70 protein-coding genes and 8 pseudogenes are annotated in these 83,628 nt (G+C 71.2%); 38 read left to right on the top strand and 40 right to left on the bottom strand.

Features of this window, described 5'->3' with window-relative positions:
- Nucleotides 1-121: 121 nt before the first annotated feature.
- From ACZ4SA_RS27930 to ACZ4SA_RS27915, 4 genes and pseudogenes are all read right to left on the bottom strand, one after another.
- Nucleotides 122-277: pseudogene (locus ACZ4SA_RS27930) on the bottom strand (ISL3 family transposase); the annotation flags it as partial.
- Nucleotides 278-542: 265 nt separating this feature from the next.
- Nucleotides 543-1,508, bottom strand: coding sequence for a pirin family protein (locus tag ACZ4SA_RS27925; protein ID WP_468279822.1), 966 nt, complete (start codon nucleotides 1,506-1,508; stop codon nucleotides 543-545).
- Nucleotides 1,509-1,848: 340 nt separating this feature from the next.
- Nucleotides 1,849-3,258, bottom strand: a complete 1,410-nt coding sequence (locus tag ACZ4SA_RS27920; protein WP_468279819.1) for an alpha/beta hydrolase family protein — start codon at nucleotides 3,256-3,258, stop codon at nucleotides 1,849-1,851.
- A gap of 374 nt (nucleotides 3,259-3,632) precedes the next feature.
- Entirely contained in the window at nucleotides 3,633-4,358 is a 726-nt protein-coding gene (locus ACZ4SA_RS27915; protein WP_468279816.1) for a GntR family transcriptional regulator, read from the bottom strand.
- 127 nt (nucleotides 4,359-4,485) lie between these two features.
- Here ACZ4SA_RS27915 and ACZ4SA_RS27910 point away from each other — a divergent pair.
- A pseudogene (locus tag ACZ4SA_RS27910) lies at nucleotides 4,486-5,010 on the top strand (oligopeptide/dipeptide ABC transporter ATP-binding protein); the annotation flags it as partial.
- Nucleotides 5,011-5,190: 180 nt separating this feature from the next.
- Complete coding sequence (locus tag ACZ4SA_RS27905) at nucleotides 5,191-7,578, top strand: collagenase (RefSeq protein WP_468279813.1); 2,388 nt, start codon at nucleotides 5,191-5,193, stop codon at nucleotides 7,576-7,578.
- Nucleotides 7,579-7,785: 207 nt separating this feature from the next.
- Here ACZ4SA_RS27905 and ACZ4SA_RS27900 read toward each other — a convergent pair whose 3' ends face one another.
- Together ACZ4SA_RS27900 and ACZ4SA_RS27895 are read right to left on the bottom strand one after the other, a co-directional pair.
- On the bottom strand, nucleotides 7,786-10,533 hold the full coding sequence (locus tag ACZ4SA_RS27900; protein ID WP_468279831.1) for a SpoIIE family protein phosphatase: 2,748 nt from the start codon (nucleotides 10,531-10,533) through the stop codon (nucleotides 7,786-7,788).
- A gap of 315 nt (nucleotides 10,534-10,848) precedes the next feature.
- Complete coding sequence (locus ACZ4SA_RS27895; RefSeq protein ID WP_468279810.1) at nucleotides 10,849-12,288, bottom strand: dihydrolipoyl dehydrogenase family protein; 1,440 nt, start codon at nucleotides 12,286-12,288, stop codon at nucleotides 10,849-10,851.
- Nucleotides 12,289-12,406: 118 nt separating this feature from the next.
- Between ACZ4SA_RS27895 and trxA the strand changes: the two genes are divergently transcribed.
- Nucleotides 12,407-12,805, top strand: coding sequence for a thioredoxin (gene trxA, locus ACZ4SA_RS27890; RefSeq protein ID WP_468279808.1), 399 nt, complete (start codon nucleotides 12,407-12,409; stop codon nucleotides 12,803-12,805).
- A gap of 172 nt (nucleotides 12,806-12,977) precedes the next feature.
- Here trxA and ACZ4SA_RS27885 read toward each other — a convergent pair whose 3' ends face one another.
- The gene (locus ACZ4SA_RS27885) at nucleotides 12,978-13,247 is read right to left on the bottom strand and encodes a hypothetical protein (RefSeq protein ID WP_403864464.1); all 270 of its coding nucleotides are present in this window, start codon (nucleotides 13,245-13,247) and stop codon (nucleotides 12,978-12,980) included.
- A gap of 63 nt (nucleotides 13,248-13,310) precedes the next feature.
- On the opposite strand from ACZ4SA_RS27885, the gene ACZ4SA_RS27880 reads away from it, so the two are divergent.
- Entirely contained in the window at nucleotides 13,311-13,802 is a 492-nt protein-coding gene (locus ACZ4SA_RS27880) for a type II toxin-antitoxin system PemK/MazF family toxin (protein WP_468279804.1), read from the top strand.
- Between the two features lie 259 nt (nucleotides 13,803-14,061).
- On the opposite strand, the gene ACZ4SA_RS27875 is transcribed toward ACZ4SA_RS27880, so the two are convergent.
- Complete coding sequence (locus tag ACZ4SA_RS27875; protein WP_468279801.1) at nucleotides 14,062-14,313, bottom strand: poly(ADP-ribose) glycohydrolase domain-containing protein; 252 nt, start codon at nucleotides 14,311-14,313, stop codon at nucleotides 14,062-14,064.
- Between the two features lie 126 nt (nucleotides 14,314-14,439).
- Here ACZ4SA_RS27875 and egtA point away from each other — a divergent pair, with 126 nt between their 5' ends.
- The 4 genes from egtA to egtD are packed head-to-tail and all read left to right on the top strand — an operon-like array spanning nucleotide 14,440 to nucleotide 18,768.
- Nucleotides 14,440-15,714: an ergothioneine biosynthesis glutamate--cysteine ligase EgtA gene (egtA, locus tag ACZ4SA_RS27870; RefSeq protein ID WP_468279798.1), complete on the top strand. Its 1,275-nt coding sequence runs from the start codon at nucleotides 14,440-14,442 to the stop codon at nucleotides 15,712-15,714.
- Nucleotides 15,711-17,054 (top strand): ergothioneine biosynthesis protein EgtB, encoded by a 1,344-nt coding sequence (gene egtB / locus ACZ4SA_RS27865; RefSeq protein ID WP_468279794.1) that lies wholly within the window; start codon nucleotides 15,711-15,713, stop codon nucleotides 17,052-17,054. Before egtA ends, egtB begins: the two co-directional genes overlap by 4 nt.
- Nucleotides 17,054-17,809: an ergothioneine biosynthesis protein EgtC gene (egtC, locus tag ACZ4SA_RS27860; protein WP_468279791.1), complete on the top strand. Its 756-nt coding sequence runs from the start codon at nucleotides 17,054-17,056 to the stop codon at nucleotides 17,807-17,809. The genes egtB and egtC overlap by 1 nt, the downstream gene beginning before the upstream one ends.
- Nucleotides 17,806-18,768: an L-histidine N(alpha)-methyltransferase gene (egtD, locus tag ACZ4SA_RS27855; RefSeq protein ID WP_468279789.1), complete on the top strand. Its 963-nt coding sequence runs from the start codon at nucleotides 17,806-17,808 to the stop codon at nucleotides 18,766-18,768. The genes egtC and egtD overlap by 4 nt, the downstream gene beginning before the upstream one ends.
- On the opposite strand, the gene ACZ4SA_RS27850 is transcribed toward egtD, so the two are convergent.
- The 3 genes from ACZ4SA_RS27850 to ACZ4SA_RS27840 form a co-directional block, all read right to left on the bottom strand.
- Nucleotides 18,663-19,532 carry a lysophospholipid acyltransferase family protein gene (locus tag ACZ4SA_RS27850; protein ID WP_468279786.1) on the bottom strand — a complete coding sequence of 290 codons (870 nt, stop codon included), beginning with the start codon at nucleotides 19,530-19,532 and terminating at the stop codon, nucleotides 18,663-18,665. The two genes, egtD and ACZ4SA_RS27850, sit on opposite strands and share 106 nt — an antisense overlap.
- Nucleotides 19,532-20,398 (bottom strand): GNAT family N-acetyltransferase, encoded by an 867-nt coding sequence (locus tag ACZ4SA_RS27845; RefSeq protein ID WP_468279783.1) that lies wholly within the window; start codon nucleotides 20,396-20,398, stop codon nucleotides 19,532-19,534. The genes ACZ4SA_RS27850 and ACZ4SA_RS27845 overlap by 1 nt, the downstream gene beginning before the upstream one ends.
- A 252-nt stretch (nucleotides 20,399-20,650) precedes the next feature.
- A complete protein-coding gene (locus ACZ4SA_RS27840; protein ID WP_468279828.1) occupies nucleotides 20,651-21,898 on the bottom strand; it encodes an extracellular solute-binding protein in 1,248 nt (415 codons plus the stop codon).
- A gap of 271 nt (nucleotides 21,899-22,169) precedes the next feature.
- Between ACZ4SA_RS27840 and ACZ4SA_RS27835 the strand changes: the two genes are divergently transcribed.
- Both ACZ4SA_RS27835 and ACZ4SA_RS27830 read left to right on the top strand, forming a co-directional pair.
- On the top strand, nucleotides 22,170-23,186 hold the full coding sequence (locus tag ACZ4SA_RS27835; RefSeq protein ID WP_468279781.1) for a tetratricopeptide repeat protein: 1,017 nt from the start codon (nucleotides 22,170-22,172) through the stop codon (nucleotides 23,184-23,186).
- 198 nt (nucleotides 23,187-23,384) lie between these two features.
- Nucleotides 23,385-23,600, top strand: a complete 216-nt coding sequence (locus tag ACZ4SA_RS27830; RefSeq protein WP_468279778.1) for a dodecin — start codon at nucleotides 23,385-23,387, stop codon at nucleotides 23,598-23,600.
- A gap of 66 nt (nucleotides 23,601-23,666) precedes the next feature.
- Here ACZ4SA_RS27830 and ACZ4SA_RS27825 read toward each other — a convergent pair whose 3' ends face one another.
- Complete coding sequence (locus tag ACZ4SA_RS27825; protein WP_468279775.1) at nucleotides 23,667-24,161, bottom strand: phosphatase domain-containing protein; 495 nt, start codon at nucleotides 24,159-24,161, stop codon at nucleotides 23,667-23,669.
- Nucleotides 24,162-24,240: 79 nt separating this feature from the next.
- Between ACZ4SA_RS27825 and ACZ4SA_RS27820 the strand changes: the two are divergent.
- A pseudogene (locus ACZ4SA_RS27820) lies at nucleotides 24,241-24,585 on the top strand (LLM class flavin-dependent oxidoreductase); the annotation flags it as partial.
- Nucleotides 24,586-24,682: 97 nt separating this feature from the next.
- Nucleotides 24,683-24,934, top strand: a pseudogene (locus tag ACZ4SA_RS27815) (ABC transporter); the annotation flags it as partial.
- Nucleotides 24,935-24,940: 6 nt separating this feature from the next.
- Here ACZ4SA_RS27815 and ACZ4SA_RS27810 read toward each other — a convergent pair.
- Nucleotides 24,941-26,956: a S8 family serine peptidase gene (locus ACZ4SA_RS27810; RefSeq protein ID WP_468279772.1), complete on the bottom strand. Its 2,016-nt coding sequence runs from the start codon at nucleotides 26,954-26,956 to the stop codon at nucleotides 24,941-24,943.
- A 149-nt stretch (nucleotides 26,957-27,105) separates the two neighbouring features.
- Here ACZ4SA_RS27810 and ACZ4SA_RS27805 point away from each other — a divergent pair, with 149 nt between their 5' ends.
- From ACZ4SA_RS27805 to ACZ4SA_RS27790, 4 genes and pseudogenes are all read left to right on the top strand, one after another.
- A complete protein-coding gene (locus ACZ4SA_RS27805) occupies nucleotides 27,106-27,642 on the top strand; it encodes a hypothetical protein (protein ID WP_468279769.1) in 537 nt (178 codons plus the stop codon).
- A gap of 49 nt (nucleotides 27,643-27,691) precedes the next feature.
- Nucleotides 27,692-28,237 carry a hypothetical protein gene (locus ACZ4SA_RS27800; RefSeq protein WP_468279767.1) on the top strand — a complete coding sequence of 182 codons (546 nt, stop codon included), beginning with the start codon at nucleotides 27,692-27,694 and terminating at the stop codon, nucleotides 28,235-28,237.
- 4 nt (nucleotides 28,238-28,241) lie between these two features.
- A complete protein-coding gene (locus ACZ4SA_RS27795) occupies nucleotides 28,242-29,204 on the top strand; it encodes a peptidase (RefSeq protein ID WP_468279764.1) in 963 nt (320 codons plus the stop codon).
- Nucleotides 29,205-29,550: 346 nt separating this feature from the next.
- Nucleotides 29,551-29,985 (top strand): annotated as a pseudogene (locus ACZ4SA_RS27790) (LysR family transcriptional regulator substrate-binding protein); the annotation flags it as partial.
- A 2-nt stretch (nucleotides 29,986-29,987) separates the two neighbouring features.
- Here the strand turns inward: ACZ4SA_RS27790 and ACZ4SA_RS27785 are convergent.
- From ACZ4SA_RS27785 to pip, 4 genes are all read right to left on the bottom strand, one after another.
- Nucleotides 29,988-32,150 (bottom strand): putative bifunctional diguanylate cyclase/phosphodiesterase, encoded by a 2,163-nt coding sequence (locus ACZ4SA_RS27785; protein WP_468279761.1) that lies wholly within the window; start codon nucleotides 32,148-32,150, stop codon nucleotides 29,988-29,990.
- Nucleotides 32,147-32,956 carry an SAM-dependent methyltransferase gene (locus tag ACZ4SA_RS27780; RefSeq protein ID WP_468279758.1) on the bottom strand — a complete coding sequence of 270 codons (810 nt, stop codon included), beginning with the start codon at nucleotides 32,954-32,956 and terminating at the stop codon, nucleotides 32,147-32,149. The genes ACZ4SA_RS27785 and ACZ4SA_RS27780 overlap by 4 nt, the downstream gene beginning before the upstream one ends.
- 262 nt (nucleotides 32,957-33,218) lie before the next feature.
- The gene (locus ACZ4SA_RS27775; RefSeq protein WP_468279756.1) at nucleotides 33,219-34,199 is read right to left on the bottom strand and encodes an SCO0930 family lipoprotein; all 981 of its coding nucleotides are present in this window, start codon (nucleotides 34,197-34,199) and stop codon (nucleotides 33,219-33,221) included.
- Nucleotides 34,200-34,417: 218 nt separating this feature from the next.
- Entirely contained in the window at nucleotides 34,418-35,380 is a 963-nt protein-coding gene (gene pip, locus ACZ4SA_RS27770; protein WP_468279753.1) for a prolyl aminopeptidase, read from the bottom strand.
- Between the two features lie 50 nt (nucleotides 35,381-35,430).
- Between pip and ACZ4SA_RS27765 the strand changes: the two genes are divergently transcribed.
- Nucleotides 35,431-35,958, top strand: a complete 528-nt coding sequence (locus tag ACZ4SA_RS27765; RefSeq protein WP_468279750.1) for a MarR family winged helix-turn-helix transcriptional regulator — start codon at nucleotides 35,431-35,433, stop codon at nucleotides 35,956-35,958.
- A gap of 164 nt (nucleotides 35,959-36,122) precedes the next feature.
- Nucleotides 36,123-36,635, top strand: coding sequence for a hypothetical protein (locus tag ACZ4SA_RS27760; RefSeq protein WP_468279745.1), 513 nt, complete (start codon nucleotides 36,123-36,125; stop codon nucleotides 36,633-36,635).
- Between the two features lie 136 nt (nucleotides 36,636-36,771).
- Here the strand turns inward: ACZ4SA_RS27760 and ACZ4SA_RS27755 are convergent, their stop codons facing one another.
- Nucleotides 36,772-37,863 carry a hypothetical protein gene (locus ACZ4SA_RS27755; RefSeq protein ID WP_468279740.1) on the bottom strand — a complete coding sequence of 364 codons (1,092 nt, stop codon included), beginning with the start codon at nucleotides 37,861-37,863 and terminating at the stop codon, nucleotides 36,772-36,774.
- 451 nt (nucleotides 37,864-38,314) lie between these two features.
- Here ACZ4SA_RS27755 and ACZ4SA_RS27750 point away from each other — a divergent pair, with 451 nt between their 5' ends.
- Nucleotides 38,315-38,962 (top strand): class F sortase, encoded by a 648-nt coding sequence (locus ACZ4SA_RS27750; RefSeq protein WP_468279736.1) that lies wholly within the window; start codon nucleotides 38,315-38,317, stop codon nucleotides 38,960-38,962.
- A 7-nt stretch (nucleotides 38,963-38,969) separates the two neighbouring features.
- Here the strand turns inward: ACZ4SA_RS27750 and ACZ4SA_RS27745 are convergent, their stop codons facing one another.
- Nucleotides 38,970-39,809 (bottom strand): polysaccharide deacetylase family protein, encoded by an 840-nt coding sequence (locus ACZ4SA_RS27745; protein WP_468279733.1) that lies wholly within the window; start codon nucleotides 39,807-39,809, stop codon nucleotides 38,970-38,972.
- Between the two features lie 160 nt (nucleotides 39,810-39,969).
- On the opposite strand from ACZ4SA_RS27745, the pseudogene ACZ4SA_RS27740 reads away from it, so the two are divergent.
- Nucleotides 39,970-40,083: pseudogene (locus ACZ4SA_RS27740) on the top strand (universal stress protein); the annotation flags it as partial.
- A 107-nt stretch (nucleotides 40,084-40,190) separates the two neighbouring features.
- Here ACZ4SA_RS27740 and ACZ4SA_RS27735 read toward each other — a convergent pair.
- A complete protein-coding gene (locus ACZ4SA_RS27735) occupies nucleotides 40,191-41,393 on the bottom strand; it encodes a CapA family protein (RefSeq protein WP_468279731.1) in 1,203 nt (400 codons plus the stop codon).
- Nucleotides 41,394-41,666: 273 nt separating this feature from the next.
- Here ACZ4SA_RS27735 and ACZ4SA_RS27730 point away from each other — a divergent pair, with 273 nt between their 5' ends.
- Nucleotides 41,667-42,284 carry a sigma-70 family RNA polymerase sigma factor gene (locus ACZ4SA_RS27730; RefSeq protein WP_468279728.1) on the top strand — a complete coding sequence of 206 codons (618 nt, stop codon included), beginning with the start codon at nucleotides 41,667-41,669 and terminating at the stop codon, nucleotides 42,282-42,284.
- 85 nt (nucleotides 42,285-42,369) lie between these two features.
- The gene (locus tag ACZ4SA_RS27725; protein WP_468279726.1) at nucleotides 42,370-42,885 is read left to right on the top strand and encodes a hypothetical protein; all 516 of its coding nucleotides are present in this window, start codon (nucleotides 42,370-42,372) and stop codon (nucleotides 42,883-42,885) included.
- Nucleotides 42,886-42,897: 12 nt separating this feature from the next.
- On the opposite strand, the gene ACZ4SA_RS27720 is transcribed toward ACZ4SA_RS27725, so the two are convergent.
- The 5 genes from ACZ4SA_RS27720 to ACZ4SA_RS27700 form a co-directional block, all read right to left on the bottom strand.
- Nucleotides 42,898-44,112, bottom strand: coding sequence for a sensor histidine kinase (locus ACZ4SA_RS27720; protein WP_468279723.1), 1,215 nt, complete (start codon nucleotides 44,110-44,112; stop codon nucleotides 42,898-42,900).
- Nucleotides 44,113-44,160: 48 nt separating this feature from the next.
- Nucleotides 44,161-45,891 (bottom strand): sodium/solute symporter, encoded by a 1,731-nt coding sequence (locus tag ACZ4SA_RS27715; RefSeq protein WP_468279720.1) that lies wholly within the window; start codon nucleotides 45,889-45,891, stop codon nucleotides 44,161-44,163.
- Between the two features lie 22 nt (nucleotides 45,892-45,913).
- Nucleotides 45,914-46,294 carry a hypothetical protein gene (locus ACZ4SA_RS27710; protein WP_468279715.1) on the bottom strand — a complete coding sequence of 127 codons (381 nt, stop codon included), beginning with the start codon at nucleotides 46,292-46,294 and terminating at the stop codon, nucleotides 45,914-45,916.
- A gap of 114 nt (nucleotides 46,295-46,408) precedes the next feature.
- A complete protein-coding gene (locus tag ACZ4SA_RS27705; protein WP_468279711.1) occupies nucleotides 46,409-46,555 on the bottom strand; it encodes a hypothetical protein in 147 nt (48 codons plus the stop codon).
- Between the two features lie 268 nt (nucleotides 46,556-46,823).
- The gene (locus tag ACZ4SA_RS27700) at nucleotides 46,824-47,630 is read right to left on the bottom strand and encodes a LytR/AlgR family response regulator transcription factor (protein ID WP_468279706.1); all 807 of its coding nucleotides are present in this window, start codon (nucleotides 47,628-47,630) and stop codon (nucleotides 46,824-46,826) included.
- Between the two features lie 159 nt (nucleotides 47,631-47,789).
- Here ACZ4SA_RS27700 and ACZ4SA_RS27695 point away from each other — a divergent pair, with 159 nt between their 5' ends.
- Entirely contained in the window at nucleotides 47,790-48,461 is a 672-nt protein-coding gene (locus tag ACZ4SA_RS27695) for an anti-sigma factor family protein (RefSeq protein ID WP_468279702.1), read from the top strand.
- 22 nt (nucleotides 48,462-48,483) lie between these two features.
- On the opposite strand, the gene ACZ4SA_RS27690 is transcribed toward ACZ4SA_RS27695, so the two are convergent.
- Entirely contained in the window at nucleotides 48,484-49,344 is an 861-nt protein-coding gene (locus ACZ4SA_RS27690; protein ID WP_468279700.1) for an Fpg/Nei family DNA glycosylase, read from the bottom strand.
- Between the two features lie 39 nt (nucleotides 49,345-49,383).
- Between ACZ4SA_RS27690 and ACZ4SA_RS27685 the strand changes: the two genes are divergently transcribed.
- Nucleotides 49,384-49,560, top strand: a complete 177-nt coding sequence (locus ACZ4SA_RS27685; protein ID WP_468279698.1) for a hypothetical protein — start codon at nucleotides 49,384-49,386, stop codon at nucleotides 49,558-49,560.
- A gap of 158 nt (nucleotides 49,561-49,718) precedes the next feature.
- Here the strand turns inward: ACZ4SA_RS27685 and ACZ4SA_RS27680 are convergent, their stop codons facing one another.
- Both ACZ4SA_RS27680 and ACZ4SA_RS27675 read right to left on the bottom strand, forming a co-directional pair.
- Nucleotides 49,719-51,791: a SpoIIE family protein phosphatase gene (locus ACZ4SA_RS27680; RefSeq protein WP_468279696.1), complete on the bottom strand. Its 2,073-nt coding sequence runs from the start codon at nucleotides 51,789-51,791 to the stop codon at nucleotides 49,719-49,721.
- A gap of 52 nt (nucleotides 51,792-51,843) precedes the next feature.
- Nucleotides 51,844-53,130: a DUF6777 domain-containing protein gene (locus ACZ4SA_RS27675; protein WP_468279693.1), complete on the bottom strand. Its 1,287-nt coding sequence runs from the start codon at nucleotides 53,128-53,130 to the stop codon at nucleotides 51,844-51,846.
- A 103-nt stretch (nucleotides 53,131-53,233) separates the two neighbouring features.
- Here ACZ4SA_RS27675 and ACZ4SA_RS27670 point away from each other — a divergent pair, with 103 nt between their 5' ends.
- Genes ACZ4SA_RS27670 through ACZ4SA_RS27660 form a run of 3 tightly spaced genes read left to right on the top strand, consistent with a single transcriptional unit; the run spans nucleotide 53,234 to nucleotide 56,009 of the window.
- The gene (locus ACZ4SA_RS27670) at nucleotides 53,234-54,064 is read left to right on the top strand and encodes a YndJ family protein (protein ID WP_468279690.1); all 831 of its coding nucleotides are present in this window, start codon (nucleotides 53,234-53,236) and stop codon (nucleotides 54,062-54,064) included.
- Nucleotides 54,061-54,597 carry a DUF1990 family protein gene (locus ACZ4SA_RS27665; RefSeq protein WP_468279688.1) on the top strand — a complete coding sequence of 179 codons (537 nt, stop codon included), beginning with the start codon at nucleotides 54,061-54,063 and terminating at the stop codon, nucleotides 54,595-54,597. Before ACZ4SA_RS27670 ends, ACZ4SA_RS27665 begins: the two co-directional genes overlap by 4 nt.
- Nucleotides 54,598-54,602: 5 nt before the next feature.
- Nucleotides 54,603-56,009 (top strand): lipase maturation factor family protein, encoded by a 1,407-nt coding sequence (locus ACZ4SA_RS27660; protein ID WP_468279686.1) that lies wholly within the window; start codon nucleotides 54,603-54,605, stop codon nucleotides 56,007-56,009.
- Nucleotides 56,010-56,079: 70 nt separating this feature from the next.
- Here ACZ4SA_RS27660 and ACZ4SA_RS27655 read toward each other — a convergent pair whose 3' ends face one another.
- Together ACZ4SA_RS27655 and ACZ4SA_RS27650 are read right to left on the bottom strand one after the other, a co-directional pair.
- Entirely contained in the window at nucleotides 56,080-56,250 is a 171-nt protein-coding gene (locus ACZ4SA_RS27655) for a hypothetical protein (protein ID WP_468279684.1), read from the bottom strand.
- A gap of 337 nt (nucleotides 56,251-56,587) precedes the next feature.
- Entirely contained in the window at nucleotides 56,588-58,054 is a 1,467-nt protein-coding gene (locus ACZ4SA_RS27650) for an SDR family NAD(P)-dependent oxidoreductase (RefSeq protein ID WP_468279681.1), read from the bottom strand.
- A 1,121-nt stretch (nucleotides 58,055-59,175) separates the two neighbouring features.
- Here ACZ4SA_RS27650 and ACZ4SA_RS27645 point away from each other — a divergent pair.
- From ACZ4SA_RS27645 to ACZ4SA_RS27605, 9 genes are all read left to right on the top strand, one after another.
- A complete protein-coding gene (locus ACZ4SA_RS27645) occupies nucleotides 59,176-61,350 on the top strand; it encodes a hypothetical protein (RefSeq protein ID WP_468279679.1) in 2,175 nt (724 codons plus the stop codon).
- A 114-nt stretch (nucleotides 61,351-61,464) separates the two neighbouring features.
- On the top strand, nucleotides 61,465-62,958 hold the full coding sequence (gene pelF, locus ACZ4SA_RS27640; RefSeq protein ID WP_468279678.1) for a GT4 family glycosyltransferase PelF: 1,494 nt from the start codon (nucleotides 61,465-61,467) through the stop codon (nucleotides 62,956-62,958).
- Nucleotides 62,955-64,331 carry a hypothetical protein gene (locus ACZ4SA_RS27635; RefSeq protein ID WP_468279675.1) on the top strand — a complete coding sequence of 459 codons (1,377 nt, stop codon included), beginning with the start codon at nucleotides 62,955-62,957 and terminating at the stop codon, nucleotides 64,329-64,331. The genes pelF and ACZ4SA_RS27635 overlap by 4 nt, the downstream gene beginning before the upstream one ends.
- Before the next feature lie 44 nt (nucleotides 64,332-64,375).
- The gene (locus tag ACZ4SA_RS27630; RefSeq protein ID WP_468279673.1) at nucleotides 64,376-65,377 is read left to right on the top strand and encodes an SDR family NAD(P)-dependent oxidoreductase; all 1,002 of its coding nucleotides are present in this window, start codon (nucleotides 64,376-64,378) and stop codon (nucleotides 65,375-65,377) included.
- 17 nt (nucleotides 65,378-65,394) lie between these two features.
- The gene (locus ACZ4SA_RS27625) at nucleotides 65,395-66,108 is read left to right on the top strand and encodes a nucleotidyltransferase family protein (RefSeq protein WP_468279671.1); all 714 of its coding nucleotides are present in this window, start codon (nucleotides 65,395-65,397) and stop codon (nucleotides 66,106-66,108) included.
- A 6-nt stretch (nucleotides 66,109-66,114) separates the two neighbouring features.
- On the top strand, nucleotides 66,115-67,038 hold the full coding sequence (locus tag ACZ4SA_RS27620) for an NAD-dependent epimerase/dehydratase family protein (protein ID WP_468279670.1): 924 nt from the start codon (nucleotides 66,115-66,117) through the stop codon (nucleotides 67,036-67,038).
- Nucleotides 67,035-67,694, top strand: coding sequence for a spherulation-specific family 4 protein (locus tag ACZ4SA_RS27615; protein ID WP_468279668.1), 660 nt, complete (start codon nucleotides 67,035-67,037; stop codon nucleotides 67,692-67,694). The genes ACZ4SA_RS27620 and ACZ4SA_RS27615 overlap by 4 nt, the downstream gene beginning before the upstream one ends.
- Nucleotides 67,691-68,476 (top strand): endo alpha-1,4 polygalactosaminidase, encoded by a 786-nt coding sequence (locus tag ACZ4SA_RS27610; protein WP_468279666.1) that lies wholly within the window; start codon nucleotides 67,691-67,693, stop codon nucleotides 68,474-68,476. The genes ACZ4SA_RS27615 and ACZ4SA_RS27610 overlap by 4 nt, the downstream gene beginning before the upstream one ends.
- A 161-nt stretch (nucleotides 68,477-68,637) precedes the next feature.
- Nucleotides 68,638-69,618 (top strand): DMT family transporter, encoded by a 981-nt coding sequence (locus tag ACZ4SA_RS27605; RefSeq protein WP_468279664.1) that lies wholly within the window; start codon nucleotides 68,638-68,640, stop codon nucleotides 69,616-69,618.
- Here the strand turns inward: ACZ4SA_RS27605 and ACZ4SA_RS27600 are convergent.
- The 7 genes from ACZ4SA_RS27600 to ACZ4SA_RS27570 all read right to left on the bottom strand — a co-directional run bounded on the left by ACZ4SA_RS27600 (nucleotide 69,499) and on the right by ACZ4SA_RS27570 (nucleotide 77,153).
- A complete protein-coding gene (locus ACZ4SA_RS27600; RefSeq protein WP_468279663.1) occupies nucleotides 69,499-70,737 on the bottom strand; it encodes a transglycosylase family protein in 1,239 nt (412 codons plus the stop codon). The genes ACZ4SA_RS27605 and ACZ4SA_RS27600 overlap by 120 nt on opposite strands.
- A gap of 284 nt (nucleotides 70,738-71,021) precedes the next feature.
- On the bottom strand, nucleotides 71,022-72,044 hold the full coding sequence (locus ACZ4SA_RS27595; protein ID WP_468279660.1) for a PfkB family carbohydrate kinase: 1,023 nt from the start codon (nucleotides 72,042-72,044) through the stop codon (nucleotides 71,022-71,024).
- Nucleotides 72,041-73,030, bottom strand: a complete 990-nt coding sequence (locus tag ACZ4SA_RS27590) for a zinc-dependent alcohol dehydrogenase family protein (RefSeq protein ID WP_468279658.1) — start codon at nucleotides 73,028-73,030, stop codon at nucleotides 72,041-72,043. The genes ACZ4SA_RS27595 and ACZ4SA_RS27590 overlap by 4 nt, the downstream gene beginning before the upstream one ends.
- Entirely contained in the window at nucleotides 73,027-73,902 is an 876-nt protein-coding gene (locus ACZ4SA_RS27585; RefSeq protein WP_468279655.1) for a carbohydrate ABC transporter permease, read from the bottom strand. The genes ACZ4SA_RS27590 and ACZ4SA_RS27585 overlap by 4 nt, the downstream gene beginning before the upstream one ends.
- Entirely contained in the window at nucleotides 73,899-74,906 is a 1,008-nt protein-coding gene (locus tag ACZ4SA_RS27580) for a carbohydrate ABC transporter permease (RefSeq protein WP_468279653.1), read from the bottom strand. Before ACZ4SA_RS27580 ends, ACZ4SA_RS27585 begins: the two co-directional genes overlap by 4 nt.
- Complete coding sequence (locus ACZ4SA_RS27575) at nucleotides 74,903-76,258, bottom strand: ABC transporter substrate-binding protein (RefSeq protein ID WP_468279650.1); 1,356 nt, start codon at nucleotides 76,256-76,258, stop codon at nucleotides 74,903-74,905. The genes ACZ4SA_RS27580 and ACZ4SA_RS27575 overlap by 4 nt, the downstream gene beginning before the upstream one ends.
- Nucleotides 76,259-76,391: 133 nt before the next feature.
- Complete coding sequence (locus ACZ4SA_RS27570; protein ID WP_468279647.1) at nucleotides 76,392-77,153, bottom strand: DeoR/GlpR family DNA-binding transcription regulator; 762 nt, start codon at nucleotides 77,151-77,153, stop codon at nucleotides 76,392-76,394.
- 360 nt (nucleotides 77,154-77,513) lie between these two features.
- Between ACZ4SA_RS27570 and gndA the strand changes: the two genes are divergently transcribed.
- On the top strand, nucleotides 77,514-78,956 hold the full coding sequence (gene gndA / locus ACZ4SA_RS27565; RefSeq protein ID WP_468279644.1) for an NADP-dependent phosphogluconate dehydrogenase: 1,443 nt from the start codon (nucleotides 77,514-77,516) through the stop codon (nucleotides 78,954-78,956).
- A 432-nt stretch (nucleotides 78,957-79,388) separates the two neighbouring features.
- On the opposite strand, the gene ACZ4SA_RS27560 is transcribed toward gndA, so the two are convergent.
- The 3 genes and pseudogenes from ACZ4SA_RS27560 to ACZ4SA_RS27550 all read right to left on the bottom strand — a co-directional run.
- Nucleotides 79,389-80,036: an aspartate/glutamate racemase family protein gene (locus ACZ4SA_RS27560; RefSeq protein ID WP_468279825.1), complete on the bottom strand. Its 648-nt coding sequence runs from the start codon at nucleotides 80,034-80,036 to the stop codon at nucleotides 79,389-79,391.
- Nucleotides 80,037-80,053: 17 nt separating this feature from the next.
- Nucleotides 80,054-80,476: an aspartate 1-decarboxylase gene (gene panD, locus ACZ4SA_RS27555; RefSeq protein ID WP_468279641.1), complete on the bottom strand. Its 423-nt coding sequence runs from the start codon at nucleotides 80,474-80,476 to the stop codon at nucleotides 80,054-80,056.
- A 735-nt stretch (nucleotides 80,477-81,211) separates the two neighbouring features.
- Nucleotides 81,212-82,572 (bottom strand): annotated as a pseudogene (locus ACZ4SA_RS27550) (NF041680 family putative transposase); the annotation flags it as partial.
- A 189-nt stretch (nucleotides 82,573-82,761) separates the two neighbouring features.
- Here ACZ4SA_RS27550 and ACZ4SA_RS27545 point away from each other — a divergent pair.
- Nucleotides 82,762-83,431, top strand: a pseudogene (locus tag ACZ4SA_RS27545) (IS5 family transposase); the annotation flags it as partial.
- Between the last annotated feature and the right edge of the window lie 197 nt (nucleotides 83,432-83,628).

Genomic DNA, 83,628 nt, shown 5'->3' with positions numbered 1-83,628 from the left:
CCCCCCCCCCCCCCCCCCCCCCCCCCCCCCCCCCCCCCCCCCCCCCCCCCCCCCCCCCCCCCCCCCCCCCCCCCCCCCCCCCCCCCCCCCCCGCTCCTGTTCATCGCCTGCGTCCCCAGACAGATCGTGCCACGCAAACCGGACAGACCGCGGTGTCCTGCGTAGTCCGTGCCCGCACCACGATCCGCTCGCCCTCGTCGGCCACATCCTCCAGGACCGGCGGAGGCCGGCCTGAAAATACCGTTTGCACAGGCTCGTTGACGTCCTTCACGCGAATGTCAACGACTCCCCACTCTCCATCACCACCGACCGACTCCTGGCGGGCGTGGGAGCAGCGAAAACGTGGCGCTCGCCGCACTGACGACACATCAGCAAAGTCAGCATTCGGTCTACCAAACCTGCCTACAGATGACCACACCTGGTGCTGCCGACAGCACTGAGCGGAGACCACCAGAGGGGCGATGCGTCTCATTCCGTCAACGGGGAACGGTACGGAGGTGCTGCGCGCGGGCGGGCAACCAGTCTCATCTCATCACCCCAGCTCAGCGCACCCTTCCCCGCGGTTTCAACGCCACAGGCGGCAGTTCGGGAGCGGGCAGCCGGCCCCCTGCGTAGCCTTCCACTTCGCCGAAGCGGGAGGCATTCATCCAGTCCTCGCGAGCCTGCGCGACATCCTCGTGGGACCGCCCGATGAAGTTCCACCACATCACGATCTCCTCCTCGAACGGCTCGCCGCCCAAGAGCATCAGGCCGGCGTCGGACTGGGCGCGCAGAGGCAGTTCGGAGCGTCCGCAGCCGAGGTAGAGCATCGAGCCGGGGAGGACGGGGACGCCGTCGACGTGGGCCTCGCCCGACATGGAGAGCACCGCGTACTCGAAGTCCGGGTCGAGGGGCAGCATCGCCTCCGCGCCGTCGGCGAGGGCGAGGTCCGTTCCCACGAGCGGGGTGTACGTCGTGCCGGGCGAGGCCGCGCCGTCGAGGGTGCCGAGGACGACCGTGGCGGTGAGGCCGGGGGCGGTGACGGTCGGGAGGTCGGTGTGGTGCTGGAAGTGGGGGTCGATGTCGCGACGGGCATGGGGCAGTGCCACCCACAGCTGGGCGCCGTGCAGGAAACGGGCGTGCGGCCGGGGGCTCTCCTCGGAGTGGCTGATCGCACGGCCCGAGGTCATCAGGCCCAGCTCACGGGGGCGGATGGTCGCCAGTGAACCGGTGCTGTCGCGGTGCAGGACCTCGCCTTCGTGCAGCCAGCTGACGGTCTGCAGACCCATGTGCGGGTGCGGCGGCACCTGCATGCCGGGCTCGTCGGCGATGTCGTCCGGACCGTAGTGGTCGACGAAGGCCCAGGCTCCCACCATGCGCCGGCCGAGGTTGGGCAGCAGCCGGCGGACCTCGGTGGACTCGCCGAGTTGGACGCGACGGGGGCTGAGAAGCTCACGGACGGGCTCGGCGACGACGAATCCCCGACCACCGCAGACGGACGGGGTGGGCTGCCGATCGAGATTGCTCATGCCGCACAACCTAGTTCCTGCGCGGCGCGGCGCGGGCGGGCGCGTCCGGCAGCGGCTTCCCGGGCCGACGAGGAAGCGGCGGCGGGCGAGCAACCGTCCTGACCGCACCCGGGCAGCGGGCGGCGGGGCGCCACACCACGCAGACGGTCACACCGGCAGCCGGCGTGCTTTCCGCGTACGTCGAAACGGCCGACCGCCCAGCCGAACGCGGCGATCACCCAGATGGGCGGGAAGCCGGAGAGCACGGTCACCGGGTCGGCATGCCGACGGCGATCACGCGGTTCGGCCACCCCCATGGACGACTCCCGCCCTCATGACCGACGGCGGCCCCGCGCGGGGGTCAGGTCCCGGACAGGGTCTCCTGCAGCCAGTCGAAGACCACCTCGCAGTGCAACTGCGGCGCCATCGGGGAACAGTGCAGCTGCGCTCCCTCCGCCGCGGTGAGTTTGACGTAGTCCTTGGGAGAGGTGAGCTTGTCGAACATCTGGCGCGCCTGGCCGGGGTAGAACTGCTCGGCCTCGTAGTCGATGACCAGTGTCGGCATGGTGATGCGGCCGACGACGTCCGTGATGTCGAGCGCCTCGATGCGCTTGGCGGGAGTGTAGAAGTCGGTGAACGTCTTTCCCTCGCGGGCTTCGAGCATCGCCGGGATGGAGAAGGGCTCCATCCGCTTCCTCAGCGTCGCGGCACCGGCCGGAGGCAGCCCGGGTACGACCTCCTTGTTCCAGATGTTGTTCGTCTCCGCCTTGCTCGGGGTGAGGATCTGCCGGATCTCCTTCGGAAATCCCAGCCAGGGGACCAGGCAGCCCGGCATCGCCACCAGCGCGGCGATGCGCTTCTCGAAGGCCGCGGCCCGGGGCGCCAGGTCACCGCCCATGCTCAGCCCGGTCAGAGCGATCTTGTCGGGGTCGACGTCCGGGCGGGCGACCAGCCAGTCGACGAGTGGGGTGACGACCTGCTCCCAGCGAGGGGAGAAGGTCACCTGGTCGACGAAGAGCAACTGGCCCTGGCCGGGTCCGTCGTACACCAGGGCGTTCCAGCCGCGCGCCAGTGCGGCCTGGACACCGTAGGCCCACATGTCGACGTTCTGACCGTCGCTGCCGTTCGTGAGGATCACGGTCGGGCGTCTCCCGCCGGCCCCCTGCGGGCGGAAGAACCAGACCGGCATCGGGGTGTTGCCGTACCGGACGTTCGCCGTCACCGGCGCCGGTTCGGTCAGGTTGCAGAACGTGTCCCAGGCACCGCGCCCGGCCTCGTACAGCTGTTTCTCGTTGCCCGGGTTGTCGGAACCGAGCACGAAGAACAGCGCCTGGGCGTAGTACTGCGCCGCCCTCAGTGCGCGGAAGCGCTCCGTCTCCCGGTCCGGCTTGCTGCCCTGGGGGGCGTCCATGAGCCGGTCGCCGAGTTTCTTGAAGGTCTCGACGTAACTCTGCGCGGAGAGCCCAGCCTTGTTGATGCTGTTGACGGCAGTGAGTACCTCGCCCACCTCGGCGGCGCCGGCACCGGAAGCCCCCAACGCCCACAGCCCGTTGAAGTTGAACTCCGGGTCCTTGAAGAGCGTCATGACTCCCGGCGTGGGTCCTCCCGCCGGGCCACCCGACGCCGTACCGCTGGGGGTGGGCGCCTGCGCGGAGGAGGCGTCCTGGGCGCTGCAACCGGTGGCCATCAGGGCACCGACGCCACCGATGAACCCGGCGAGCGTGGTGCGGCGGGTGTGGCCAAAGGCCCCGGTATCCGAAGAGTGCATCATGCCAGCAGAACGTACGAGTCCCGCCTGCCGCCGCCGCACACGACACCCGCAGTACCTCGAACGGCCCGCGCCCAATCCCCACCTCGGCCCAACGCCGGGCACGCCGTCCGTCGCCACGGTCCAGGCCGTACTCCGAGCAATTCGGGAACGAGCACGGCATCTCGCACACGGTGCTCCCGAACCGGCGCTGGACCTCTCGCCCACCCACCGTGCCGCCCTCTGACGCGGCACGGCCCGGGCACTCCTCCCGCCGCGACCAGAGACGAAATCCGGCGCGGCTGGACAAGCAGGCGCAGAAGTCCGAAGCCGGAGTTCGCCGCCGTCCCTTCACCGCGCCCCGACGGGGACGGCCCGGTGGCTCCCCCGCACCGGACTCAGAGGGCCGTGCCCCACTTCCGCCTCGGGCCAGGCGCGGCGGGCTGCTCCTCCTTCTCCCGCGCGCCCTCGGCCCACAGCGAGCGCACATGACCGAGGTGGCGGGCCATGCACTTCTCGGCGCCCTTGGCGTCGCGCGCCACCATCAGGTCGAGCAGCTCGATGTGTTCCTCGGCGGACGGGATGAGCTGGTCGCGCTCGTCCAGGGCCGTCAGCCCGTACAGCCGTGAGCGCTTGCGCAGATCACCGACGGTCTCGACGAGTCGGTCGTTGCCGGCGAGCGCGAGCAGGGAGAGATGGAACTGCCGGTCGGCCTCGAGATAGCCGATGAGGTCGTGCTCGCGCGCGGCGCGCACGATCTCCTCGGCCACCGGCCGCAGCGCCCCCAAGTCCTCGCGGGAGGCGCTGCGGGTGATCCGGCGGACCATGGGCACCTCGATCAGAATGCGGATCTCTGTGTACTGGTCGAGATCACGTTCGTTGACCTCGGTGACGCGGAAGCCCTTGTTGCGGACCGGCTCGACGAGGCCCTCCCGGGCCAGGTCGAGCATCGCCTCGCGCACCGGTGTCGCGGAGATCCCGAAGTCCTCGGCGAGGCCGGGCGCCGAGTAGATCTCACCGGGGCGCAGTTCGCCGGAGATGAGCGCGGCGCGCAGGGCGTGGGCCACCTGGTCACGCAGTCGCTCCCTGGCGGTGACGAGATTGCGCTGTTTCAGGTGGCCCATGGTGGTGGTGTTCCCTTCGCCCTGTGCCCTCGTGGCCGAGAGGATCACCAGCGTACAATGTCACGTTGTTTTCGCAGGTCCCTCGGACGGGCTACCCGCCCCCCGTCTCGTATCCCGGCGGGCAGTCGGTCGGGCCGCTCGGCGGTGTCTACGCCGAGCTCTGGCTCGGCGTCGAATCCGTCACTGGCCGCGACCTGTTCGCGCGGGTCCTGTACGGCGCGTCTCGGCGCTCGACGTCTCCGTGCAGGCGCAGATCGTGACCCTGATGGGCCGTCTGCAGCGGGAGCTCTCTCGCCCACCTCTTCATCGCCCACGACCTGTCGGTGGTCAGGCGTGTGTGCGACCGGATTGCCGTGATGTACCTGGGCCGCATCGTCGACGCCGGCCCCAAGGAGCGGATGTACGCCGCCCCCGCCCACCCCTGTACGCGATCCCTGCTGTCCGCCGTACCGCTGCCGGACCCGGCCGGAGAGCGGATGCGTGAACGGGTCAGGCTGCCCGGCGATCCACCGAGCCCGGCCTCCCCACCGCCCGGCTGCTCCTTCCACCCCCTACCGGAAGGCGCATCTGCCGGACCGAGGTGCCGGTGCTCGGTCCCCCGGCGTCCGGCGGGGTCCGCCCGGCGGCCTGTCACTTCCCCCGGGCCGCCTGATCGGCGCTGTCCGTGATCCGCGGTGCACGGGTCTTTACAGTGCCATTTCACATTACTACTTTACACATCACATAGCGCTGCGCTCCTTCAACTACCGCTCGTCGCACAGAAGTTGAGCAGCCCGAGGCACCTGAGCCGCACAACCGCTTGTTCTGCCACCTCCCACACACAGGAGCCGATGTGTTCCAGCCCAGAAGCCCGCGCCGACCTCTGCGCCCCCTTGCGCGCAGATCCCTGCGCACGGCCCTGCTCACCGCCACGACCGCCCTCACGCTCTGCCTGACCGCCGTCCAACCCGCCCCCGCGGCCGCGTCCGCGCCCACCGCTCCCCCGACCCCTTCGGCAATACGGCCGGACTCCCCGCCGCACTCCACGGACAGGGTCGACCGCCTGGCAACCGCCCCGGACCGAGCTGCGCCTCTGCTCACGGCCCCTGGCGGCCTCACCGGCGGCAGCGTCCCCGGGCCCCGTACTCCCGAACCGCAGGGCAAGGCCGGGGCAGGCGCGTCGGGCGCCACCCTCGGCGCAGCGCACGTGCCCTGCACGCTCGACGGCGTGACCGGCCTTTCCCCGGTGCGGTTCGCGGACTTCCTCGCCGATCCCGACGTCACCGCCGACGACTGCCTGCGGTCGATCCTGTGGACCTGGGACCGGCGCCTCGCCCCGGTCATGTCAGACGCACACGTCCAGGCCGTCTCCCGCCGCATCACCAGCCTCGCCGACTCCCACGACGGCAGGAACGGCAGCCATCTGCTGGAGATGTTCACGTACCTCCACGCCGTCGCCTACCACGACTTCTCACGCGACGAGATCGACGTCACCGACACGCCGACGCTGACCACCATGCGCCGTGCCGTCGCCCGCTTCGGCTCGGCGTCCCGCACCTTCGACGCCACCGGCACCAACGCGGAGACCCTCCGCGAAGCGCTCTACGCCGCCTCGGCACCCGGCCTGCGCCAGTACCAACTCCCGCTCGTCAAACGGGTGCTGGCCACCATGGACGCCCGGCACCCCGACACGGCACAGGACACCTCCTGGGCCGGGGCGGCGCTCGCCGCGCTCAGCCTGAACTACCTCGGCGTCTACCCCGGCAACCAGGACACCGCCTTCCACACCGCGGTGAAGGCCGCCCCGTCCTACCGTGCCGCCTTCCGGGCCTTCGCCCGCCACACCCACCTCAAGGACCGGCCCAACGCCTGGGTCGTGCGTGACGCGCTGAACGAGTACGGCCGCTTCGGCCAGGTCGACGGACTGCGCGCCGGAATCGTCTCGGACCTCGGCACCCTCCTGAGCGTCACAGCACGCACCTTCGGTGACAGCAGTGCCCCGTGGGCGAAGGTCGCCACCTGGCTGGGGGTGTACGAGGCCTGTTCCCAGTACCACGTGTGCGCGTCCGACATCGAGAAGCGTCTCTTCCCGCACACGTACGTCTACGGTGTCGACGGCACCGACCGCATCAGGGTCCGCTCCGGTCTCGACCGGGCCACGATCGACCAGTTGTACTACGCGAGCAAGCAGGTCAAGGCACAGTTCCACCGCGTGGTCGGCAGTGTGGAGCCCCTCGCGGGCGACCCCAACCCCACCCTGAACATCGTCCTGTACTCCTCGCGCAGGGAGTACGAGGTCTTCCACCCGCTCCTGACCGGCATGGGAACCGACAACGGCGGCGTCTACATCGAGAAGGGCGCGACTTTCTACACGTACCAGCGACGCGTGCCGCAGGACTCCTCGCTGACCCTGGAGGAGCTGTTCCGCCACGAGTACGGGCACTACCTCAACGGCCGCTGGGCGGTGCCCGGCTTCTTCGGCGAGGGCCCCTGGTACGAGGGCGACCGGACCACGGCGATGGACGAGGGCACCGCGGAGTTCTTCGCCGGGTCCAGCCGCAGCGACGGCGTCAAGGTCCGCAAGTCGCTCGTCCAGGGCGTCATCGACGACACGGCGAACGGCGGACCGCGCATGACGGTGGACCAGTTGCTGCACGCCACGTACGACGGCGACGGCTTCCGCTTCTACGACTATGCGGGCACCTTCTTCGAGTTCCTGTGGACCGAGCGCCCGTCGCTGCTGCAGGAGATGTACCGCAACCTGCGCGCCGACGACCCGGCCGCCTTCGACGCCTGGCGCGACCGCCTCGGCAAGGACGTCTGGCTGCAGAGCGCGTACGACGCATTCCTCGACGCGCAGATCGCCCGTGTCGACGAACTGTTCGTGCCGGAGACGGCCTACGTCCCCCTCGACCAACTGCGCGACGTCTCGGCCGACCAGGTCCGCGTCTCCTTCACCGCGACGACCGGCAGCACCCCCGCATGCCAGGGCAGCGGCACCGCCGAGCGTCCCCGGTTCGTCTGCACCGGCCGCATCACCGCCAACCTGACCGACGCCGGCGACACCGGCCTCGTCTTCAAGGACATGTCAGAGACGGTCGATTACTTCCTCCTCGACCGGGCCGCGGACGGCGACAACAACCTGACCGACATGAACTGCTTCTTCGGCGCCGTGGACATCTGGCCCGGCGGACGCGCGGGCACGTCGCACTACACCTGTGAGGGCCCCCTCCGCGCCTGACGGACCGAACGGGACCGCAAGACCCCCGCGCGCGCCACCGCCCCACACAGTGGCGCGCGCGGGCTCTTCATGCCGACGGCGGCGAGAGGCGAGAGGGGCGCGCTGAGCTTGATGTCATGCGGCGGGCCGCGGCGGTCGGAGCCGCGGCGGCGGGAGTTGATCCAGGTGCGCCGGTGTGTTGCTCCCCGGGAGCTGCCGGTCCGGCAGCTAGGGTTCCCCGTCGAGGGCGTCGAAGGCGTCGAAGGCGTCGAGCCACCCTGTGCCGTCCACGTTCCCGTCGGATCGTGGCAGCGCGAGTTCCGCCCAGATGACCTTCCCCTGGGGGGTGTAGCGCGTGCCCCAGCGCTCGGCCATTTGCGCGATGAGGAACAGGCCGCGGCCTCCTTCGTCCATCGTGGCCGCGTACCGCAGATGGGGCGCAGTGCTACTGCCGTCAGCCACCTCGCAGGTCAGGGTGCGGTCGCGCAGCAGTCGCATCGTGACCGGCGCCGAGCCGTAGCGGACGGCGTTGGTGAGCAACTCGCTGATCACCAACTCCATGGCGAACGCGAGTTCGGACAGACCCCAGTCGTCCAGCTTCTCGGCAACGGCGGCGCGCATCCCTGCCACGGCGGCGGGCTCGAACGGCATGTCCCAACGGGCGACCTGGTCGGCAGGGATCGCCCGTGTGCGGGCGATGAGGAGCGCCACGTCGTCCTTCGGCCGGTCGGGCAGGAGCGCATCGAGCACCGCCTGGCAGCTCGCCTCCGGCGGCCTTTCGGGATGGGACGCCAGGGCCTGACGCAGCATCTCGATCCCGACGTCGATGTCCCGGGTGCGCTCCTCGATGAGCCCGTCGGTGTAGAGGACGAGTTGCGTTCCCTCTGCCAGTTCCAGTTCAGCGGTCTCGAAGGGCATACCGCCCAGGCCCAGGGGCGGCCCGGCCGGCAGATCGGGGAACGTCACGCTTCCGTCAAGGTGGACCAGTGCGGGCAAGGGGTGTCCGGCCCGCGCCATGGCGCAGTGGCGGGAGACAGGATCGTAGATCGCGTACAGGCAGGTGGCACCCATGACCCCCGCACCGGCGGCCTCCTCCGCCTCCTCATGGTCGAGGCGCCCCACCAGGTCGTCGAGGTGGCTGAGGATCTCGTCGGGCGGCAGGTCGAGTGTGGAGAAGTTCTGGACTGCCGTGCGCAGACGTCCCATCGTGGCCGCTGCGTGCAGGCCGTGGCCCACGACATCCCCGACGACCAGTGCCACGCGACTGCCCGGCAGCGGAATCACATCGAACCAGTCACCGCTCACACCGGAGAGCGCGGGCTCGTAGCGGTGGGCGACATCCAGGGCACCCTGCCTGGGCAGGGCCCGCGGCAGCAGGCTGCGCTGCAGAGTCACGGCCAGGGTGTGCTCACGGGTGTAGCGGCGGGCGTTGTCCATGCTGACCGCCGCCCGCGCGACCAGCTCTTCGGCCAGGGACAGGTCGTCCTCCTCGAACGGCTGAGGCTCCTCAGAGCGCCAGAAGTTGGCCATGCCCAGGACGACGCCCCGCGCCTGGAGGGGCACCGTGATCAGCGAATGGATGCCGTACTCCATGATCTGCCGTGTCCGCTCCGGGTCCTGGGCATGCCAGCCGGTCGCGGCGGACAGGTCGGGCACCAGCTCCGACCTGCCACTGCCGAAAGCTCGCGCCTGTGGTGTGGAGGGGAGGAAGTCGATCAGGCGGTCGAGTTCATAGAGGGGATGATCGTCCCGGATGCCGTGGACGGCGGTGCGGCGCATGTCCGTCCCGGTACCGGACGGCTCCTCCCCACGCAGGACCGGGTCGGCCAGATCGACGGTGACGAAATCGGCAAACCGGGGGACCGCGACCTTCGCCAGTTCCTCGGCCGTGCGCACCACATCGAGAGTGGTACCGACGCCGAGCCCGGCGTCGTAGAGCAGTTTCAGCCGCTCGCGGGCAGTCTTCGCCCTGCCGGACAGCGCCCGCAGCTCCGTGGAGTCACGCAAGGTCACGACCGTCCCTTTGGGGCCACCGTGGCGGTCCGTGGGCCGTTGGTTCACGGCAAGCAGCCGCTCCCCCGCCGGATGCACCTCGTCCACGGCCACGCGGCCCGAGGTCAGCAGCTCCATCGTGCCGGGATCAAGGTTGTGCAGCTCCGAGACGGGCCGGCCCTCGGCATCGGGGGGCAGTCCCAGCAGCCGTCTGGCCTCGTCGTTCGCCAGCAGAAGCTGACCGTTGGTGTCGACGATGAGCACACCTTCGCGGACAGCGTGCAGCACTGCGTCGTGATGCTCGTACATGCGGGTCATCTCGGCCGGGCCCAGACGGTGGGTCTGTCGCCGCAGTCGCCTGGCCACCAGCGCCGTCCCGACCGTGGCCACGACGAGAGCGGCGGCTCCGGCGCCGAAGATGATCGGCAGCTGTCGCTCCACCACGTCGGTCACGTTCTTGACCGTCAAGCCGGCGGACACCAGGGCCACGACCTTGCCCTGGTCGTCGCGGACTGGAACGACTGCCTGTACCTCGTGGCCGAGCGGGCCGTCGACGCTCTCCGTGTACACGCGGCCGGCCACCGAGGGCTCGATGGTGCCGACGAACCTCTTCCCGATCCGGTCCGGCTGGGGATGCGTGTAGCGGATCCCCTTCGTGTCCATCACCACGATGAAGTCGACGCCGGCCGCCTTGCGCGCCGCCTCGGTGAGAGGCTGGAGATCCTTGGACGGATCGGGGGCCTCCAGCGCGTCCAGGACGCCCGGCGAGTTGGCAAACGTCTCTGCGACGGCGATGGAACGGCGCTTCGCCTCCATGTCGCTGTCGTGTCGGGACTGAAGCACGAGCGCCAGCACCGCGGTCGCCACGAGCAGCACCGCCACAACCACCTGCAGGGCGAAGACCTGTCCGGCGAGGCTCCGGGGATGCTTGTCGGTCAGTGACCGAACCGGTGCGCTCCGGAAACGGCCGAAACGTGTGACCACAATCACCTTTCTAACACCTCGGGGTGCTCCGCGGCCAAACCGGCAACAGCGTTGCGTTCTTGGAGTCGGCGTACGGGTTCTGCCTGTTCACGGAGTCTGTCGGGCTGACGCACCGGCCCAGGCACGGGTACTGCCCGTGGGACCGCCGGCACACCTTGCCTGATCCCGTACTGGTCTGCTCGCTCAGCCACGAGCCGCATACGGCCCCGCTCACGGAGGAGTTGTGCCTTGCTTTCGACGACAAGCACATGCCCACCAGCAGCGAGCGACTGCGGGCGGGAGCGCTGCTCCCGCCCCGCAGGCCGCGGCCCCGGGTCATCCCGCCCGGTACGTCTCCAGCAGCCGCAGCCAGATCTCACTGATCGTCGGGTACGACGGAACCGCGTGCCACAGCCGTTCGATCGGCACCTCCCCGGCCACCGCGATCGTGGCGGAGTGCAGCAGTTCGCCGACGCCTGGGCCGACGAAGGTGACGCCGAGGAGGATCTCCCGGTCGAGGTCGACGACCATACGGGCGTGACCGCGGTAGTTCTCCGCGTAGAGTCCGGCGCCGGCGACCGACGCCAGATCGTGGTCGACGGCGCGCACCCGGTGCCCGGCCTGCTCCGCCTCGGCGAGCGACAGCCCCACCGCCGCGGCCTCCGGGTCGGTGAACACGACCTGCGGCACGGCGGCGTGGTCGGCCGTCGCGCTGTGCGCACCCCAGCGGTCGGTCTCCAGCAGGGGTACGTGCTGGGCCCTTGCCGCGATGGCGGCTCCCGCGATACGCGCCTGGTACTTGCCCTGATGTGTCAGCAGCGCGCGGTGGTTGACGTCGCCGACCGCGTACAGCCACTCGCTGCCCTTCACCCGGCAGCTGTCGTCGACTGTCAGCCATGAGCCGGGCTCCAGGCCCACGGTTTCCAGTCCGATGGTGTCGGTGCGCGGTGCGCGTCCCGTGGCGATGAGCACATCGTCCGCCTCTATGCGTTCGCCGTCGCCGAGCACGAGCGTGGCGGGTCCGGAGCCGCCGCCGCCCCGGCGTTCGACAGCGGTCACTTCGGTGTCGGTCCGGATCGTGGCGCCTGCTTCTGTGAGGGCTTCGGCGACGTGTTCGCCGACGAACGGTTCCATCCGGGGCAGCAGCCCCGGCCCGCGTACGAGCATGGTCACTTGTGAGCCGAGCGCCTGCCAGGCGGTGGCCATCTCCACGCCGACCACTCCGCCGCCGACGACCGCCAGCCGCCCGGGCGCCTCGCGGGCGCTGGTGGCCTCGCGGCTCGTCCACGCGCCGGCACCGGCGAGACCAGGGATGTCGGGCAGGACGGCGCGGCTGCCGGTGCTCACCACGACGGCGTGCCGGGCGGTGAGCGTGTGGTGCTCGCCCTCCGGGCCGTGCACCACCACCTTCCTGGCGCCGTGCAGAACGCCGCGGCCGCGGTAGACCCGGGCGCCGATGGAGTCAAGCCAGGCCACTTGGCCGTCGTCCTTCCAGTGCGAGGTCTGCTCGTCGCGCCGGGCCAGTACGGCCGGGGTGTCGAGGGGCCCCCGCACCGCGCCGCTCAGGCCGGGCAGCCTGCGCGCGTCGGCTCGCGCGATAACCGGGCGCAGCAGCGCCTTGCTGGGCATGCAGGCCCAGTAGGAGCATTCGCCGCCGATGAGTTCGCTCTCCACCACCGCGGTGCTCAGACCCGCCGCTCTGGTCCGGTCCGCCACGTTCTCCCCGACCGGGCCCGCCCCCAGCACTACGACGTCGTATTCCACAGCTCGAGTCATAGGGCCAGTCTGATCCGGGGTGTGCGTCCTGGCCACATGGGCAGGGGCAGGAATAGCACGGCCCCGGGCACCGTTGTGCGGGGCGAGTCCGCCGGACATCAGGAAGAGGTAGCACGTCATGAGCACCGTTGAGCTCACCAAGGAAAACTTCGATCAGGTCGTGACCGACAGCGACTTCGTCCTGATCGATTTCTGGGCTTCCTGGTGTGGTCCCTGCCGCCAGTTCGCGCCGGTCTTCGAGAGTGCGTCGGAGCGCCACGCCGATCTGGTGTTCGCGAAGGTCGACACCGAGGCCCAGCAGGAGCTCGCCGCGGCTTTCGAGATCCGCTCCATCCCCACCCTGATGATCGTGCGCGACAACGTCGCCGTCTTCGCCCAGCCCGGCGCGCTGCCGGAGGCATCGCTGGAGGATGTCATCGGGCAGGCACGCGCGCTGGACATGGACGAGGTCCGCAAGTCGATCGAAGAAGCCCAGAAGGGGGCTGCTGCTCCTGACGGCGGCCCGGCCGGGGCCTGATCCGACCGAGGGGCCTTCTTGGCCGAAAGGCTTGTCGGCTTACGCGAAGTCGTACCGTGAGCCGCACTGTGGGCGCGTGTGCCGGGCCGGTGCCCGGCGCACGCGCCCACGGCCGTTCGTCGGAGGTGGCGATGCGGCCGTGACCGGCTACAACTCGTCCGGCCGTGACCCGCTACAGCTCGTCCGCGTCCACGACCTTCGCCACCAGCCCCAGCGACAGTTCCGCGCCGTCCACCAGCAGGGCCTCCACCGCCCGGGTCTCCGGGTCGATGTCCACCTCCACACCGTCGCCCACGTAGCGCGGGAAGCCGGACGCGCCCAACTCGCCGGTGGCGTCCACGACCGCCGCGCGGATGGCGTCCTGGCTGAGCAGGGCGGTGTCGTGTCCTTCGACGTGTTCGGGGATCACGAGGATCCCGAACCGCTGCGGTTGTGTGCTCATGGAGGCGACGCTAGACACCCACCGCCCCGGCCGCATGTCGCCCACGGGGACTACGGTGGCCCGATGACGTTCTCCTCCGCCTCCTCCGATCCCCGCTCGCACGGCTCCGTGCGCTCCGACGGCGCCGCGGATTCGCCCGGCAGGTCCGGCCGGTCGGCCACGACCGAGGCCGATCCCCTGCAGGTCGGGCCGGTGCGTACGTCGTACGCCCCGGCTCGCGACGGCGATCCCGATCCGGGCGAGATCGTGTGGACCTGGGTGCCGTACGAGGAGAACGACGGCCGTGGCAAGGACCGGCCGGTGCTGGTGGTGGCAAGGGAGGCGGCGGGGACCCTGCTGGCCCTGCAGCTGTCCAGCAAGCGCCACGACCACGACCACGAGTGGGTGCCGATCGGTCTCGGGCCCTGGGACAGCGCCGGGCGGGAGTCGTGGGTGGATCTGGACCGCGTCCTGCGCGTGCACGAGGCGGGGATGCGCCGCGAGGCGTGCGCGCTGGACCGGCCGCGCTTCGACCGGGTCGTGGGGCGACTGCGCGAGCGCTACGGCTGGGGCTGAGCCCCGGCCGCGCCGCACCGGTCACCGAGGGGTCCGGTCGCCGCACCTCCTCCAAGAGCCGGTCACCGAGGGTCCGCTCGCCGCACCGGTCACCAAGAACCCGGTCACCAGGGCTCCGGTCCGCGAAGGTCCGGCGGGACGCGGCCGGTGTCGACGAGGCAGCGGCGCGGTCCAGCACGGCGAAGACGATCTCGTCGAAGTGGCCGGCGAACCGAGGTGGCCGCCGCCCGGGTTGCGGGCGGAGGGAAGTTCAGGACGGTCACGGCCCCGGTCCCGCGGCCGTGAGTCGGCGGGCCGCCTCGATGCTGCTCTCGCCGGTGGCCTCGAAGCGGGTGGCGCGGCCGGTGTCCGGTGTCACCGCCACGGGACCGGGGCCGTACCTCCGGGTGCCTGCGCGAGCATCGGCGATTTCCTCGCCGATGCGCACCCCGCGTCCGTCCGGAAGCCGGTACACGCCCTCCTCGAGGATTTCCTCCGTCTGTTTCGCGATCCCCCGCAATCGTGCACGCATGACCGACATATTCCGGAACCGCAGGCGGCGGCGGCAAACACATTTCCGCTCCTCAGAGGGACTCTTGTGCGAACCGGCGGCTGTGGCCTTAGGTTGGCAGAGACCCTTCGACCGGAGGAGCCGATCATGCACCCACCCGATACGGGCGACCTCGACCGTCCGATATCCGAGGACGATGCCGAGGACCTGCTCCGATGTATCTGCTTCAAGACCGGCCCGCCCCACGCCCTCGGTGTGGAACTGGAGTGGCTGATCCATGAACGGGAGAGGCCCGAGAAACGCGTGGCACCCGACCGCCTCGAGGCCGCCTACGACGACGTACGTGCCCTGACTCTGAACTCCGCTCTGACCTTCGAGCCCGGCGGCCAGCTGGAACTCAGCTCGCGACCCGCCGCCTCCCTGATGGAGTGCATCGACTCCACAGCCGCCGACCTGGACGCCGTAAGAGAAGCGCTCCGCCCGGCGGACCTCATGCTCAACGGCCTGGGCCTCGATCCCTGGCATCCGCCCCGCCGCTTGCTCCGTGAACCGCGCTACGACGCGATGGAAACGTATCTCGACCGCTCCGGCCCCTTCGGCCGCAGCATGATGTGCAGTTCCGCCTCCATCCAGGTCAGTCTCGACGCCGGCGAGGAGGAGCCGGGACCGCTCGGCCACGGCCGTCGCTGGCGTCTCGCGCACCTGATCGGGGCGGTGTTGCTGGCCACCTTCGCCAACTCCCCTGTGATGCAGGGGCGTCGGACCGGTTGGCGTTCCACGCGCCAGGCTGTGTGGAACATGCTCGACCCCGTACGCCCCATGGCGCCGCCCCTGGACGCGGAGCCGCGTTCCGCGTGGGCCGCGCATGCCCTGGACGCGCCCGTGATGTGCGTGCGCATGCCGGAAGGGCCCTGGTCGCTGCCGGACGGGCTGACCTTCCGGGGCTGGCTGCGCTCCGGCGCGCCGAGGGCGGCGACCGTCGAGGACCTCCGGTACCACCTCACAACGCTGTTCCCGCCCGTACGCCCCCGGGGTCATCTGGAGTTGCGCATGATCGACGCGCAGCCCGGGGAGGACGGCTGGATGGTGCCGCTCGCGGTGACCGCGGCCGTGTTCGACGATCCGGAGGCGGCGGAGACCGTGTACCGCGCGCTCAAGCCGCTCGCCGAGTACACGGGTGTTCCCGCCGCGCCGCGCAACCCGCTGTGGGTGGCGGCCGCGCGCCACGGTCTGGCCGATCAGGAGCTGCACGCCGCGGCGATGACCTGCTTCGCCGCCGCGCTGGAGGCACTGGAGCGCATCGGTGCATCCACGCCGGTGCGCGACGCGGTCGCCGACTTCAACGAGCGCCACGTGCTGCGGGGCCGATGCCCCGCCGACGATCTGCGCATCCCCTCGATGGTGAAGGACCTTGGGACATGACCGACGAACTGCGCCGTCAGGCTCTCGATGCGCTGACCCGGGCCCGCAGCCGCACCGCCGCTCTCACCTCGTGCGTCGACGACCCCGAACTGACCACCCAGCACTCCCCGTTGATGTCGCCGCTGGTCTGGGACCTGGCCCACATCGGCAATCAGGAGGAGCAGTGGCTGCTGCGCACGGTGGGCGGGAGGGAGCCGCTGCGGCCCGAGATCGACTCCCTCTACGACGCGTTCGAGCATCCCCGCGCGAAGCGCCCCACCCTGCCGCTGCTGCCCCCCGCGGAGGCCCGCGTCTACGCCTCCGACGTCCGCGGCCGGGTGCTGGACGTCCTGGAGCGGACACCGCTCGAGGGCGGCCCGCTGGTCGACGCGGGTTTTGCCTTCGGGATGATCGCCCAGCACGAACAGCAGCACGACGAAACGATGCTGATCACCCATCAGCTGCGTAAGGGGCCGGCCGCGCTCTCGGCTCCCGAGCCGCCCGTCCATGACCGCGGACCGCTGCCGCGCGAGGTACTGGTCCCCGGCGGTCCTTTCACCATGGGAACGTCCACCGAGCCGTGGGCGCTGGACAACGAGCGGCCCGCGCACCGCCGGATCGTGCCGGCCTTCCACATCGACACGGTTCCGGTGACCTGCGGCGAGTACCAGGCATTCATTGAGGACGGCGGCTACCGGGAGCGGCTCTGGTGGGCCGACCAGGGCTGGAACCAGATCAGGCAGCACGACATCGGCGCACCGCTGTTCTGGCGGCGGGACGGCGGAGTGTGGATGCGCCGCCGCTTCGGCATGGTGGAGGAGGTGCGGCCGGAGGAGCCTGTGCTGCATGTGAGCTGGTACGAGGCGGATGCCTACGCCCGCTGGGCGGGGCGCCGGCTGCCCACGGAGGCCGAGTGGGAGAAGGCCGCCCGGCACGATCCGCGCACCGGGACGGACCGCCGCTATCCGTGGGGCGACGAGGACCCGACCCCGTCGCACGCCAACCTCGGCCAGCGCCATCTGCGGCCCGCGGCGGCCGGCAGCTATCCGGAGGGCGCGTCGCCGCTGGGCGTACGGCAGTTGATCGGCGACGTGTGGGAGTGGACCTCGAGCGACTTCCAGCCGTACCCCGGTTTCGCGGCGTTCCCGTACCGGGAGTACTCGGAGGTGTTCTTCGGCAGCGAGCACAAGGTGCTGCGCGGCGGTTCGTTCGCGGTGGACCGGGTCGCCTGCCGTGGCACCTTCCGCAACTGGGACCTTCCGGTACGCCGCCAGATCTTCGCCGGCTTCCGCACGGCACGGGACGCGGAAGCGGACGGCGGCCCGGACGTGCACCGCGGTCGTGACGGGAGCAGGGCCTGATGTGCCGTCATATCGCGGCACTCGGACCGCCGGAGCCGCTCGGCACGCTGCTCGTCGAGCCGGCGCACGGCCTGCTGCACCAGTCGTGGGCGCCGCGCCGGCAGCGGTACGGCACGGTCAACGCCGACGGTTTCGGGGTCGGCTGGTACGCCGAGGGCGATCCCGTACCGGCCAGATACCGGCGTGCGGGGCCGATCTGGGCCGATCTCTCGTTCACGGACCTGGCCCGCGTGGTGCGCAGCACCGCCGTGCTCGCGGCCGTACGCGACGCCACCGCGCCGGGCGCGGACGGCGAGGCGGCGGCAGCGCCCTTCGCCTCCGGGCCGTGGCTGTTCAGTCACAACGGCGCGGTGCGGGAGTGGCCCGCCTCGATGGGCGCGCTCGCCGCGGTGCTGCCCGCGGACGAGCTGCTGTCGATGGAGGCGCGCAACGACTCCGCCCTGCTGTGGGCGCTGGTGCTGCACCGGCTGCGCGCGGGCGACAGCCTCGGTCGGGCACTCGCCGACACCGTCCGCGACACGGCCGCGGCGGCGCCGGGCTCCCGGCTGAACCTGCTCCTGACGGACGGCACGACGATCGCCGCGACCGCCTGGGGCGACACCCTCTGGTATCTCACCGAACCCGGCCGACGCACGGTCGTGGCCTCCGAACCGTACGACGACGATCCCCTCTGGCAGGAGGCGCCCGATCGCACCGTGCTCATCGCGACACGCGCCGACGTCCTGCTGACCGAGCTCAAGGAGCCGACCCAGTGAGCCCGTTCCTGCTGACGCGCACCCTGCCCGTGGACGCGACGGACGCCGCGCTGAGGGCCGATGTGCTGCACGGCCTGACCCGTACGCCCAAGTCCCTGCCGCCCAAGTGGTTCTACGACGCCCGCGGCAGCGAACTCTTCGAGGAGATCACCCGGCTCCCCGAGTACTATCCGACCCGTGCGGAGCGGGAGATCCTGGCCGCCCGGGCGCCTGAGATCGCGGCGGCGACGGGCGCGCGGACCCTCGTGGAGCTCGGGTCCGGCTCCTCGGAGAAGGCCCGTTTCCTGCTGGACGCACTGCCCGAGCTGCACAGTTACGTTCCGGTGGACGTGAGCGAGAGCGCGCTCACGGGCGCGGCCGAGGCGCTGCTCGCCGAACGGCCGGAGCTGAACGTGCACGCCCTGATCGCCGACTTCACCCGGGGGCTGGCCCTGCCGGGCACGCCCGGGCCGCGGCTCGTCGCGTTCCTGGGCGGCACGATCGGCAATCTGCTGCCGGCCGAGCGGGCCGTGTTCCTGCGGTCGGTGCGCGCCCTGCTGGACCCGGGCGACTTCCTGCTGCTGGGGACGGACCTGGTGAAGGACGAGTCGGTGCTGGTCCGCGCCTACGACGACGCGGCAGGGGTGACGGCCGCGTTCAACAAGAACGTCCTCGCGGTGCTCGCGCGGGAGCTGGACGCGGACGTCGATCCCGGCGACTTCGAGCATGTGGCGCTGTGGGACCGCGACAACGAATGGATCGAGATGCGGCTGCGGGCACGCTCGGCCCTGACGGTCAAGATTCCCGAACTGGATCTGCTGGTGCCGTTCGAGGCGGGCGAGGAACTGCGCACAGAGGTGTCCGCGAAGTTCCGTCAGGACGGTGTACGCAAGGAACTCGCCGAGGCAGGCATGGATCTGACGCACTGGTGGACCGACGAGGAAGGGCGGTTCGCGCTCTCCCTCGCGACGGCGAGTTGAGCCGCCCGGGCGAGTGAGCGGCGGTCGGGGAAGGCCCCGGGGAGGATCGGCGGCAGCAGCCGGATCTCCGCGGTGAGCCCGCCGGCCGCCGCGACCCGGCGCAGGGACACGAGCAGCGGATCGTCACCGACGAACGCCGCCGCTCCGGTCGGCAGATAGCTGATGCGTACGGGCTGGACGGTGGCACCCGCGTCCAGGGCCGCCTGGAAGGCCGCATGACGGAACCGGCCCTGGCTGCGGCCGCACCAGGTGGAGCCCTCCGGGAAGACGACGACACGCGCACCGCTGCGCAGCGCCGCCGCCATCGACACCACGGTGCCGGGCAGGGTTCGCAGCCGGTCCCGTTCCACGAAGAGGGTGCCGCCTCGGGCCGCGAGCGGGCCGAGGACCGGCCAGCCTCGCACCTCGCTCTTGGCCAGCATCCGACCGGGCAGCACAGCAGCCACCAGAGGGATGTCCAGCCAGGAGATGTGGTTGGCGACGACCAGTGACGCCCGCCGGTCGTGGGGGACGCCGACGATACGCACCCGTACGCCGAAGGCGCGCAGCACGGCGCGCGACCAGCAGCGGGTCAGCCGGTGCCGGAACGCGGTGCCGAAGAGCCGGCCGAGCAGCGCCGCCACCGGGGCGAGCAGTACGCCGACGGTGACGGCCGCGACGCCCGCCAGCAGTCGCAGGGCCATGACGGCCGGGCCGGCCACGGGTCCGTGGTGGGTGGCGCACCCTTCGGGCGTGCAGGGCGCGCTGGGCAGCCAGACGCTCATCACACCGGTGCGAGGGAGAGGAAGTGCCGCAGGTAGCGGGGGTGGGTACGGCGCAGTGACAGCAGCACGTAGAGGTCGGCGACATTGAAGTCGACGTCGTGGGCGGGCGCGCCGCACACCCACGCGCCGAGCCGGATGTAGCCGCGGAGCAGCGGCGGCAGCTCGGTGCGTCCGGCGGGGCGGGCCGCGGTGTCGGCGTTCCAGAGCTTGTGCGGCGTGACCCAGTATTCCTCGGGTGCGAGGTGCTTGGTCCGCACGGTGTCCCAGGTCGCCGCCGCGAGGGCGCCGCCGTCGGCGAGGGGGATGGAGCAGCAGCCGGCAAGCCAGTTGTGGCCGGTGCGGGTCATGTAGCGGGCCAGGCCCGCCCAGATGAGGGCGATCACGGCGCCGTTGCGGTGCAGGGGGTGGACACAGGAGCGGCCGACCTCGACGAGGTCGCCGCGGATCGGGTCGAGCCGGGTGAGGTCGAACTCGCCCTCGGAGTAGAGGCGTCCGGCGATCCGGGCGCGCCCGGGCGGAAGCAGCCGGTAGGTGCCGACCACGTCGCCGGTCTCCGCCTCGCGGACGAGCAGGTGGTCGCAGTAGGCGTCGAAGGCGTCCGAGTCGAGGCCCGGCTCCGGTCCGTCGAGCCGGGCGCCCATCTCCCCCGCGAACACCTGGTGACGCAGCCGCTGCGCGGCACGCACCTCTTCCTGGTCCCGAGCGAGCGAGACGACATAGCGGGGCTCGTCACCCTCCTGAGCGGGTACGAGGGCGGACGCGGGCGCCTGGGGGGCGGCTGCCGGGGCCTGGGCATGCGCATGAGCGGACTGGAAGCGCGCCTGGGTGGGCAGCGGGGCGGGGACGACGAGCGGCGATGCGGGCATGGCGGTCTCCTGGGCCGGGAGGAAGGGACGGACCGCGGGTGCGGCGGCCCGGCTCCTTGTTTCTTCCGCGGCTGACTGGATTCGACATGACCGCCCGGCGGAGAGCGGATGTGAGAACGCTGAATGCCGGGCTTTGCGGTCCGGCGTCCGCTCCGCCGGTGCACTGCCCGCGCGCCCGGTCCACCGGATTCCCGGCGGTGCCTCGCCCCGGCTCGACCGGTCCGCCGGTCCCCCCCGCCCCCGCCCGACCGGTCAGGGGGTCAGCGCCGCCGTGATCCTGCTCGAGGCGGCGCGGGCCGCGCGGGCGGGGTCCTGGCCCTGGAGGACGGCCGTCATGTAGGGCTTGATCGGGTTGTCGGCCTCGACGTCGGCCCACTGCGGTGAACTGGGCGTGGCCCGGCCGCGCGCGGCACCGGCAGCCATCGCGGCGGTGCCCTCGTTGCCCTCGATGACGCCTGCCAGCGTGGTCTTGTTGGGCACGTAGTTCATCGTCAGGGCGAGCTCGGTCTGCCACTCCTCGCTCGCGAGAGCCTTCACGACCTCCACGCCGGCGGATCTCTCCCGTGCGTTCTCGGGCACGATCAGGTCCGAACCTCCGATGAAGACGGCGCCCGGCGCCTCCGACGTCCTGCCCGGCACCGGGAAGAAGCCGAGCTTCCCCTCGAGTACGGGGTTGGTCTTCTCAATGAGGGGCACCGCGCTCGGCAGGGAGATGATCTGGGCGACGTCGCCCTTCGCGAAGACCTCGGCCTGGGGCGGTGTGACTTCGTCGGCGTCCTTCGGCCCGTCGCCGTGCGACTGGAGCCGCTTGTAGAAGTCCATGCCGCGCAGGGCCGCCTCGGTGTGGAGCGCGCCCTCCCAGTTGCCGCCCTTCTCGACGGCCAGTTGTCCGCCGTCCTCCCAGATGAAGCCGGCGAGGGTGTACCAGTCCTGACCCGACAGATAGATGCCCTGCTGACCGCCGCCGTCGAGCTTCTCGGAGATCTCCAGCCACTCGGCGCGGTCCTGCGGCGGCTCGGTGATGCCCGCCTCGGCGAACAGTTCCTTGTTGTAGATGACGACGCGGTTGGCGGCGTACCAGGGAATGCCGTACTGGGAGCCGTTGACGCTGCCCGGCTCCGCGAGGCCCGGCAGCCATTCCTCGTTGCCGAGGTCACGGACGGACTCGAGGGTCAGGTCGCGCAGGCCGTTGCTCTGCGCGTACTGGGCGACCTGCGTGTTGCCCACCTCGATGACCTCAGGTGCGTCGTCGCTCCTGATCGCCTCCATGACCTTCTTGCCGATGCCCGTCCACTCCTGGGTCGTCACCCGCAGATCGACGGACGGGTGCTGCTTCTCGTACTCGGAGGTGAACCGCTCGAGGAACTCCTCGGAAACGCTGTCCTGCATCAGCCAGATGTCGACGGTGCTCTTCTCCGAACCGCCGGGGAGGACTCCGCAGCCGCTGAGCGTTATGGCGCAAACAAGCGCGGTGGACAGGGCGTACCAGCGATTCTTCACGTAGGTCACCTTCAGCGTGGGCATGGAGGATGGACCCGACGAGGGGGAAGCGCACGGCGCTCGCACGGGCGTGTTGGCTGGATTTTGGTCTGCACCAATACTCCGGTCAAGACCCGGACACCTCGGTGCCCCCTACGCCTGGATGATGACCGGCCGTCGCGGTGTAGCACTTCGGGGCTACCCGAAGACACATAGGGAGGCTGATCCGCCGAACCTCCTTTGCCTCGTAGCTTCTTGATCGAACCCCCCACGGTCAGGAGGCCACTTCCACATGTACGGCAAGGCATTCGCCCCCGAGTACCAGGGCGAGATGGGTGCGGCTCTCAGCGTGAACTCCTCCTACGACGAGGTTCTCGCCACCGCGGAGCGTGCGCGGCGCGACGCGGTCACCGACCTGGAGAGAGCCCGTGCCGCCCTGGCGCTCGCCGAGGCCAACCGGCGCCTGGGGCGGGCCGCGGAGGCGCGGGCCGCCTGGCGCGACAGTTACCGTTGCGCGCGGCAGGCCGGGGACACGGCGGGGATGGCGTGGGCGCTGTGGAGCGGCGGGACGCTCGCCCGTCAGTGCGGCACACTTTCACTCGCTCGACGGCTGCTCTCCGCGGCCGTCGCCTTCGCCGACGCCTGTGGTGAGCGTCTCGCGCACGGCTACGCGCTCGCCGGGCTCGCGGAGACCGGACGGATACAGGGGGACTACGCCGCCGTCGCCGACCTGCACGAGCAGCTCCTCCAGCAGGCGCGGGCCCACGGCGAGGCACGCCACATGGTGTGGGCGATGTCCGGCATAGCCCAGATGCACCGGAACACAGGCGAGCACGGAAAGGCCCTTGAGCTGTTCACCGAGTGCGTGGCCATCGCGGCCGAGGCGGACGACGCGCGGGGCAGGGCGTGGTCGCTGCGCGGGATGGCGGACGTGCTGTCCCTGCGCGGCGAGACGGCCCGGGCGCTCGACCTGCTCACCGAGGCGGAGGCCGTCTGCCGGGAACTGGAGCTGGCAGGCGCACTGGCCTACAACCACAAGATGCGCGGCAACGTGCTGTTCCGTGCCGCCCGCTACGAGGAAGCGTGCACGTCCTACGCGGTGGCGCTGCGTGAGTTCCGCGGCATGCACGAGGCGCGGGGAACGGCGCTGGCGCGGCTGGGCCTTGCCAAGTCCCGCGCTCGGCGAGGCCGCCCCCGGGCGGCAACTCTCGCCGAACTGGCTGAGCTGGAAAGTGAGTTCGCCCGGATCGGGCTGCGGCAGGCCCGGCAGGCCGTCGTCGCGTTCCGCTCCGAGCTGGCTGCTGCCTGACCGCACGCCGCGCGGTGCAGGAAGGCACCGCGCGCCGCACGGGCACATCCGGCGCCACCGGCAGAAGACCCGCCGGGCGCGATCACACCGTCAGTGAGCTCGGCGGCCGGCAGCCGCACGGCACCGGGCCCGACGCCTCGCGGGAAGCCCCCTCCTGGGGCACCGTGGAGTGAACGCATCGAGAGGAGCGCGACACCCATGTCGAACCACACCTACCGAGTCACCGAGATCGTCGGCACGTCCCCCGACGGTGTCGACCAGGCCATCCGGAACGGGATCTCGCGGGCGTCGCAGACCTTGCGGGGCCTCGACTGGTTCGAGGTGACGCAGGTCCGCGGGCACATCGTCGACGGGCAGATCGAGCACTACCAGGTCGGCCTGAAGGTCGGATTCCGCCTCGAGGACGGCGCCTGACGGACACCCGTTCGGCCAGCCGGGCGCGAGGGTGCCGCGAGCCTCAGGTGCGGGCATGCGGACGCCTCAGGTGCGGCCCTCGCGCTCCTGGGCCTCCCGCATCGCGGGGGTGGTACTCGCTGTTCCCCAGCGTGCCCTCACCACCCGGAACCCGGCGTGCTCCGCGTCCTGGCAGACCAGCTCGTCGTCGTCGACCAGCATGCTGATCTCGCGATCGCGTCCGAGCCGCCGGAGGATCTCCAGCTTGGTCCTGCGGGCCGGCCTCCGGTCGTCGTTGCGCCGCATGAAGATCCGCCCCTCGGGCAGCCCCTGGGCTGCGAGCCAGTCCACGGTGTCCGCTCTGCACCGCTCGGGCCTGCCCGTCAGGTAGAGCACCTCGCACTCCTGTGCGGCCCGCAGGCACAGCGCCACACCTTCGGCGAGCGGCGGGTCCTCGGGTGCGGCGGCGAAGAAGGCGCTCCACGCGCGTGGCGTGCGCTCCAGCAGATGCTGGCGGTGACCGGAATCGGAGAGCGTGCCGTCGAGGTCGAATACGGCCAGGGGCCTGTTGCTGCGTATCACGCCGACCACCCTAGGGCCGGCACATCCCGGGCGGGGCGACGCCGGGGAATCCTCACGGGCCGAGGGCGTTGAACGGGACGTGAGCTCATTGACCGCATCGACCCGTCTGTCCGTGCTCGACCGTTCCCGCACCCGCGAGGGGTTCGACGACCCTGCCGCGCTGCGTGACACCGTGCGCCTCTCCCAGCAGGTCGAGGCGCTCGGCTACCACCGTTTCCGGGTCTCGGAGCATCACGACGTCCCGGGCGTCGCCGGTTCCGCGCCGACCGTGCTCGCGGCCGCTGTCGCCGCCGCGACGACGACGATCCGGGTCGGGACCGGCGGGATCATGCCGCCCAACCACCAACCGCTGGTCGTGGCGGAGCAGTTCGGTGTGCTGGAGTTCCTGTTCCCTGGCCGGAGCGACATGGGGCGCCCGAGAGCCCGGCGACACGAGCGAGGCGCCGCAGACAGTCCACCAGCGCCACACGGTCGTACGTACTCGTCGTGACCAGCGCCTCGTCCGCGCCGCTCTCCGTGACCACGGCCTGGGCCGCGTGCACAGCACTACGGAGGAACTGCTGGTGCCCGAACCGTCGCTGTCGATCCGCGAGGGCGCGATCGCGGCCTGGCCCGGCGCATGGCAGGGCAAGAACCTGCGCGACGTGCTGGACGCACTCGGTTACGACGTGGACCGGCCGTGGCGGGAGCTGGAGCAGGAGGACAGGGACTGGATCCCGTTCACGGAAGAGCAGCCGGTCGTCACGGTGCATCGGGTCCCACGACGCGGCCGTGATGTATCAGCTGGTGACCTTTCCGGTGGTGACCAGGGCGAAGTCAGCGTCGGTCGCGGGGGTTTCCACATGTCCGTCCACGTTGACCTGGCTGGCGACGACCTCGATCGTCCAGGTGCCGGCGGCCGGGTTCTGGATGAAGACGTTCTCGACGGTGTCGATCGTGTTCGCCGAGCCACCCGGGGTTGACCAGTTGCCTGCGGCGAGCCCGTTGTTGCCCCAGTACACGGTGCCGTCCGGGGCGGTGAGCTTCAGGGTCAGGTCGTTGACCCGCGCCTGGGCCGCCGACGGGGAGCCCATCGGGTCGGTGTAGGCCATGGTCGCCTTCAGCGGCTCGCTGCCGTCGGTGGTCAGTGTGTACGTCGCGCTCTGGCCCTGTGTGAGCACGTCGGTCTCGTCGACCAGGATCGGCAGCTGCCAGTTGTTGCCCTCTGCCTGCTGGTACAGGTTGCCGGCGCTGGCCGAACCCCAGCCCTGCTTCATTCGGGCCAGGTCGTGGGACTCGCCCGTGAAGGCGTACTGGTCGGCCGAGTTGATCAACAACGCCTTCGCGGTGGCGGCATGTGGGCGGGTCGCGAAGACGTCGCGGTCCAGACCGGGGCCGCCGTCGAAGACTCCGTCGGCCCACATCTGGAAGATGAGGCCCGCATATCCGCAGGTGATCGGGGTGGAGGCGCTGGTGCCGCTGAACGTGCCGGTGTATGCGGCGTCGCCGCCGCTCGCGGTGGTGTGGACCGCGTCGTAGTAGTTCGACAGGTCGGGCTTGATCCGCCCGTCCGCGGCAGGGCCGATGCTCGCGCCGCCGTTCCACGCGTCATCGGCGCGGGAGACGGTGTCGTAGTGGTACGTGCCGCCGACGGACACCACGTTCTTCGCCCACGCCTGGGGCCGGGCAGAGCGGTTACCGGTGTTGCCCTGGGTCTGGCAGATCAGGATGTCGTGGTCGAAGACGATGTCGTCCATCGCCGCTGACGTCGAGTTGTAGCCGAACGTCAGCGCGCTGCCCCAACTGTTGGACTGGAACACCGCCCGGTAGGGGCCCGCCGGGTCGACGAGCTCCGCGGTGTGCGCCCACCGGTCGGACACCTTGCTGTAGGCGGCGAAGATGGGCTGGGCCTGGGGGAGCAGACCGCGGGCGTTGGCGTTGACTCCGGAGGAGAAGATCTGCCCGTACGTCGAGGTGCCGTGGCTCGTGCTGGTGGTGTTGGCGGTGTGCATGATCGGCGGGAACGCCGCGAACTCTTGGTGCGTGGTGCGCAGCCCGGTGTCCATCACCTCACCGCGTACGCCTTGGCCGAGGTAGCCCCCCGCGGTCTCGACCGCGTTGGCGCCGCCCGCGACGCGCGCGTTGTTCATGTCCACTTGGGGTGCCGTCCAGAGGTCGAGCGCGAGCACCGCGTCCAGGTGCGTCACGGCAAGTGCCTGCGCCGGCTCCAGGGTTGCCTCGATCAGTTGCCGGCTCGCCGATGCGACGTGCACGTTCCCGCCGATCGCCCTGATCCGCTCGACTACCGCCCGTTGGTCGGCGGCGTCCCGTTCCACGAGCGTGATGAGGTATCGGCGGGTGCTCGACGGCACGGCCCCGCCTTCGACCTTGTCGCCGGCGTCGTACCGGCCGACCCATCGCACGAACGGCAGCGCGGCGACCCGCCCTCGGGTCCCCGCGTCCATTCGCACCACGTACGCCGCGTCGGGAATGTAGGCCCCGATCCGGGCACCGAGGGCCGCCAGCGCGGCGCGATGGCTGTCGAGCGGCGTGGTCGTGAACTGGACCAGGTACGCGCGGCCTTCCTCCGACCGTAGGGTTCCTTGCGGCCGGGTGGTTTCCGCCTCCGGTGTGGCCGGATCAAACGTACGGGTGCGCAGCCGGATGAGCGTGGGTTCGTGGTCATCGCTGACGCTGACGAGCCGGGTTGATTCCGTGCGGCCGTGGTGCGCCGGCATGGACAGGGCGGGGCTGGCGGCGGCGACGAGGACCAGGGCGATGACGGTGTACGTCGCGGTGCGCGCGGACTTGCGCATGGGGGCTCCTGGACGAGGATCTGCCGAGTGGTGCGGATGAGCGAAACCGGTCGAGGAACGCTAACCGGTCGCGGCCAGACAGAAACCGGCTGAACGGGTGATGATGGATCAAAAGCACCCGCGGCGGGATCTATAGTCGCGGCGTGCAAATGGTGGGGATGCTTATGGGCGTCGCGTCGGTGGTCGTGGTGACGGTGCTGCCCGGCGCAGCAGCGCCGGTGGCGAGTCACGCTTCGGGAGGCATCGCGCAGCCGCCGGGCACACTGTCGATCACCGTGCCGGCCGCGGTGAATCTCGGCACGGCCTTCCCTGGTTCATCGATCAGCCGACAGCTCGGTCAAGTCCAGGTGTCGGACAGGCGGGGTGGGCCGAACGCGGTCTGGACCGCGACGGTGGCGGCGAGCGACTTCACGACACCGGGCGGCGGCGCCGCCCGGCAGGTCCCCAGGAGCCAGTTCTCGTACTGGTCGAGTCAGGCCACCAGAACCACGGGCCCCGGCACCCGTGTACCGGGCCAGGCCACGAGCGCGCAGGCGCAGAGCCTGAGCGTCTCGCGTACGGCGTTCGCCAAGACGTCGGGCAGCGGGAACAACACCACCGCCTGGCAGCCGATACTGATCGTCGCGGTGCCCGCGACCGTCGTGGGCGGTACCTACACCGGGACAGTCACCCACTCAGTCGCATGAAGCACGCTCAATACTGATATGCCCTCACATACAGAGCTACGGTGTTTCAGTGAGCAGAAGACCTTTGATTTCATGTGTCATTGCCGCCGCCGTGGTCGGGGCGGCACCGTTGCCTGCGGTCGCCCAGCCGTCGGGGGACACGACCGTCACGTTCACCGTGGCCACGGCGGACCTCACGATCGAGGTGCCCTCCTCGCGCGACCTGGGCTCCGGGTTCCCGGGGCAGACGGTCAGCGGTCAGCTCGGCACCGTGACGGTGGACGACCAGCGGGCCGCGGCGAACGCCACATGGACAGCGTCGGTGGTCTCGACCCAGTTCGACACCGGAACGGACGATCCGACCGAGGTCATCGTGCCGAACCTGGTGGAATACTGGTCCGGACAGGCGACCGCCACCACCGGCACGGGCACCTTCGTGCCCGGCCAGCCCACACATGGCGACCGGCAAAGCATGGCGCAGCCACGCACCGCGTTCTCCAAGACCTCGGGCAGCGGAAACAACAGCGCCAGCTGGAACCCCACCCTCGAGATCAGGATCCCGCAGGATGCCGTCGGCGGGCTCTACAGCGGGACGGTGACCCATTCGGTGGCGTGAGCCCGTGGGTGGACTGTTCCTTGCCGTGTCACTGCTCGTCGGATCACTCGCGCCGCCCGTGGCCGCGCAGACGCCGCAGCGGTCGTCCGACGGCGCGAGCGTCGGCATCCGGCTCGTCGACGCACCGGTCAGCCGCCGCGACGACGAGCGCGCCCACCGCTACATCATCGATCACATCCAACCGGGCGAGCAGATCCGCAGGCGGATCGCGGTCACCAACCTGTCGGACACGCGCCACCGCGTACACCTCTACCCCGCGGCCGCAGCGGTCCAGAAGGACGGCTTCACCTTCGCCCACGACCGTACCGGCAACGAGCTCACCAGATGGGTGACGCTCGAGCACAGCGAACTCGTCCTGGAACCCGACGAGACGGCGAAAGTGTGGACCGAGATCACCGTCGCGAACGATGCGACCGGAGGCGAACACTACGGCGTCATCTGGGCGCAGATCACTCCCCAGCACGCCCCCTCGAAGCAGGTACGCCACGCGGCCCGCGCCGGGGTACGCATCTATCTCTCCGTCGGTCCCGGCGGCGAACCGCGCTCCGACTTCCGCATCGAAGACCTGACCGGTGCCCGCGCCGCCAACGGCGCACCGATGGTCACGGCCCAAGTGAAGAACACCGGCGGCCGGGCCCTCGACCTCGCGGGCAAGCTCACCCTGTCAAACGGGCCAGGCGGCGCGTTCGCGGGCCCGTTCAACGTCAAGGCAGCCACGATCGGCCCAGGCCGCTCGGCAATCGCGAACACCCCACTCGATCCAGGGCTGCCAGCCGGTGCGTGGACCGCACGACTGACCCTCACCAGCGGACTCGTCACACGCGAGGCCACCGGCCGCATCACCATCGACACGCCACAGCGCGACGAAAGCCCCCAGCTGGCCGTGCTCACGCTCGGCGGCCTCGCCTCTGTTGCCGCAGCACTGCTCGCCGCGTACGCATACCGCCGCCACAACCACTCGCGCTGACCGGGCCGCACCGCATGCCGGAGCGCGGCGTCAGGACATTCACCTCGGCACGCCGCATTCGCTTCGGCCATACCCTCCCGGAGGCGGCATACCCGCTCAACGACGGTCGGGGATCAGAAACACGTACTCACCCGCCATGACCTGCGCGGGCTCACCACCAGGCTGCGCCATTCGGTGCTCACCGCGGTGACAGGTGTGTCGCTCCGGGAAGTCGACGCCGGTCGGCTCCGTGACCGCCGAACTGCCCGGTGTGGAGCGCCTGGTGACGGTGGACCTGTCAGGGCGAGGGCTTCATCTCCGTGGAGCTGCTGTTCCTGCCCAGCACGTACGCGCCCCTGCCCGGACTGCGGCGGCGCCCGCGCTCACCACAGTCGGACTGCTCCAGGAGGACCTCGCCGTGGTGTCCTCCCCCGCATCCGAGCCCCCGCGCAGCCCGGTGCGGATCGCCGACCTCGCGGGCCGGCCGCTGGTGATGTTCCGGCACGGCTACGACCTGCGGGAGCTGACCGTGGCGGCCTGCCGCGCCGAGGGTTTCGAGCCCTCGTTCACGGTGGAGGACGGGGAGATGGACGCCGTGCCGGGCTTCGTTCGGGCGGGGCTCGGCGTCGCCGTAGTGCCCGGCATGCTCGCGGACCGGGCCGGCGACGGGCTGCGGGTCACCCCGCTCGCCCGCCCCGGTCTGCGCCGCACCATCGCCCTCGCGCACCGCAGCGACGTCGCCCCGCCCCGTGCCGCCCGCGAGCTGCAGCGGATGCTGCTGACCACGCGCGCGGCACCCTGACGTCAGACCGCGTCGGCCAGGACCAGCGTGTGGATCCGGTCCGGAGCGCCGGGCCTGGCGTAGTACCAGCCCTGGGCGGTGTCGCAGCCGATCTCACGCAGTTGCTCGGCCTGCGCGCCGGTCTCCACGCCCTCCACCGTGACGGCGAGTTCCAGACTGTGCGCCAGCGAGACGATGCCCTCGACGATCTTGAGGTCGACGGGATCGGCGGGATGGCGCTGCATGCCCTGGGTGAAGGAACGGTCCAGCTTGAGCACACTCACCGGCAGCCGCCGCAGATTGGCGAGATTGGAGTACCCGGTGCCGAAGTCGTCGAGCGCGATGTCCACGCCCATCTCCGCGAGCTGCCGCAGCGGCTTGAGCAGATCCTCGTCGGCGCCGATGAGCGCCGATTCCGTGACCTCCAGGCACAGCGCGCCCGGCTCGAGGCCCGACCGCTCGAGCACGCCGACGGTGTCGGTCACCAGCCCCGGATGCTGGAGCTGGGCGGGCGAGAGGTTGACGTTGATCCGCAGCGGCCCGCCGTCGGAGTGCCGCTTCTTCCAGAACCGGGCCTGGCGTACGGCCTCCTCGAGCACCCAGCGGCCCAGCGGCACGATCAGCCCGGTGCGCTCCGCGAGCGGTATGAACCGGTCGGGCCCGAGCACCCCGTGCTGCGGATGGCACCAGCGCACCAGCGCCTCGGCGCCGTGCACACTGCCGTCACCGAGGTGCACCAGCGGCTGGTACTCGATGAAGAACTCACCGCGCTCCAGAGCGGCGGGCAACGCGTTGGTCAGCCCGTGCCGGGTGATGGCGCGGGCGTCGGCCTCCGGGTCGGCCAGCTCGTACCGGTTGCCGCCCGCCGACTTGGCCCGGTACATGGTGATGTCGGCGCTGCGCAGCACTTCGGCGCTGGTGCGCTCGCCGGCCGGCCCCTCGACGATGCCGATGCTGCCGCGCACCGTGAACTCCCGGCCGTCCACGCAGATCGGGGTGGCAAGGGCTCCGAGGATGCGGGCGGCGAGCTCGTCGACCTCGCGCTGGGTGTCGGGTCCGGTGGTCAGCGCGACGAACTCGTCGCCTCCGAGGCGGGCGACCATCTCGCCCGGCGCGGTGGCGCAGCTCTGCAGCCGGTCCGCGACCTCCACCAGCAGCCGGTCGCCGGTGGCGTGGCCGAGGCTGTCGTTGATGGTCTTGAATCCGTCGAGGTCGAGATAGCACAGCCCGAATCGGGCGCCGTCCGCCGCGCCGACGGCCTTCTCCAGACGCTCGAAAAACAGGGTGCGGTTGGGCAGGCCGGTCAGTGCGTCGTGCGTGGCCTCGTACCGCAGCCGCAGATTGAGCAGCCGGCGCTCCGTGGTGTCCTCGAACAGCGCGAGCTGGTACTGCGGTTGCCCGTCGGCGTCGCGCAGCAGGGAGACGGTCAGATTGGTCCACAGGACGGTGCCGTCATTGCGGTAGAACGGCTTCTCGACCCGGTAGTGCTCACGCTCCCCGTTCACCAGCTCCCGGTAGAGCTCCCACACCTGCGGCCGGTCCTCTGGGTGCGCCCAGTCGGTGACCTTGCGGCCGCGGACGTGGTTCTCGAGCCCGCCGAACATCTGGGTCAGCGTGTCGTTGACCTCGAGCACATTGCCCTCGAGATCGGCGATCCCGATTCCGATCGCGGCGCCCTCGAAGACCGCCCGGAAGCGGGCCTCGGTGGCGTGCATGGCCTGCATCGCCTCACTGCGTGCCAGCAGCGACGAGCGGGCGATGGCCTCCTGCTCGGCCAGCGTGCGCTCCCGCAGCGCCTGGGCGAACCCCGATGCGAGCGCGTGCTGCAGCCGTGCGCAGCGTGCCCGGTGCTCCTCCGTGGACTGCCCCGATTCGCCGCAGTACAGCACCAGATAGGCGTCGACCACACCGAGCGTGCGGCTGAGCGCGTCCGGGTCGGTGCAGTGCGCGCGGACCAGAGCGGCGCCCACACCGTGGGCGGCCTGGGCGGTGAACGGCCGCGCGTGCAGTGCCTCGCTCAACTCGCGTGCCAGCGGCAGCAGATGCTGTTCGAACTCGGGGCGGGTCATCGACGTGGCGGTGGCCGGGAAGATGGCCCGGCTCCAGATCGTCGCGAACCGCCTGATCCGGTCGTCCAGGGCGTCCTGGTCGCCCGTGGCCGCGGCCGTCTGTGTCGATTGCTTCACGCCTTTCGCCCCACCCCGGCGAAGCCGGAGAAGGCAAACGGGTCCTCCTGGTCGACGGGCCCGTCGGGCCGCCAGCGAGGCATGGGCACCAGGCCCGGTTCGACCACCGTGAACCCCTGGAAGAACGTCGCGATCTCCTCGCGCGAGCGCATCACCAGCGGGTTGCGGATGTCGCGGTAGACCTCGACCGCCCCGCCGGCCCGTTCGGCCGGCACCGGGATGCCCTCGAAGGAGGCGTGGGTGAGGAGGATCAGGCTGCCGGGGGCCAGCGCGTCGCGCAGCTCGGCCACCGCCGCCCCGGGGTCGTCCTTGTCCTCGAGGAAGTGCAGTACGGCGACGAGGAGGAGCGCCACCGGCTGCTCCAGGTCGAGCAGCGCGGCCTCGGGGCTCTCGAGTATCTGGCGTGGCTTGCGCAGATCGGCGGCGACGACGCCCGACCGTTCGTCGCCTTCGAGTACGGCGCGGCTGTGGGCGACCGCCACGGGATCGTGGTCGACGTAGAGCACCCGGGCCTCGGGAGTGGCCTTGCGGGCGACTTCGTGGACATTCCCGAACGTCGGAATGCCCGAGCCGATGTCGAGGAACTGAGTGATGCCCTCCGCCACTGCGAAATTGACCGCACGGCGCATGAAGGCACGGTTCGCCTGCATGATCTTGGGGAGCCCCGGCAGGAACTCCATGGCCTTGCGCGCGGCCTCCCTGTCGACCTCGAAATTGTGCGAGCCGCCCAGGTAGAAGTCGTAAATGCGGGACACACTCGGCACCGATATGTCGATGCCTTGCGGGGCCCAGGCCGGACGCTCCATCGATGTCTCCAACTAGTCGCCGCGGGGGAGTCCGGCCAAGACCATGGCCGGTGTTCGAGCCGAGGCTACTGATCGCCCGCCAAGAGGGCGACCCCAAACGGAAATTCGCGATCCGTTCTTGGTCACACGTGGTCGTCACAAGCCGCCGTCATCCGCCCGCGTCACACCCTGCCGGCACACCCCCGCCGCACATGCGTCGGGCCCGCCTGCACGCCCAGGGGCGTGAGGCGGGCCGACGCCTGCCGGAGGCGCAGCGTGGGGACTACTTGGGCGCTCCGACCGGCTTGCCCTCCGGCGAGACGGCGTACCAGGTGCCGCCGACGCCCTGGCCGTTGGTGTCACCCGCCTTGGAGTCGCCCGCGAAGGTGTAGATCGGCCAGCAGTCGATCGTCTGCTGCTCGATCCCGTCGGGCCGGTCGAAGGTGACGAAGCCCTTCTTGAGGATTCCGACGGTGTCGTTCTTGTCGACGGGCTCCACGACCGGCCACTTCTTGAGGCAGTCTCCAGTGCAGGCTGTCTTCATCGGCCAGGCGGAGTCCTTCATGAAGCGGTAGACGGTCATGCCGTTCTTGTCGACCACGATCTCACCGAGCTTGGGGTCCTTGCGCACGGACAGACCGGCCAGATCGGCGGGCTCCGCTGCCTCGTCGCCGCCCGTCTCCTCGCCGGCCTCCCCGCCCGCGCCGGGGGCGGCCTTCTTGCCGTCGGGGGCCGCCGCGTACCAAGTCCCGCCGACACCCTGGCCCTTGACGTCGCCCGCCTTGGTGTCCTTGGCGTAGCGGTACATCGGCCAGCCGTCGATGGTGAGCTGCTTGGTGCCGTCCGCCCTCGTGACCTCGCCGATCAGCGACGCGTCCACTCCCGGGGCGGCGCTCGCTCCGCCCGCGGCCACGATGGGCCACGCCTTGGCGCAGTCGCCTTCGCAATTCGACTTCGGCGGCTTGGCGGTGTCCTTGTCGAAGCGGTAGAGCGTGCGTCCTTCGCTGTCGGCGACGACCTTGCCCAGGTCCTTGCTCTCCCAGACCGCGAGCTGCCCCGCGGGCTTGGCGGCCGCTGCTTCGCCTCCCGTGTCGGAGCCGTAACCGGCGTCCGAGCCATAGCCGTTGCCGGGCTGAGCGGGGTTGGCGGCGCCTACCGCCTGGCCGTTGGGGGTTTCGGTGCCCGTCTCCTGACCGCACGCCGTCGTCAGCGCGAGTACGGCCGCCGCAGTCACCGCGAGCGAGGCGTTCCGCCAGGTGTTCATGTCCACTCCCGTAGTTCATCCATCTGGTTCCGGCGCCTGGGAGCGCCGTTCATGGCCCTAGGTACGGACGGGAGGGCGACGGGCGTTCAACATGTTGGAAAAAAACTTCGGCGTCGCGGCCGCGAAGGGTCGAAATCCTGCTTCCACCAGGTGAATTCACCCCGGGAGGAGCGGCCGGAGAATTGGCCGGATCTCAACTGCCCCATCGAGCACTCCAGTCACTCGGCGTACCGGAACCGTTCCAGAGCGCCGAGCACCTGCTCGCGCATCGAGGCGCTGCCCTTGTGTCCGGAGTCGTCCACGACCACCAGTTCCGCGTCGGTCCAGTTGCGGGCGAGTTCCCACGCGGTCTCGAGCGGTGAACCGAGATCGAGACGGCCGTGGAAGAGCACTCCGGCAATTCCATTCAACCTCCCGGCGTCGCGCAGCAGCGCCCCCTCCGCCAGCCATGCCCCGTGTGCGAAGTAATGCGCGGCGATCCTCACAAGAGCGAGCCGCTCGTTCGAGGGCCTGCCGCTGTAGGGGTCCGGCCCGCCGTTCGGCTCCAGGGACAGTACGGTGTCCTCCCAGCGACACCACGCGTCGGCCGCGTTCTCCCGTACCGCCCGGTCGGGGCTTTCCATCCGGCGTGCGTACGCGGCGACAAGATCGCCGGCGCCCCCCGCCTCCGGCACGCCGGCGCGGAAACGGTCCCACTGCTCCGGGAAGAAGCGGCCCACTCCCCGGTAGAGCCAGTCGATCTCCCGTCGCCGTGTCGTCGTCACGCCGTTGACGACGATCTCCGAGACCCGCCGCGGATGGCGCTCCGCATAGGCCAGCAGCAGCGTGGACCCCCAAGAGCCGCCGTAGAGGAGCCAGCGCTCGACGCCGAGGTGCTCGCGCAGCCGTTCCATGTCGGCGAGCAGATGTTCCGTGGTGTTCAGGCTCATGTCGGCGGCCGGGTCGGCCGCGTGCGGGGTGCTCCGCCCACAGCCACGCTGGTCGAACAGCACGACCCGGTAGGCGTCCGGGTCGAAGTACCGGCGCATACGTGGGTTGCAGCCGGAACCGGGTCCGCCGTGCACGACGAGCGCAGGCCTGCCCTCCGGGTTGCCGCAGACCTCCCAGTGGACGAGGTTTCCGTCGCCCACATCGAGCATCCCCTGCTCGTGCGGATCGATCGGCGGATACAGCTCTGCCATGGCGGTGTCCTACCCTCCAGCGAGTGCAACAGCGCTGTTATATTACGGGCATGCCTTCCACGAGCCCCGACCCCGGCCCTGCAACCCCGGGCCCGGGCCCCGAGCTGCTCGGCACCCGCCTGCGCCTCCTGCTCACGCTCCTCGAGGCGGACGTCACCGCTGTCCACGACGGACTCGGCCTCGAGGGAATGCGCCCCCGCTACGTACCGTTTCTGCGCACCCTGGCAGCGGACGGCCCGAGCTCCATCCAGGACCTTGCGGCGGCGACCGGCGTCACCCACTCGGCGGCGAGCCAGACGGTCGCCCAGCTCGTCAGGGAAGGCCTCGTCACCGTCGGCCCCGGCAGCGACGGACGCAGGCGCATCGCGTCACTCACCGCGAAGGCCGAGGCCCTGCTGCCCGCATTGGACGCCGAGTGGCAGGCGACTGCTGCGGCCGCCACCGCTTTCGAGGCGGAGCTCGCGTACCCGCTGAGCGAACTCGTCGGCGAGGCTCTGGCAGCCCTGCAGCGCCGTTCGATGCGCCAGCGGATCGCCGACGCAGCACCCGACCTGATCCGCCGCCGCCCCCTGATGTAACACACCGACGACAGCTTCACCTGGCCGGATCGGAAAGATGACCCGTTTGCCCTACAGCAATCGCGGGCGACCGGCGTCGCTTTTAGCGTTTCGGTGATCGAGGTGCACTTTCCGACCCCTGCGGAAATCGTTCCGCGACTGCTCCTCGGGACCGGAGGACGAACATGCGCGCGATAGGTGCCGCATCCGCCGCTCTGCTCGGAGCGGCCGCACTCGCACTGACGGCCCCCTCGGCCGCGGCCGTGAACAACACACCGTACGACTTCGAAGTCACGCCCTCGACCGTCGCCGCGGGCGGGCGCATCACTCTGACCGCGGGCGGCTGCCCCAGCAGCACCACTGTCACCTCTGGTGTCTTCGACACTGTCACCATCCCCCGCAACGGCGCAGCCACAGCCACCATCGACCGGGACGTCAGGCAGGGCGCCGTGTACTCGGTGCAGTTCAACTGCATCGGCCGGGTCGGCACCATCGACCTCACCATCGCCGGCGGGGCTTCCACCCCCTCCGCCCGGTCGACCACCACCGCCCCGCCTCAGGGCGTACGCGGCGGTGTGGGCGGCAGCTTCAAGGAGCTGAACGCGGCGGAGATCGCCGCCGGCAGTGCTCTCGTCGTGGCAGCCGCCACCGCGACCGTGCTTGTCATCCGCAGGCGGTCGTCCAACCGCCAGCACTGATGGACGCGCAGGCCCTGCTGCCCCGCCCAATCACGGCGCCACCCGCTTCGCATGCCGCACCGGCCGCCCGTCGCCCCGAGTCCTGACGAGGATTCGGGGCGACGGGCGTGCGCGACCGGTCGGGAGGTCCGGCTGGTCAGGCCTCCTCTCCGATCGTGCGACGACGGCGCACGATGAACAGGCTGCCGCCGACGGCCGCCGTGGCGACCAGACCCGCGCCGATCGCCATCTCGGCCTTGGTCGGACCGATGGAGCCACCGAGACCACCCTCCGCTCCGCGCCCCCGGAGCACCCTGAACGAAGCCCTGGCGGTCTGCGAGCTGTCGTGGCACCTGACGGTCAAGCTGTAGTTGCCGGGAGTCGCGTTGTTCCGCACGCGGGCCGTGGCAACCGACTCGTCGGAGCCCCTGAAAACACCGTCCCCGCCGAAGCCGGCGAGCCCACGGTCGCGACCGTCGCCGCCGCGGCCGCGGTCGCGGTCGTTGCCCCGGTTGCCGTTGTCACCCCGGTTGTCGCCGTTGCCGCCTCGGTTGCCGTTGTCACCCCGGTTGTCGCCGTTGCCGCCTCGGTTGCCGTTGTCACCCCGGTTGTCGCCGCGGTCTCCGCCAAAGCCCCCGTTGCCGCCACCGTTGTTGTCGCCGCGGTCACCGCCAAAGCCCCCGTTGCCGCCACCGTTGTTGTCGCCGCGGTCACCGCCAAAGCCCCCGTTGCCGCCACCGTTGTTGTCGCCGCGGTCACCACCAAAGCCCCCGTTGCCCCCACCATTGTTGTCGCCGTTCCCCCCACCGTTGCTGTCACCGCGGTCACCACCGTTCCCCCCGTTGCCCCCACCATTGTTGTCGCCGTTCCCCCCACCGTTGCTGTCACCGCGGTCACCACCATTGCCCCCGTTGCCCCCACCGGTGTTGTCGCCGTTGCCGCCACTCCCCCCTCCGTTGTTGTCGCCGTTCCCCCCGCCGTTGCTGTCACCGCGGTCACCATCGTTCCCCCCGTTGCCCCCACCGTTCACCCCGCCGTCACCACCATTGCCCCCGCGGTCACCGCCATCAGCACCGTTGCCACCGGAGTCCCGGTCACCACCATTGCCGCGGTCATTGCCATCACTGCCGGCCCGTACACCGCCGGGTCCGTAGAAGCCCCGGGCCCCGCTGAAGGAGAGCGTCGCGTCCGGGAACGCGTTGGAGCTGACCACGCCGCCGCGGCGGCATCCGTCGACGTGGATGGTCAAAATGCCGCCCTGAAATACGGAGGACGGGCTGACTCGGACGTTCCGCGGGCCGCTGCTGCCGCCGGCGACCGCCATGGGAGCGCATAGTCCGACGGCCGCGCAGGCGGTCACCGTCGCTGCGAGAGCGCGTGAGGCACGCATCGTTGAACCTCCAGAAGGAAGACGCCCCAAAGCGGCGCTCCGGGATATTCGACGAGTACGTCTTCCATGACGAACCATCACTGGGTGACGCGTTCGACGCATTTCGGGCTTGGTCCACCCCGGTGAGGCGACACGCCGACCGAGCAGCTCTTTCCTGACGGAGCCGCAGGTCACAGACCGTCAGAGCTTTTATCGGCCCAAATGCTCGGATGGGCCAGCACCAACCACCCCTGCCACCCGTTCGCGCTTCCCCCCTCGCAGGACGTGCGCACCGCGCATAGCGTGCTCACAAATGCGCGAAGGGAGAACCATGGGCCAGGACAGGTACGGCGCTCGGACGCGGAGACGCTCGCCCTGGGGGGTACTGGCTCTCGTCATGCTCACCGGGCTTGCCATGGTGAGGAACGGCGTGGATGTGGGCCTCGGGCCGCCGCAACCGGCTGCCGCCGCGTCCCAGGGGAGGGTGGGCGAGACGTTCCTTCCCGTACCGCTGGAGCCTCTGCCGTACGCCCCGGCGGCACGGGTGCGCATCCCGTCGATCAAGGTCGACGCCCCGATCGTGAACGTTGGACTGGACCCGGAGGGCTGGGTGGAGGCGCCGCCGCCGCACGATCCCAACCTCGCGGGCTGGTACCAGAACGGGGTGGCCCCGGGGCAGCGCGGCACCGCCGTCATCGTCGGGCACGTGGACAACCAGGCCGGCCCCGCCGTCTTCTACGGCCTCGGTTCCGTCAAGACGGGCCATCTGATCGACGTGCCACGCTTCGACGGCCGTGTCGCCGTCTTCGAGGTGTACGGGGTCGAGGTCTTCGCCAAGAACGACTTCCCCGGCGTACGGGTGTACGCCGACACCGGCCGGCCCGAGCTGCGCGTGATCACATGCGGCGGGGGCTACACCAAGGCGGGCGGCTACGACGGCAACGTGGTGCTCTTCGCCCGGATGGTCAAGGTGGTCTGAGCGAGGGTCAGCGGCGGGGAACGGTGATCCGGTACCCCTTGTCGAGCAGCTTCGGCAGATATCTTCGCAGCGCCGCGACGCTCTGCGACCGGTTGCCGCCCGCGTCGTGCGACAGGACGACCACTCCCGGTGCCGCGCCTTTGAGCACCCGCCGGACGATGGTGTCGGTGCCGGGGGTCGTCCAGTCAAGTGTGTCGACGGTCCATCCGAGCGGCTCCATGCCCAGCTTGGCGCCGATCTCGAAGGAGCGGCGGTTCCAGGCACCGTAGGGGGCGCGGTACCACAGTGGCGGCTCGCCCACCGCCTCGTCGATCACCTCGCTGGTGCGGCCCAACTGGTCGTTGATCCCGGACGGCGACAGTTTGGGGATCAGCGGGTGGGACCAGGTGTGGTTGCCCACCACATGTCCGTCCCCGGCCATCTCCCGCAGCAGATCGCGGTGGGAGGTGGCCATCTCGCCGCAGACGAAGAACATGGCCCGCACGTCGTGCGTGCGCAGAACGCCGAGGATGTCCGGCGTGTAGCGGGGGTCGGGACCGTCGTCGAAGGTGAGGACCATGGTGCGGCCCCGGGCGGGGACCTCGAGGAAGGGCTGCTTGCGCACCGGCGGTGTGGCCCGTCGCCGCGCGGGCGGTGCGTACGCCGTCATGGGCCGCAGCCGGTAGGACGCGGCCTGCGGCGGACGGGCGGCTGCCTGCGGGCCCGCGGCCGGCGCGGGGCCGGCGGGGGCGCGTCCCGGGGTCTCGGCCCGTTCGCCGACGAGCATGCCTCCGAAGGCGGCGGCACCGAGGCAGGCGGCGATGCGGAACACCGAACGGCGGCCGGGAAGCAGCTGATCCTCTTTCATGACCAACTGCTCGCACGACCGCTGCCGCGGCCGTCTGATCAACACCGGTTACCGGGACGAGACCACCCGATGGGAGCAGTGCCGGAGCGGGCGGCGGCGCGGCTCGTCGCGGGGCGGGGCTCCCGGCGGGCAGGCAGCGAGGAGCCGACAGCCTTTTCGTGTGACGGAGCAATCGCCGCATCGGTTCGAACGGAGCAGGGACGGCTCGAAGGTGATCGTCGTCGGCGTGAACGGCTCCGACTCGTCCCTGCGGGCGCCGGCACAAGCGAGCGGCGGCAGAACGCGCTGCTCGAGCGGACTGTCATCCCTTGGTCCCGGGCGGCGGCCGCCGTCCCGCAATCCCGGCCGGTGACCGTCGTCCCGTGTTCCCGGCCGGCGCTGTCAGCGCCCCATGGTGAGGCCGTCCGCTGCTGCCCCGCGGCTGAGGACGGCGTCGCTGATCGCCGCGCGGGCGGTGACGTAGTCGTCGCGCGGGCCCTCGCGGCGGATCGCGTCCACCAGGGTGACGACGCGGCCCGCGACCGTGTCCATCCACTGCGGGATGTACTCGGCCTTCGTGACCTTCCAGCGGCCGTTGCTCGTGTCGGGCGGGGCGAAGGTGAAGCGGGCGATGGAGCTCTCGTTGCCGCGCGGGTCCGGTTCGCCGAGGTGGTTGATCATGGCGCCGGCGATCTGGTCGCCCATGCCGTAGACGATCCAGGTGCCGTTGACCTTCTCGTATGCCTGCGGGACATGGGCGTGGGTGCCGAGGATCAGATCGATGTCGGGGCGTCCGCCCGTGGTGGAGGCGGTGAGCGACCGGCCGAGGTCCAGCTGCCGCTGGTCGGGGGCGGTCTGCCACTCGGTGCCCCAGTGGAGGCTGACGACGACCACATCGGCGCCGGCGCGCCTTGCGGCGCGGGCGTCGTCGATGATCTGCCGCTCGTCGATGAGGTCGACGCTCCAGGGCGGGTCCGCGGGCAGCCGGTATCCGTTGATGCCGTAGGTGTAGGCGAGTTGGGCCACCCGGGCGCCGTTGGCGGTGAGCCAGGCGGGGTGGCCGGCCTCCTCGGGGGTGCGTGCAGAACCGGCGTGCTTGACGCCGGCGCGGTCCAGGGCGTCCAAGGTGCGCCACACCCCCGCGGTTCCGTCGTCGAGGGAGTGGTTGGAGGCGGTGGAGCAGGAGTCGTAACCGATCGAGGCGAGCGCTTCGGCGATCTCGGGCGGCGACTTGAAGAGGGGGTAGCCGGTGTATTCGCCGTTCGCGCCGTAGACGGTCTCCATGTGGCAGATGGCGATGTCCGCGCTGGAGACGACGGGGCCGACGGCGGCGAGCATGGGGCGGAAGTCGTAGCCGTGGCCGCGCCCGGCCTCGGCGGCCTGATTGATGACCGCGCCGTGCGGGAGCACGTCCCCGCTGGCCACGAGTGTGAAGCCGCGCCGGGCAGCTGCGGCGCCGGCGGCGGGGGGCGCGATGCCGGAGGAGTCCTTCCCGAGTGCGGCGCGGTGGCCCGGTTCCTGCAGACCGGCGCAGCCCGCCGCTCCTGCGAGCAGCACAGCACAGACAGCCACGGTGGTCCGTGGCGCGCGTCGCGTGTGCGTCATCGTCGACGCACCTCCCATTTGTGTGATGAGCGGCATGTCTATCGAATCCATAGGTGCGGGCTCCGCCGAGTCAAGCGACCGGGCCGGTGCGGTCACCGCAACGGACCTGTGCGTTCCGAACGGGCCGGCCGGGTCGGTTGACCGTTCACCGCACCACTCGCCGCTCGGTGCGACCGTTCGTCGACGACAGCGGTACGCCGTCTGTCGCCCCGCGCCGGGATGCGTTCGTATACGCCACGTGGCAGCAGACCTCTGCGGAGAAGGGTGTGGGCAATGGCGACGGCAACCACGACCACCGACGAGCGGACCTTGGCGGATCTGCAGCGCGAGCACGGGCCCGCACTGCTGAGCTTTCTGCTCGGGCTGACCTACGGGGACCAGCAGCGCGCCGAGGACCTGGTGCAGGAGACGCTGCTACGGGCCTGGCAGCACCCGGAGGCCTTCGACGCGCCCTACGAGTCCATGCGCCCCTGGCTCTTCACCGTGGGTCGCCGGCTCGCGATCGACGCCCGGCGCTCGCGCCTGGCCCGCCCCACGGAGATCGGCGACGGCGTGCTCGCCACCACACCCGACCCCGCGGACCTCACGGAGAGCGCGGTCGCCGCGCTCGACGTGCGCGCGGCGGTCGGGTCACTGAGTCCCGAGCATCGCGCCGTCCTCGTCCAGATCTACTTCCACGGTCTGAGCGTGAACGAGGCCGCCCAGGCCCTCGGCATTCCGCCGGGCACCGTCAAGTCCCGCTCGCACTACGCACTGCGCGCCCTCGCCGGCTGCCTGCCGGGCTACAGCAGGCGCACCGCCACCTCCGCCCCCGGCGCACCGGTGATGAGCGCCTCCCCCACGGGTCACGGCCGCCGGGCGGCCGTATGCGAAACGTCACGCGCCAGTTGAGCAAAGACGTGCCGCCGGCCGTGTTTGTCGGTGGAGGCTCGTGGTCGAGACGCGAACGCAGGCGTACGGAAGAGGGTGGAGGAGAGTGCAGCCCGAGAGTACGAACGGCACCAGTGGAGGCGGGCTCGCGGTCCCCATGGCGTGGCTCTGCGCCGAGTACACGGCCGACGAGATGCTGCGCAACAGCGCCCTGGTGGACAGTGGCTCGCTCGAATTCCGGGCCGGCCGGCAGACACTCGCGCTCACCATCCATCTGTGCGACGGGACGGACCCCCCTGCCGGCATCCGCACGGCCGCCCGCATCGACCACTGGCTGACGGTGACGTCGTACGGGCATCCCTGGCCGCAGTGGGTGCAACGACAACTCGCCGCTCGGGCGGAGCGGATGCGGCACGGCGGCGAGGACCCCGACCTGGCACTCGCCTCTGAGGCCTGGCACCGGCTGCGGAACACCGAACTGCTCGCCACCGACCTGGGGAATCTCGAGCCGTGGCACCCTGCGAACGTTCCGGAACCGGCCGTCGACGAAGCCGCCCAGGTGTGGACACCGGCGTGGGAGCTGGGGCTGCCGCTCGGCCACCTGGCCATCCACCTGTGGTGAACGCGGCGCACCTCAGCTGCGCGGTCCCGCCGACGAATGGACGCCCGCACGGTACTTGGGAATGCGGACGGTTATTTTCATGCCCGCGCCGACGGCCGTCTCGATGACCAGCCCGTAGTCGTCGCCGTACACCTGGCGCAGTCGCTCGTCGACGTTGCTCAGCCCGATCCCCGACGAGGTGCTGCGCTCCCCCGCGAGGATGCCACGCAGGACGTCCGGGTCCATCCCCACGCCGTCGTCCTCGATGGTCACCATCGCCTCGGCGCCCGCGTCCTGGGCGGCGATCGTGACGCGGCACTCGTTCCTCGAGTCCTCGAGCCCGTGCTTGACGGCGTTCTCGACGAGGGGCTGCAGGCACAGGAACGGCAGGGCCACCGGCAGGACCTCCGGGGCGACCTGGAGCGTGACCTTCAGGCGGTCGCCGAACCGGGCCCCGGCGAGCCCCAGGTACTGCTCGATGGAGCGCAGTTCGTCGGCCAGCTGGGTGAACTCGCCGTGCCGCCGGAAGGAGTAGCGCGTGAAGTCGGCGAACTCGAGAAGCAGTTCACGGGCGCGCTCGGGGTCGGTGCGGACGAAGGACGCGATCGCGGCGAGCGAGTTGAAGATGAAGTGCGGGGAGATCTGCGCGCGCAGAGCCCGGATCTCCGCCTCGATCAGGGCGGTGCGGGACCGGTCGAGCTCGGCGAGTTCCAGCTGTACGGAGACCCAGCGGGCCACCTCGGTGGCGGCCCGAACCAGGACGGCGGACTCCCGTGACCCGTAGGCGACCAGGGCCCCCAGCACGCCTTCCTCGCCGATCAGGGGGGCGATCACGACCCAGCGCAGCGGGCAGTCCAGGTCGTCGCACTCGGAGTGGACGCTCTGGCTGCGCCCGGAGTCGAGCATCTCGGCCACGAGCGCCATCACCTGCTGCCGGTGGCGCTCCGCGCCGGGGCCGTCCCAGGCGAGCACCGCTTCGCGGTCGGTGAGGCAGAGCGCCTCCGTGCCGAGCAGGGAACGCAGTCGGCGGGCGGCCTTGCGGGCGGTGTCCTGCGTGAGGCCCGCGCGGAGCGGCGGAGCGGCGAGAGACGCGGTGTGCAGCGTGTGGAAGGTGGCCCGTTCCACGGGCGTGCCGAGGTCCAGGTCGGGCCGTGCGTCGCGCCCGGCCGTCATCCGGCCGAGCACCATGCCGACGGCCAGCAGTACGATCCCCGCCGCGGCCAGCGCGGCCGCTCCGGTGCCGGTCATCGCGGCCACTCCGGTGTGCCGATCACGTCAGTGCCCCTTCGCCGGTCATCACTGTGCTCCTTCGTGCTGCGGTCTGCCGACGAGGTCCTCGGGGAGATGCAGCCGGGCCAGGGTGGCTGCCGCGCCGGCGGGTATGTGGCGCGGGGTGGCCAGGGAGACGGCCACCATGGTCAGGAATCCGAGCGGTACCGACCAGACCGCGGGCCAGGCCATCAGCGTGTGCGCCCAGCCCTCCGGGGCGAGCCCGGTGCGCGTGGCCATCACCGCGGTCAGTGCCGCGCCGCCGCCGGCGACGAGGCCGGCGGCCGCCCCCGGCGGGGTGAGCCCACGCCACCAGATACCGAGGATCAGCAGCGGACAGAACGAGGAAGCAGCGACGGCGAAGGCGAGTCCGACCGCGTCGGCGACCGGCACGTTGGACGCCACCACGCTCAGCGCGAGCGGCGCGGCCATGGCGATCAGGGTCGCCAGGCGGAAGTGCCGTACACCGCGCGAGGGCAGCACGTCCTGCGTGATCACGCCGGCCACCGACATGGTGAGCCCGGAAGCGGTGGACAGGAAAGCCGCAAACGCGCCCCCGGCGAGGAGCGCGCCGAGCAGCTCGCCGGCGAGCCCGCCGACGATCCGTTCCGGCAGTATCAGGACGGCGGCGTCGGTGGCGCCGGTCAGGGCGAGTTCGGGGGCGTAGATCCGCCCGAGCGCGCCGTAGACCGGTGGGAGCAGGTAGAACGCGCCGATCAGGCCGAGCACGACCAGGGTGGTGCGACGGGCGGCACGCCCGTTCGGGCTGGTGTAGAAGCGGACGGCGACATGCGGAAGCCCCATGGTGCCGAGAAACGTGGCGAGGATCAGCCCGTACGTCGCGTACAGCTGATGGCCGTCCCGGCCACCCGACAGTGGCTGCGACCAGCTGAACGGATCGGTGCCCTCCGTCGTCCGCTGCGGCACTTCCGCGCCCTCGGGGAACCGGAGGGTCGTGCCGGCCTCGATGCGGTGTGTGCCCTCGTCGAGCGCGACGGGCCGCTCCTGGTGGCGGATGCCGTCGACCGCGCCGGTAACGGTGAGCGTCAGCGGAGCGTCGAGGTCGACGCGGACGGTGTCGCCGACGCGGACCTCCGTGTGCTTGTGGAAGACGGCGGGCACGTCGAACCGGGCGCGCGGAGCGTCGTCGCCGAGCCAGGCCGCGACGAGGAACAGTGCCGGTACCAGAAGGGCGGTGAGCTTCAGCCAGTACTGGAAGGCCTGTACGAAGGTGATGCTGCGCATGCCGCCGGCGGCGACGGCCCCGGTGACCACGAGGGCCACCACGACGCTGCCGACCCAGTCCGGGGCGCCGGTGAGGATCTGCAGCGTCAGGCCCGCGCCCTGCAGTTGAGGCAGCAGGTACAGCCAGCCGATGCCGACGACGAACAGGCTCGCCAGCCTGCGCACCCGCGCGGACTCCAGCCGGGCCTCCGCGAAGTCGGACAGGGTGTACGCCCCCGAGCGCCGTAGCGGAGCGGCTACCAGCACCAGCAGGACGAGGTAGCCGGCGGTGTAGCCGACCGGATACCAGAGCATGTCCGGGCCCTGCAGGAGCACCAGTCCCGCGATGCCCAGGAACGAGGCGGCGGACAGGTACTCGCCGCTGATGGCCGCGGCGTTGAGACCCGGTTTGACCGTGCGGGAGGCGACGTAGAAGTCGGAGGTGGTGCGGGATATGCGCAGGCCGAGCGCGCCGACGAGCACGGTGGCGAGCACCACGACGGTGACGGCCGTCACCGCGTAGGTCTGGTTCACGTGGCGTCTCCCGGCCGCACCCTCAGCGTCCTTCGACGAGCCTGGTGAAGTCGCGTTCGTTCCGTTCGGCCCGGCGCACGTACCAGCGGGCGGTCAGCCACATCACGGGGTAGGCGGCGACACCGAGAGCAGCCCAGACGAAGGGCTCGGGTGAACCGGGTGCACCGCCGAGGGCGGCCGGGAGCGTGAAGAGCAGCGGCAGCGAGCCGACGAGCAGGGCGAGCGTGCCAAGGGCGCAGAGGGCGGCCCGCAGCTGGCTGCGCATCAGGGAGCGGACGTAGGTGGTGCCGAGCGTGGTCTGCTCGCTGATCTCCGAGCGGGCCGGAGCATGACCGGGCGGGCGCCGGGTGCCGCGCGGCACTCCGGTGACCACCTCGCGGCGGGGGGTTTGCTCTGCAGACATCGTCGTCCGCTCCAGCGTCTCTCGGCGAACTCGGGGAGGTGGTGGAGTCTACGCAGGAGTGATTACCGACGGTAGAGAGGAGGGGCAGCGGGCGGCCGCCGTCTCCCGGCGTGGTCAGCGGACCGTGTAGCGGGCGCAGTCGCTCAGCGCGATCTCCAGCTCGACGTACGACTCCTCCGCCCTGCGGAACGCGACTTCCAGGGCGGCCTCACCGCACGGTCCGGCCAGGCCCCTGGCCGACTCCCGGATCTCGTAGATCACATCCGCCCAGCGGCCTGCGGCGCTTCTGACCGTGGCGAGGAGCGCCTCCAGGTCACGGGCGCCGGCCGGGCGGGGCGCCGGGAGCCTGCGCAGCTCGCAGTGCTTCGATGTCGCGCATCAGGCCCCATTCTTCCCAGCCCGATCAAGGTCAGGTGCGCGCTCGGCCCGCCGATGCCAGGTCCGCTGCCGCCTCGCCCAGCGGCACGGCCGGGTCGCCGTGCGGCCCCGGCCGGCGACGAGCGGTCGGCCGCGACCGCCGAACGGTCGGTCAGCGCCTGGCATGCCCCATCAGCAGGTCGCGCAGCTGGCGTGCGTGGCGCCGGCTGACGGCGAGTTCCGCTTCGCCCACCCGCACGGTCGTCGCGCCTGCGTCCAGCCGGAGTTCGTCGATGCGTCCCAGCGCCACCAGATGGCTGCGGTGGATCCTCACGAACCCCCGGGAGGCCCAGCGTTCCTCCAGAGTGGACAGCGGTATACGCACCAGGTGGCTCCCGTCGGCCGTGTGGAGCCGCGCGTAGTCGCCCTGCGCCTCGACATAGGTGATGTCGTCCACCGGCACGAACCGGGTGACGCCGCCCAGTTCCACGGGTATCTGCTCCGCTCCCCCGCCGGCGCCGGCGCCGGCCAAAGGTGCGGCGCCGGGCACGTGCGGCGGGGCGTCGGCGCGCTGTGGCTCGCGCGGGGCCCCGACAAGGTCGCTCACCCTGCGCACGGCTTCCGCCAGGCGCTCCCTGCGTACGGGCTTGAGGACGTAGTCGACGGCCTTGAGGTCGAACGCCTGCACCGCGAAACCCTCGTGCGCCGTGACGAAGACGATCAGCGGCGGTCTGGCGAACCCGGCGAGGAGCCTCGCGACATCGAGCCCCGTGAGCCCGGCCATGTGGATGTCGAGGAAGACGACGTCGATGCCGTCCTCGCCGTCCGGCCCTGCCTCCAGGGCACGGCCGATACGGCGCAGCGCCTCCGTGGCGTCGGTGGCCCCCTCGGCGCTGCGGACACGTGAGTCGGCACGCAGGAGGTACAGCAGCTCTTCGAGCGCCGGTTTCTCGTCGTCGACAGCCAGTACGCGCAGCATGCAGCGGAGTTTAGGGCCTCTCACGGCGGTGCGACCCGCCCTCGTGCGGGCGGCCGGCTTTGCGATTGCGCTCGGGTCGCCGATGGGTTGAGCAGAGCGCCTTCCTGCTGCGTATTCCAGGGTGACCGACCGTAACACCTGAGGAAACGAGGACCGCCCATGAGCCGGCAGCAGCCGCATCAGGATGTGGCCGCCTATGCGCTGGGCATCCTGGAACCCGCCGACGCCTTCAGGTTCGAGGAGCATCTCGCCGGCTGTGCCCCGTGCGCCGTGGGTCTCTCCGATTTCACCGCCGTGGCGAACGCACTGTCCGAGCTCGCCGTCCCCGGCCACATCGACGCCCGCCCGGGCTCGAAGCTGCTCGAACGCCTGACCAACGCTGTCGTCGACCAGCGGCGGCGGGACCGCAGGCGCCGGCTGCGGCTGGTGGCCGTGGCCGCCGCTCTGATCGTGGCACTGCCCACCGCGGTGGTGACCGTCCGGGGCGTGCAGGAGGCGCCCGCGCCGCCACGGGTCGTCGCGTCCGATCCCGCTTCCGGCGTCACCGCTTCGGTGGCGCTGGAGGACCGCGACTGGGGCACGGCGGTCGCCATGCGGCTCTCCGGGCTCGCCGGACCGCGCACCTGCCGGCTGATTGCGGTCGGCAAGGACGGCGTGGAGCATCCGGTGCTCAGCTGGTGGGTGCCGGAGGGCGGTTTCGGCGTCCAGAAGAAGCCCGGCCAGGAGGGGCCGCTGGACCTCGAGGCGAGCACCGGCCTGCACACCGCGGAGATCGGCCGCTGGGAGGTCCGCTCCGACAGCGGCGAGCGGCTGCTGTCGATCGGCGGCTGAACGCCCGCCGCCCGCAGGGGTGTTACTTCAGCAGACGGGAGAGCCTGCGGTCGGCGAGCGGCTTGCCGCCGGTCTGGCAGGTGGGGCAGTACTGCAGTGACGAATCGCTGAAGGCCACTTCGCGGACGGTGTCACCGCAGACGGGGCACGGCCGGCCGGTACGGCCGTGGACACGCAGACCGCTCTTCTTCTCCGACTTGAGCCGGCCGGCCGCCAGACCTCTCGAGCGCTCGACGGCGTCGCCCAGCGTCGTCCGCAAGGCCTCGTACAGGGTGTCGGTCTCCGCTTCGCCGAGGTTCTGGACGGGCTTGAAGGGCGACATCTTCGCCGCGTGCAGAATCTCGTCGCTGTAGGCGTTGCCGATGCCTGCGATGAGGCTCTGGTCGCGCAGCACGCCCTTGATCTGACGCCGCTCTCCCGCGAGTACGGCCGCGAAGGCGGCGCGATCGAAGTCGTCGGCGAGCGGGTCGGGCCCCAGCCTGGCCACACCGGGCACATCGGCGGGGTCACGGACGAGGTGGACGGCGAGCCGCTTGGCCGTGCCGGCCTCCGTGAGGTCGAAGCCGCCGCCCTCGGCCAGCACCGCCCGCAGGGCCAGCGGTCCCTTGCCCGGGCGGGGCGGCGCAGCCGGGAGCTCGTCCTTCCACTGGAGCCAGCCGGCGCGGGCGAGGTGGATCACGAGGTGGAGGCCGCCTGCAGTGATGTCCAGCCACTTGCCGTGCCGGTCCACGGCGGTGACGAAAGTGCCGTCGAGGGCGGTGAGCGGCGGGTCGTACGTCTTGAGCACACTGATGGCCACCGGCTGCACACGTACGATCCCCCGGCCCACCAGATGGGTGTCGAGGAAGTCCCGCAGCGCTTCGACCTCGGGCAGTTCGGGCATGCCCCCACCCTGCCGCAACGCTGGGCCGGTCGCGCGCCGATGTGTGAGTACCGCAGCCTGGCCACCGCCCGGAATGGCAACCAGGTCCCCTTCGCCGACGCCTTCGAAGCGGGCCATGCCTCGTTCTGGCTGGACGGCGGCAAGCTCCACGGCGGCTGTGCGCTGACCGCACCCGAGGTGGCCCCGACGGGGAGCGCGAAGCCTGGCTCCTGGTGAAGAAGCACGACCGGCATGCGGCGGCACACGACGCGCCCGAGCCCCGCCGTGCCCGCTCCGCCCGGACCGACCGCACCCTGGGACACGTGGCGGCCGACGCCGCCGCGGAGGGTCCTGAGTTGACCACCCCGGCGGCGAGACGGCGAGGCGGCGCGGAATCAGAGCACCTGCCTGCCCGGCATGAGGAACTCGCACCACACGCACTTGCCGCTGCCGCGTGACTCGACACCCCAGCTGTCCGACAGCCGGTCGACAAGCAGCAGCCCCCGCCCGGAGACTCCCGACGCCCCCGCGTCACGCCGTCGCGGCAGTGCGCTGGAGCCGTCCTCGACCTCGACCCGGAGCCGGCGGTCCGCGCCGGAGAGCACCCGGGCCGTGACGAGCGCGTCGCCGTCCGTGTGCATCAGTGCGTTGGTGATCATCTCGTCGGCCACGAGCTCGATCTCGTCCGCCCGCTCGCTCACGCCCCAGGCCCGCACGGCCGCGCGGACCATGTGGCGGGCCGAGCGGAGCGCCTCCGGGTCGCCCTGTGCGACGTGCTGCTGGAGGCGGCCGCCGGCCTGGGCGGTGTAGGCGCCCTTGCGGCGGAGCAGCAGGAGCGCCACGTCGTCGTCGCCGCCGCGTTCGCCGACCTCCTCGCAGAGCCGGTCGGCGAGCAGCTGCAGTTCCCGCGGACCGTTGTGCACGAGCTCGGCCAGTAGCCGCATCCCGTCGTCGAGGTCGGCGCCCGGCTCCTCGACGAGGCCGTCGGTGTAGAGCAGCAGCGTCTGGCCGGGGTCCAGTTCGACGGTGGAGACGGGGTATTCGAGCCGGCCGAACTCGGCGGAGAGTCCGAGCGGCAGACCTCCCTGGAGCGCCAGCCTGCGGCAGCTGCCGTTGAGCTCCCTGATCAGCGGGTCGACATGCCCCGCCCGGACCACCTGCACGACGCCGGTCGACAGGTCGACCTCCGCGTAGGTGCAGGTCGCGAAGCGGTCGGTGTCGAGTTCGTGGAGGAAGACGGAGGCCCGGGCCATGACGGTGGCCGGTGTGTGGCCCTCCGCGGCGTAAGCCCGCAGCACGATGCGCAGCTGCCCCATGACGGCGGCCGCGTGTGTGTCGTGGCCCTGTACGTCGCCGATGACCGCGCCGACACGGCCGCCGGGCAGTGCGATGACGTCGTACCAGTCGCCGCCGATGTCACGGCCGAGCCGCGCGGAGCGGTAGCGCACCGCGATCTGGGCCCCGGGCACTTCGGGGATGCGGCGCGGCAGCATGGCCTGCTGCAGCCCTTCCGCCAGGTCGTGCTCCTGCTCGTAGAGCACTGCGCGCTGCAGGCTCTGGGCGATGCTGCTGCCGAGCGCCACCAGCAGATTGCGCTCCTCCGGACTGAAGGCGGTCTTGCCCTGATAGAGCAGCCCGAGCGCCCCGATGGGGCGGGCCTGTGCGATCAGGGGCAGATAGGCGGCGGCCGAGATACCGAGTCCGCGGATGTGCGGCCACAGGGTCGGGTAGGACCGGGCGAAGTCGTCCTTGGACTCGATGTAGCGGGGGGTGAGCGTGCGCACCACCTCGCTCATCGGGTATTGCTCGTCGACCCTCGTGTAGCGGGTGCCCGGCACGAAGGAGCCTTCGGGCCCGTCGGCGACGAGGTGGATGCGCCCGGACTCGAGAAGCCCCATGACGAGGCTGGTGGCGCCGAGGTGTTCCAGGCCGTGGGAGTTCATGAGCACTTCGATGACGTCCTCCACGGTCCTGGCATGGGCGAGGGCGGCCGTGGTGCTCTCCACGACGCTGGTCTGCCGGCGGCGTTCGTCGTCGAGTTCGACGCGGGCGCTGGAGTCGGCCAGCTCCTGGGTGGCGTCCCGGACGATCCCGATGATGCGGACCGGCCGGCCCGTCTCGTCGCGTCGTACGCATGCCTGGGTGTGCGTCCAGCGCAGGCTTCCGTCGCGGCACCGTATGCGGAAGTAGGCGCCGTAGTGGTCGCTGCCGTTCTTCAGAGCCTGGGTGACCATGGTGTCGAGCCGGACGGCCTCGTCCGCCGGCACCCGGGAGCTCAGGCTCGCCGGGTGGCCGTTGTATTCGTCGGGGCGCACGTCGAAGACGTCGAGGCCGGCCCCGTCCATGTGCATCAGCCCGCTGGTGAGGTCCCAGTCGAACGTACCCATGCGGTTCAGGGTGAGGCTCACATCCGCGTGCGCCAGCCAGTCGTCGGGGAGCGACAGGGCACCCGCTGCCCGATCAACCATGGAGCCACTCTGTCACGATTTGTCGTATTCATCGAGCGGTCGAGCGAGACCCTCAACCCGAGACGGCACCCGGCACCGCGGCCGTTCCCGGGGCGGAGCGAGAGGGCGCGACAGGCTTCGGACCGGGGGACGCCGCCCCCTTGCCCGTGGAGGTTCCGGGTCCGCCCGGCAGGGGCTCGACCTGGCCCATGGACCCGTCCGGCAGATCATCCGGAAGGTCGGGCTGAGGGGCCGGCACGTCGGACTCGGATTCGGCCGGCAGATCGGGCTGGGGAACGTCCGGCAGATCGGGCTGAGGGACGTCCGACAGATCGGGCCCGCCGGGCGGATCGAGCTGATCGGGCAGATCCGGCTGCGGGGCCGCGGGCAGTTCCGGCTGCGGGGCGGCAGGCAGAGCGGACTGGGGGGCGGCGGGCAGATCGGGTTGCGGCGCGGCTTTCGAGGGCTGCCGGGAAGGAGCTGCGGGCTCCGCGCCCGCGGGCGCGCCCGGGTCGGTGCGGCTGAGGTCCGTGAAGACCTCGTCGGGGTCCACGGGCGGGAACACCGCGGGCCGGGCGTCGTCCTCGCCCTCGGTGCCGCTGGGGCGCTCGATCCATCCGTTGTCGACGACGTTCACGAGCAGGAGGTTGTTGACCGCCTGCGCGGAGGGCTTGATGACGATGGTCCGGTCCGCCCGGTACCCCGGCCAGGGTTCGCCCTTGTTGACCACCTCGGCCTTGGCCGCGACCGGCGGCTTCAGCGGGGCCCCGGAGGCGCACCGCACGCGCGGGGCGCCGTACTGGTCGACCAGTACGGCCGTGCCCGCCTGGAGCACCGCCTGGTAGGGCTCGGCCGAACCGTCACGCAGCCCGTGGCTCGTGACGCGCGTGTCCGCGCGCAGCAGGACCGGAGTCAGGGTCCGCAGGAAGGCGCCGAGATGCGTGGGCTCGGCCTCGGCCCCTTCGGCGAACGCACGCGCTTTGTTCTTGTCCGCGGCCAGCAGTCCGGCCTGCCGCTCCCTGTCGCAGGCGGCGACCTGCTGGGTGCCCGCATACAGCCCCGGCGCCGCGCCCGACAGGGTACGGAGTGTCACTCCCCCTCCGGACGGGCTCTTGGGTGCGCTCTGTACGGGCGGGAGCGCGGGCGGGGCGCCTGCCGTGACGGTCGATGCCGTATAGGGGTCGGGCCCCTCGGCCGCGAGCGGCTGCAGGACGAGCTCCTCCTTCTCCTCCGCCTCGCTGTCGCCGCCACAGCCGGCGACCAGCGATCCTGCACACAACACGGCGACCGCCGCACACAGACCACGCATCGATGAGCGCACCAGGCTCTCCCGTCTCCGCAACTCGAGATGTCGCTCCATTTCTGACGGATCGCCAGACGGACCGCGACTTGAACGCGTTCAGTTAAGAGCATAGGCTCCGGGACAGAGAGTTTGAACACATTCAATCCGAGGGGGGTGCGGCATGTTCGTACTGGTCAACGTCATCGTCATGCTCGGCATGCTGATCGTCGTACCCACAGGGCTTCGTCTCGTGGACCCCGTCCGGCTCGCGCCCGTTCGGCGGATGTGGCCGCTGTTCGCCGTGCCGGGGGCGGTCTCGCTCTGGCTGCCCCGGGGGCCCGGCGCGGTCGCGCTGGCCGCCGTCTACGCGTCGGGCACGGTGCTGTTGGCCGCCCAGGCGCCGCGGCGGCTCGCCCGCACCCGCTCGTTCGCGCCGGTCGAGGTCGCGGTGCTGACCGCGCTGGTCACGCCGTCCGTCGCGGGCCTCGCGCTGGTCGCCGAGCGGGCCGGTCACGAGCTGTTGGGCTTCACGCTGCCGATCCTGGCGCTGACGGTGCCCCACTTCCACTTCGCCGGCTTCACCGCCGCGCTGGTGGCGGGGCTGGTCTGTGGCGCGGCAGGGAACGTGGCCCTGGCGCGGTTCGCCGCCCACAGCGTGCCGCTCGGCACCCTGACCGTCCTCGGCGGCTACTTCGTCGACGACTGGGTCGAACTGGCCGGAGCGCTGGTACTGACCGCAGGCATGTGGGCCGTGGGGCTCCTGACCTGGCGCGACGTCCGCAGCGCCCAGCGGGACCGGTTCACCCGCGCTCTGCTGGCGGTCTCGGCAGCCGTCCTGGTGGCGACGATGCTGCTGGCCCTGAGCTGGGCAGTCGGCGAGGCCGCGGACGTGCCGCACCCGAATCTGACCTGGATGGCCGCCACGCACGGCCTCGGCAACGCCCTCGGCTTCGCGCTCTGCTCGCTGCTGGCATGGCGGAGGATCAAGGACATGAAGGAGAGTGCCGTATGAGCGCCGTACGCAGGATCACCGCCCGCAGTCTCAGCTACGCCGAGGTCGGCGCGACCCGGCTCGGCCCGCTCCCCGCCGGCTACCACCACCTCCGCCACACAGCCCGGATCGGCAAGGGCCGGGCCGCGTTCGAGGCGGCGGGCTCCGCCGTCACCACCTGGCGCATGCACCGTGCCTCCGGGGTCCGCTTGTGGGCCTCCGCGGCGCGCGCCGAGCCGGGCGTGCGGGTCGCGGTCTCCGTGGGCATCGGGCCGCTCCGGCTCGCCGCGCCGTGCGAGGTGATCTGGACGGTGCACGACAAGGACCGCGCCGGCTTCGCGTACGGCACGCTCACCGGCCACCCGGAACTCGGGGAGGAGTCGTTTGTCGTGGACCTGGACGACGACGGCTCCGTGTGGTTCACGGTGACGGCCTTCAGCCGGCCCGCGGCCTGGTACACCCGGCTCGGCGGCCCGCTCGTGCCCGTCGCGCAGCGCTGGTACGCCCGGCGGCTCGGCCACACGCTGCGGCGGATCACGGCGGGCCGATACTGAAAGGGATGGAGTGGTTCGGCGACGACTCTTACGGGCTGAGCCGGCTGGTCTTCCAGCGGGCTCTGGCGGCCGTGTACCTCGTCGCGTTCCTTTCGGCAGCACTGCAGTTCAAGGCGCTGATCGGGGAACGCGGCATGCTGCCCGTCCCCGAGTACCTGCGCCGGGTCCCGGCCAGGTACTCACCCACGGTGTTCCGGCTGCACTACTCGGACCGCTTCTACGCCCTCGTTGCGTGGACCGGCTGCCTCCTGTCGGCGGCGCTGGTGGCCGGGGCGGCCGACCGGCTGCCGCTCGGCCTCGCGATGGCGTGGTGGGCGGCGCTGTGGGCGCTGTACCTCTCGATCGTCAACGTCGGCCAGACCTGGTACGGCTTCGGCTGGGAGTCCCTGCTGCTGGAAACCGGCTTCCTCGCCGTCTTCCTCGGCAACGAGCGCACCCAGCCGCCCGTGCTGGTGCTGTGGCTGCTGCGCTGGCTGCTGTTCCGGGTCGAGTTCGGGGCCGGGCTGATCAAAATCCGCGGCGACACATGCTGGCGCAATCTGACCTGTCTTTACTTCCACCACGAGACCCAGCCGATGCCCGGCCCGCTGAGCTGGTACTTCCACCATCTGCCCCGGCCCGCGCACCGCGCGGAGACGGCCGCCAACCACGTGGTCCAACTCGGTGTACCCGTACTGCTGTTCACACCCCAGCCGGTGGCGAGCGTGGCCGCGGCGCTGATTGTCGTGACGCAGCTTTGGCTGGTCCTGTCGGGCAACTTCTCGTGGCTCAACTGGCTGACCATCGTGCTCGCCCTGTCCGCCGTCGACAGCTCGCTCGTCACGGGCGCACACCCGCTGCCCGCCGCCCCGCTCTGGTACGAGATCGTCGTGATCGCCCTGACGGCGCTGGTGCTCTCCCTGAGCTACCGCCCGGCGCGCAACCTGCTCTCCAAACGTCAGGCGATGAACCGGTCCTACGACTCGCTGCACCTCGTCAACTCGTACGGAGCCTTCGGCACGGTGAGCCGGATCCGCCAGGAACTGGTGGTCGAGGGAACGGACGAGACGACTTTGCACGACGGCACGGTCTGGCGGGAGTACGAGTTCAAGGGCAAGCCGGGGGACGTTCGCCGGCTGCCGCGCCAGTTCGCCCCGTACCATCTGCGGCTCGACTGGATGATGTGGTTCGCCGCGCTCTCCCCCGCCTATGCGCACCCCTGGTTCCTGCCGTTCGTGGAGCGGTTGCTCGAAGGCGACAGCGACACGCTGCGGCTGTTGCGACACAATCCGTTCCCGGACGCGCCGCCCGCCCATGTGCGCGTCCGGCTCTACCGCTACCGGTTCACGAATTGGCGCGAAAGGCGGGAGACCGGGGCGTGGTGGCACCGCACCCATGTCCGTGAGTTCCTGGCGCCGACCCGGCTGTCCTGACGGCTCACGGCTGCTGCCGTGCGTGTGCCCCCTGTCGGGGCGGACAGGGGGCACACGGTCGAAGCGCTGGTCAGTCGATGCCCGGCAGGATGTGCGGTTCGGCGAGGTCCTCCTCGTATCCGGCGAGCCGGATCGGGGCCGAGCGTGCCCAGACCTCGAGATTTCGGATTTCTTCGGCCTTGCCGGCCCGTTCACCGCCGCGCTCCGACGGTCGCTGGTCTTGCTTCACATCTGGTGTCACCGCGCACTCCTCTGTGTCGCGTAACTGGGACAGGGGCAGTTCGGTCGCGGTGGCGCCGTCACTCTGGCGGGACCGCAGCCTGGTTGCAGACCTGTCCCAGGACGGCCGAAGGGGTTTCGTGGATCCCTTGGTGGCTGTCCATTCACCCCAGGGTAACCAAATGAGCACCACCGCGCTCGATGGGGCCTGCAGTTCCGCTTGATTCAGGCCACAGTGTGTCCGAACAGACACAAACGGCCGGTACACCCGTGACGGGTGCACCGGCCGTGAGCGTGGTGCCGAGGCGGAATCCGGTGTCCTTCTCGGCCACCGGCTTGCCCGGGGCTGCCTTTGCGGCCTACCAGTTCGCCGGGGCGTAGTCCTTGAGGAAGCAGCCGTAGAGGTCCTCGCCCTCTTCGCCGCGGACGATCGGGTCGTAGACGCGGGCGGCGCCGTCGATCAGGTCGAGCGGGGCGTGGAAACCCGCGTCGGCAAGACGCATCTTGTCCGGGTGCGGCCGCTCGTCCGTGATCCAGCCGGTGTCGACGGCCGTCATCAGGATGCCGTCCGCCTCGAACATCTCCTGGGCGCTGGTGCGCGTGAGCATGTTCAGCGCCGCCTTGGCCATATTGGTGTGCGGGTGCCCGGCACCCTTGTAGCCGCGGCTGAAAACACCCTCCATGGCGGAGACGTTGACGACGTACTTCCGCTTGCTCTGCGCCGCGGCCATCGCCGGCCGGAGCCGGCTGATCAGGATGAACGGCGCCGTGGAGTTGCAGAGTTGCACCTCGAGCAGCTCGACCGGGTCGACCTCGGAAACCGTCTGGATCCAGCTGTTGGTGTCATGCAGATCGGGCACCAGGCCGCCGGCGTCGATGGCCGTGCCGGCCGCGATGCGCTCCAAGGAAGCGGAACCGCTGACGAGGGCGAGGTCGGTGACGTCCTGCGCGGTGAGCCCCTCGCCACCGGACGACGGCAGCGCGGCCACGGAGTCGACGGCGCCGCTGCCGAAGGTACCGATGACCTGGGCGGGCGGCAGCTCACCGGCCGGCAGCGGAGCCGACTCGGCGGCGACCAGCTCGCGGTACGCCTGCGGGGACCGGCGGACCGTCTGGGCCGCGTTGTTGATCAGGATGTCCAGCGGGCCCTCGGCGGCCACGGAGTCCGCGAGGGCGACGACCTGGGCCGGGTCACGCAGGTCGATACCGACGATCTTGAGCCGGTGGATCCACTCGTCACTGTCCGGCATCGCCTTGAAACGACGGATGGCGTCGTTGGGGAACCGGGTGGTGATGGTGGTGTGGGCGCCGTCGCGGAGCAGTCGCAGCGCGATGTACATGCCGATCTTGGCGCGTCCGCCGGTGAGCAGGGCGCGCTTGCCGGACAGATCGGCGCGGGCGTCGCGGCGTGCGCGGTTCTCCGTCGCGCACGACTGGCACAGCTGGTGGTAGAACGCGTCGACCTCGACGTAGCGGGACTTGCAGATGTAGCAGGACCGCGGGCGCTGGAGTATCCCCGCGACCTCGCCGAGGGCGGAGGACGACGGAAGCACGCCCTGCGTCTCGTCGTCGATCCGGGCAGCGGAGCCGGTAGCCGTCGCCTCGGTGACGGCCTTGTCGTGCGCCGTCTTGGCGGCCCGGCGCTCCTGGCGGCGGCGCTGCTTCACCGTCCGGTAGATACCGGCGGTGGCGCGACGCACCATGATCGCGTCCGGGTGGTCGACCTCGAGCTTGTCGAGCTCCTCGAGCACGCTCAGGCAGACGGCCAGCCGCTCCGGGTCGATGCCCGGCCCGTAGGCCACCGGGCTGTCCTCTGTCACCGTCATTGCTGGTTGCCGTTCCTCGATCACTCGAATGCCGCTTTTCAAAAGCACGACTTTACTGAGTGTTGAGGGGTCGACCAAATGACGGGCGTCACCTTTGGGCGGGCGGGATGGTTGCGGGGCGCTGCGCGGGCCCCGCCCCTCCCCCGGAACCGGGCGCCTTCCCCGGCGGGCCTGGCGGCCGCGCCGGCCGTCGGACTCATCGGACCCGCCGGCCTCCTCGGCCCCGGCGCATCCGGACCCGGTCGGCGGCGGCACATCCGGCCTCGCCCGTCCCGGCCCACCGGGGCCGCGCCGCTCGGCGCGGTCGGCCGCCCGGCGGTTCGGCCCTCCCCGGCCACCACCCCGGCACATCCGGCACATCCAGCCCCTTGTCGGACCCGGCACATCCGGCACATCCGGTCCCCGTCTGAGGCGGCGCATCCTGCCTCACCGGGCCGTGCACATCCGGCCCCGCCGGCCCGGCCCGCCCCGGCACATCCGCCTCCATCGGCGGCGGCACATCCGGCCTCGCCGGCGTTTTGAGGCGCGGGTTCGGGCAGGGTTCGGGGCGGAGACCGACAAGACCGGCACGTACCGAACCTGTCGGCGCTCGCGATGCGGGTTCGGAGCACAGTCCGGCGCGTGCCGGCCGCACCGGTGTCCGAGGCGGGCCCCCCCGCCGGCGTTTGAGGCGCGGGGTCGGGACCGGGTCCTGGCAGGGCCGGCACGTTCCAGCCCCGCCGACGTTTGAGGCGCGGGCCTCCGGGGGGCAGCGCCCCCGATCGTGTCCGTCGTCGGGGGCTTGGCCGGATCATGTGAGTCGGGGCGGCGCGGGCGGCCGGGCTCACTGGTCTGAACCTCTGGCGCTCCGGAGTGGCGGTCTAAGCCCTGCGTCGCACGCCACCCGCGGCGCGAGGGGTGTCGAGAGCGGCGATCGTTCGGCTTCCGCGCCCGATTTCACCACTACTCGCCCCGCATCCTTTTTGCGCCAGGTTTCACAATGCCCACACACACCGGCGAATCGCACCCCACTATGTGATCCGACAGAGGACGTGGGCGATCGCCGTAACGATCGAACCACTTCAGGGGGGGTAGGGCATGCCGGATGGGGGTCCGGCATGCCCTACCGGGGAGGGACCACATTGAGACGTACCGTCCGCACTGCCGCGCTCGCCGCCGCAGGCGCGCTGTTGCTCGCGCTCGCCGCGCCGCCTTCGGCCGGCGCCGCTCAACCACCGACGCCCCGTATCGATCTGCGGGTGCTCGTCGTCGACGACGGGGGGCCTGCCGTCGACGCGATCGCCGCCGAACTGAGCGGCGCAGGAACCCCGTTCACGCTCGTCGATCTCCAGGAGGCGGCCCGCCCCGAGATCGACGCCGACTTCCTCGCCGACACCGTCGACGGGCGGCCGCGCGCCAAGTACCAGGCTGTGGTGCTGCCCAGCGACAGCCCGTCCGGCATGACGACGGCCGAGCTCGCCGCTCTGGTCTCGTACGAGCAGAGGTTCGCGATCCCGCAGGTCGACGCCTACACCTACGCCCGCCCGGAGGTGGGCCTGAACTACCCCGTGCACGGCGGGTACAGCGGTTCGCTGGACGGCGTCCGGGCAGCCGTGACCACCGCGGGCCGGGCGGGCCCGTTCGGATATCTCGACGGCCCCGTGCCCTTCGAGGACAACTCGCCCTCGGTAGGAGAGAGTTACGCGCATGTCGCGCTGCCGGCGGCCGGTGCCGACTTCACCAGCTATGTGGACGCCCCCGTGCCGGGTTCCGCCGCGCGCGGCTCCCTCGTCGGCGAGTACCGGCACGACGGCCGCCGGGAGCTGGTCGTCACCTTCGTCTACAACCAGTACCAGCAGCAGTTCCGGCTGCTGGCCCGGGGCATCGTCGACTGGATGACCCAGGGCGTCGAACTCGGCGCAGCGCGCCACTACTTCGCCGTGCACATCGACGACGTGTTCGCGGCCGACGACCGCTGGGACAGCGAGCTCAACTGCACGCCGGGCGATGTCGACTGCCCGCCCGGCCAGGGTGAACCCGATCCCATCAGGATGACGGCGGCCGACGCCCAGTACGCGAGGCAGTGGTCGGCCGCCAAGGGCTTCACCCTCGACATGGTCTTCAACGGGGGCGGCAGCGAACTGTTCAAGGAGCAGAACGGCGGCAGCGACCCGCTCGCGCAGCAGCTCGTCGCCGACAGGTCCGCCCACCGGTGGGTCAATCACACCTACAACCACCCCTTCCTCGGCTGCGTGCAAGACGTCAGCTCCGTCCCGTGGACCTGCGCAAGGAACGCCGACGGCACCGTGAAGTACGCGAGCCGAAGCGAGATCTCCGGCCAGATCTCCGACAACCGGGGGTGGGGCCACCGCGCCGGACTCCCGCTCCGGGACGACGAGTTGGTGACCGGCGAGCACTCCGGGCTGAAGATCCTGCCGCAGCAGCCGGACGACAATCCCCACCTCGCGCCCGCGCTCTCGGACAACGCCATTGCCTCGCTCGCCTCCGACAACTCCCGCGATCCCCAGCAGCGCCGGGTCGGGCCCGCCCTCACCGTCCCCCGGTATCCCATGAACGTCTTCTACAACGCCGGCCGGACCGCCGAGCAGATCGACGAGTACAACTGGATCTACACCAGGGCGGCGGACGGCGGCAGCGGCATCTGCGAGAACTCGGCCGTCTCGACCTGCCTCGACGAGCCGTTGGACGCCGCCACGGGATACGCGGAGCATGTGGTGCCGTTGGAGGCGCGGATCGCGCTCGGCCACGTGCTGGCGGGCGACCCCCGGCCCCACTTCGTCCACCAGTCCAACCTGGCGGAGGACCGCATCGCCTACCCGGTGCTCGACCGTGTCCTCGACGACTACGCGGCGCTGTACGCGGACAACACCCCGCTGGTGAACCTGCGCCAGCGCGACATCGGCGCGGAGCTGCGCGACCGGGCAGCGTGGCGCGCCGCGGTCGAGGCCGGGCAGGTCAGCGCATACCGCGTCGGCGGCACGGTGACCGTGCGGGCTCCCGCAGGAGTGCGTGTCACGGCCACGATGCCCACCGGGACACGGCAGAACCAGCTGCTGGGCACCACGGCCTTCGGCAGCCCGTACGCCGGTTCGCTCTCCGGCTGGGTCTCCCCCGGGCTGCTCCAGGACAGGGTGACGCTCACGCTGCCGGCCGCGTCCGCGGCGACGACGGCCGTGGCGGCCGCGCCCGTGGCCGAGCCGGTTACGGCGCCGGCCCCGCGGCTGCCGCTGCCGCGAGGGGTGCGCGAGCGGGTGGCGTACGGAGTCACGGATCACGGGGTGCCGGACAGCAGGTGACGCGGCCGAAGCGGGGCACCGCCTCCGCCGGGACACCGGCCGAAGCCTGTCTCCGCCCGTACGACCCGAACCCTCGCCCAACCGCACCGTCTCGATCCACGGGGGAAGTTCCGCATGGCCAGATCGCTCAGCCCGCCGCGCCCCGGCGCGCCCCGGGTCACCCTCCTTACCGAAGGCACCTATCCGCACAGCCACGGCGGCGTCAGCGTGTGGTGCGACCAACTCGTGCGCGGCATGCCCGACGTCGGCTTCCGGATCACGGCGGTGACGGGCACCGGACGCGAGCCCGTGGTCTGGGAGCTGCCGCCCCACGTGTCGGGGCCGGTCTCCGTGCCCATGTGGGGTCCGACTCCGGCTGGAAAGCCACCCCGCGGCGCGCGTCTGCGGCGGCTCATGGACGTCTACGAGAGGTTCCTGACCGCTCTCCTCGACCCGTCGGCCGAGGCCGCGTTCGGGCCTGCGCTGTACGAACTGGCCCGCGCGGCCCGGGATGGTGTGCTCGCGCCGGCGCTGCGCACCGACCGTGCCGTGCGGGTCCTGGTGGACATCTGGACGCGGCGCGACCTTCCGGTGTCCGCCGCGCGGCCCACGGTGCACGACGCACTGACCGCCACGGATCTGCTCGAGCACGCGCTGCGGCCGCTCGCGGCCGCCCCTCCGGCCGACGGGGTCGCGCATGCCGTCAGCGGGGGGATCGCGGCGCTGCCGGGCCTGGTGGGCGCGCGGGAGCACGGTGTGCCGCTGCTGCTCACCGAGCACGGCGTGTATCTGAGGGAGCGTTACCTCGGCTACCGCACCGGCCCCTACCCCTGGCCGGTGAAGGCGCTGCTGCTGGGCTTCTTCCGGCTGCTGGCGGAGGAGACGTACCGGGTCGCCTCCCTGGTCACACCCGGCAATCGGTACAACCGTCTGTGGGAGGAGCGCGGAGGCGCCGATCCGGCTCTGATACGCACCGTCTACAACGGCGTCGACCCGGCCGCGTTTCCGCTGGCCGGGCCGGAGCCGACGCTGCCGACGCTGAGCTGGGCGGGACGAATCGACCCGATCAAGGACCTCGAGACGCTGATACGGGCGTTCGCACTCGTGCGCGAGGAGATGCCGCAGTCGCGGCTGCGGCTCTTCGGTGGCACGCCGCGCGGCGGGGAGGCGTACCGGGAGGGCTGCGAGGGGCTCGCCGCCGAGCTCGGGCAGGGCGACGCCGTGCGGTTCGAGGGCCGGGTGGACGACATCAGGGACGCGTACGCGGCAGGCAGCGTGGTGATGCTGTCGAGCATCAGCGAAGGGTTTCCGTTCACACTCATAGAGGCCATGTCCTGCGGGCGCGCCACGGTCTCCACGGACGTCGGCGGGGTGCGGGAGGCCGTCGGGGGCTGCGGTCTGGTCGTACCGCCGCGCGAGCCGGAGGCGATGGCCCGTGCGGCGCTCGAGCTGCTGCGCGATCCGCAGCGAAGAGCGGCGCTCGGTGAAGGGGCGCGGCTGCGGGTGATCGAGCAGTTCACCTTGCGGCAGACCGTCGACACATTCCGCTCCATCTATCTCGAACTGGCCCTGGGCACAAGCCAGTCCGTGGCCGTCGCACGGCCCGCACCCGCAGAGGCCACGGCATGAGCGGCCCGTTGCGGCTGGTCCCCGGCGACAGTGACGCGCTCCCCTTCTTATCCGCTCCGCTCCCCCGGCCGCGCGGGCGCACCCGGCCGAGCTGGGCGGCGGACCCGATCGACGAGCTGGCCGAGCGGCTCGTGGAGCCGGTCGCGTCCGCCGTCCATCCGTACGAGGTCGCGGCCCTGCTCGAGTCCGACGGGCTGACGGGGGACCAGATCCGCGAACGCTACGGCCGCCCCGACCTGTTCACGGTCGCCGACGACCTCTACGCACGGGTGCCCCGCCACTATCCACGGCCCCCGGCCGGGCCCGACCCCTGGCGCGCCGACCCGGTCCGCTGCGCGCTGCGCGGCCTGGTCTTCGCCATGCCGGGGCTGGCCTATGTGCTGGGCGCCGGGCTGTGGCAGGGCGCCGCCGGCGTGGCGGGGCTGGTCTCGTCCGGGCTCGCCGCCTGGGCGTGGAACCAGGCGCTCGGGCACCGTGCCCATGTGCGGCTCGGTGTCGAGGGGGCGGCGGCCGCCGCCCGGACCCTGGCGATCGGTGCCCCCGCGGGGGCGCTGGTTGCGTCGGCCACCGGACTGGCCGTCGCGGGGCCGGGCGCCGGGGCCGCCTTCGCCGCCGGGCAGTGCTGCTATCTGGCCGCGGCGACCGTGCTGCTCGTCCTGGGCCGTGAGCGTGTCCTGCTGGCGGCGCTGCTGCCGGTCGCGGCCGGTGCCGCGGCCGTCCCCGCGGTCAGGCCGCCCGCCCCCTTGGCCGTGGCGCTGCTGCTCGTCACGGTGGTCGCCGCCGCGGTGGCCGCCGGACACGCGGTGCGCGGCGCGTTCCGTTCCGGGCCGCCCCCCGGCCGGGACCGGAGCGGGTTGCTGCGCTCCTTTCCGTACGGGGTCTTCGGTCTTGCCGCAGGTGTGCTCGCCGCGCTCACCGGGGCGGACGACGCCGGCCTGGTCGTGGTCCTCACCCTCAGCATGGGCTTCGCCGAGTGGCTGCTGTACCGGTACCGCTCCCTGGCACTGGCCGCACTGCGCACCAGCGTCGACGTGCGCCACTTCGCGCTGCGCGCGACCATGGCGCTGGCCCTGTGCCTCGGCGGGTACATGGCGTGCCTGGCGGTCGCCGCGCCGGTCCTGGGCGCCGGGCTCGGGGCCGTGTTCTCCCTGCTCGCGCTGGGCGCGGTGCTGTGGACGGCGCTGCTGCTCCAGGCGTTCGCCTCGGCGTGGGTCCCGGCTCTGGTGACGCTTCTCGCCGCCGCCGCGGAGGCGGGCGCGACGGTCGCCGAACTGCCGGCCGAACCGGCCCGGATCGTCTGCCGCACCGCGGCGGCGGCCGTCCTCGTCGTCACCGCGGTGCGGCAGCTCGGCAGGCCCACCGCTCACCGCTGACAACTCGTCCGTCCCATCAGACATCCACCACGGGAGATTTCTTCGTGACACCGAACACGCTGGTCGCCGTCACCGGGGCAGAGGGGTTCATCGGTTCGCATCTGACCGAGACCCTGGTCGCCGCCGGTTTCCGGGTCCGGGCCATGGCGCAGTACAACTCGTTCTCCTCCTACGGCTGGCTGGAGACCCTCGCCCCCGACGTGCTCGACCAGGTCGAGATCGTCCTCGGCGACGTTCGCGACGCCGGCTCCGTCCGGCAGCTCCTGGAGGGCACGGAGGCGGTCTACCACCTCGCCGCCCTCATCGCGATCCCGTACTCCTACCAGGCACCGCACAGTTACGTGGACACCAATGTCACGGGCACGCTCAACGTCCTCGAGGCCGTGCGCCGGCTCGGCATCCCCCGGCTGGTGCACACCTCCACCAGCGAGACGTACGGCACCGCGCAGACCGTGCCGATCACCGAGGACCACCCGATCAACACCCAGTCGCCGTACGCGGCGTCGAAGGCGGGCGGCGACCGGCTCGCCGACAGCTACCACGCCAGCTTCGACACCCCGGTGGTGACGCTGCGGCCGTTCAACACGTTCGGACCGCGCCAGTCCATGCGGGCGGTCATCCCGACCGTCATCGGCCAGGTCGCTGCGGGCGAGCGGATCATCACCCTCGGGGACCTGCGCCCGACCCGCGACTTCCTCTACGTCAAGGACACCGCGCGCGCCTTCCTCGCGGTGGGCACGGCGCCGGCGGAAGCCGTCGTCGGCCGCACCTTCAACGCCGGCTCAGGCGGCGAGATCTCGGTCGGCGACATCACCTCGCTCATCGGCAAGTTGATGGGCGCCGAGCTCGAGGTGCGGGAGGACGAGCAGCGCATCAGGCCGGCGGCCTCCGAGGTGATGCGCCTGGTCGCCGACGCCTCCCGGCTGCGCGCCGCTACCGGCTGGGCGCCCGAGCACGGACTGGAACACGGCCTCGGCCACACCATCGACTTCTTCCGCAACCCGGCCAACCTGGCCCGCTACAAGACCGGCATCTACAACATCTGACGGACAGGGGACGTCCCATGCACGCAGTGATACTCGCCGGAGGCAAGGGTGTCCGGCTCCGCCCGTACACGACCGCACTGCCCAAGCCGCTGGTGCCCATCGGGGACCAGCACGCGATCCTCGAGATCGTGCTGCGCCAGCTCGCCGCAGCCGGCTTCACCAGTTGCACCATCGCGATCGGGCATCTGGGCCACATCATCCGCGCCTACGTCGGCAACGGCTCCCAGTGGGGCATGCGCGTCGGCTACTCCACGGAGGACAGCCCACTCGGCACGATGGGCCCGCTGCTCACGATGATGGACCGGCTGCCGGAGACGTTCCTCGTGATGAACGGGGACATCCTCACGGACCTGGACTACGGGGACGTGCTGAGCCGGCACACGACCTCCGGCGCGCCCCTGACGGTGGCCACCTACGCGCGTAAGGTCGCGATCGACTTCGGCGTCCTCACCACGGAGGAGGGCCGGGTCACCGGCTTCGCGGAGAAACCGAGCATGGACTACCGCGTCTCCATGGGCGTGTACGGCCTGAGCAGGAACACCCTCGCCGATTACACGCCGGGCCTGCCGCTCGGCTTCGACGAACTGGTGCTGGACCTGCTGAAGGCGGACCGCCCGCCGCACGCCTACGAGTTCGACGGCTACTGGCTCGACATCGGCCGGCCCGACGACTACGACCGAGCGAATGCCGAGTTCACCACCCACCGCGGCCTGCTGCTCAAGGGAGCGTGAGCGCCCGTGCGCATCCTCCTGCTCGGCTCCACCGGATTCCTCGGCAGCGCGGCCGCCGAGCGGCTGCGCGAACTGCCAGGCGCGCAGCTGCTGCTCGGCGGCCGGGCTCCCGGTCCGGACGTGGAGATCGATCTGACCGCGGACGCAGAGGTGCTTTCGCACGCGCTGCGCCGCGCGGCGCCCGACGTGGTCGTCAACTGCGCGGGGCTGGTGGCCGGCAGCGCCGTGCAGTTGGCGGACGTCAACGCCCGTGGCCCTGCCGCCCTGTCCGAGGCGATGCGGGACACCGTGCCGGCCGCTCGTCTGGTCCATCTCGGGTCGGCGGCCGAGTACGGCCCTTCGGCGGACGGCGAGCCGCTCGCCGAGTCGGCCGCCACCCGGCCGCTCGGCCCGTACGGTGCGACGAAGCTGGCCGGGACGGTCGCCGTCACCGCTTCCGGCGTCGACTCCGTGGTGCTGCGGGTCTTCAACCCCGTCGGCCCCGGCGCCCCGGCGTCCGGGCTGCCGGGGCGGCTCGCCGCGGAACTGCGGCGGGCCGGTGGTCAGGGCACGATCCGGGTGGGGGACCTGTCGGCGTACCGCGACTTCGTCGACGTGCGGGATGTCGCCGACGCAGTCGCGGCCGCGGCGAGCGCCGGCGGCCCGCTGCCCCCGATCCTCAACATCGGCAGTGGACGGCCCACCCGGGTCCGGGAGCTGGCTGCTCTTCTGGTGCGGACGGCGGAGTTCGCGGGGCGGCTCGACGAGGCCGGCGACGGCTCCGCCCGTTCCGCTGCCGTGCGGTGGCAGTCGGCCGACATCTCGGCCGCCCGTTCCGCGCTGGGCTGGCGGCCGCGCCGCGAACTGGCGCAGTCCGTCGCCGGCCTGTGGCTGTCCTCGGCCCGTGACCCGGGCGCCGCCCCCGTCCGCGCGGTGAACGGCCCGGCATGAAACTGCTCGTCCCCCTGTATGTCCACCCATCCGTCGACCCGGCCGCCTGGCGGACGCTCGTCGACCGTGCTTCTGTGCTGTACGGCGTCGTGCTCAACGCCGCCGACGGCCCGGGCCGCACACCCGACGCCCAATTCGCCCGGGCGGCCCGGGAGCTGCGCTCGGCAGGCGTACGGGTCCTCGGCTATGTGGACACCGACTACGGGCGCCGTCCATCCCGCGCCGTGACGGCCGACTACGAACGGCACCAAGCCTGGTACGGCACGAACGGGTTCTTCCTCGACCAGGTCGCACCCGACCAGGCCGGTGTGCGCCACTACCGGCGGCTCGCCCGGGCGGCCAGGGCCCACGGCGGGGCCACGCTCGCGCTCAACCCGGGCGTCCATCCGGCGCCCGGCTACGCGTCGTTCGCCGATCTGCTCGTCACGTTCGAGGGCGGCTGGGAGGCGTATCGCACGGCGCCGGCCTCGCCGCCATGGACGAGGGCGCATCCGCCGGGGACGTTCTGCCATCTGGTGCACGGCGTGCCGAGCGGGCTCTCGGGCCTCGCGGCCCGCACGGCCGAGCTGCGCGGGGCCGCGGTGCACTGCGCCGTCACGGGCCACGGGCCCAACCCGTGGTCGTCGCTGCCCCCTGCCCTGCGCAACGCGTCATGAACGGCCGGCTGCGGGCGGTGGCCGCCGCACTCACGCTGCTGCTGCTCGCCGCCTGCACGGCACCGGACGGCGGCGAGTCGGAACGGCGCTGGAGTCCCCGGCCCGGCACGGCCTGGCAGTGGCAGCTGGACGGGCCGATCGACCACGGCGTCGACGTACCGGTCTACGACATCGACGGCTTCGAGAACGACGCGGCGACCGTGCGCAGGCTGCACCGCGAAGGCCGCAGAGTCATCTGCTACATCAACGCGGGGGCCTGGGAGGACTTCCGCCCCGACGCCGACGGCTTCCCGAGGTCCGTCCTGGGGAAGCCCAACGGCTGGGAGGGCGAGCGCTGGCTGGACATCCGCCGGCTCGACGTGCTGCGGCCGCTGATGGCCGCGCGCATCGAGCTGTGCCGTGACCGGGGCTTCGACGCCGTCGAACCGGATCTGCTGGACGGCTACGTCAACGACACGGGCTTCGCGCTGACCGCCGCCCACCAGCTCGCCTACAACCGCATGATCGCGCGGCTCGCCCATGAGCGCGGCCTGTCGGTCGGGCTCAAGAACGACCTCGACCAGGTGCCCGAACTGGTCGACGACTTCGACTTCGCGGTGAACGAGGAGTGCGCGCAGTACGGCGACTGCACGTCGCTCACCCCGTTCGTCGAGGCGGGCAAAGCGGTCCTGCACGTCGAGTACGCACTCCCGCCGGAACGCTTCTGCGGTCAGACCCGGCGGCTCGGCTTCAGCTCGATGCGCAAGAAGCTCGACCTGGGGGCGTGGCGCCGGCCCTGCTGACGAGGACCACGAGCCGGCCGCGGTACGGACGGCGTACGGCGGCCGGCTCGCCACCACCGGGAGGGGGACGTGGGGACTACACCCGTACTACGCCGGTAGTACGGCCAAGTGCGTGCTCAAGAACGACGACGTGAACGCGGAAGAGGGACAGGGTGGTCACCATGAGTTCCCTCGCGCTGTCCGTGATCCTTTCACTGGTCTCCGCGGTCGCGTACGCGGCCGGGGCGATACTCCAGGAACACGTGGCGACCACTACGCCGTCCCGGCCGTACGCGCCGCTTCACCAAGCACGCTGGTGGGCCGCCGTCGCCCTGAACGGCGTGGGCGCGGTACTGCACGTGGTGGCCCTCGCGTACGGTCCGCTGAGTCTGGTGCAGCCGCTGGGAGCACTGACCATCGTCTTCGCGCTGCCGATGGCCGCGCTCTTCGTACGGCGCAGGGCGGGCGCCACCGCATGGCGCGGCGCGATCATGGCGACGGTCGGCCTGGCCGGACTGCTCGCCCTGACCGGGGAGACGGACTCCAGCTCGCTGGGCGGCGCCGAGCGAGGCATGCTGGCCGGGGTGACTCTGGGCACGGTGGCGCTTGTCTTCCTGATCGCCCAGAGCGTCCACCGGCCCATCACGCGCAGCGTGCTGCTGGCCGGAGGGGCGGGCATCGCCTTCGGTATCGCCTCCGTGTTCACCAAGTCGGTGGCCGTCGACTGGCTGTGGGACTCGCCGCTCGACCAGTGGCCGAGCCTTGTGGCCGTCGCCGCGCTGGCTGCGGGCGGCCTGCTGCTGTCACAGGCGTCGTACCGGGGCGCTGGGCTCGCGACGCCGCTCGCGACCGTCACCGTCGTCAACCCGGTCGTGGCGGCCGTCGTGGGCATCACCCTGTTCGGCGAGGACTTCCGCTACGGCGTGGCCGGCACGGTTCTCGCGCTCGGCTGCGGTGTGGTGGCCGCCGGCGGCCTGATCCTGCTGACGGTCGAGCGGCTCGGCCACGCCGCGGGGTGCGGGGCCGGCCGCCCGCGGCCCGGGTCAGATCGACACGCCCCGCGCCCTGAGGTAGGCGAGGGGATCGATGTCCGATCCGTACCCGGGTCCCGTGCGGATCTCGAAGTGGAGATGCGGTCCCGTGCTGTTGCCGGTGGATCCTGAACGGGCGATCCGCTGCCCCGCGCCCACCTGCTGTCCCGACCGCACGGTGAGCGCCGACAGGTGCGCGTACTGGCTGTATCTGCCGTCGCTGTGCCGGATGACGATCTCGTAGCCGTACGCGCCGCCCCAGCCGGCCGAGACGACCTTGCCGGCGGCGACCGCCTTCACCGAGGTGCCGGTGGGGACGGGGAAGTCCACGCCCGTGTGATAGCCGCTCGACCATGAGGAACCGGCCTTGCGGTAGGCCGTCGAGGGGCCTGCGGCGACGGGCGCGCCGAAACCGGCGCGGGGGACGGGCTCGGGGGCGGCGGCGGGTTCGGCCTGCGGCTTGGGCTTCGGTTTCGGGGCGGTCTGCTGCTGGGGTTTCGGCTTCGCCGCCGGACGCTGCGGAGCCGAACGTTCCGGAGCCGAACGTTCCGGAGCCGTACGCCGAGGGGCCGTAGGTTGCGGGGCCGTAGGTTGCGGGGCGGCCTTGACCCGCAGGGTCAGTCGCTGCCCCGGGAAGATCAGATCGGGATCGTCTCCCACCACCGTGCGGTTCTGTTCGTACAGCTGCTGCCAGCCGCCGTCGACTCGTTGCGTGGCGGCGATCCCGGAAAGCGAGTCGCCCCGTGCGACCGTGTAACCCTCGCGCTGCTTCGGGATCGTCGTCGGGGAAGCGGCCGGTCGCTGCGTGATCCGCTTGGGCGGCGCGGCCTCCTGCGGCCGGAGCCGCGCCGGCTCGACGTCGGGGCGGTCCCCGCCACGTGTCAGCCCCGCCTTCGACGAACAGGTGGGCCATGCGCGCGGCCCCTGACCGTCGAGGACCTTCTCCGCGACCGCTGTCTGCTGGTCCTTGGTGGCCAGATCCGCGCGTGGCGCGTACTGCCGGCCGCCGTACGCCTCCCAGGTGGCCTGGCTGAACTGGAGCCCGCCGTAGTAGCCGTTGCCGGTGTTGATCCGCCAGTTCCCGGACGACTCGCAGGCCGCGACCTTCTCCCACACGTCGACAGACGCGGCGTGCGCGGACCCGGTGCCCACGAGGGGCAGCGCGATGCCTGCGCCGCCGGCGGTGACGGTGAGCGAAGCCCGGTTGATGCGGCTCGGCTGATATCGGCGGTGCCGCCCGGTTCCGGCCATGGTGAACTCCCCCTGGAACGCGCTTGGTCTGTCGCAATCGGCCAACTTATGGGTGTTCGCAGGGCAGTGACAAGGCCTCGGTTCAGCCGTGGCTGATTCCCGTTCGTGCCAGGCCGGTGGGCAAGGCGGCGCTGCTGAAGAAGCACTGCGGGTACGGAGTGGCCCCCAGCCCGGCCGGCGGGCGGGCGGGATCAGGGAGTCAGGCCTTCGGGGGGCGGGAGCCGCCGCGGGTGAGGAAGTCGGAGAGGGGAAGCGTCCGGTGGCCGGACCGAGCTCGTGGCGGCTCAACGGACCGTCGAAGTAGGGTCGTTGCAGGACCCGGGCGCGGTTGCCCCGCCGCCGGTCACGCACTGTACGTCGGTTGCGTTCCGCTTTCCTGCACGCAAGATACCCCGACCCCGCGGCACCGGGGCCGCCGCGGCCGGCTCCGTGCCGGCCTGCGCGCAGACGGACGCGGCCACCTGCGAGGCGTGGGCCAGCATGGCCCCGGTCTCCGCAGGGGACAGGTCGAGCCGCCAGGACGCGGAGGCGAGCCACGCGAGGACACCGGCCATGAAGGCGTCACCGGCGCCGATGGTGTTGACCACCTCCACGGGCACGGCGGGAGCCTCGACGGGCGGTGTCCGGGAGGTGTACGCGGTGCTGCCCAGCGCGCCGCGTGTCATGACGACCAGCCGTCCGCCTGCGGCCAGTTCGCGGCAGGCGTCGTCCGGGGCACGGTCCGGCCAGAGCCGTGCCACGTCCTCGTCGCTGGCCTTGACCACGTGCGCGGCCGTGCACAGGTCGCGGAGCACGATGAGGCTCCGCCGCGGATCCAGGCTTCGGTCCTCGCGCACGTTGGGGTCGACGACGAGCAGCCCGTCGCGGGCGGCGGCGCGGGCCGCCGCGGCGACGGCGGATGCGGCCGGTTCGACGACGGCCGCGAGGCCACCCGCGTACACCGCACCGAAGCGTGCCGCGTCCCCGGTCCGGTCCGGCAGTTCGAACGTGGCCGTCTGCGCGGTGTGGAAGTGGTACGCGGTGCCGCCGGGGTGGACGTCGGCGACGGCGAGCGTGGTCGGCAGGTCCGAGCGTCCGCACAGGGTGAGGTCGACGCCCGCGCCGGTGAGCCGGCGTTCGATGCCCCGCGCGAAGGCATCACCGCCGAGGGTGCCCGCGAAGGCGACCGGCGTCCCGAGGCGGGCCAGTCCGACGGCGACGTTGGCAGGCGCTCCGCCGGGCTGCGCGCGAAGCGTCGCCCGATCGTCCGGATCCGGTACGAGGTCGATCAGGGCCTCGCCCAGGACGAGTACCGTGTCGCGGCTCACGGCTCCACCACGATCTTGCGGCCCCGGCCCGCCTGGAAGCGTTCGACGGCCTGCGGGTACTGATCGAGCGGAAGCCGGTCGCTGATGAAGACCGACGGGTCGAGCACGCCGGACGCGAACAGCGCGGCGGCCCGCTCGTAGCTGTGCAGCACCGCCATGGAGCCGGTGATGGTGATCTCCTGGTTGTAGATACGGTACGGCTCGATGACAGCGGTCGTCGCGTAGTCGGCGACCCCGAACTGCAGGAATGTGCCGCCCTTGGCCACGCGTCCGAGGCCGTCCTGGATGGCCTTGGCGTTGCCGGTCGCGTCGATGACGACGTCCCAGCCGCCGGGGCGGTCGAGTTCGTCGGCGGAGGCGGCCGTGCGGGAGCAGCCGAGGAGCCCGGCGGTGGCGAGCCGGTCGGGGTTGACGTCGAGGACGTCGACTCCGGCCGCGCCGGTGCGCTTGGCGAGCTCCAGCATCATCAGGCCCATGGTGCCGGAGCCATAGATCAGGACTTCGGCGCCCAGGGTGCCGCTGAGCACGTCGTAGCCGCGGACGGCGCAGGACAGCGGCTCGATGAGGGCGGCGTCCTTGACGTCGATGTGGCCCGGCAGCTTCACACAGTTGGCGACCGGCGCGACGGCGTACTCCGCGGCCCCTCCGGGAACGGTGACGCCGATGGCGGCCCAGCGGTCGCAGAGGTTGCCGCGGCCGCTGCGGCAGTAGCGGCACTCGTGGCAGTGCAGCGACGGGTCGACGGCGACCAGGTCGCCGACGGACAGCCCGGTGACGTCCTTGCCGATGCTGACGACCTCTCCGGCGAACTCGTGCCCGGGAACGATCGGCAGCGTGGGCGCGAACTCGCCCTGCAGGATGTGCAGATCGGTGCCGCACAGTCCGCACGAAGCGACGGAGACGACGACGTCCCGGGGACCCGGGGTGGGGTCGGGCACGACCTGGACAATGACCTTGCCGGGGGCTTCGACGATCGCTGCCCTCATTTGACGGCTCCAAGAGACAGGCCCTGGACGAGTTTGTCCTGGGCGGCGTAACCGGCGGCGAGCACCGGCAGGGACACGACGACGGACGCGGCGCACAGCTGGGCCAGGAAGAGCCCCTGGCTGGTGACGAATCCGGTCAGATGGACGGGGGCGGTCTGGGCGACGACACCGGTGAGCACGCGTGCGAACAGCAGCTCGTTCCAGCTGAAGATGAAGCAGATCAGCGCGGTGGCGGCGATGCCGGGGCCGGCGACGGGGGCCACGACCCTGGCCAGCACGGTGGGCAGTCGTGCGCCGTCGACCTGGGCGGCCTCGATGATCGAGACCGGGACGTCGGCGAGGAACGACTGCATCATCCACACCGCGATCGGCAGGTTCATCGAGGTGTAGAGAATGACGAGGAGCCAGACGTTGTCCAGCATCCCGGTGTTCTTGGCGAACAGATAGACGGGGAGCAGTCCGGCGACGACCGGCAGCATCTTGGTGGACAGGAAGAAGAACATCACGTCCGTCCACTTGCGCACCCGCCTGATGGAGAGCGCGTACGCGGCGGGCAGAGCGAGCACCAGCACGAGGACCGTGGAGAAGACGGACGCCGACAGCGAGTTGATGAGGGGAGGCCACGGCGTGGGGCCGCCCCCGCCGCCGAAGAACTCCCGGTAGCCGTCGAGGGTGAGCGAGGCGGCGAGCGAGGGAGGGTTGGTGGCGGCGTCCGCCTCCGAGTGGAAGGAGGTGAGCACCATCCACAGGGCCGGCAGACAGAAGCCCATGCCGGTGATCCAGGCCAGCAGTCCGAGGGCCGCGGAGCGGCGTCGTGCCTTGCGGGCAGCGGGAGGCAGCTGGTGCTGCGGCGGGAGCGTGGCAGTGGTCATGCGCGGGTCGCCTCCTCACGGAAGAGGGACGAGACCACCCGGAGCGCGAAGGTCGCGATGACGATGGTGCCGATCACGACGACGACTCCCGCGGCGGACGCCAGTCCGTACTCGTGGGCCTGGTAGAAGGTCTGGTAGATCGTGTAGGGGAGGTTGGCGGTGCCGAGGCCGCCCGAGGTGAGGGTGAAGACGGCGTCGAAGTTCTGCACGATGTACACCGAGCCGAGCAGGATGCCGAGTTCCAGATAGCGGCGCAGGTGCGGCAGGGTGAGGTAGCGGAAGGTCTGCCAGGTGCCCGCGCCGTCCAGCCGCGCGGCCTCGATCATCTCGGCCGGCCGGCTCTGCAGCCCGGCGAGCAGGATCAGCATCATGAACGGTGTCCACTGCCACACGAGCGCCGCCTCGACGGCGAGCAGCGGCATCTGCGAGATCCAGTCGGGCTGGGCCGGTGACTCCACACCGAACAGGCCGGCAGCCCAGTTCAGGGCGCCGTTGAACAGCCCGTACTCGGGGTTGTAGAGCGCGTGCTTCCACAGCAGGGCGGCGGAGACCGGCACCAGCAGAAACGGTGTGATGAGCAGGGTGCGCACCACACCGCGGCCGAAGAAGGTGCGGTCGAGCAGCAGAGCGAGCAGGAGTCCGAGGACCACGCTCGCGACGACGACGCTCGCGGTGAGCAGCACGGTCGTGAGGACCGACTCGCGAAGTGCGGCGTCCGTGAACACGGAGCCGTAGTTGGACAGCCCGGTGAAGGCGCGTTCGTCCGGGTCGAGGGAGTTCCAGTCGAAGAGCGAGATGACGAGCGTCGCCACGAACGGCAGCTGGGTGACGGCGATCAGGAACACCAGGGCGGGCAGCAGCGGCGCTCTGGTCGCCCAGGCGCGCATCCGGTCACCGCCTCGGCCTGCGCGCGACGCGGGCCCGGAGGGCCGACTCGCCGTCGCTCTGCCCGTGCATGGGCCGGGGGGTGTGCTGTTCGGTGGGGTACTGAGGGATGTACTCACTGGTACTCCTTGGCGACCTTCTCGGCCAGTGACTGCGAGGCCTCGAGCGCCTGCGCGACGGACTGGCGGCCTGCGATGGCCGCGCTTATCTCCTGGGAGACCTTCGTCCCGAGGTCGGTGAACTCGGGGATGCCGACGAACTGGATGCCGGCGGTGGGGCGCGGCTGGGTGCCGGGGTTCAGCGGATCGGCGCTGGAGATGGCCTTCTTGGTGACGTCCGCGAATGCCGCGGCTGCCTTCTCGTACTCGGGGCGTTCATAGGTGGAGGCCCGCTTGCCGGCGGGGACGTCGGCCCAGCCGTTCGTCTCGCCGACCAGGGCCTCGTACCTCTTGCCCGAGGCCCAGGAGATGAACTTCCATGCCCTGTCGGGCTTCTTGGAAGCCTTCTGCATGCCCCAGGCCCAGGTGTAGAGCCAGCCGGAGCTGTCGGTCTTCTCGACCGGGGCCGGTACGTAGCCGATCCTGCCCTTCACGGGTGAGCCGGCCGCCTCCAGCGACCCGGCGCCGGCGGTCGCGTCGTACCACATGGCGGTCTTGCCCTGGGTCATGTTGTTGAGGCACTCGGCGTAGCCGGACTGGGCGGCTCCGGACTCGCCGTGCTCGCGTACCAGGTCGACGTAGAACTCGGTGGCCTTCTTGAACTCGGGTGAGTCCAGCTGTGCCTCCCAGCCCTTGGTGAACCAGGTGCCTCCCATGGTGTTGACGACGGTGGTGAGCGGGGCGATGACCTCACCCCAGCCGGGCAGGCCACGCAGGCAGATGCCTTTCATGCCGTTCTCGGCGCCGTCCGCCTTCGCGGCGAGGTCGGCGACCTGCTGCCAGGTGGGTTCTGCGGGCATCGTCAGGCCCTTGGCGGCGAAGACGTCCTTCCGGTACATGAGGAAGGACGACTCGCCGTAGAACGGTTCCGCGTAGAGCTTTCCGTCGTGGGTGAGCGACTGGGCGACCGGCTTCAGGATGTCGTCCTGGTCGAAGGCCGTGTCCGTGCGGGTGTAGGAGTCGAGCGGGTGGAGCCAGCCGTTCTCCGCGAAGAACGGGACCTCGAAGTTGCTGATGGTGGCGATGTCGTACTGGCCGGCCTGATTGGAGAAGTCCTGGCTGATCTTGTCGCGCACGTCGTTCTCCGGGAGCACGGTGAAGTTGACCTTGATGCCGGTCTCCTTCGTGAAGTGCCGTGCGGTCAGCTTCTGCAGCTCGACCATCTGCGGGTTGTTGACCATGAGCACATTGAGCGCGTCACCTCCGCCGAAGGAGGTGCCGCCGGCTCCGGCGCATCCCGCGACAAGGGCCATGGCCGCCGCGCCCGCGCCCACACGTACGCGCATCCCACGTCGTCGTCGTTGGTGGGGCATGTGTTCTCCTGATCAGTGGTAGCGGCTCTGTTCAGCCCGTCTTCGGGCATGCCGGACCTGCCCCGGGCGGGCCCGGGTGCGGCGGGTACGGCTGTCGGTCCTGGTAGGTCGAAGGGTCCTGGTGGGGCGAGGGTCAGACGCGGATGACCTGCGGTCCCAGCAGCGAGTAGCGCTGGGCCTCGGCCGAGGGGAGGCCGGCGTCGGTGACGACGGCTTCGAAGTCCGCGACGTCGGCGAAACGGCAGAAGCTCACCGCGCCGAACTTGGTGTGCACGCCGGTGAAGATCCGGCGGCGTGCGCTGCGCATGGCCTGGGCCTTGACCTCGCTGACCGCGGGATCGGGCGTGGTCAGGCCGTACTCGCGGGAGATGCCGTTCGCGCCGACGTACGCCAGGTCGATGACGAAGCCGGCGAGCATCGTGGTCGCCCAGTGGTCGACCGTGGCCATGGTCTGGCCGCGGACACGCCCGCCGAGCAGCAGCACGGCGATCTTCTCGGCGTCGGCGAGGGCGGTCGCCACCGCGAGGGAGGCGGTGACCACCGTCAGCTGACGGTCGCGCGGCAGGGCCTCGGCGACGAGCTGCGGGGTGAAGCCCTCGTCGACGAAGACGGTCTCCGCGTCGCCGAGCAGATCGGCGGCAGCCGCCGCGATCCTCGACTTCTGCGGCACGTGCCGGGTGGTGCGCATCGCGAGCGTCGTCTCGAAACCGGCGCTCTCGACCGGATAGGCACCACCGTGGGTGCGCCGGACCAGTCCGTGCTCCTCCAGGGTGTGGAGGTCGCGGCGGATGGTTTCCTTGGCCACCTTGAAGTCGGCGGCCAGCCGGTTGACGTCGACCGACCCGTCCCGCCGGGCCGTATCGAGAATTCCCCGTCGGCGTTCCTCGGTGTCCACGAAACACATCCCTGGTTGTGCTGGTGCTCTTTCGCAGTTTCTTCCCGGGCCGACGTCCGTTCGGGCCCGTGTGTCGTTTGTACAAGCAGTCGTGGCCGCTCGACCAGCTTCTTCGCGGCATGCGCTGTGCCCGTTCGTGCCCGTTTCCGCGATGCTGTCGTCGCTGGTCGCGGGGGCGCCGGGCGTTCCGCGCGCCCCGGGCCGTGCCCGCTTGGTGGGCCGCCGGAGCCCGAACGGCGCCCGCGGCGGAGAATGACCGGGTGCGGAAGCGTCCGTACGGCTTGAGGATCGATGAATGGCCTGCTCCGCCCGTACGTATCCGTAGGGGCGGCATATTCCTAGACTTCCAGGAGCACACGCATGAGTGGAACAGCTCGGATCGGCGTCACGGGTCTCGCGGTGATGGGCCGCAACCTCGCCCGCAACTTCGCCCGCAACGGCTTCACCGTGGCCGTGCACAACCGTACGGCCGCGAAGACCCGCGCTCTGGTGGAGGAGTTCGGTCACGAGGGCACGTTCGTCGCCGCCGAGTCGGCGGAGGAGTTCGTCGCGGCGCTGGAACGCCCGCGCCGCCTGGTCATCATGGTCAAGGCGGGCGAGGCGACGGACGCGGTGATCGAGGAGTTCGCGCCGCTGCTCGAGGAGGGCGACGTCATCATCGACGGCGGCAACGCCCACTTCGCCGACACCCGGCGCCGCGAGAAGGAGCTGCGGGAGCGCGGCATCCACTTCGTGGGCGTGGGCATTTCCGGCGGCGAGGAGGGCGCGCTGCACGGCCCGAGCATCATGCCGGGCGGCTCCGCCGAGTCATACGCCTCCCTCGGCCCGCTGCTCGAGAAGATCGCGGCCAAGGCACCGGACGGCACGCCGTGCGTCACCCACGTCGGGCCGGACGGCGCGGGCCACTTCGTGAAGATGGTGCACAACGGCATCGAGTACGCCGACATGCAGCTCATCGCCGAGGCCTACCACTTGCTGCGCGCCGTCGCGGGCTACTCCCCCGAGCAGATCGCGCAGACCTTCCGCACCTGGAACACCGGCCGGCTCGACTCGTATCTGATCGAGATCACCGCAGAGGTGCTCGCGCACACGGACGCGGCGACGGGCAAGCCGTTCGTCGACATCGTCATGGACCAGGCGGAACAGAAGGGCACGGGCCGCTGGACGGTGCAGATCGCGCTGGACCTGGGAGTGCCGGTCTCGGGCATCGCCGAGGCGGTCTTCGCGCGCTCGCTGTCGGGCCACGCCGAACTGCGGGACGCCTCGCGCGCCCTCCCCGGGCCGCAGCCCGAGCCGCTGGGCGCGGAGGAAGCGGGACGGTTCGCGGACCAGGTGGAACAGGCGCTGTACGCGTCCAAGATCGTGTCGTACACGCAGGGCTTCCACCAGGTCCAGGCGGGCAGTGAGGCCTACGACTGGGGCGTGGACGCCGGTTCGGTGGCCGCGATCTGGCGTGCCGGATGCATCATCCGGGCGGCGTTCCTCGACCGTATCCGCGGGGCGTACGACGAGCGGCACGACCTTCCGAGCCTGCTGGCCGACAAGCAGTTCGCCGAGGAGATCGGCGCGGCGCAGGACGACTGGCGCGAGGTCGTGGCGACGGCCGCCCGCCAGGGCGTGCCCACGCCGGGCTTCTCCGCGGCGCTCGCCTACTACGACGCCCTGCGCGCGGAGCGGCTGCCCGCCGCACTGACACAGGGCCAGCGCGACTTCTTCGGCGCACACACCTACCGGCGGACCGATCGGGAGGGGTCGTTCCACACGCTCTGGGGCGGCGACCGCTCGGAGGTGGAGGCGGGCTGATCCGACCGTTCGGGCAGTCGGGCTGCACTGCCCGAAAGGGCCGCTCGGGCCGGCCCGGGCCTGCCGGGCCGGCCCGAGCGGCCCGGTCCGTCAGGGCCCGGCGGGCCCTGGCTGGGGCTCCGGTTCAGGCGCCGGGACGGGCTCCGGTCCCGGCCCGGGCGGCCCGGGGATCGGGTCCGGCGAAGGCACTGGCGGCGGGCTCGGGGTCGGCACCGGACCGGGCAGCGGACCCGGGTCCGGCGGCGCCCCGGGGTCGGGCGTGGGCACCGGCGGTGCGGGCTCTGGGTACGGGTGGGTCATGCCGGGCCTCCATGGTGCGAAGTCGTGCGTTCCCATGTCTCCAGGTCCGCGTTCCCACGCGCGCCGGATCCACTCGCCGGGCCCGGCGGCGATCTGATCGGCCCCGTGACGTGCTGCGCGGCGGGGCCGCGCTCACGCGCCGGCGGCAGCCGCCGCAGCCGCTACCACCGCTGCTGCGGCCCGGAAGCCCGGCTCCGGGCTGGACAGCACGGGCAGCGCCCCGCCGACGCGGGCGGCCGCCTCCGCCATCGACGCCTGCGCGAGTACGACGACATCGGCGCCGCTCACCTTGTCCACAGCGGCCGCGACGGTGTCGATGTAACCGTCACGGTCGCCTGCCTCGAAGCGGTCCCATGCGTCCTGGACAAGGAGCGTGCGCAGCTCGAGGTCGCGCCCTGCGGCCTCGTCCCTGATGAGGGCGGCGGTCGGTTCGAGCGTGCTGCCCTGCGTCGCGACCACGACGATCCGCCGGTACCTGGCCGCCTCGGCGGCCATCGGCCGGTCGACCCGGAGCACGGGGACACCGAGGTGGGGCGCCAACGCCTCCGCGACACCGCCGATCGTCGAACAGGTGCACAGCACGACGCTCGCGCCTTCCGCGACCGCTCCGGCGAGGATGCCGGCCACGGCGGGCCGGACGGCGTCCGGCCCTTCGTGCGCCGCGCGGGTCAGCAGGTCCTCGTGCACGAGATGCCGCATCGCCAGGGACGGATGGTGCGTGTCCCTCAGGGCGTCGAAGACAGGCACGTGGACCGGAGATGTGTGGAGCAGCGCCAGCATGATCACGAGCCGCCGGGTCAGAGAGCGCCGGCCGCCTGCGGACTGCGGGCCGTGTCGCTGCCGGGCACGGGCTCGGAGGCGTCGGAGCCGAGCGCCACGATGCGGTTGTCCGCATCCACATGCACGACGCTGGGCACGAGGGTGCGCGCCTCGGCGTCCTCGACCTGCGCGTAGCTGATGAGGATCACCAGGTCCCCGGGGTGCACCAGGTGCGCGGCGGCGCCGTTGATCCCGATGACGCCGGAGCCACGCTCACCCTCGATGACGTAGGTCTCCAGGCGCGCGCCGTTGGTGATGTCGACGATGTGGACGAGCTCGCCGGGCAGCAGATCGGCGGCGTCCATGAGATCGCGGTCGACGGTGACGGACCCTACGTAGTGCAGGTCGGCCTGGGTGACCGTGGCACGGTGGATCTTGGACTTGAACATTGTACGCATCATCGAGGTACTCCTGGAGCTAGGCTCCCTGCCTGCGTTTTTGCAGGTCAAGGGCGGTTTCCCTACCTTACAACGAGTCGCATGTTCGGTCAGCTTTCACCAGGTTTTTGAGGACTGATGCTGACCACTTGCTGACTTTTCTGACGCATCGTCAGGCAGGTTCCGAGGGGCTCAGCTGGCTCGCTCGCTCCCCCACCGCGACGACGACGCCAGCCTACGCAACGACCGTCGGGAGTCGTCCGGGACCACCCTCTCTGTGAGCGGATCCACGGCGGCGGGTCGATGGTCGGCACGCGCCAGCGCCTGCACACGGATCAACCCGCCCAGGCTGCGGCACCTACTCCGATGCCCTTGGCGGCGCCGCTCGCGGCCCGCCACAGGCAACGGCACATCCAGGCGGGCGCGCAACATAGCGGCAAAAGCCCGGTTAGCGAAACCGGGGAATCTCGTGACCATTGGCGTTGTCCGCGCGACAGCACCTGGCGGTGCCACTCGGCGGGCTCACAGCGATGCCCCGACTTCCTGCCAGACCGCATGCCGCTCCGCTTTCGGGATCGGCACGGCCAGCCCCAAAGGAGCACCATTGCCCACAGACCTGCAAACGCCCCCCGAAAGGACGAGCTCCGGAACCAGCTCGCCCCACGGGAGACGCCCAGTCGAGCCCGTGCTCATGGACTCGACCGAGGTTGCGACGATGCTCAGTATGTCCAGGAGCTGGGTCTACAAGGAAGCCTCGATGTTCTTCGAGCCGGCAGGCCGTCCCGGTCCTGGCCGGGACGGTTTCGGTGCAGCCGCCGGACGGGCCGTGGTCGCGCGGACGTTGCGAAAGCCCCGCCGCACCCGGGCGGGGGTGAGCCTGCGGGGCTCGGCTGGCCGTTCCCAGGGGCGGCGAAGGCCCTCGGCGAGGGGGCGGGCCAGGCGGAGCTGGGTGTGGGCGGCGATGATGAGCCAGGTCCACAGGTCGGCGGTGTCCGCGTGACGGACCTTCGGGGCCGTCCAGCCGAGGGTCTGTTTCATGAGCCTGAAGGTGTGCTCAAGATCGAATCTGCGGAGGAAAGACTGCCACCAGCGCTCCACGTCCGCCGGTGTGGCGGCGGTGGCCGAGCACCACAGCCAGACCGGTTTCGGGTCGCGATCGCCCGGCAGGCGCTCGACCTTCAGGCGGATCAACGTGCCGTGCAGGATGGGAAGTTCCTCTTCCGCGTGTTCCAGCCAGGGGCCGCGATGGGCGAGCCGGGGATGCATCCGGTCCCAGGCCATCGCCTCGGCCTTGCCGTAGCGGGTGGTGTCCGTGACCGTGGTGACCTCGGGTTCGTGCCAGCTGTCGGGCTTGGCGAAGGTCAGGACGCCGCCGTGCCGACGCGGCCGTCCGCCCTTCGGCCCGGAGCGGGCGGGGCCGGGGTCGCGGAGCATGACGCGGTCCGAGCGCAGGCGTCCGACCAGGACGACGGGCAGGTCCGCCAGGGCGTGGGAGAGGTAGGCGACGTCGTAGCCGGAGTCCATGACGATCCAGATCTCCGGATCACCCGCCTGCCACTGCCGGGCCTGGACCAACCGCTCGACCACGTCTCGGAGTTGGGCAGCGGTGACGGCGGTCGCGTCGTCCGCCGGCCCGAGGCGCACGGCGTCCAGGAATGCGACCCAGGAGGTCCGGCCGGTCTCCAGGGCGGCGACGAAGGAGTACGGCCAGCCCGGCACGAACTGGTCCGTCTTGCGGTCTCCGCGCCCGTAGACGTGGCAGAACAGCCGGTCGTCGCACGTCGGGGCGTCCGGGCGGAGCCAGTTGCTGACATCCACGGCCAGCACGATCCGCCCGTCGGCCGCCCTCGGCAGCGGCAGGCCTGCCAGCGCGCGGCGCAACCGCGTCGGCTCCAGCCAGCCCCGGTCCAACGCGGCATACAGGGCCCCGTGCCCCGCCGGTGCTCGACCGCCAGGCAGAGCTCAACCAGCGTCTTCACCGGCCCGTCCGCGCACAAGACCGCGTCGGTGAGCTCGAAGAGAGCATCGGCACGGCTGTACAGGCAGTCGTAGAAGTCGACCCGAAAGCGGGACAACACGCTCAACGCCTCGCCTGCGGGCGCGTCGACGGGAAGACTCATACGCAGCGGCCGTTCTTTCGTGCTTCGTTACTCGACATCTCGAAGCGTGAAGAACGGCCGCGTCCCGTGCCCCCGGATCCCGGAGATCTCAGCAGGTCGAGTGACCTGCGACGTTAAACGCCAAGCTAAGGCGGCGTCTTCAATTGGTCTTGCCTTGTGGGTCATGGTGGCGTGATACGTCGCCATGAACTGACCGATGCCGAATGGGAGTTCGTCCGGCCGTTGCTGCCCATCTCGGTGCGGGGGTGGAAGCGGCTGGACGGCCGCAGGGTCCTGGACGGGATCGAGTGGAAGTTCCGCACCGGGACGGCCTGGCGGGACGTGCCCGAGCGCAATGGTCCGTGGGCCACGCTGCATACGCGTTTTCGCAGGTGGGCGGCGGACGGCGCGTTCGACCAGATGCTGCGGGCTGCTCAGGCGAAAGCGGACGCACACCAGCATGCGGCCGGCGCCCGAAAAGGGGGCTTCGCGACCCGGCCCTCGGCGGGTCCAGAGGCGGGCTGACCAGCAAGATCCACCTGGCCTGCGACGCCGGGGCCGTCCGCTCGCCTTCGTCGTCACGGGCGGCAACACCAACGACTGCACCCGGTTCACCGCAGTGACGGAGGCGACCCGGGTGCCCCGAACCGGACCCGGCCGGCCCCGCGTCCGGCCCGATCAGGTCCTGGGTGACAAGGGCTACACCTCGAAAGCGATCCGCACCTGGCTCCGTCGCCGCGGCATCCCGCACACGTCCTCCGAGCGGGCTGACCAGGCCCGCAACCGAGCCCGGCTAGGCAGCCACGGAGGCCGCCCGCCGGCCTTCGACCGCGAGGTCTACGAGCACGGCAACGTCGTGGAACGCTGCTTCAACCGCCTCTAGCAATGCCGCGGCATCGGTGAGGTCGACTCGGGGCGCCCTGCTGGTATTTCACCAGTGGGTTTCCCCGAGCCGCCTCCCGAACCCGGCGTGCCCGTCTCCCAGGGCGATTTCAAAGTCGGGGTGATCTTGTAGGCGTGCAGGTCACGGCGGTGTGACGATGTTCTGTGGGCGCGCGACGTACGCAACGAAGCTCC

The organism is Streptomyces sp. NPDC027962, assembly GCF_055566095.1.
The sequence above is the reverse complement of the archived record's forward strand: the minus strand, read 5'-3'. Positions and strand labels throughout refer to the sequence as shown.

Bases quoted from the DNA above. Each gene is read 5' to 3' on its own strand.
- ACZ4SA_RS27925 (WP_468279822.1), bottom strand. From the start codon at position 1,508: ATGAGCAATCTCGATCGGCAGCCCACCCCGTCCGTCTGCGGTGGTCGG.
- ACZ4SA_RS27920 (WP_468279819.1), bottom strand. From the start codon at position 3,258: ATGATGCACTCTTCGGATACCGGGGCCTTTGGCCACACCCGCCGCACC.
- ACZ4SA_RS27915 (WP_468279816.1), bottom strand. From the start codon at position 4,358: ATGGGCCACCTGAAACAGCGCAATCTCGTCACCGCCAGGGAGCGACTG.
- ACZ4SA_RS27895 (WP_468279810.1), bottom strand. From the start codon at position 12,288: ATGACTCGAGCTGTGGAATACGACGTCGTAGTGCTGGGGGCGGGCCCG.
- trxA (WP_468279808.1), top strand. From the start codon at position 12,407: ATGAGCACCGTTGAGCTCACCAAGGAAAACTTCGATCAGGTCGTGACC.
- ACZ4SA_RS27885 (WP_403864464.1), bottom strand. From the start codon at position 13,247: ATGAGCACACAACCGCAGCGGTTCGGGATCCTCGTGATCCCCGAACAC.
- ACZ4SA_RS27880 (WP_468279804.1), top strand. From the start codon at position 13,311: ATGACGTTCTCCTCCGCCTCCTCCGATCCCCGCTCGCACGGCTCCGTG.
- ACZ4SA_RS27875 (WP_468279801.1), bottom strand. From the start codon at position 14,313: ATGCGTGCACGATTGCGGGGGATCGCGAAACAGACGGAGGAAATCCTC.
- egtA (WP_468279798.1), top strand. From the start codon at position 14,440: ATGCACCCACCCGATACGGGCGACCTCGACCGTCCGATATCCGAGGAC.
- egtB (WP_468279794.1), top strand. From the start codon at position 15,711: ATGACCGACGAACTGCGCCGTCAGGCTCTCGATGCGCTGACCCGGGCC.
- egtC (WP_468279791.1), top strand. From the start codon at position 17,054: ATGTGCCGTCATATCGCGGCACTCGGACCGCCGGAGCCGCTCGGCACG.
- ACZ4SA_RS27850 (WP_468279786.1), bottom strand. From the start codon at position 19,532: ATGAGCGTCTGGCTGCCCAGCGCGCCCTGCACGCCCGAAGGGTGCGCC.
- ACZ4SA_RS27845 (WP_468279783.1), bottom strand. From the start codon at position 20,398: ATGCCCGCATCGCCGCTCGTCGTCCCCGCCCCGCTGCCCACCCAGGCG.
- ACZ4SA_RS27835 (WP_468279781.1), top strand. From the start codon at position 22,170: ATGTACGGCAAGGCATTCGCCCCCGAGTACCAGGGCGAGATGGGTGCG.
- ACZ4SA_RS27830 (WP_468279778.1), top strand. From the start codon at position 23,385: ATGTCGAACCACACCTACCGAGTCACCGAGATCGTCGGCACGTCCCCC.
- ACZ4SA_RS27810 (WP_468279772.1), bottom strand. From the start codon at position 26,956: ATGCGCAAGTCCGCGCGCACCGCGACGTACACCGTCATCGCCCTGGTC.
- ACZ4SA_RS27805 (WP_468279769.1), top strand. From the start codon at position 27,106: ATGGTGGGGATGCTTATGGGCGTCGCGTCGGTGGTCGTGGTGACGGTG.
- ACZ4SA_RS27780 (WP_468279758.1), bottom strand. From the start codon at position 32,956: ATGGAGCGTCCGGCCTGGGCCCCGCAAGGCATCGACATATCGGTGCCG.
- ACZ4SA_RS27775 (WP_468279756.1), bottom strand. From the start codon at position 34,199: ATGAACACCTGGCGGAACGCCTCGCTCGCGGTGACTGCGGCGGCCGTA.
- pip (WP_468279753.1), bottom strand. From the start codon at position 35,380: ATGGCAGAGCTGTATCCGCCGATCGATCCGCACGAGCAGGGGATGCTC.
- ACZ4SA_RS27765 (WP_468279750.1), top strand. From the start codon at position 35,431: ATGCCTTCCACGAGCCCCGACCCCGGCCCTGCAACCCCGGGCCCGGGC.
- ACZ4SA_RS27760 (WP_468279745.1), top strand. From the start codon at position 36,123: ATGCGCGCGATAGGTGCCGCATCCGCCGCTCTGCTCGGAGCGGCCGCA.
- ACZ4SA_RS27750 (WP_468279736.1), top strand. From the start codon at position 38,315: ATGGGCCAGGACAGGTACGGCGCTCGGACGCGGAGACGCTCGCCCTGG.
- ACZ4SA_RS27745 (WP_468279733.1), bottom strand. From the start codon at position 39,809: ATGAAAGAGGATCAGCTGCTTCCCGGCCGCCGTTCGGTGTTCCGCATC.
- ACZ4SA_RS27735 (WP_468279731.1), bottom strand. From the start codon at position 41,393: ATGACGCACACGCGACGCGCGCCACGGACCACCGTGGCTGTCTGTGCT.
- ACZ4SA_RS27730 (WP_468279728.1), top strand. From the start codon at position 41,667: ATGGCGACGGCAACCACGACCACCGACGAGCGGACCTTGGCGGATCTG.
- ACZ4SA_RS27720 (WP_468279723.1), bottom strand. From the start codon at position 44,112: ATGACCGGCACCGGAGCGGCCGCGCTGGCCGCGGCGGGGATCGTACTG.
- ACZ4SA_RS27710 (WP_468279715.1), bottom strand. From the start codon at position 46,294: ATGTCTGCAGAGCAAACCCCCCGCCGCGAGGTGGTCACCGGAGTGCCG.
- ACZ4SA_RS27700 (WP_468279706.1), bottom strand. From the start codon at position 47,630: ATGCTGCGCGTACTGGCTGTCGACGACGAGAAACCGGCGCTCGAAGAG.
- ACZ4SA_RS27695 (WP_468279702.1), top strand. From the start codon at position 47,790: ATGAGCCGGCAGCAGCCGCATCAGGATGTGGCCGCCTATGCGCTGGGC.
- ACZ4SA_RS27690 (WP_468279700.1), bottom strand. From the start codon at position 49,344: ATGCCCGAACTGCCCGAGGTCGAAGCGCTGCGGGACTTCCTCGACACC.
- ACZ4SA_RS27685 (WP_468279698.1), top strand. From the start codon at position 49,384: ATGTGTGAGTACCGCAGCCTGGCCACCGCCCGGAATGGCAACCAGGTC.
- ACZ4SA_RS27680 (WP_468279696.1), bottom strand. From the start codon at position 51,791: ATGGTTGATCGGGCAGCGGGTGCCCTGTCGCTCCCCGACGACTGGCTG.
- ACZ4SA_RS27675 (WP_468279693.1), bottom strand. From the start codon at position 53,130: ATGGAGCGACATCTCGAGTTGCGGAGACGGGAGAGCCTGGTGCGCTCA.
- ACZ4SA_RS27670 (WP_468279690.1), top strand. From the start codon at position 53,234: ATGTTCGTACTGGTCAACGTCATCGTCATGCTCGGCATGCTGATCGTC.
- ACZ4SA_RS27665 (WP_468279688.1), top strand. From the start codon at position 54,061: ATGAGCGCCGTACGCAGGATCACCGCCCGCAGTCTCAGCTACGCCGAG.
- ACZ4SA_RS27660 (WP_468279686.1), top strand. From the start codon at position 54,603: ATGGAGTGGTTCGGCGACGACTCTTACGGGCTGAGCCGGCTGGTCTTC.
- ACZ4SA_RS27650 (WP_468279681.1), bottom strand. From the start codon at position 58,054: ATGACGGTGACAGAGGACAGCCCGGTGGCCTACGGGCCGGGCATCGAC.
- pelF (WP_468279678.1), top strand. From the start codon at position 61,465: ATGGCCAGATCGCTCAGCCCGCCGCGCCCCGGCGCGCCCCGGGTCACC.
- ACZ4SA_RS27635 (WP_468279675.1), top strand. From the start codon at position 62,955: ATGAGCGGCCCGTTGCGGCTGGTCCCCGGCGACAGTGACGCGCTCCCC.
- ACZ4SA_RS27625 (WP_468279671.1), top strand. From the start codon at position 65,395: ATGCACGCAGTGATACTCGCCGGAGGCAAGGGTGTCCGGCTCCGCCCG.
- ACZ4SA_RS27615 (WP_468279668.1), top strand. From the start codon at position 67,035: ATGAAACTGCTCGTCCCCCTGTATGTCCACCCATCCGTCGACCCGGCC.
- ACZ4SA_RS27610 (WP_468279666.1), top strand. From the start codon at position 67,691: ATGAACGGCCGGCTGCGGGCGGTGGCCGCCGCACTCACGCTGCTGCTG.
- ACZ4SA_RS27605 (WP_468279664.1), top strand. From the start codon at position 68,638: ATGAGTTCCCTCGCGCTGTCCGTGATCCTTTCACTGGTCTCCGCGGTC.
- ACZ4SA_RS27600 (WP_468279663.1), bottom strand. From the start codon at position 70,737: ATGGCCGGAACCGGGCGGCACCGCCGATATCAGCCGAGCCGCATCAAC.
- ACZ4SA_RS27590 (WP_468279658.1), bottom strand. From the start codon at position 73,030: ATGAGGGCAGCGATCGTCGAAGCCCCCGGCAAGGTCATTGTCCAGGTC.
- ACZ4SA_RS27585 (WP_468279655.1), bottom strand. From the start codon at position 73,902: ATGACCACTGCCACGCTCCCGCCGCAGCACCAGCTGCCTCCCGCTGCC.
- ACZ4SA_RS27575 (WP_468279650.1), bottom strand. From the start codon at position 76,258: ATGCCCCACCAACGACGACGACGTGGGATGCGCGTACGTGTGGGCGCG.
- gndA (WP_468279644.1), top strand. From the start codon at position 77,514: ATGAGTGGAACAGCTCGGATCGGCGTCACGGGTCTCGCGGTGATGGGC.
- ACZ4SA_RS27560 (WP_468279825.1), bottom strand. From the start codon at position 80,036: ATGCTGGCGCTGCTCCACACATCTCCGGTCCACGTGCCTGTCTTCGAC.
- panD (WP_468279641.1), bottom strand. From the start codon at position 80,476: ATGATGCGTACAATGTTCAAGTCCAAGATCCACCGTGCCACGGTCACC.